The sequence below is a fragment of the Salegentibacter sp. BLCTC genome, assembly GCF_015143665.1.
In the GTDB taxonomy this organism is placed as follows: Bacteria; Bacteroidota; Bacteroidia; order Flavobacteriales; family Flavobacteriaceae; genus Salegentibacter; species Salegentibacter maritimus.
Map to the genome: position 1 here is coordinate 1 of NZ_WYEW01000007.1, position 115,343 is coordinate 115,343.

At 37.1% G+C, this 115,343-nt stretch carries 92 protein-coding genes and 1 tRNA gene (1 of these 93 running past the window's edge); 37 read left to right on the forward strand and 56 right to left on the reverse strand.

Going from position 1 to position 115,343, the window contains the following annotated elements:
• Window positions 1-248 (forward strand): hypothetical protein (locus tag GUB10_RS15960; RefSeq protein WP_227740363.1); only part of this gene is annotated, 248 nt, incomplete at its 5' end.
• Between the two features lie 30 nt (window positions 249-278).
• On the opposite strand, the gene GUB10_RS09705 is transcribed toward GUB10_RS15960, so the two are convergent.
• From GUB10_RS09705 to GUB10_RS09715, 3 genes are all read right to left on the reverse strand, one after another.
• The gene (locus GUB10_RS09705) at window positions 279-2,195 is read right to left on the reverse strand and encodes a putative porin (protein ID WP_193711254.1); all 1,917 of its coding nucleotides are present in this window, start codon (window positions 2,193-2,195) and stop codon (window positions 279-281) included.
• Window positions 2,196-2,388: 193 nt separating this feature from the next.
• Window positions 2,389-3,918: a RagB/SusD family nutrient uptake outer membrane protein gene (locus tag GUB10_RS09710; protein ID WP_193711255.1), complete on the reverse strand. Its 1,530-nt coding sequence runs from the start codon at window positions 3,916-3,918 to the stop codon at window positions 2,389-2,391.
• A gap of 17 nt (window positions 3,919-3,935) precedes the next feature.
• A complete protein-coding gene (locus GUB10_RS09715; RefSeq protein ID WP_193711256.1) occupies window positions 3,936-7,187 on the reverse strand; it encodes a SusC/RagA family TonB-linked outer membrane protein in 3,252 nt (1,083 codons plus the stop codon).
• Window positions 7,188-7,527: 340 nt separating this feature from the next.
• Here GUB10_RS09715 and GUB10_RS09720 point away from each other — a divergent pair, with 340 nt between their 5' ends.
• Window positions 7,528-8,124 (forward strand): ribonuclease HII, encoded by a 597-nt coding sequence (locus GUB10_RS09720; RefSeq protein WP_193711257.1) that lies wholly within the window; start codon window positions 7,528-7,530, stop codon window positions 8,122-8,124.
• 31 nt (window positions 8,125-8,155) lie between these two features.
• Window positions 8,156-10,609, forward strand: a complete 2,454-nt coding sequence (locus GUB10_RS09725) for a hypothetical protein (RefSeq protein ID WP_193711258.1) — start codon at window positions 8,156-8,158, stop codon at window positions 10,607-10,609.
• Here the strand turns inward: GUB10_RS09725 and lipB are convergent.
• Both lipB and GUB10_RS09735 read right to left on the reverse strand, forming a co-directional pair.
• Entirely contained in the window at window positions 10,606-11,304 is a 699-nt protein-coding gene (gene lipB, locus GUB10_RS09730) for a lipoyl(octanoyl) transferase LipB (protein ID WP_193711259.1), read from the reverse strand. The genes GUB10_RS09725 and lipB overlap by 4 nt on opposite strands.
• A complete protein-coding gene (locus tag GUB10_RS09735) occupies window positions 11,301-11,465 on the reverse strand; it encodes a YqaE/Pmp3 family membrane protein (RefSeq protein ID WP_193711260.1) in 165 nt (54 codons plus the stop codon). The genes lipB and GUB10_RS09735 overlap by 4 nt, the downstream gene beginning before the upstream one ends.
• Before the next feature lie 522 nt (window positions 11,466-11,987).
• On the opposite strand from GUB10_RS09735, the gene lysS reads away from it, so the two are divergent.
• Window positions 11,988-13,679 (forward strand): lysine--tRNA ligase, encoded by a 1,692-nt coding sequence (gene lysS / locus GUB10_RS09740; protein ID WP_193711261.1) that lies wholly within the window; start codon window positions 11,988-11,990, stop codon window positions 13,677-13,679.
• Between the two features lie 182 nt (window positions 13,680-13,861).
• On the forward strand, window positions 13,862-16,348 hold the full coding sequence (locus GUB10_RS09745) for a zinc-dependent metalloprotease (protein WP_193711262.1): 2,487 nt from the start codon (window positions 13,862-13,864) through the stop codon (window positions 16,346-16,348).
• A gap of 324 nt (window positions 16,349-16,672) precedes the next feature.
• Here GUB10_RS09745 and GUB10_RS09750 read toward each other — a convergent pair whose 3' ends face one another.
• From GUB10_RS09750 to xrtF, 14 genes are all read right to left on the reverse strand, one after another.
• The gene (locus tag GUB10_RS09750; RefSeq protein WP_193711263.1) at window positions 16,673-19,369 is read right to left on the reverse strand and encodes a heavy metal translocating P-type ATPase; all 2,697 of its coding nucleotides are present in this window, start codon (window positions 19,367-19,369) and stop codon (window positions 16,673-16,675) included.
• Window positions 19,370-19,525: 156 nt separating this feature from the next.
• Window positions 19,526-19,846, reverse strand: a complete 321-nt coding sequence (locus GUB10_RS09755; RefSeq protein ID WP_193711264.1) for a four-helix bundle copper-binding protein — start codon at window positions 19,844-19,846, stop codon at window positions 19,526-19,528.
• 126 nt (window positions 19,847-19,972) lie between these two features.
• Entirely contained in the window at window positions 19,973-20,551 is a 579-nt protein-coding gene (locus GUB10_RS09760) for a response regulator transcription factor (protein WP_227740364.1), read from the reverse strand.
• Window positions 20,552-20,655: 104 nt separating this feature from the next.
• The gene (locus GUB10_RS09765; RefSeq protein ID WP_193711265.1) at window positions 20,656-21,222 is read right to left on the reverse strand and encodes a DUF3347 domain-containing protein; all 567 of its coding nucleotides are present in this window, start codon (window positions 21,220-21,222) and stop codon (window positions 20,656-20,658) included.
• Window positions 21,223-21,259: 37 nt separating this feature from the next.
• The gene (locus GUB10_RS09770; protein WP_193711266.1) at window positions 21,260-21,805 is read right to left on the reverse strand and encodes an ion channel; all 546 of its coding nucleotides are present in this window, start codon (window positions 21,803-21,805) and stop codon (window positions 21,260-21,262) included.
• A gap of 71 nt (window positions 21,806-21,876) precedes the next feature.
• Entirely contained in the window at window positions 21,877-22,371 is a 495-nt protein-coding gene (locus tag GUB10_RS09775) for a DUF305 domain-containing protein (protein WP_193711267.1), read from the reverse strand.
• Between the two features lie 117 nt (window positions 22,372-22,488).
• The gene (locus GUB10_RS09780) at window positions 22,489-23,037 is read right to left on the reverse strand and encodes a DUF3347 domain-containing protein (RefSeq protein WP_193711268.1); all 549 of its coding nucleotides are present in this window, start codon (window positions 23,035-23,037) and stop codon (window positions 22,489-22,491) included.
• A gap of 74 nt (window positions 23,038-23,111) precedes the next feature.
• Window positions 23,112-23,681, reverse strand: a complete 570-nt coding sequence (locus GUB10_RS09785) for an AraC family transcriptional regulator (protein ID WP_193711269.1) — start codon at window positions 23,679-23,681, stop codon at window positions 23,112-23,114.
• 37 nt (window positions 23,682-23,718) lie between these two features.
• Window positions 23,719-25,428: an efflux RND transporter periplasmic adaptor subunit gene (locus tag GUB10_RS09790; RefSeq protein WP_193711270.1), complete on the reverse strand. Its 1,710-nt coding sequence runs from the start codon at window positions 25,426-25,428 to the stop codon at window positions 23,719-23,721.
• Window positions 25,415-26,683, reverse strand: coding sequence for a TolC family protein (locus tag GUB10_RS09795; RefSeq protein WP_193711271.1), 1,269 nt, complete (start codon window positions 26,681-26,683; stop codon window positions 25,415-25,417). Before GUB10_RS09795 ends, GUB10_RS09790 begins: the two co-directional genes overlap by 14 nt.
• 25 nt (window positions 26,684-26,708) lie before the next feature.
• On the reverse strand, window positions 26,709-30,554 hold the full coding sequence (locus tag GUB10_RS09800; RefSeq protein ID WP_193711272.1) for an efflux RND transporter permease subunit: 3,846 nt from the start codon (window positions 30,552-30,554) through the stop codon (window positions 26,709-26,711).
• A 194-nt stretch (window positions 30,555-30,748) separates the two neighbouring features.
• Entirely contained in the window at window positions 30,749-31,141 is a 393-nt protein-coding gene (locus GUB10_RS09805; protein ID WP_193711273.1) for a hypothetical protein, read from the reverse strand.
• 66 nt (window positions 31,142-31,207) lie between these two features.
• Complete coding sequence (locus tag GUB10_RS09810) at window positions 31,208-31,651, reverse strand: exosortase F system-associated protein (protein ID WP_193711274.1); 444 nt, start codon at window positions 31,649-31,651, stop codon at window positions 31,208-31,210.
• Window positions 31,648-32,193 (reverse strand): exosortase family protein XrtF, encoded by a 546-nt coding sequence (xrtF, locus tag GUB10_RS09815; RefSeq protein ID WP_193711275.1) that lies wholly within the window; start codon window positions 32,191-32,193, stop codon window positions 31,648-31,650. Before xrtF ends, GUB10_RS09810 begins: the two co-directional genes overlap by 4 nt.
• 87 nt (window positions 32,194-32,280) lie before the next feature.
• Between xrtF and GUB10_RS09820 the strand changes: the two genes are divergently transcribed.
• Complete coding sequence (locus GUB10_RS09820; protein ID WP_193711276.1) at window positions 32,281-32,742, forward strand: GAF domain-containing protein; 462 nt, start codon at window positions 32,281-32,283, stop codon at window positions 32,740-32,742.
• Between the two features lie 93 nt (window positions 32,743-32,835).
• Here GUB10_RS09820 and GUB10_RS09825 read toward each other — a convergent pair whose 3' ends face one another.
• Complete coding sequence (locus GUB10_RS09825; RefSeq protein ID WP_193711277.1) at window positions 32,836-34,089, reverse strand: ABC transporter permease; 1,254 nt, start codon at window positions 34,087-34,089, stop codon at window positions 32,836-32,838.
• A gap of 240 nt (window positions 34,090-34,329) precedes the next feature.
• Between GUB10_RS09825 and purH the strand changes: the two genes are divergently transcribed.
• Genes purH through rodA form a run of 6 tightly spaced genes read left to right on the forward strand, consistent with a single transcriptional unit; the run spans window position 34,330 to window position 41,382 of the window.
• Window positions 34,330-35,862 (forward strand): bifunctional phosphoribosylaminoimidazolecarboxamide formyltransferase/IMP cyclohydrolase, encoded by a 1,533-nt coding sequence (gene purH / locus GUB10_RS09830; RefSeq protein ID WP_193711278.1) that lies wholly within the window; start codon window positions 34,330-34,332, stop codon window positions 35,860-35,862.
• A 38-nt stretch (window positions 35,863-35,900) separates the two neighbouring features.
• Complete coding sequence (locus GUB10_RS09835; protein ID WP_193711279.1) at window positions 35,901-36,929, forward strand: rod shape-determining protein; 1,029 nt, start codon at window positions 35,901-35,903, stop codon at window positions 36,927-36,929.
• Window positions 36,930-36,942: 13 nt separating this feature from the next.
• Window positions 36,943-37,770, forward strand: coding sequence for a rod shape-determining protein MreC (mreC, locus tag GUB10_RS09840; RefSeq protein WP_193711280.1), 828 nt, complete (start codon window positions 36,943-36,945; stop codon window positions 37,768-37,770).
• Window positions 37,760-38,266 carry a rod shape-determining protein MreD gene (locus GUB10_RS09845; RefSeq protein WP_193711281.1) on the forward strand — a complete coding sequence of 169 codons (507 nt, stop codon included), beginning with the start codon at window positions 37,760-37,762 and terminating at the stop codon, window positions 38,264-38,266. The genes mreC and GUB10_RS09845 overlap by 11 nt, the downstream gene beginning before the upstream one ends.
• The gene (mrdA, locus tag GUB10_RS09850) at window positions 38,263-40,131 is read left to right on the forward strand and encodes a penicillin-binding protein 2 (protein ID WP_193711282.1); all 1,869 of its coding nucleotides are present in this window, start codon (window positions 38,263-38,265) and stop codon (window positions 40,129-40,131) included. The genes GUB10_RS09845 and mrdA overlap by 4 nt, the downstream gene beginning before the upstream one ends.
• The gene (gene rodA, locus GUB10_RS09855) at window positions 40,132-41,382 is read left to right on the forward strand and encodes a rod shape-determining protein RodA (RefSeq protein WP_193711283.1); all 1,251 of its coding nucleotides are present in this window, start codon (window positions 40,132-40,134) and stop codon (window positions 41,380-41,382) included.
• Between the two features lie 270 nt (window positions 41,383-41,652).
• Here the strand turns inward: rodA and GUB10_RS09860 are convergent, their stop codons facing one another.
• Window positions 41,653-43,788, reverse strand: a complete 2,136-nt coding sequence (locus GUB10_RS09860) for a carboxy terminal-processing peptidase (protein WP_193711284.1) — start codon at window positions 43,786-43,788, stop codon at window positions 41,653-41,655.
• A 145-nt stretch (window positions 43,789-43,933) separates the two neighbouring features.
• On the opposite strand from GUB10_RS09860, the gene surE reads away from it, so the two are divergent.
• From surE to GUB10_RS09885, 5 genes are all read left to right on the forward strand, one after another.
• On the forward strand, window positions 43,934-44,716 hold the full coding sequence (gene surE, locus GUB10_RS09865) for a 5'/3'-nucleotidase SurE (protein ID WP_193711285.1): 783 nt from the start codon (window positions 43,934-43,936) through the stop codon (window positions 44,714-44,716).
• The gene (locus tag GUB10_RS09870) at window positions 44,709-44,990 is read left to right on the forward strand and encodes a hypothetical protein (RefSeq protein ID WP_193711286.1); all 282 of its coding nucleotides are present in this window, start codon (window positions 44,709-44,711) and stop codon (window positions 44,988-44,990) included. Before surE ends, GUB10_RS09870 begins: the two co-directional genes overlap by 8 nt.
• A gap of 118 nt (window positions 44,991-45,108) precedes the next feature.
• On the forward strand, window positions 45,109-46,224 hold the full coding sequence (gene lpxB, locus GUB10_RS09875) for a lipid-A-disaccharide synthase (protein WP_193711287.1): 1,116 nt from the start codon (window positions 45,109-45,111) through the stop codon (window positions 46,222-46,224).
• Between the two features lie 3 nt (window positions 46,225-46,227).
• Window positions 46,228-46,797 carry a C40 family peptidase gene (locus tag GUB10_RS09880; RefSeq protein ID WP_193711288.1) on the forward strand — a complete coding sequence of 190 codons (570 nt, stop codon included), beginning with the start codon at window positions 46,228-46,230 and terminating at the stop codon, window positions 46,795-46,797.
• A 49-nt stretch (window positions 46,798-46,846) separates the two neighbouring features.
• Window positions 46,847-48,892, forward strand: a complete 2,046-nt coding sequence (locus tag GUB10_RS09885; RefSeq protein ID WP_193711289.1) for a ComEC/Rec2 family competence protein — start codon at window positions 46,847-46,849, stop codon at window positions 48,890-48,892.
• A gap of 36 nt (window positions 48,893-48,928) precedes the next feature.
• Here GUB10_RS09885 and GUB10_RS09890 read toward each other — a convergent pair whose 3' ends face one another.
• From GUB10_RS09890 to GUB10_RS09900, 3 genes are all read right to left on the reverse strand, one after another.
• The gene (locus GUB10_RS09890; protein ID WP_193711290.1) at window positions 48,929-49,471 is read right to left on the reverse strand and encodes a thioredoxin fold domain-containing protein; all 543 of its coding nucleotides are present in this window, start codon (window positions 49,469-49,471) and stop codon (window positions 48,929-48,931) included.
• 112 nt (window positions 49,472-49,583) lie between these two features.
• Window positions 49,584-51,155, reverse strand: coding sequence for a peptide MFS transporter (locus GUB10_RS09895; protein WP_193711291.1), 1,572 nt, complete (start codon window positions 51,153-51,155; stop codon window positions 49,584-49,586).
• Window positions 51,156-51,160: 5 nt separating this feature from the next.
• Window positions 51,161-53,332, reverse strand: coding sequence for a S9 family peptidase (locus tag GUB10_RS09900; protein ID WP_193711292.1), 2,172 nt, complete (start codon window positions 53,330-53,332; stop codon window positions 51,161-51,163).
• 150 nt (window positions 53,333-53,482) lie between these two features.
• Here GUB10_RS09900 and GUB10_RS09905 point away from each other — a divergent pair, with 150 nt between their 5' ends.
• Together GUB10_RS09905 and GUB10_RS09910 are read left to right on the forward strand one after the other, a co-directional pair.
• Complete coding sequence (locus GUB10_RS09905; RefSeq protein WP_289023749.1) at window positions 53,483-54,832, forward strand: hydroxymethylglutaryl-CoA reductase, degradative; 1,350 nt, start codon at window positions 53,483-53,485, stop codon at window positions 54,830-54,832.
• Window positions 54,832-55,749, forward strand: a complete 918-nt coding sequence (locus GUB10_RS09910) for a GYDIA family GHMP kinase (protein WP_193711294.1) — start codon at window positions 54,832-54,834, stop codon at window positions 55,747-55,749. Before GUB10_RS09905 ends, GUB10_RS09910 begins: the two co-directional genes overlap by 1 nt.
• A 213-nt stretch (window positions 55,750-55,962) precedes the next feature.
• Here the strand turns inward: GUB10_RS09910 and GUB10_RS09915 are convergent, their stop codons facing one another.
• From GUB10_RS09915 to GUB10_RS09945, 7 genes are all read right to left on the reverse strand, one after another.
• Complete coding sequence (locus tag GUB10_RS09915) at window positions 55,963-58,083, reverse strand: peptidylprolyl isomerase (protein ID WP_193711295.1); 2,121 nt, start codon at window positions 58,081-58,083, stop codon at window positions 55,963-55,965.
• Window positions 58,084-58,178: 95 nt separating this feature from the next.
• Window positions 58,179-59,468 carry a hemolysin family protein gene (locus GUB10_RS09920; RefSeq protein WP_193711296.1) on the reverse strand — a complete coding sequence of 430 codons (1,290 nt, stop codon included), beginning with the start codon at window positions 59,466-59,468 and terminating at the stop codon, window positions 58,179-58,181.
• Window positions 59,468-59,665 (reverse strand): hypothetical protein, encoded by a 198-nt coding sequence (locus GUB10_RS09925; protein WP_193711297.1) that lies wholly within the window; start codon window positions 59,663-59,665, stop codon window positions 59,468-59,470. Before GUB10_RS09925 ends, GUB10_RS09920 begins: the two co-directional genes overlap by 1 nt.
• The gene (gene lptC / locus GUB10_RS09930) at window positions 59,658-60,230 is read right to left on the reverse strand and encodes an LPS export ABC transporter periplasmic protein LptC (protein ID WP_193711298.1); all 573 of its coding nucleotides are present in this window, start codon (window positions 60,228-60,230) and stop codon (window positions 59,658-59,660) included. The genes GUB10_RS09925 and lptC overlap by 8 nt, the downstream gene beginning before the upstream one ends.
• A 1-nt stretch (window position 60,231) precedes the next feature.
• Entirely contained in the window at window positions 60,232-61,605 is a 1,374-nt protein-coding gene (locus GUB10_RS09935; RefSeq protein ID WP_193711299.1) for a tetratricopeptide repeat protein, read from the reverse strand.
• 21 nt (window positions 61,606-61,626) lie between these two features.
• Window positions 61,627-62,880, reverse strand: coding sequence for a hypothetical protein (locus GUB10_RS09940; RefSeq protein ID WP_193711300.1), 1,254 nt, complete (start codon window positions 62,878-62,880; stop codon window positions 61,627-61,629).
• Entirely contained in the window at window positions 62,877-63,608 is a 732-nt protein-coding gene (locus tag GUB10_RS09945; protein WP_193711301.1) for a type III pantothenate kinase, read from the reverse strand. The genes GUB10_RS09940 and GUB10_RS09945 overlap by 4 nt, the downstream gene beginning before the upstream one ends.
• 105 nt (window positions 63,609-63,713) lie before the next feature.
• On the opposite strand from GUB10_RS09945, the gene GUB10_RS09950 reads away from it, so the two are divergent.
• Window positions 63,714-63,786, forward strand: a tRNA-Phe gene (locus GUB10_RS09950).
• A gap of 167 nt (window positions 63,787-63,953) precedes the next feature.
• On the opposite strand, the gene GUB10_RS09955 is transcribed toward GUB10_RS09950, so the two are convergent.
• Both GUB10_RS09955 and GUB10_RS09960 read right to left on the reverse strand, forming a co-directional pair.
• On the reverse strand, window positions 63,954-64,583 hold the full coding sequence (locus tag GUB10_RS09955) for a copper homeostasis protein CutC (RefSeq protein ID WP_193711302.1): 630 nt from the start codon (window positions 64,581-64,583) through the stop codon (window positions 63,954-63,956).
• Between the two features lie 4 nt (window positions 64,584-64,587).
• A complete protein-coding gene (locus GUB10_RS09960) occupies window positions 64,588-65,040 on the reverse strand; it encodes an SRPBCC domain-containing protein (protein ID WP_193711303.1) in 453 nt (150 codons plus the stop codon).
• Between the two features lie 154 nt (window positions 65,041-65,194).
• Here GUB10_RS09960 and GUB10_RS09965 point away from each other — a divergent pair, with 154 nt between their 5' ends.
• Window positions 65,195-66,664, forward strand: a complete 1,470-nt coding sequence (locus tag GUB10_RS09965) for an SLC13 family permease (RefSeq protein ID WP_193711304.1) — start codon at window positions 65,195-65,197, stop codon at window positions 66,662-66,664.
• Window positions 66,665-66,709: 45 nt separating this feature from the next.
• Here the strand turns inward: GUB10_RS09965 and GUB10_RS09970 are convergent, their stop codons facing one another.
• The 11 genes from GUB10_RS09970 to GUB10_RS10020 form a co-directional block, all read right to left on the reverse strand.
• On the reverse strand, window positions 66,710-68,407 hold the full coding sequence (locus GUB10_RS09970) for a SusD/RagB family nutrient-binding outer membrane lipoprotein (protein ID WP_193711305.1): 1,698 nt from the start codon (window positions 68,405-68,407) through the stop codon (window positions 66,710-66,712).
• Between the two features lie 11 nt (window positions 68,408-68,418).
• Window positions 68,419-71,508, reverse strand: a complete 3,090-nt coding sequence (locus GUB10_RS09975; RefSeq protein WP_193711306.1) for a SusC/RagA family TonB-linked outer membrane protein — start codon at window positions 71,506-71,508, stop codon at window positions 68,419-68,421.
• A gap of 197 nt (window positions 71,509-71,705) precedes the next feature.
• Window positions 71,706-73,943 (reverse strand): GH92 family glycosyl hydrolase, encoded by a 2,238-nt coding sequence (locus GUB10_RS09980; RefSeq protein WP_193711307.1) that lies wholly within the window; start codon window positions 73,941-73,943, stop codon window positions 71,706-71,708.
• Between the two features lie 8 nt (window positions 73,944-73,951).
• The gene (locus GUB10_RS09985; protein WP_193711308.1) at window positions 73,952-76,252 is read right to left on the reverse strand and encodes a GH92 family glycosyl hydrolase; all 2,301 of its coding nucleotides are present in this window, start codon (window positions 76,250-76,252) and stop codon (window positions 73,952-73,954) included.
• Between the two features lie 70 nt (window positions 76,253-76,322).
• On the reverse strand, window positions 76,323-78,650 hold the full coding sequence (locus GUB10_RS09990) for a family 20 glycosylhydrolase (RefSeq protein WP_227740365.1): 2,328 nt from the start codon (window positions 78,648-78,650) through the stop codon (window positions 76,323-76,325).
• Window positions 78,650-80,884 (reverse strand): GH92 family glycosyl hydrolase, encoded by a 2,235-nt coding sequence (locus GUB10_RS09995; RefSeq protein ID WP_193711309.1) that lies wholly within the window; start codon window positions 80,882-80,884, stop codon window positions 78,650-78,652. The genes GUB10_RS09990 and GUB10_RS09995 overlap by 1 nt, the downstream gene beginning before the upstream one ends.
• Entirely contained in the window at window positions 80,885-81,994 is a 1,110-nt protein-coding gene (locus GUB10_RS10000) for a putative glycoside hydrolase (RefSeq protein ID WP_193711310.1), read from the reverse strand.
• 1 nt (window position 81,995) lies between these two features.
• On the reverse strand, window positions 81,996-83,060 hold the full coding sequence (locus GUB10_RS10005) for a carbohydrate-binding family 9-like protein (RefSeq protein WP_193711311.1): 1,065 nt from the start codon (window positions 83,058-83,060) through the stop codon (window positions 81,996-81,998).
• 2 nt (window positions 83,061-83,062) lie between these two features.
• Window positions 83,063-84,031, reverse strand: a complete 969-nt coding sequence (locus GUB10_RS10010) for a glycoside hydrolase family 130 protein (protein WP_193711312.1) — start codon at window positions 84,029-84,031, stop codon at window positions 83,063-83,065.
• 1 nt (window position 84,032) lies between these two features.
• Window positions 84,033-85,910: a sodium:solute symporter family protein gene (locus GUB10_RS10015; protein WP_193711313.1), complete on the reverse strand. Its 1,878-nt coding sequence runs from the start codon at window positions 85,908-85,910 to the stop codon at window positions 84,033-84,035.
• Window positions 85,911-85,913: 3 nt separating this feature from the next.
• Window positions 85,914-88,172, reverse strand: coding sequence for a GH92 family glycosyl hydrolase (locus tag GUB10_RS10020; protein ID WP_193711314.1), 2,259 nt, complete (start codon window positions 88,170-88,172; stop codon window positions 85,914-85,916).
• A gap of 431 nt (window positions 88,173-88,603) precedes the next feature.
• Between GUB10_RS10020 and GUB10_RS10025 the strand changes: the two genes are divergently transcribed.
• Window positions 88,604-89,422: a sensor histidine kinase gene (locus tag GUB10_RS10025; RefSeq protein WP_353956835.1), complete on the forward strand. Its 819-nt coding sequence runs from the start codon at window positions 88,604-88,606 to the stop codon at window positions 89,420-89,422.
• The gene (locus tag GUB10_RS10030; RefSeq protein WP_193711316.1) at window positions 89,419-90,120 is read left to right on the forward strand and encodes a LytTR family DNA-binding domain-containing protein; all 702 of its coding nucleotides are present in this window, start codon (window positions 89,419-89,421) and stop codon (window positions 90,118-90,120) included. The genes GUB10_RS10025 and GUB10_RS10030 overlap by 4 nt, the downstream gene beginning before the upstream one ends.
• Here GUB10_RS10030 and GUB10_RS10035 read toward each other — a convergent pair.
• The gene (locus GUB10_RS10035) at window positions 90,117-91,139 is read right to left on the reverse strand and encodes an AraC family transcriptional regulator (RefSeq protein WP_193711317.1); all 1,023 of its coding nucleotides are present in this window, start codon (window positions 91,137-91,139) and stop codon (window positions 90,117-90,119) included. The genes GUB10_RS10030 and GUB10_RS10035 overlap by 4 nt on opposite strands.
• 473 nt (window positions 91,140-91,612) lie before the next feature.
• On the opposite strand from GUB10_RS10035, the gene GUB10_RS10040 reads away from it, so the two are divergent.
• The 9 genes from GUB10_RS10040 (at window position 91,613) to GUB10_RS10080 (ending at window position 101,270) form a co-directional block, all read left to right on the forward strand.
• A complete protein-coding gene (locus GUB10_RS10040; RefSeq protein WP_193711318.1) occupies window positions 91,613-91,948 on the forward strand; it encodes an arsenosugar biosynthesis-associated peroxidase-like protein in 336 nt (111 codons plus the stop codon).
• A gap of 57 nt (window positions 91,949-92,005) precedes the next feature.
• Complete coding sequence (arsS, locus tag GUB10_RS10045) at window positions 92,006-93,064, forward strand: arsenosugar biosynthesis radical SAM (seleno)protein ArsS (protein ID WP_193711319.1); 1,059 nt, start codon at window positions 92,006-92,008, stop codon at window positions 93,062-93,064.
• A gap of 24 nt (window positions 93,065-93,088) precedes the next feature.
• Complete coding sequence (locus tag GUB10_RS10050) at window positions 93,089-93,706, forward strand: TIGR04282 family arsenosugar biosynthesis glycosyltransferase (RefSeq protein WP_193711320.1); 618 nt, start codon at window positions 93,089-93,091, stop codon at window positions 93,704-93,706.
• 3 nt (window positions 93,707-93,709) lie between these two features.
• The gene (locus GUB10_RS10055) at window positions 93,710-94,522 is read left to right on the forward strand and encodes a purine-nucleoside phosphorylase (protein ID WP_193711321.1); all 813 of its coding nucleotides are present in this window, start codon (window positions 93,710-93,712) and stop codon (window positions 94,520-94,522) included.
• 114 nt (window positions 94,523-94,636) lie between these two features.
• Window positions 94,637-95,923 (forward strand): NAD(P)/FAD-dependent oxidoreductase, encoded by a 1,287-nt coding sequence (locus tag GUB10_RS10060; RefSeq protein ID WP_193711322.1) that lies wholly within the window; start codon window positions 94,637-94,639, stop codon window positions 95,921-95,923.
• Window positions 95,920-97,503: a 4Fe-4S dicluster domain-containing protein gene (locus GUB10_RS10065; RefSeq protein WP_193711323.1), complete on the forward strand. Its 1,584-nt coding sequence runs from the start codon at window positions 95,920-95,922 to the stop codon at window positions 97,501-97,503. Before GUB10_RS10060 ends, GUB10_RS10065 begins: the two co-directional genes overlap by 4 nt.
• Complete coding sequence (locus tag GUB10_RS10070) at window positions 97,504-98,298, forward strand: glycosyltransferase family 2 protein (RefSeq protein ID WP_193711324.1); 795 nt, start codon at window positions 97,504-97,506, stop codon at window positions 98,296-98,298. It begins immediately after the preceding gene.
• Window positions 98,298-99,764: a cellulose synthase family protein gene (locus GUB10_RS10075; protein ID WP_193711325.1), complete on the forward strand. Its 1,467-nt coding sequence runs from the start codon at window positions 98,298-98,300 to the stop codon at window positions 99,762-99,764. Before GUB10_RS10070 ends, GUB10_RS10075 begins: the two co-directional genes overlap by 1 nt.
• A gap of 120 nt (window positions 99,765-99,884) precedes the next feature.
• Window positions 99,885-101,270: a glycosyltransferase 87 family protein gene (locus GUB10_RS10080; protein WP_193711326.1), complete on the forward strand. Its 1,386-nt coding sequence runs from the start codon at window positions 99,885-99,887 to the stop codon at window positions 101,268-101,270.
• Here the strand turns inward: GUB10_RS10080 and GUB10_RS10085 are convergent.
• From GUB10_RS10085 to GUB10_RS10125, 9 genes are all read right to left on the reverse strand, one after another.
• Window positions 101,241-101,867 (reverse strand): lipid-A-disaccharide synthase N-terminal domain-containing protein, encoded by a 627-nt coding sequence (locus GUB10_RS10085; protein WP_193711327.1) that lies wholly within the window; start codon window positions 101,865-101,867, stop codon window positions 101,241-101,243. The two genes, GUB10_RS10080 and GUB10_RS10085, sit on opposite strands and share 30 nt — an antisense overlap.
• A gap of 236 nt (window positions 101,868-102,103) precedes the next feature.
• Window positions 102,104-103,075 carry a deoxyhypusine synthase family protein gene (locus GUB10_RS10090; protein ID WP_193711328.1) on the reverse strand — a complete coding sequence of 324 codons (972 nt, stop codon included), beginning with the start codon at window positions 103,073-103,075 and terminating at the stop codon, window positions 102,104-102,106.
• On the reverse strand, window positions 103,068-103,943 hold the full coding sequence (gene speB / locus GUB10_RS10095) for an agmatinase (protein ID WP_193711329.1): 876 nt from the start codon (window positions 103,941-103,943) through the stop codon (window positions 103,068-103,070). The genes GUB10_RS10090 and speB overlap by 8 nt, the downstream gene beginning before the upstream one ends.
• Window positions 103,944-104,050: 107 nt before the next feature.
• On the reverse strand, window positions 104,051-105,454 hold the full coding sequence (locus GUB10_RS10100) for an arginine decarboxylase (RefSeq protein ID WP_193711330.1): 1,404 nt from the start codon (window positions 105,452-105,454) through the stop codon (window positions 104,051-104,053).
• A gap of 325 nt (window positions 105,455-105,779) precedes the next feature.
• A complete protein-coding gene (locus tag GUB10_RS10105) occupies window positions 105,780-106,622 on the reverse strand; it encodes a pseudouridine synthase (protein WP_193711331.1) in 843 nt (280 codons plus the stop codon).
• A gap of 91 nt (window positions 106,623-106,713) precedes the next feature.
• Window positions 106,714-107,190, reverse strand: a complete 477-nt coding sequence (locus GUB10_RS10110; RefSeq protein ID WP_193711332.1) for a nucleoside deaminase — start codon at window positions 107,188-107,190, stop codon at window positions 106,714-106,716.
• Window positions 107,191-107,215: 25 nt separating this feature from the next.
• Window positions 107,216-108,121 carry a geranylgeranylglycerol-phosphate geranylgeranyltransferase gene (locus tag GUB10_RS10115; RefSeq protein ID WP_193711333.1) on the reverse strand — a complete coding sequence of 302 codons (906 nt, stop codon included), beginning with the start codon at window positions 108,119-108,121 and terminating at the stop codon, window positions 107,216-107,218.
• Between the two features lie 11 nt (window positions 108,122-108,132).
• The gene (locus tag GUB10_RS10120) at window positions 108,133-109,071 is read right to left on the reverse strand and encodes a mevalonate kinase (RefSeq protein WP_193711334.1); all 939 of its coding nucleotides are present in this window, start codon (window positions 109,069-109,071) and stop codon (window positions 108,133-108,135) included.
• A gap of 130 nt (window positions 109,072-109,201) precedes the next feature.
• Entirely contained in the window at window positions 109,202-110,305 is a 1,104-nt protein-coding gene (locus GUB10_RS10125) for a diphosphomevalonate/mevalonate 3,5-bisphosphate decarboxylase family protein (protein ID WP_193711335.1), read from the reverse strand.
• 168 nt (window positions 110,306-110,473) lie between these two features.
• Between GUB10_RS10125 and GUB10_RS10130 the strand changes: the two genes are divergently transcribed.
• A complete protein-coding gene (locus tag GUB10_RS10130) occupies window positions 110,474-110,950 on the forward strand; it encodes a TspO/MBR family protein (protein WP_193711336.1) in 477 nt (158 codons plus the stop codon).
• Here the strand turns inward: GUB10_RS10130 and GUB10_RS10135 are convergent.
• Both GUB10_RS10135 and GUB10_RS10140 read right to left on the reverse strand, forming a co-directional pair.
• Window positions 110,947-112,167 (reverse strand): NAD(P)/FAD-dependent oxidoreductase, encoded by a 1,221-nt coding sequence (locus GUB10_RS10135; protein ID WP_193711337.1) that lies wholly within the window; start codon window positions 112,165-112,167, stop codon window positions 110,947-110,949. The genes GUB10_RS10130 and GUB10_RS10135 overlap by 4 nt on opposite strands.
• Window positions 112,168-112,210: 43 nt before the next feature.
• The gene (locus GUB10_RS10140) at window positions 112,211-112,900 is read right to left on the reverse strand and encodes a glycerophosphodiester phosphodiesterase family protein (RefSeq protein ID WP_193711338.1); all 690 of its coding nucleotides are present in this window, start codon (window positions 112,898-112,900) and stop codon (window positions 112,211-112,213) included.
• A gap of 178 nt (window positions 112,901-113,078) precedes the next feature.
• Between GUB10_RS10140 and GUB10_RS10145 the strand changes: the two genes are divergently transcribed.
• The 4 genes from GUB10_RS10145 to GUB10_RS10160 form a co-directional block, all read left to right on the forward strand.
• Entirely contained in the window at window positions 113,079-113,600 is a 522-nt protein-coding gene (locus tag GUB10_RS10145) for a DUF421 domain-containing protein (protein WP_193711339.1), read from the forward strand.
• 232 nt (window positions 113,601-113,832) lie between these two features.
• Window positions 113,833-114,528 (forward strand): guanitoxin biosynthesis heme-dependent pre-guanitoxin N-hydroxylase GntA, encoded by a 696-nt coding sequence (gene gntA / locus GUB10_RS10150; protein ID WP_193711340.1) that lies wholly within the window; start codon window positions 113,833-113,835, stop codon window positions 114,526-114,528.
• Between the two features lie 4 nt (window positions 114,529-114,532).
• Window positions 114,533-115,150 (forward strand): FMN-binding negative transcriptional regulator, encoded by a 618-nt coding sequence (locus GUB10_RS10155; protein WP_193711341.1) that lies wholly within the window; start codon window positions 114,533-114,535, stop codon window positions 115,148-115,150.
• A protein-coding gene (locus tag GUB10_RS10160) for a DUF1989 domain-containing protein (protein ID WP_193711342.1) crosses the window boundary here: on the forward strand, window positions 115,141-115,343 show its start. Its footprint extends 376 nt past the window's final position; 203 of the gene's 579 nt are visible here — the first part of the coding sequence; the start codon lies at window positions 115,141-115,143; the stop codon falls past the right edge of the window. The genes GUB10_RS10155 and GUB10_RS10160 overlap by 10 nt, the downstream gene beginning before the upstream one ends.

The following is a 115,343-nucleotide window of genomic DNA, read 5'->3' on the forward strand; positions in this document are numbered from 1 at the left end:
TTTTTTTGAGCTTTCTTAGCCCTAAAAACATCGTAATCCCAGTATGTAATGAACTTCTTAACTTAGAACCCCAAACCTCTTGTGGCGCAAAGCGGGTGCAAATATACTGCTGTTTTTTAGATGCACAACAATATTCTTCAAATTTAATTACTTTTCAGGATTTCATACAAAATACACAAATCACATCCCAAATTCACCATAATCTAGAGGCTTCACAAAGCAATTTAACATTCAATAGGTTAAAATAACAGACGAATAAAATAACTTCAACAGAAAAACTAGAGAAAAAAGTTCCAAACAACGCCAAAACGCACCTGGAAATCCATATAAGGATAGCGTGGCGCTACAAAATTATTATTCTTATCGATTAAAGAATTTAAATGTTGCAGCTTAAAAAAAATACGAGTTTGATCTACCTTTCCATTAAAAAAGAAATCGACAACCGGATAATTACCAAATTCGGATGAGTTCTGCACATAAAATTCAGCTAGCACAGGATCGTAGGCATTCATATTATATTTTGTAAAATATTTAAATGTAAATCCGGTTTGTAAATATAGTGCCTTGTCAAACCACTCGTCTTTATAATATATGCTGTTACGAGTCACAAATTCAGGCAGGTTTAATACAGAAGCACCATCTAATACATTTTGATACATCAAGGTATTATCTATTGCAAACAGACCAAAGTCAAAATCTTTACTAGCTTTTATTTTAAAATACCTAACCTGGTCTTTGGACTGAAAAGGCTTCACTAAAGAATCTTCCCCTTCGGAAAAATAGGTATAATTCTGAATTTGGGTTAACCGTGCACTTATATTGAATAATTTTTTAGAACGTAACTCACCATAAAGACTCTGAGTATTTATATTATCTAAATCATTCTGCCAATTGTAATTCACATAATTACTTTGGTAAAGCAGGAAATTATAATTTGGCATATGACTGTTTTGATTAAACCCAAATTGCAGCCTATTTTCTTCATCAAGGCTGTAACCGGCCTGTGCTTCAAAATAGCTTCCTGTAAAATCGCCGGCTAAATTAAGCATAGCATCCGCCTGTACGTCAAATCCACCTATTTTCTTCTTATATTCACCACCCACAGCATAATTTACTCCGGTAAGTTTATTATTAATGGTGTCATTTTCCCGAATATAAAAAGTTTTATATCCGTATTCAAAAGTTTTAATAGCAGCTTTCGCCTTTACCTCCCCTAAAGTTTTATTAGACCACTGTACATAGCCCTCATTATAAAACTCTGTTAACCTAACACGGTCCCTTAAATTTGTTTGCTGAAAAGAAGGACCAAAAATCATATTTGCTGCATTGGTTTGAGAGAAATCAAACTTCTTATAATCGTGGTTAAAGATATGTCCCACTTTTAATGCATTTGAGGATAAGGAATCTGATTTAGCAAGATTATAATAATGGTTCAGATAAAAACGCTTGCCATATAAGGTGCTTTCCGCATCCTCAAAATTCATCTGTAAAAGAGAGCGATCTTCAAACTCCTCTTCCTTATCTATATATTGTTGAAGTGCTAAATCTGAAAGTCCACCATTCTCCTGATTCAATAAGTTATGCGAAACAAAATGTGTTCTTAAATGATATTTTCTATCTAAAGTTCTATAGTTAAGCCCGAATCTAAAAATACCGGTACTGGTAAGAATGTTCTGATATCTGCCCAAAGCACGTACTCCCTTATACCCTACTGAAAAGTTTAACCTTTCAGAAGTATTCATGGTAAACAAAACATCTAATTGTTGCCCCTGCTCCGGTACTGTTTTAAAATAGGCCTCGGTGAAGGGTGTAGGTACATGATAATACTTAATATCTTCAATATCGAAAAAGTTATAATGCCTGGCTTGCGCACCAAATTCAGGATATAATTTTTTGGCTTCAAAATCCATCCCAAGTTTATTATATGGTCGCCCTGTATTGGCAAAGGGAAGTAGTTCGAAATTATCTTTTCGGCGATAATTGAATTTATAATCTTTTTCTATAGTAAGCGTAGTGTCTACAAAAGTAGTATCGTTTGCTAAAGAAATTATTTTATAATCTGAGATTGGAGGTTTAATAGTGTCTTCTTTCTTGCCTGCTTGTTCCGCATTTTGCCCCCCGGGACCGGCAGAAAGTTTAGTTTGTGAAATTCCTATAAAAGGAATTAAGAGAAAAACGAATAATATAACCTTCATTAAATACAATTTGCAACAAAGTTATATTATTTCAAAAACATGTACTTACAAAGTGCGATTTAAAATAAATCTAGGTTAGCTTAAAGCTAACCTGGATTTAACATCTTAATTTCCTTTAAAAAATTCATTACAATAATAAAAAAAGCCCCCGTTAAATCGGAGGCTTTTTTATAATTATTAATTTTCCAGACTATTATTCATTTTGAGTATTAATGGCCGGGTTATAAAGAATTTCTTCTTCCGGAATTTCGAAAGTGAGTTCTTCAGCATTGTAAGGAATTGGATCGCCAACAAAAGATAGATGGTTTGCCCCTCTTACGACAGTCGCTTTGTTTCTCTTCATAGCTAAATAAGATTTTCCTTCACCCCAAAGCTCAATTCGAGTTTGAAGATAAATTTCATCCAGAAGATCTTGTCCAGAAAGACCGTCAAGATAGCTAGTATCATCCAATCTTTCAGCTAGAAGTGTCGATAAAGCCATTCTCGCTTCAGCATCCATATCAAGGTTCGCAGCTGCTTCAGCATTTAATAAATACATCTCGGCAATTCTCATATATACCAAATCTAAAGTAATAACCTGAGAGGGCCCTCTTGGCACTCTTTGAGGATCGAAAAACTTACCCCAAGGTTGTAGGTGGTTTGAAGACTCTGGGTTATTCAAAAATTGATTTTTTCTCACATCATTAGCAGGAATTTGAGCAAATAAATCAGCATCTATAGCTTTATAGTCTCCATAACCGGCATAACTATAAGAGAAATAATCCATTTGTCCCCACCAGGAAAGAAGACCAACTCCAGAATCTGTGGTGAGGTCTACACCCCACATCCATCCAGGCGTATTCACATCGTTAAATCCGCCTCCGGTTGGGTTATTTACATCATCATCGGTTCTGTCTGCCCTAGCAACTTCTTCTTCCGTCATTATTGTAAAAGGACTATTTGCTATAATATCGTCAGTTAAATCCTTCACTTCTTGCCATCTGTCTCCTTGTGCAGCTAAAACATAAGCTAAAATCCCTTGAGCCACCTGCTTATTAATCTGATTTTTAGCGGATCTATTGAAACCATCCAATAAAGAAATGGCTGAGTTTAAATCACTTTCCATTTGCTCATAAATTACAGAAGCAGCCACTTTTGGCCCGTTTTCATCCTCTGGCAAAAGATAAATTGGTAATATCTCTTGACTTGGATTATAAGAGTTTTGGTAGTATTGAGCCAGGTAAAAATAAGAATGTGCTCTCATTGCTTTTGCCTGACCGAGGATATACTTGTTTTCATCGGTTTCAGGAATAGCATCATTCCCTCCAACAGCCGCAATCACTAAATTTGCTGAACGAACAAGTCGATAGTAATACCTCCATGGCATGTAATTCCTTTGATTTGTAAAATCTAAAGGTGCCTGAAACTCGGTAATACCTGACCTATACCAACCAAATGAACTCACAGAAAGCGCCACATCTCCGGAAAGCATATCTCCAAAAATATCGTAGCCCTTTTGTCCAAAATCGTCGTGATTTGTTGTACCACCAGATCCATCTTCAAATTGCAAAGAATAAATACCCGTTAAAGTTCCGGCAAGCACATCAGCATTAGTTTCACCAGCCTCCGAAACCTGTTCTTGCGTTAAAAATTCCGAAGGCTCCTTTTCAAGAAAGTCTTCACTACATCCCACTAATGCAAGTAGTGTAGATGACAGCAATGTTATTTTAAATATATTTTTCATATCGTATTCTTTTATTTTTAAAATTTAACCCTTACTCCTGCAGTAACTGTAGTTAGTGGAGCGTATAAACGACGTCCCGAATTAGCATCTTCCGCAGTATTTGGAAGGAATCCTTCTCTAGCAGTTTTCACATAAAGGTTGTCACCAGAAACATAAAGGTTTACATACTTAATTCCGATGTTTCCAAACATTTCTTCCGGAATGGTATACCCCAACCTTACATTGTTTAATGCAATATAATCTGTACTTGTTACAAATCGATCTGAAGTGGAGGTTACATTGGTATAAGCATTATCTGATAATGCAGGAACGCTTGTTTGATCTCCAGGGTTTTGCCATCTATTTAAGATATCGCTATGATAGTTATTACCAACAGCACCAAAACGGTCGCTCATTAATTCAGCATACTGATAATCAATCGCGTGCCCTCCAAGACTATATACTAGCTGCGCACCAAAATTAAAGTTTTTCCAGTTACCGCTTAATCTCATACCTCCTCTAACATCTGGAATAGCAGACTTACCGATATATTTTTGAGTAGCATTAGCATATGTATCAGTAATTTGTCTTTCTACATTAGCATCTGGGTTATCATTTAAATAAACCGGCATATTTTGAATCGCATCTTCACCGTCATCAAAAGTTCCATTAGAATTGGCATCATTAAAATATTGATACCATTGAGGAGCTCCATTGTCTGGGTTTACACCGGCGTACTCTCTGGTATAAATTTCGAAAATTGACCTTCCTTCAGAATAGGCAAATGGCGCATTTGAAGGATCCAGAATTCTTTCCTCTCCTGTAGATGGATCTAAAGGCATTCTAGTGATTTCATTTTCTAAAAGTTCTCCATTCACACTAAGATCCAAGTTAAAATCTTTAGTTTGAACTATATGCCCTGTTAAATTAAATTCTAAACCGGCATTTCTTAAATCCCCGTCATTTACAGTTATAACAGCAATACCCTGAGACGGCCCTACTCTACGTTGGAAAATCTGGTCTGTTGTATTCTTAATATAATAATCTATGGCACCGTCTAACCATCTCCCCAGACCAAATTCTGTACCTATCTGAAACATTTCAGAAGTTTCCCAGGTAAGATCTGGGTTACCATTGGCTAAAGTTGAAAGAGAAATCTCATCGTTAAGGTTATTTATACTGTAAGTATCATAACCTGGATAGTAGATAGGATCACCATCAGCATCCGTTTGAGCCTCATCTCCGGTAATACCGTAAGAAGCTTTTAACTTAAGGAAAGAAATCAGGTCGCTATTAGCTAAGAAATCTTCATTAGAAGCTACCCATGCAGCACCAACAGATCCAAAAGTACCCCACTTTTCATTCACAAATCGAGACGAACCATCGCGACGCACAGATCCTGTAAGGTAATACGTATCTAAATAGTTATAATTAACCTGACCAAAGTAAGATTCAATAGATCTCCCTTCATTATATCCTGTAGCCGGACTTGCTGCTACTACATAGTTGTTTAATTCATAAATATCAGCAGCAACGGCCTTAGTTTTAAAAGCATCATTGTAACTCAACTCGAAGTCATTAGATTCATGTGCTATCAAAGCATCTACACTATGATCTCCAAACTGATTTTCGTAACGCAATAACTGTAAAAAGTTAGTTGTTAATCTTTCTGTATCTACTTTAAATAAGGTACCACCGTCTCCTTGTGCAGTTCCGTAGAATGGGTTATCTGCACTCGTGTATCTATCCATAGAGTACTGAGCACCAAATTTTGTTTCAAAACTAAGGTGATCGGTAAGTGTGAAATCTAAAGCAAAGCTTCCGTTTAGTTCGTGCCTATCTGTATGCACATAATCATACAAAGCAGAACCTACCGGGTTTAACCCGTCTGATTGTGGTCTGGTTCTAAAACCTGAGAAACTACCATAGTCGTATTGGAATCCTCCATAAATAGGATCCGGCACTTTCTCTCCCTGGTCATCTCTTAAAAATACCCCAAAGATAGGAGCTGTTTTATCAGCAAATTCAAATACGTTTTCAGAACCTACGGTTTGACCATTCTCCATTTGCTCTGAATAAGCATACCCAATATTGGCTGCTACATTTAACCATTCTTTCACCTGAGACTTTAGGTTTAAACGAGTGGTATATCTGTCATATCCAGTATTAACAGCATAACCATTATCATTTAGGTAACCGGCAGAAGCAAAATAAGAAGTTTTTTCGTTTCCACCACCAAAGCGAACGTTAGCTTCGGTTCTAATAGCCGCATCAAATGTTGCATCTTCATATAGTTCTGGAGTATACTTTCTGGTAACCCCATTTCTAACCATACGGGTATCTGGATTAATCAATTCTGAAGCAGAATTCACATTCCACAGGTTATATCCTGCCGGAACATAGTTATCAGAAAACAACCTGGCATTTGCATATTCCACAGGGTTACCTTCTGCATCTCCTGTAATAACACCACGGTTGTAAATACCTTCCCAAACTAAACCAATATACTTTTCTGGAGACTTAATCACATTATATCTGGGAATTACCTGGTCGTTCACACCAGTTTTTACGTCTACCTCAATATAATCTTCACCAGAAGTTCCTGTTTTGGTAGTAATTAAAATAACCCCGTTCGCACCACGCGAACCATAAATTGCAGTCGCAGTAGCATCTTTTAACACGGTAGTTGTCTTGATATCTGCCGGGTTAATGGAGTTAATACTCCCAGAAAAAGGAACACCATCCACTACATATAATGGGTCACGGTTTCCGTTTACAGAACCAAAACCTCTAATTCTAATAGTAGAAGCAGTACCCGGCTGTCCTGAAGTATTAATTACATTCACACCCGCAACTTCTCCTGCTAAAGCCTGAGATACATTGGCAAAGTTTTTTGTTTCCAGGTTTTCTGTATCAATTGTAGTGGCCGAACCAGCAAAAGACTGGCGAGTTGCGGTACCATAACCTACCACTACCACCTCATCTAATGCAGCTGCATCTGCACCAAGTGTAATATCGTAAACATCAGCTTCACCTATAGTAACCTCTTGATTGCTGAAGCCAACATAACTAAATGTTACCACTGCACCAACGTCTACAGAAAGATTATACTCTCCATCAAAATTGGTTTGTGTCCCATTTGTAGTACCCTTTTCAATAACATTTACCCCGGGCAAGGGCAAACCATCTTCATCGATAACCGTACCGGTTATCACTTTTTCCTGTGCAAACGTAAATTGCACTACAAACGCCAATAATAGCGTAAGCATTCCATGTAATTTGTTTTTCATTATTGTTTAAATTTGAATTAGCCTACGCCAAAAATCATAATAAAATCTTAATAAAACAAATGATTTTTAAATTGAATCATCTTTTAATTTCATTAGACATCTTTAAAAGATACAAAAAACCAAGTCCTCAAACAGCCATTTATTTAAGAATTCAATAAAAAAACACAACTTTTCAAGACATCAATAAATTTACATTTCACCTGTTTTATCACCTAAAAAGTCTTTTTACAAAGAATTTACTATGCATGCCTTGTATTTTTTTAAACAGATTATTTACACAAATGACTAAAAAGAGAATAATAGTTTTGCTTAAAACCCCGATTCTTCCAATTTTTGCAGTATGCTAAAAATGTTCGACCTTCCCTGTTCAGTTGCAGGTACCGATGAAGCCGGTAGAGGCTGCCTGGCAGGCCCTGTAACTGCTGCCGCAGTAATACTTCCAAAAAAATTTAAAAGCACATTACTAAACGATTCTAAACAAACCAGAGAAGGAGACCGCAATAAGCTTAGAGAAATTATTATAAATGAGGCTATTTCTTATAGTATTGAGCATGTGTATATGGAGGAAATTGACAAACTAAATATACTGAACGCCTCTATTTTAGCTATGCATCGTGCCATAGAAAACCTAGACTGCGATCCGGAATATATTATTGTAGATGGTAATAAATTTAAACCCTTTCGTAATATTCCCCACGAGTGCATAATAAAAGGAGATGCTAAGTTCTTTAGCATTGCTGCAGCTTCAATTTTAGCAAAAACCGCCCGTGATGAATTTATGAAGGAAATACACCTGGAATTTCCAGCATATAACTGGAATAGAAATAAAGGCTACCCCACAAAAGAGCACCGGGAAGCCATAAGAGAACACGGCAGCACGCCTTATCACAGAAAAAGTTTTAAACTCCTGCCAGAGCAACTTAAACTTAGCCTATAACTTTTATATTTGTTAAAAATTCTGCTATTCCATGAAGAAAACCGTCTTCGCATTTTTAAGTATTTTATTTTTTATTTCCTGTCAGACCCGGGAAACAGAGAAGAACCCTATTAATTATATTCCTAGAAATGCCGCGGTAATTATTCAAACTCCCAATTTAAAACTATTTCAACAGCAAGTAACTTCACTTTCTTTTTTGGAGGAAAACTCTATAAGCGCTATTACTAAACTCAATAAAGATTTGGGTTTTCTTAAATACGCCGATAGCATAACGGAAAGTATTCTTGCTATATCTGTTTCAAAACAGCAAAATTTTAATTATAGCATTATAAGTAAACAGCAGCCCAATTTTAAGTTAGATTCTATCTCAAATAAAGCTGTAGAAAACATAAAGTCTGAGGGCGTAACCTATCAAAAACTAAATTTAGAAGGAAGTGAGTTTTTTATATCTGACGGAGGCAGCCCATTTATTATTTCAAATTCGGAAAGCCAATTAAGGCAAATTTTAAATAAGGAAAACCTGCTACAAAATAAAAGTTTTACCAAAACCTATAAGGCCATTTCACCTAAAGCAACTTCCCTTATTATAAATCATAATCAACTTAATGAATTTCAGAAAAATTTATTTCCGAACATAAAACTGGAGAGCTTAAAAAACTACGCCGGCTGGAGCGCGGTAGATATCGAGTTATCAAAAAATGGAATTTCATTCAACGGACTTAGCATTGCGAACCATAAAGAGAACCTCCATAAAATTCTCGCAAACACCCAGCCTGTTTCTATCGAGTTCCCGACAATTGTTCCTAAAAATTCAGGAGGTTTCATTGCTTTGGGCTACCAGAAACCGAAAATTTTTCTTCAGAATTTAAAAGAATTTAAACAGGACAGTATAGAAAAAAGAGAAGATGAACTTTTACTAAATACCCGGGAAGCAGGAATCATCTTTGGGGAAGAAAATTCGGTTTTAGCATTAAAAACACTGGTAACCACTGAAGCAACCGACTTGATTGCCGGATACGCAAACCTGGAGGAAAATTATCGAGACTTTCCTATATATAAGGTATCGCAACCCGATATTTTAAAAAAACTTTTCACGCCTTTCCTTCAGGTAAACAATACTAATTTTGTAGCGGCAATAGACCAATTTCTTGTATTTGGCAAGACTGCATCAGAGCTTCGTGACCTCATAGCCAATTATGTAAATAAGAATACCATGGCACATGAGGAGCATTATACAAATAGCATTCAAAAATTAGCAGAAGAATCTTCTATCCTCATAGCCGGAAATACAACTTTATTAAAAAGCAGGTTAGCAAAGGCTGTCTCTAAAGAACTTAGAGACGAGATGAAAAATTTAAATTTTGGCGAGCATAAAATAGCAATCCTACAATTGGTAGAAGAGGATGATTTTGCGCATATACATGGTAATTTTGAAAGCCAAAAGACACAAAACACTTCAGCAAATAAAGCTAAAGAAGTACTTTCGCTTAGCCTGGAGGCCGAATTGCTTACAGAGCCGGTTTTAGTAAAAAACCATCTAAACAATCAAATGGATATTGCGGTTCAGGATATAAACAACACGCTTTATCTTATTTCTAACAAAGGAAGCATTTTCTGGAAGAAAAAACTTAAAGGCCCTATTTTAGGAGAAATACAGCAGGTAGATCTTTTTAAAAACGGAAAGTTTCAGCTTGCTTTCGCCACTCCTTATTCTATAGAGGTACTAGACAGAAATGGGAATACGGTAAAACCATTTCCATTAAAATTTCAGGATGAAATTACACAGCCACTTTCCTTATTCGACTATGACACCAACAGGAAATATCGTTTTTTAATTACCCAGAAAGATGAAGTTTTTATGTATGATAAAAACGGAAAAAGCGTTAAAGGTTTCGATTTCAGAAAGACAAAATCTGAAATTTTACAGGCTCCAAAACATTTACGAATTCAATACAAGGATTATATTGTATTCCCTGAAGCATCGGGCAAACTCAATATTTTAAGTCGGCAGGGAAAGCATAGGGTAAACGTAAAGGAAACCATAGATTTTTCTAAGAATAAATGGTACGAATTTGAAAACGATTTTGTTTCAACCAATGCCGAAGGAAATCTTGTAAAAGTGAATCAAAAGGGCGTTGTAAGCACAAAAAGAACCAATTTTAAAGAAAACCATAGCGTTAGCGCACGGCCAAATCTATTGGTTAGTCTATCAGAAAACATTTTAAAAATCAAGGGAAAAGAGATAAGCCTGGATTACGGGTTATACACCGATCCAAAAATTTTCCTGGTGAACAATAAATACTATATCAGCCTAACCGATTTACAAAGTCAGAAAGTATATGTATTTGATAGTAATGCAATTCTTCTTCCCGGTTTTCCGGTTTATGGGACTACGGGCATCGATATAAACAATGCCAACGTAGATCAAGGTCCGGAATTTGTGGTAAAAGGAGGTGAAAAAGAGGTATTGCTTTATAAATTCTAAATAAACTGAGCTTCAAAAAGTTCGGCAAAATGTTTTAAAACTTTCTCCTGAACTTCGTCTAAAGAAATTTCCTTTTTTCCGAGTTCTACATTCAAAGATGTAACGGCTTTGCCTTCTATTCCGCAGGGAATAATATGGTCAAAATAACCCAAATCTGCATTTACGTTTAGAGCAAACCCGTGCATTGTGACCCAGCGACTGGCACGAACTCCCATAGCACATATTTTCCTGGCAAAAGGTGTCCCTACATCCAGCCAAACTCCGGTTTCACCATTACTTCGCTCTGCTTTTAAGCCATACTCGGCCAGTGTACGTATTATGGCCTCTTCAAGAAAACGCAGGTATTTATGGATATCGGTAAAAAAATTATCGAGATCTAGAATTGGATACCCCACCAATTGCCCGGGCCCGTGGTAGGTAATATCGCCACCTCGATTAATTTTATAATAACTGGCTTGTTTTTTCTCTAATTCAGCTTCAGAAATAAGCAAATTCTTTATGTCGCCGCTTTTTCCCAGGGTATACACGTGAGGATGCTCTACCATCAGCAAATAATTGGGCGTTGTTTCATTTAAACTTTGCCGACGGTTTTTAATTTTAAGGTCTAGAATTTCCTTAAAAAGCTTTTCCTGGTAATCCCAGGTTTCTTTATAATCTTTATAGCCTAAGTTTTGCAAATTTACCTGCTTATTCATACGTCTTTTTTGGGATTATTAAGAATAATAAGTGCAGCTATCACTCCGGGAACCCACCCTAAAACGGTAAGTATCAAAACAATTAAAATAGAGCCACACCCACGATCGTAAACGGCCAGGGGTGGAAACAAAATAGAAAGAATAACACGCCAAACACTCATTTATCTATAAGTCTTACCAATTTATTTTGCAAAGATATGATTATAAATAGAGAAAACTTCTTAGATCACTGGCTATCCAGTTTTAATAAGCTATACTATTGCAACCGCGAGGGCAAAGCACTTATAAAGTAGAAAATAACTGTGCATACAGTAAGCTTACTATATGTAAAGTTAATTAACCGGAAAATGGCCAGTATAGCATTAATTTAAAGTCATAAAATTCTGGCATATATCCCGTTGGTTGGTAGCCACATACTCACTATATTTGCACTCGTTTTGCAAGAGTAGAAGTAGTTTCTGAGAAATTTTGAAATCGTCATTCTGAATTTATTTCAGAATCTAAGACATAAATAGTCACTATCACGTTAGAAGCTGGAACAAGCCCGCCTGACCGGATGGACAGGTTCACCTTGACGAAATTAAACTTTACAGACAACTTCAAGAATCGAAAAAATATTTTATAATTCCGAGGGGAGTCTCGGGAAATCAAACCCTTAATGAGGGATACATCAAATTACGAGTATGCAATTATCTGAACAGGAAACAGTAAGAAGAGAGAAGCTTTCGGCTTTAAGAAAGGCAGGTATTAACCCGTATCCGGCAGATTTATTCCCGGTTAAGGATACCAGTAAAGACATTAAAGAAAACTTTGAGGAAGGTAAGAAAGTAGTGATAGCCGGTAGGCTAATGTCCCGTCGTATCCAGGGGAAAGCCTCTTTTGCCGAAATTCAGGACTCTAAAGGAAGAATACAGGTTTATTTTAACCGCGATGAAATATGTACCGGTGAAGATAAAAGTAAGTATAACGATATCTATAAAAAATTGCTAGACATTGGCGATTTTATAGGTATTGAAGGAGAACTGTTTAAAACCCAGGTTGGGGAAAAGACCGTTATGGTAAAAGATTTTACTTTACTTAGCAAGTCGCTTCGCCCACTTCCGCTTCCTAAAACCGATAAAGAAGGGAATACTCATGATGGTTTTACCGATCCGGAACACCGCTATCGCCAGCGCTATGCCGATTTAGCAGTGAACCCAAAAGTAAAGGAGATCTTTGTAAAAAGAACCAGGTTGTTCAACGCCATGCGAAACTTCTTTAATGAAAGAGAATATTTTGAAGTAGAAACACCCATTTTACAGTCTATTCCCGGGGGTGCTGCCGCAAGACCATTTGTTACGCACCACAATGCTTTAGATATCCCACTATACCTTAGAATTGCCAACGAATTATACCTAAAAAGGCTAATTGTTGGTGGATTTGACGGGGTTTATGAATTTTCTAAAAACTTTAGAAATGAAGGAATGGATAGAACCCATAATCCTGAATTTACCGCGATGGAAATTTATGTAGCCTATAAAGACTACAACTGGATGATGGATTTTACCGAAAAACTACTGGAACATTGTGCCCTGGCAGTAAACAATACTACCGAAGCTGTTTTTGGCGAACATAAAATAGACTTTAAAGCGCCCTACAAGCGCGTAACCATGACCGATTCTATCAAAGAATTTACCGGCTTTGATATTACCGGAAAATCTGAAGCTGAAATTAGAAAAGCAGCGGAAGATATGGGTATTGAAGTAGATGAAACCATGGGTAAAGGGAAGCTTATTGATGAGATTTTTGGTGAAAAATGCGAAGGAAATTATATCCAGCCCACCTTTATTACCGACTATCCCAAAGAAATGAGCCCGCTTTGTAAAGAGCATCGTGAAAATCCTGACCTGACCGAGCGTTTTGAACTAATGGTATGCGGAAAAGAAATTGCCAATGCATATTCTGAACTAAATGATCCTATAGACCAACGCGAGCGTTTTGAAGAACAATTGAAGCTTGCCAAAAAAGGAGACGATGAAGCTACCGAATTTATAGACCAGGATTTCTTAAGGGCCCTGGAATATGGAATGCCCCCAACCTCTGGTTTAGGTATTGGAATGGACCGTTTAATTATGTTCTTAACCAATAATCAATCTATCCAGGAAGTATTGTTTTTCCCACAAATGAAACCTGAAAGAAAAGCTGTTGAACTTAATGAAGACGAAAAAGCAGTATTTCAGCTATTAAAAAGTGACGAAATTCACGACCTTGATAGCATAAAAGCCAAATCTGGTTTAAGTAATAAAAAATGGGACAAAACTCTAAAATCGCTTAGAAAACATAAGATGATAGATGTTTATAAGGAAGATGAGGCTATGAAGATCAAAGCAGTTTAAAGTTAAAAAATAAGTTGCTTAGGTTCAACAAGCGTTAAATTAGATATATTTTAACTTCGCTTTAAACCTTTTTAAGATAATTGAGTCAAAAGATCACCAAATGGTGGTCTTTTTTCGTTTTTTAGCTACCGCTAATGAAAATCTATCATTTCAAATTAATCACACAAACCAAAATTCAATTTATGACCAAACGATTAACGTATAAGCTCTTATTAGTGGCTTTATCAGTTTCGGTTTCCAGTTGTGGAATTTTTCAGCCCAAATCTACGGCTGATAGCTCCAAAAAAGAAGCCTCAAAAAAGAAAGGTGATTTCGAGCCTTACGCAAAAGTAATCACTAAAGATGCCAAAAGCGACCCAGGTTTATTCACCGTTCACCGGGTAGACGATAAATATTTTTACGAAATCCCCGATAGCCTGTTTAACCGTGAGATGCTTACCGTTACGAGGATTGCCAAAACAGCTACAGGAATTGGTTTTGGCGGTGGAAAACAAAACACCCAGGTACATCGTTGGCAGAAAAAAGACGGCCACGTTCTTTTAAGGGTTGTTTCTCACGAAATATATGCTGCAGATTCTTTACCGGTTCACGAAGCCGTAGTTAACTCTAATTTCGAGCCGGTTTTACAGCGTTTTCCTATAAAAACTGTAGGTAAAGACTCGGTTAATAAATCAACCGTAATTGAAGTTACCGATCTTTACACCAAAGATGTTAAGGCCCTTGGATTAAGAGATGGTTCCAGGAAACAATACAAAGTTTCTCGATTAGATGATAGCCGCTCGTATATAGATACTATTCGCAGTTACCCTGAAAATATTGAGGTAAGGCACGTAAAAACCTATAATGCCGGAGAACCACCTTCTAACGCCAGTACCGGCTCAATATCTTTAGAGTTCAGCAATTCTATGATTTTGCTTCCAAAAGAACCTATGAAACGTCGTTATTTTGACCAACGCGTAGGTTGGTTTGCCCGCGGACAGGTAGATTATGGGCTGGATGCACAAAAAAGTAAAGAAGTAAAGTACCTGGATCGTTGGAGACTTGAAGTTAAAGAGGAAGACAGGGAAAAATTTAAAAATGGCGAACTGGTAGAACCAAAAGAGCCTATTGTTTATTATGTAGATCGCGCTACGCCTAAAAAATGGATTCCTTATATTAAACAGGGAATCGAAGACTGGCAGGTTGCTTTTGAAGAAGCCGGTTTTAAGAATGCGATTATCGCTAAAGACCCACCCACAAAAGAAGAAGATCCAGATTGGAGCCCCGAAGATGTAAGATACTCTGTAGTGCGCTATCTGGCTTCTCCTATTCCCAATGCCAACGGCCCACACGTTAGTGACCCACGTTCTGGAGAGATCTTAGAATCAGACATTAACTGGTACCACAATGTAATGACCCTTCTTAGAAACTGGTTCTTTGTACAAACTGCAGCTATCAATGAAGATGCCCGTGGTGTAGAATTTGAAGACGAAGTAATGGGTAGATTAATAAGGTTTGTTTCTTCCCACGAAGTTGGGCATACCCTGGGGCTTCCACATAATATGGGAAGTAGCGTTGCTTATGCAGTTGAAGATCTTCGTGATCCTGAATTTACTGCCAAGTACGGGACAGCACCCTCTATTATGGACTACGCCCGTTTTAATTATATCGCACAACCCGAAGATGGTGACGTAGCTTTAATGCCAGATATTGGACCTTACGATAAATACTCTATTGAGTGGGGTTACCGCCCAATTTTAGATAAAACGGCAAAAGAAGAAAAAGAAATTCTAGACCAATGGATCCTGGAAAAGGCCGACAATCCATTATATAGATTTGGAAGCCAGCAAAGTGGTGGAGTGATAGACCCTAGCTCTCAGACCGAAGACCTTGGCGATGACGCAGTATTGGCAAGTGAATACGGAATCAAAAACCTGAAACGCATTATGCCAAAATTGATTGAGTGGACTGCCGAAGACGGTAAAAACTACGATGACCTGGATGATTTGTACGGCCAGGTTTTAAGTCAGTTTAACCGTTATATGGGGCACGTAACCGCCAATATTGGTGGAGTTTATGAGTACTATAAAACTTACGACCAGGAAGGTGCTGTTTATTCTCACGTTTCAAAAGAAAAGCAAAAAGAAGCGATGAGCTTTTTGCACGATCAACTTTTTGAAACCCCCGAATGGATGATAGACCAGGAAATTTTCAATAAAATCCAATTTGACGGACAGGTAGAACGCCTTAGCAATATGCAGGAACGCACACTTAAAAACCTTCTTGATTTTGGAAGAATGGCCCGTTTAATGGAAAATGAGGAAATAAATGATGCTAAAGCATACGGCCTAATTGATATGATGAGCGACCTAAGAAAAGGTATTTGGAGCGAAGTTTATGCAGGACAGAACATAGATCGTTACCGCAGAAACCTGCAACGTGCTTATATAGAGCGTATGGAATATTTAATGACGCAGGAGCAAAGCGCCATTCCATCAAGATACAGAAGCTGGATATCCCGAAGCGACATAGATGTTGCCCAAAGTGATATTCGTCCTGTGGTAAGAGGAGAGCTTAAAACACTTCAAAACCAAATTAGAAGAGTCGCTAATAGTGGAGATCGTTTAACCAGATACCATCTTCAGGATGCTTTAGAAAGAATAGATTTAATTTTAAACCCCATCAAATAATTCTAAGATTTTTTGATTTGTTAGTTTTTAAAACCACCGTAAAAAGACGGTGGTTTTTTTTATCTCTGTTTTTAAACCTTTTTAAATTCTATTAGTCTAAGTATTAAAAAGCACCAAATTGCTATGAAAAAGATTTTTTAGTGACTTGAAAATACTGAAAAATTATTAAGGTGCTTAGTTTTGGTTAATTGGTTGAGTTTGTTTGAATTTTAACACGAGAGCAGTAATAGAAATACCGAAAATCTAAATTTTATATTTAAGCTAATAAAATTTTAGGATCTATTCTGCTCTCTTTTTTTCAGACTAAAGTTTAGCTGTTATAATTTATTGCAAACTGGCGCTTTTTAAGCGTAGTGCATTTGCAATTACTGAAACCGAACTAAAACTCATTGCCAAAGCGGCGATCATTGGGGATAATAAAAGTCCAAAAACCGGGTACAAAACCCCTGCTGCAATTGGTACGCCTAGCGTATTGTATATAAGAGCAAAGAATAGATTTTGTTTAATGTTAAGCATTACCTTTTTACTTAGTAATTTCGCCTTCTTTACTGCTTTTAAATCTCCTTTCACAAGGGTTATTTCTGCGCTTTCTATCGCCACATCGGTACCGGTTCCCATAGCAATACCAATGTTGGCCTGTGCCAATGCAGGCGCATCATTTATTCCATCTCCGGCCATAGCCACTTTTTTACCTTCTTGTTGAAGTTTTTTCACTTCATTCTGCTTATCTTCAGGCAACATACCGGCCTTAAACCCGGTTAGGCCAAGTTCTTCGGCAACCGATTTGGCTGTTTTCTCATTATCTCCGGTAAACATATAAACCTTAACACCTTCATCCATCAAAGATTTTAAGGCTTCCCTGCTGGTCTTTTTAATAGGATCGGTGATGGTAAAATACCCGACTACTTTTCCGTCTACCGAAACAAAAGAAACAGTTTTCCCCTTCTCCTGTTCAATAGTTACTTTTTTCGATATTTCTGAAGAAATTTCAATTTTCTCAGTTTGCATCAGCTTATCATTACCAATGGCTATCTCTTTATCTTCTACCACACCGGTAACCCCTTTTCCGGTAACCGAGCTAAAATCTGAAGCTTCGGTATATTTTAGCTTTTTTTCCTTTGCAAAATTTACCGTGGCTTTTGCAAGTGGGTGTTCACTTTGAGAGTTTAGCGAAGCGATAAGTTTTATAATTTCATCTTCATTATTTCCTGAAACCACTTCCACTTTTTCCACTTTAGGCTTGCCTTCAGTAATGGTTCCGGTTTTATCTATAATTAATGTATCAACATCGTCCATTTCTTCCAGGGCACGGGCATTTTTAATAAGCACCCCATTTTGCGCTCCCTTTCCTACTCCTACCATAACCGACATGGGAGTGGCCAGGCCAAGTGCACACGGGCAGGCAATAATTAATACCGCGATGGCATTCACCAGGGCATAAACATATTGAGGCTCTGGCCCATATATTGCCCATACAATGTAAGTTAGTACTGCAATCACTACCACCACCGGCACAAAATAAGCCGAAATCCTGTCGGCTAATTTTTGAATTGGCGCTTGCGATCTACTGGCATCATTTACCATTTTAATAATTTGGGAAAGTAAGGTTTCCTCCCCTACTTTTTCAGCTTTCATGGTAAAACTCCTATTTCCATTAATGGTTCCGGAGCTTACTTTATCTCCTTCAGATTTATCTACCGGAATAGGCTCTCCGGTAATCATCGATTCATCAATACTGGAATTTCCTTTTTCAATAATTCCATCTACCGGAATTTTATCTCCGGGTTTCACTCTTAGAATATCTCCTTTTTCAATTTCATCTATAGAAACTTCTTTTTCTTCACCATTAATTACTTTTATCGCCTTGTTAGGAGCCAATTTTAGGAGTTCTTTGATAGCAGAATTGGTTTTGCTGTGTGCACGGGCTTCCAAAACCTGCCCCAGTAAAACCAGGGTAAGAATTACGGTTGCTGCTTCAAAATAAACGTGCACGGTTCCCATTTCAGTCTTAAACTGCGGCGGAAAAAAATCTGGAAACAACAAGCCAAATACACTAAAAAGCCATGCTACCCCTGCCCCAATTCCAATTAGAGTAAACATATTAAGGTTCCAGGTTTTTATAGATCGCCAGGCCCGCTCAAAAAACATCCAGGTAGCATAAAATACTACCGGAAGGGAAAGTCCAAATTGAATCCAGTTCCAAATTTCCTGATCTAAAACTTTATAAAGTGGATTACCCGAAATCATTTCAGACATCGCGATAATGAAAATAGGTAGCGTAAAAGCCACGGCTATTTTAAACTTTTTAAGCAGTTTTTTATAAGATTTACTTTCTGAAGATTCTTCGGGTTCTTTTGGTACCAGGTCCATTCCGCATTTAGGGCAGGAACCGGGAGCGTTTTGCTCTACCTCTGGATGCATTGGGCAGGTATAAACTGTAGCTTTTGGCGTTAAGCTGGCCTCTTCCACCAAATCCATGCCGCACACCGGACAATCTCCAGGCTTGTCGTAAGTTTTATCCCCTTCGCAATGCATGGGGCAATAGAAAACCCCATTTCCTTCCCCTTTAGGTTTGTTCTTTTTGGGGCTTACTTTTTTTCCTGCTTCATGAATTTCATAATTCCCACCATCATCTTGCAATGCCTGCTGTAATTTCTCTAACGAAACATTTTTATCACCTACAATTTTCGCCTCCTCTTTTTCAAGATTTACTTCGGCATTTTTTACGCCTTCAACTTTATTTAAAGTTTTTTCTACATGAGCTCTACAGCCATTGCAGGTCATTCCGCTTACAGAATAAGTTTGCGGCACCTCATCTTTTAAGTGAATTTGATAATTACTGTCTTCCAGCACTTTTTGAAACTCTTTAAGCTGAATGTGTTTCTGCATCTCTATTTCGGCAGAAGCTTTTTCAAGGTCAACCTTAACATGGGTTACACCTTCCACTTTTTTTAGAGAATCCTCAACGTGGGCCCTACAACCATTGCAGGTCATCCCAGAGATATGGTAATTGTGTTTCATAGATTTTATTAGAGAAAAAAAACTGTTTGAACCTCTGTTGTTAGTTACGCCATGCCGAACTTGTTTCAGCGTCTAATTTGATAGGAATTAGACGCTGAAATAAATTCAGGCTGACGTCTATCAGTAAAAATTCAAACAGCCTTTTAAGATTAAATTTTAGGCTAAATAAGCCTCACAAGCTTTTGCACACTCCCTACATGCCCTGGCACATTCCTGGCAGTGATCGTGCTTATGCTGCCCACATTCATCGGCACAGGCATTACAAATTTCAATGCAGTATTTTACAAGTCCGTCTACATTTTTGTAACCGGTAACCAAAACCTGATTTAAAGTACTGCAAACTTCAGCACAAACCCTGTCGGTACGAATACAATCTTTCATCATTTCTATGTTGTCTTCATCCAAACAGGCATCAGCACAATAATTACAGTGATTGATACAGTTTCCCAATGCTTTCAACATTTCTTCATTTCTCATAATATTGGTTTTTATTGGTTTAGCTCAAAATTAAGCACTAAAAACCGCAATGAGTTTTAAAATTATGGTAAGAAGTTATAATATAATTAGAAAATGCCTTGTGTACTTTTTGAGATTGTTAATCTCCTAGATATCATCTAAAGGTTTACGATGAAAAAGCTTAGTTTTATATTGAGAAGGGTTTAAGCCGGTCTCCTTTTTAAAGAATGTAGAAAGATAAGCGGCACTTCCAAAGTCCATTTTATAGGCAATCTCTGAAATATTTAACTCATCGTATTCCAAAAGTTCTTTTATTCGTTCTACTTTTATTTTATTCTGAAAACTTTGAATGCTCTGGCCTTCTTCCTTACTAAAAAGGCTGGTAAGATGACTATAATCGTAATTTAATTCTTCACTCAATACTTCAGAAAGTTTTTTATTCTGGAAGTCTTTATGATTGTATACCATCTTTATAACCAAAGATTTTATTTCGGTTATAATTTTATTGGTTCGTTTAGATACAATTTCAAACCCGTTTGTAGCGAGGGCATCTTTTAAATCCTGAAATTGGGATGGTGAGAGTTGGTTTTCCAGCTCAACCCTACCTAAATTAATAGTGATGTAATTAAGGTTTTGTTCCCTAAGCGTATTTTCCACACTCATTAGGCAACGATCACAAACCATATTTTTTATATGTAGGATATTTTCTTTCAAACCGATTTTCATTAAAAATAGTAAGATTGGCTAAAATTTTTGGATGCAGTACAAAAACCTATTTTAGATTTTTCTATTTCTCTCCATAGATTTCAACCAATCTTAAAATAATATAATTATTGAATGGTAGCTTCTACCCTACCACACTTTAACATTTTATCACCATAATAAGGGTTAAAAATATCTTTTGAGTTAGAATACCAGTAGTCTCCTTTTCCTTCAAAAGCCATTGGGCAATATTGTTTAAAGATTGCTCCAGATTCTAAAGCATCAACCAATATAGGCTCCATAGCAACAGTAAGTTTAGAAAAAGCCTCGCGTTGTTTATTAACATCATCGGTTTCTGCGATAGTAGTTGCAATAGCAGCTATTTCTTCGTTATCGCTTGCCACTTCAGCAAGTTCTGCAGCTTTTTCTCCGGCGCTATCGGCATCGGTATTTACAAAAGCATCCTTAATTTCTATATACAAATTGTAGGTTTTAGCGGTCTTTTCGTCCTTAAATTCGGCTTGTAATTCTTCGCCTTTATAGGTTTCTTTTTTGGCTTGTTCATCTGGCTGATGCATTTCATGTTGCATGGGCTCTGGAGCATCATTTTTATTTTCTTCATTTTTACATGAAAATAATACTAAACTTCCCGCAATAAGGCTTAGCATTGTTAAGCTTCTAAGGTTTCTTTTCATTGTTATTGATTTATGTATTAATTAGAATTTAAATAGTTTAATCTTTAATATTAATTCGGTTGATATTTGCAGTTCCAAACACCAGTACAAAAAAGTATAGGATTGTCTCTAAAGCCACTAGAAATTTTGCCGATAGTGATATAGGAACAAAGTCGCCATAGCCAACAGTAGCAAACGAAATTAGCGAATAATAGAAAAACTCAAAGAATAAAAATATTGAGGGTTCTACAACTATCAAGTTTGTTTTAAAATTAGCAGCTTCATTTACGTAAAGCGCATAATAATCTGAAGCAAATGAGAGTACAATAAGGCTTATGATTAGTGTAAAAAGACTTAAAACATGCTCTAAATAATGACTATCGCCCAGCATTTTGCTTAATTGGGTAAATGTAATTCTAACTATTAAAAATGCTTTTAGGATTGCAACACTAATAATAAGCCATTTCCAAAATTCATTATCTAAAGATTTTGGCAGGAATAATACGTAGAGAATGGCTAGCACTACTACTATTGCCATAGTCCAACCTGTCTTTGAAAACAGTTGTCCATAAAATTTTTTGTCTGCGTCCTTCTTATTACTCATTCCTATCTTTCTATTTGCACTGAGCCTTCACCATAAAAAAGCTAAAAATTAGTCAAACTCAAGCTATATAACTATTCAGACTTATTCTCCAGTCTATAAATTATCTTTTTCATTTGTGCAATCTCCCTTTTCTGAGCTTCAATAATTTCCTCAGCCAGTTTTTTGGTTTCCGGGTCTTTAATGTCTGCCCGCTTACTGGTTAGTATTGCGATAGAGTGATGCGGAATCATGGCTTTCATATATAAAATATCTCCAACAATTGGGCGTTGTGCTCTTACCAGACCTAAAGCAGATACGAACAAGACGAGGCTCCCCAGGTAAATGGCAAGGTTCTTTTTCTTGTTTTTATACATTTTGAGCATAAGCGAAAGCATAATTACCGCCATTGCTGAAATACCCAGGCAGGCCATATAAAACCTTGTTAAGCTAAAATATACATGATCAAACTCATACGTATTAAAATACATGGTAATGTACATCGCTATAAATGACAATCCGAGCATTAGAAAAAACCTAAGGTAATTACTTCCACTCTTATCGTGATGTTTCTTATCTTCAGAATTCATTTCTTTTACTTTTTGATTGGTTAATATACTTTATTCAATTAATCGAAATTTAAATATCCCGGGGCTTATAAAGGAATCCATTTTGTGTTTAGTGTCTCGCGGTTTGGGAGCAATAGTTTATTTTTTAATTGTTTTTTCTACTGAGCCACATTTTGGCATCTTGTCACCAAAATATGGGTTGCTTATCTCTTCTACATCAGCATACCAGTAAGCTCCTTTATTGTTGAAAGCCATAGGACAGAACTTTTTATAAATAGTACCACCTGATAAAGCATCTTCAAACATAGAACCTGCCTTTTGTGTAAATTCTGCAAATATCTCCCTTTGCTTTTCCAAATCCTCTGTTTCATGCAGTTGCTTTGCCATAGCCTTCATCTCTGCATGTTCTTCTGAGAACGAGGCAAACATACTTTTTGCCACATCCTGTACCCTGGGTGCATCAGCCCTATTCAGGGCTATTTTAATCTCCAGGTAATTATGCCAAATCTTACCCGTCATCCCATCAACAAATTCCTGATCGGCAATATCTTTTGTCTCTTTCTCTGCTTTTTTAACTTCTTCAGGAGTATTTATTTCAACAGATTGTTTTCCCTTATTATCAAAACAGGAAATAAGGCTAAAACTTACAAACGTAATCACCGAAAAGCTTAAAATTAAATTTTTCATGATTGCTTATTTTTTGGTTAATCTCTAAATTACAATGGTATAAGCTTAAATATTATCATATTTCCTTAAACCTTCTACAAAATTTGGTCTAAAGAATTCCTAAAATTTTGATTTATAGACTTATACTCTGTAAGGTTCATTCCCGTTTCTGCCTTAAATTGCCTGGATAGATGATTGACATTACTGTAATCCAGCAACTGAGCTATTTCCTTAAAATTATACTTCTTAAGTTGAATTAGTTCTTTTACTTTTTCAATTTTTAACTTTATAAAATACTTCTCTATAGTTGTATTTTCGGTATAAGAAAAAATCCTACTAAGGCGTGCATAATCATAATTAATGTTTTTCGACAAATAGCCCGATAATGTTCCTGTTTTTTCTACCGGTAGTTCTTCTAAAAGCCTTATTAAGCTTAGTTTTACCTTTTCTACCAGGACACTTTCAGTGCTTTCTATCAATTCAAAACCATTACTATCCAGAATGCGTTGTATTTTATTGGTATCTTGAGCTTTATCTTTGCTTTTATAAATTACCCTACCCAGTTCTACTTTAACCACGTCAATATCAGCTTCAAATAGCTCGTTTCTCAGAACTTTTATACAACGGTCGCAAACCATATTTTTTATAAAGACTTCTACAAGCATCTTTGATTAATTTGTTAGCTTATCTCTAATTCCTATTTTACAATTGCTGTTGGGTATCTCCACAGTTCATCATAACATCCCCGAAATAGGGGTTTCTAATTTCTTCTGAAAGGCTTAACCAATCGGCTCCTTTATTATTATTCACCATAGGACAATGCTGAATATATATAGGTGTTTCCAGATTTTCTATGTTAGAGACAAAAGCAATTATATTCTCTGAAAGCACTTCAAAATGCTGCCGCTGCTGCTCTATATCGCTACTTTCTGAAATTGCCATAAGTTGGTCTTTAATTTCATTAAAGTGCTGGGTTTCCATTTTCCCAAGATTAGAAATACTAAGAGCGGTAATTTGCTGGTGCATTTTGGAAGCAGCGGTTTTAGCTGATTCTGCATCGGTATTCACAAATGCATCTTTTAATGTAAAATAAGCAGGCAACGTTGTGGAAAGGTTTTTCTGAAAAGAAAGAGGTAAATTCATCTTCATTTCAGCCAGATTACTATCTTTCTTTTCAGTTTGATTCATCATAGAATTTTCGCCCTGTAATTGTACAGCAGCATCTACGGTAAAGGTACCGTTAACCACAATTTCTTCTCCCTCTTCCAGGCCCTCTTCAATCACAAAAGAATCTCCCAGGGAAGTTCCTAACACCACTTCCCGAGCTTGAAAACCGGCACCATTTTGTGCATCCTGCTTCACATATACCAGGGAGCGTTTTCCTGTCCATAAAATAGCCGATTGAGGAATCACTATTTTATTGTTCTTAGCATCAAGATTCTTTTCTATAATGCCCGTGGCAAAAACCCCGGGTTTTATTCGCTTATCTTTATTATTTATCTCTACCCTTGCATTCGCAACCCGTGTTTTATCACTTAATAAAGGATCTACAAAACTTATTTCGCCTTCAAAAGTTTTACCGGGTATAGACCTAAGTGTATAATTTACTTTGTTACCTTCTTCAATCCAGGACATATTGCCTTCATAAACATCAAAAAGCACCCACAATTTATCCAGATTTGCTATCTCGTAAATAGGCATGCCACGCTCCAGGTAATCACCCCGCTCTGATAACAACTCGGTTACTACCCCACCTACATCTGCAGTGATAGAAAAACGTTCTATTGGCTTTCCGTTGCTCAATACTTTATTGATTTGGTTTTCGGTAATTTTCCAATTTCTAAGTTTTTGTTTTGCAGCTTCAAATAATTCCGGTTGACTTTCCTTTATGGCTTCGGCCTGCAATAATTCTTCCTGGGCGGTTACAAGTTCTGGAGAATAAACACTGGCTAACACCTGACCTTTATTAACTTTTTCACCGGTAAAGTTCACATATAATCTTTCAATCCTTCCGGGTATATGGGTAGACTGCGTATAAGTATTACGCTCATCTACTCCCACTTTACCATTTAACCTAATCTCTTTTGAAGCTTCCTTCTCTCCTATAACCAAAGTTTCTACATTAGCCAGCTTCATAGCGTTCTCGTTCATAACGAACACATCTGAGTCCAGGCCATTTTCATCTTCGGAAAGTGGAATAAGGTCCATTCCACAAATTGGGCAATCGCCCGGTTCATTTTGCCTTACGGAAGGGTGCATAGAACAGGTCCAGATTTGATTTTCAGCTAGCTCTGAATGCTCGTGCCCTTCTTCCGGCTCCTTTTCATTTGCGCCTCCAAAAATTAAATACCCCAATAAAATACCCAGCACTAATATGCCGGCGGCTTTCCATATATTTTTATTTTGTTTCATCGTAATTCTGGGTTTTAGCTGATAAATAGTCCATTTTTGCCTCGGCTGTAAATCCGGTTTTTAAGGCTTCTAATTGCTGAATTTTAAATAATAAAATATCCTGATTCATCTCAAGGATTTCTTCAAAATCGCCGTCATCATTACTAAAGGCGGAAACCAGAAGTTTATTGGCCTGTACAGAACTCTCTATCTGTCTTTTATACAGGTTTAACTGCTTTTTGGCCTTTACTAAATCATAAAGCGCTGCTTCTAAATCACTTTGCAACTGATTTTTTGTAGCTTCTTTATTTTTAATTGCAGCCTCTTGCATAAGCACTGCTTCTTTTTCGGCCGCTTTATATTTTTTTCTAAAAATTGGTAAGGTTACCGAAACCATAGGCATAATCACATCCTGTCCATTACCGGGCGGATTCATATCTGTACGTTCTGAAATAATAGCGTAATCCAGGCCTATCCCAATATTTGGTAAACCCGATTTTTGTGCGGTTTTTGCACGATGTTCATAAGCTTCGCGTTCCTTATCGAACTTCGCAAGCTCAGGATGCTCGTTAAAGGCCTGTTCGGTATTCATCAAGTCGGGCTGTAGTTGTTCATCTAACACCAGGGTATCCTGAACACCAACGGAAGCTTCTTTATTTCTGTTTAACAAAAGGTTGAATCGTCTCTTTAGACTTTCTAATTGTTCTTCTTCAATCGCTATTTCAGTTAAAGCTTCATCTCTTTTAATATCTACCCTAACAACGTCTACCATTTTAGAGCTTCCGCTACGAAATTTACTCAAAGAAAGCTCCCGATAAGAATCTAAGATATCCAGGTTCTTTTCTTTTAAAAGGATGCTTTGTTGTATGGCAAAAAGTTCGGCATACGCCTTTTTAACTTCAAAAAATAAATTGGCACGTTTCGCCAAATATTCCTGAAATCGAGCTTCTGCTAACAAATTTGCTGCATCCCTCTTTGTTTTTAAAGTTCCAAACCAGGGAAACATTTGCATAAAACTAAATCGAGCCTCCTGGGCACCCAACCTGGTTTCTACCATTCTTCCAAAGGCACTTAGCGTAAGGGTGGGATCTGGTAATGATGCCACTTGCGGCGATTGCTGTAAAGCTACTTCAAAACTTGTATAAGCCGATTGCAGTTCAGGATTGTTTTCTGCTGCAATTTTAAGGTAATCGTTTAGTTCCTGTGCCTTCGAACTCACTACAGGAAAAGCGATTAGCAGTATACTTATTATTATTTTTATCTTTAATTTCATCATCTAATATTTAATTTCTTCAGAAGTGCTAAGCTTCAATTGTTTTGGTTTCATCTCTATCTTCTTCTGAATTATAGGGTACATTTTCCCTCCAAATAGCCTGTAAAATAGGTACTACAAAAATCGTCATAATCTGAATTAGCATTCCACCAACAATTGGAATAGCCATAGGTACCATGATATCTGAACCTTTTCCGGTAGAAGTTAGCACCGGGAAAAGCGCGATTATAGTAACCGCTGTGGTCATCATGGCGGGGCGTACTCTTTTTAAGCCGGCTTCCATTACTGCTTCCCTAACCTCAGCTACAGTTTTTGGTTTTTTCCGTTCAAAAACCTGGTGAATGTAGGTACCCATAATCACCCCATCATCGGTAGCAATTCCAAATAGTGCGATAAACCCAACCCAAACGGCCACACTCAGGTTAATCTCCTGCATCTGGAAAAGTTCTCGCATATTAGTACCAAAGACCGCAAAATCCATAAACCAGGGCTGTCCATAAAGCCAAATCATAATAAACCCACCGGCAAAGGCAACAAAAACACCCGAAAAATGAATGGTAGAAGCAATAATGCTCTTAAACTGAAAATACAACAGAAGGAAAATAATAACCAGACAGATGGGGATAAGTATGGCAAGGCGTTCTACTGCCCGCACCTGATTTTCATAATTCCCGGAAAACTTATAACTAACCCCTTCCGGCACCTCTAATTCTCCTGAAGCTATTTTATCCTGAATATGTTTTTTGGCATCATTTACCACATTTACCTCAGCAAAACCATCTCGCTTATCAAAAAGAACATATCCCGTAAGAAAGGTATCTTCACTCTTAATCATTTGCGGTCCCTGCTCGTAATTAAGCTCTGCAAATACCCTTAATGGAATTTGTGCTCCTTTAGGAGTTGGCACCAAAATATTTTTAATACTCTCGGGGTCGCCCCTTAGTTCTCTTGGATACCTTACCCGTACCGGAAAACGTTCGCGCCCTTCTACGGTAGAAGTGATTTCCATACCCCCAATAGCGGTTTCTATTGTTTGCTGAACATCTTCAATACTAAGTCCGTACCGGGCAATCGCATTTCTGTCTATGTCAATTTCCAAATAGGGTTTTCCTACAACTCGATCGGCAAAAACAGCTTCAGCCTTTACCGAAGGAACCTCTTTTAACAATTCTTCCAATTGCATTCCAAAGTCCTGGATAGTAGTAAGGTTTGGCCCATACACTTTAATTCCCATGGGGGCACGCATTCCGGTTTGAAGCATCACAAGCCGGGTTTCTATAGGCTGTAGTTTTGGAGCCGAGGTAACCCCCGGAAGATTTGTGTGCTTTGTAATTTCATTCCAAATATCATCGGGGCTCTTAATATGCTCGCGCCAGTTTCGATAGAATTTCCCATCTTCATCTTTAACAAGCTGCGCAGCAGATACATCTTGCTCAATGGCTTCTGTATTGCTTAAGCTATCACCAGATTTCAGGATAAACCGGTCTTTATCATCTACTTTAAATCGTTGCATAGAACCATCTTCAGCAAGTATAAACTCAGGTTTATAATTGATAATATTTTCAAACATCGATATTGGGGCAGGATCTAAAGCGGTCTCGGCCCTTCCCAATTTACCTACAGCAATATCAATCTCCGGAATGCCGGTTACCGCCATATCCAACTGCTTTAGGGTTTTAGTGGTTTCTTCCATGCCGGCGTGGGGCATGGTAGTAGGCATCAATAAAAAGCTTCCTTCGTTTAATGAAGGCATAAACTCTTTACCCACACCCGGGAATGTATGTGCCATCCCACTCCAAACCTCTGTAGTTCTTATATTCAATCCTAATTTATCAAAACCTTTGGCCACAAAACCAAACATATTGGGAAAACCAAACCAGATTATAGCACCAAAGAAAATTGTTATTATAGGCAATGAAAGGAATTTTCCTTTATTGATTAAGCACCAATTTAGAATAGGTTGATAGAACCTCACCATCATCATTAAGATGGCCAAAGTGATACTAAGCAGCAGGATCACGAAAATATAATTGGCAAAGGCAGATTTCTGAAATCCAAGTGGCATCCATTCTTCGGCAAGGAAGAAGATGGTTACCGCCAGTATTAAGCCCGGGATTACATATTTGGAATATCTCCCTAAGAACTGCGGATTTCTGGTTTCGGCAATTTTCACCAATCCAATAAGTGTAAGTGCTAAAGGAAGCCAAAAGCTAAAAACAATAGCCAAAACCGCTCCTGAAATTACCAGGATAAAATTCCAGATATTTTGTGACTTCTTTTTGTTGATTTTAATGTTGAAAAAGAAGTAGGAAAGCATGGGTAGCACAAATACGCCTATTAAAAAAGCTGCCACCAGCGCAAAGGTTTTGGTAAATGCCAAAGGCCTGAATAATTTCCCTTCGGCGTTTTCCATAAAGAAAACCGGTAAAAAGCTTACAATTGTGGTTGCCAGGGCAGTGGTTACCGCCGGGGCAACTTCTACAGTTGCATTATAGATTATATTGGCAAGTTTCTTTCCGCGGGCGTTTTTATTTTCGGGCATTTCCAGCCATCGCACCGTATTTTCAACAAAAACAATCCCAACATCTACCATAACCCCTATGGCAATGGCAATACCAGAAAGTGCCACCACATTGGCATCTACCCCAAAATAGCGCATGGCGATAAACGTCATAAGAACTGCCACGGGCAACAAACTGGAAATTAAAATAGAAGCCCTTAAATTTAAAACAAGAACAATAATTACAATAATACTGATAAGCACCTCGTGAGAAAGTGCTTTTTCCAGTGTATTTATAGTCTCATTTATAAGCTGTGTCCTATCATAAAAAGGAACGATGGTTAATTGGCTTTCGGTGCCATCGGCCAAAACTTTGGAAGGCAAACCTGAAGCTATTTCCTGAATCTTATCTTTGGTGTTTTGAATCACCGCCAAAGGGTTTGAGCCATAACGTGCTACCACTACCCCTCCTACTACTTCAGCGCCCCCTTTATCCAGAACACCCCGGCGTTCGGCGGGACCTAAACTTACCTGCCCAATATCTTTTATAAAAATGGGCGTGTTTTCATTCTCGGCAACAACGGTATTTTCAATGTCATCTATAGATTTTATATACCCCAATCCTCTTACAAGGTATTCTACCTTATTAACCTCCAGGGTTTTTGCCCCGGCATCACGATTGGAGTTTTTTACGGCTTTCATCACCTGATTTATACCAACTCCGTATGCTTTAAGTGCATCGGGGTTTACATCAATTTGGTATTCCTGAACAAAGCCACCTATAGAAGCTACTTCAGAAACTCCCTGAGTTCCGCTTAAACCTAGTTTTACATAGTAATCCTGAATTTTTCTCAATTCGTGTAAGTCCCACCCCCCGGTTACATTTCCGTCTTTATCGCGGCCTTCCAGGGTATACCAAAACACCTGCCCTAATCCGGTAGCATCGGGGCCTAAGGTTGGTTGCACATCTTGCGGGAGCAAACCGGCCGGAAGTGAATTCAGTTTTTCTAAAATTCGGCTTCTAGACCAATAAAACTCTACATCTTCTTCAAAAATGATGTAAATACTGGAAAACCCAAACATTGAAGAACTTCGAATAGATTTAACACCGGGAATTCCTAAAAGTGTACTGGTTAGCGGATAGGTAATTTGATCTTCTATATCCTGCGGCGAACGTCCCGGCCAATTCGTAAATACAATTTGTTGATTCTCCCCAATATCGGGAATAGCATCTACCGGAACAGGATCACTTGGAAGGAAACCTGTATTCCAGTTAAAAGGAGCGGTAACCAACCCCCAGCCTATCAAAAAAACTAAAAGTAAAACAGAAACCAGGCGGTTAGAAAGAAAATAGTTAATGATCTTATTGAACATAGACTTAGATATACATTTATAAAAAACGAAGCTTAAAAAATGACCCAATGTGTAAACTCAAGGCCAAACCGGGAATGTAATTGAAAACAATTTGCAGAAAACTGTTTTACCACAATTTATAACTACAAATTATTATTTGCCCTGAAGGCTCAAAAAGCACTTATAGGACAAAATTACATTTCAAAAAATGTATATCAGATAAGAAAAACCTGGTCTTCAAGATGAATATCTTTGACCAGAAGTGGTGGGGTGTAATCTTTAAACGGAACAATTTCCTTTTGGATATCTTCTAAAATGAAAATATAAGAATACGCAAAGCCAATAAGAAAGGCCTGTTGATTTGAGTCTAGAGAATCAAATTTATGCTTTAATTCATCCTGACCTTCTACCGCTATTTTTTTGTTGGTGCAGCAAGAATCCTGGGCGGTGGCTTCCATATCCATACCACAGGTTTGAGCTTCAGAAAAAATGGCTTTATCAACCAAATAGTTTCCGCAGAAGTGCCTATCAACCGTAAAGGAAAGGGTTGAAAGCAGCACCAAAAATGCCATGGTTACAGAAATACTATGTTGAAACGCTTTTTTCATCGGCTACAAAAATAAGTAATTTTTTGAAATAAAGTACTTTCCGATTTTTTGGAATAAGTTTTAAAATTATGGGTTTTTAGATTTTTGCAACCTATAATAATAAAATGCAGGTAGTAAAATAAGTATAAAAATTGGATGAATAAGAAACCTTCTAACATAAAATAGGCCCATTACATTTTGTTCATTAAGTGTAAAGTAAAGCACACTAAAGGCAGCAAGGCTAATCCCAAACAATATGGCAAATAATATTGCTGCAAATTTTATGATGTTCGTATCTCGAAAGGCTACAAATAATATTGCTAAAGAGATTAAAGTATTTAGCCAATATCGTAAGCCAATATTCAAGATTAATTTAGGGAAAAAAATTTGAGGTACCTCCATTGCCAAATGCCCGCCGTACCGATAAAAATCAATAAGTGGATCATAAAATAATTGTTGTTCAAAAAGCCTTATCAAAACCAGCAGCACAACTAATATTGCAATCGTTAAAAGTTTTACCAGCTGCTTCATACACTATGTTTTTGACTATAAATACGCACCCAAATAAGCCATAAAATAAATATGGTGCCATATATAATTAATGGAAAAACAATACTATGTAAAAATTGGGTATGTTGTGGATATTCATAAATTCCTATGGCGAGAACAGCAATTCTAATAATATTCATCCCATAAATTATAACAGATCCCGCCAGTAAATAAAGTAATGTTGTTTTAAACTTCCCAAAGAAGGAAAGTACAAAAGCGAGAAATAAAATAATGATACTAACAGCGTTACAGCCTTCTATAATTCTAGCAAGGTAAACCTCGTTAATAATAAGTTTCATAGAAAGTTCAGACTGGTGAGGTATAATTTTGGCATTATACCCAAAACTATTTATTAAAGCTTCGCTTTGCTTCGCCACAAGGTGTGTAATGTAATCGGGGAAATAAACCGGAGACCTAAAAAAATCTAAATAGAGGTTATAAAATAGCGTAAATACCAAATAGCTCCCCAAAAACATGAAAATAAACCGAAGCACCGATTTGTATTTAACGAATAACCTGATCAAATTTTAAGGGGGTTTTTAACAAATTTATATAAATATGTGCCTGCGCTTGCTATAATTTTTAAATACTTTTGCACTAAAATATCAACTATGCCATTTCAGAAATTAAAACCGGAAATTAAAGCTATTCTTGAAAACAATAAACTATCGGTAGACCATAGGTTATCGCAGGTTTGTGAAGCTTTAAAAGAAAATATTCCATATTATGATTGGGTAGGATTTTATTTTAAAAATGGTGATAAAGAGGAATTGAAATTACGCTCGTTTGCCGGTGAACCTACCGACCATACGATTATTCCGTTTGGAAAAGGAATTTGCGGGCAGGTAGCGGTCTCTAATGAAAACTTTGTAGTGCCAGATGTAAAAGCACAAACCAACTATATAGCCTGTAGCATTCATGTAAAGGCTGAAATTGTGGTACCGCTTTTCTTAGATGGCGAAAATATTGGCCAAATAGATATTGATTCTCACACACCCGATCCATTCTCTAAAGAAGATGAGGAATTTTTAGAATGGGTGAACGCAAATGTAGCCGAAGTTTTAGAAGCCTAAAAAAAGAGAAAAGAGCAGAGAAGGAAGAAAAGAGATTTAGCAAACAGTTAGGTAAAGTTCTCTATTCTAAAATCTATTCTCTATTTTCTATAATTACATCCCTGTTCTAATTGCTTCTACCGGATCTAATTTTGAGGCCGAAATTGCCGGAATTATTCCTGATATTAAACCAATTACCGCAGAGACTGTCGTTCCTATAAACATATTCCAGGGCGAAAGTACAAATTGAAAATCGCCTGTAAATTGCGAAGCGACGAGAGAAACCAACCAAACAAGTCCGAGCCCTACAAGGCCGCCAATGATAGCCAGGATTATTGCTTCAAATAAAAACTGAAATAGGATAAATTTATTCTTAGCCCCAAGGGATTTTTGAATTCCAATTAAGTTGGTTCGCTCTTTTACGCTCACAAACATAATATTGGCGATCCCGAATCCGCCCACCAATAATGAAAATCCGCTAATAATTAGACCTATTAAGTTTAGCTGGCCGGTGATATTATCTATAAAATCGGCAAAGCCCTGAAGCTGGTTTACAAAGAAATTATTAATATCCCCGGGCTTAATTCCGCGGTAATTACGCAATTGTTGCTCTAAAACTGCTTTATATTCGGCATTATCAACCCCATCTTCCGGTTTTAAAATCAACTGAGGAAATACCCCTTTATTATTATCGCCATATACCCTGCGTGCTACATTTACCGGTAGAAAAACCTGACCGTCCCTAGAGCCTCCAAAAAGACTGGCGCCCTGCTTGGCCAGCACCCCAATAACCGTAAATTTACGACCGTACATACGTACTTCTTTTCCAAGCGGGCTAAAATTCCCGAAAAGGTTATTGGCTATTTCGTGACCTAAAACAATTACCGGCGAACCACTTACCGATTCAGATTCATTAAAAAACCTACCTTCTTCCAGTTCAAGGGCTTCAATATCATAATATTCGTGGGTAACCGCACCAACACCTACCCCGGTACTGGTAACATCCTGGTGTTTTATAGATTCGTCTGGTACCCCAATGGTAAAACTTACCGACTCGGTATTGGGAAGATTTCTTTTTAAATATTGATATTCATCATAAGCAACATCTGGAAATTGTTGACGTTTCCATTGTGGGATTTCGGTAGGGCCAAAAGAAAAACGCATTACAATTATGGTACTATTATCTAAAGCACTTAAACTACCCTTAATCTCCTTCTCTAAAGAATCTACCGCAGCCAGTACTCCAATAATAGAAAAAATACCTATAGTAACCCCAAGCAAAGAAAGAAATGTTCTTAGCTTATTGTTTTTTAATGCATTAATTGCAAAATTAAAACTTTCTTTAAGTACTCGTAAATATATAAGCATAATTACTAAGGGCCCGGGGCAATGCCACGAGTTATTGGGTTAATAATTAAAAGCCGACAACCAGTTTTTGCACATTTTAAAGCTTACTTCTTGAATAATTAAATTTTAGAATTTTTATGCGCTTAGTGGTATGACGTCCGGCTTTAAAATTCGTTACAAAATTTCTCGATAAATAAAAGAAATGCCTTTTAAGTTTTTGGCTTAAATACTTACTTTTGCAACTTTAACAAACACAACACAATGAGCGACTTAAAAAAAGCAAAATCTGCTTTAATTTCTGTATTTAGCAAAGACGGCCTGGAACCCATCGTAAAAAAACTTAACAACCTGGGAATCACCATTTACTCTACCGGAGGTACCGAGAAATTCATCAAAGACCTGGGGGTTAATGTAGTGCCTGTAGAAGATGTAACTTCTTATCCTTCTATTTTAGGCGGACGTGTAAAAACACTTCATCCAAAAGTTTTTGGAGGAATTTTAAACCGCCAGGATAATGAAAGTGATGTAAAAGAACTTGCTGAATACGAAATTCCACAAATAGACATTGTAATTGTAGACCTTTATCCGTTTGAGAAAACCGTAGCTTCGGGAGCTTCAGAACAGGATATTATTGAAAAAATAGACATTGGCGGGATTTCACTTATTCGCGCTGCCGCAAAAAACTTTAAAGACGTACTTTGCGTTTCTTCGGTAGAAGATTATAAAAGTTTTGAAAATTTACTGGAAGAAAAAAATGGCGAAACCAGCCTTGCTGATCGCAAACTTTTTGCAGGTAAAGCCTTTAATGTTTCTTCCCATTACGACACGGCTATTTTCAATTATTTTAACGCTAACCAGGAAATTGAAGCTTACAAACAAAGTTTCCAAAACGGAAAAGCCCTTAGATATGGTGAAAACCCACATCAAAAAGGAGAGTTTTATGGCGATTTTGATGCGATGTTTGAAAAACTACACGGAAAAGAACTTTCGTACAACAACCTGTTAGATGTAGATGCCGCGGTAAACCTTATTAATGAATTTAAAGGCGAAGACCCAACTTTTGCTATTTTAAAGCACAACAACGCCTGTGGTTTGGCACAACGCGACACTTTACACCAGGCTTATGTAGATGCATTGGCAGGAGATCCGGTTTCAGCCTTTGGTGGTGTTTTAATTAGTAATATTGAAATTGACAAAGCTACAGCTGAAGAAATTCATAAATTATTCTGCGAAGTAGTAATAGCCCCTTCGTTCTCTGCAGAGGCAGAAGAAATCCTTAAGGGAAAAAAGAACAGAATTTTATTGATTCAAAAAGAAACCGAACTTCCGCAGAAACAAGTTAGAACTTGCTTAAACGGAGTTTTAGTTCAGGATAAAGATCATAAAACCGATGTTGCTGAAGATTTAAAGCAAGCAACGAACAATAATCCTACTGTTAATGAGTTATCTGATTTGTTATTTGCTTCCAAAATCTGTAAGCATACCAAATCTAATACCATTGTATTGGCAAAAAATAAGCAACTATGCGCCAGTGGTACCGGCCAAACTTCTCGAGTAGATGCATTAAAGCAAAGTATTGAGAAGGCCAGGTCTTTTAATTTTGATTTAAAGGGAGCTGTAATGGCAAGTGATGCATTTTTCCCGTTCCCAGATTGTGTAGAAATAGCAGGAAACGAAGGTATTTCAGCAGTGATACAGCCTGGAGGCTCTATAAAAGACCAACTTAGCATAGATTATTGTAATGAAAATAATATCGCAATGGTGATGACAGGAACTCGCCATTTTAAACATTAATTTTAGTACATTTACCAAACCTCAACACAAAATAAACCATGGGATTTTTTGATTTTCTCATTGAAGAAATAGCAATAGATTTAGGAACTGCGAACACCCTTATTATTCACAATGATAAAGTAGTGGTAGACAGTCCATCTATAGTTGCACGAGACCGTACTACGGCAAAGATAACCGCAGTAGGTAAAGAAGCTGCTATGATGCAGGGAAAAACCCATGAGAATATAAAAACCATTCGCCCGTTAAAAGACGGTGTAATTGCCGATTTTGATGCCAGTGAGAAAATGCTCACGATGTTCATTAAAGAAATTCCGGCGCTAAAAAAGAAAATGTTTACCCCTGCCCTTAGGATGGTAATTTGCATTCCTTCTGGAATTACCGAAGTAGAAATGCGTGCCGTAAAAGAAAGTGCAGAACGGGTGAATGGGAAAGAGGTTTACCTTATTCACGAACCTATGGCAGCCGCAATTGGTATTGGGGTAGACATTATGCAGCCAAAAGGTAATATGATTGTGGATATAGGGGGAGGTACTACCGAAATTGCGGTTATTGCCCTTGGAGGGATTGTTTGTGATAAATCGGTTAAAATTGCCGGTGATGTGTTTACAAACGATATTGTTTACTATATGCGTACCCAGCACAACTTATATGTGGGAGAGCGCACTGCCGAAAAAATAAAAATCCAGATTGGTGCGGCAACTGAAGATCTAGAGGTTCCGCCAGAAGAAATGAGCGTACAGGGACGTGACTTATTAACAGGAAAACCCAAGCAGGTAAATATTTCTTACCGTGAGATTGCCAAAGCTTTGGATAAATCGATTTTAAGAATTGAAGATGCGGTTATGGAAACCCTATCCCAAACCCCACCGGAACTCGCCGCCGATATTTACAATACCGGTATTTATCTTGCGGGTGGTGGTTCTATGCTAAGAGGTTTAGACAAAAGGTTATCTCAAAAAACCGATCTTCCCGTTTATATTGCCGAAGATCCATTAAGAGCCGTGGTAAGAGGTACCGGAATATGCTTAAAAACCCTAAACCGTTATAAGGGAATTTTGATAAAGTAGGAGAAGTAGTTTTATGCAGCAAATTTTTAATTTTCTTATCCGAAATAAGAATAATATCCTATTCTTATTTCTGCTGGCCTTAGCTGTATTTTTCACGATCCAAACCCATTCTTTTCACAAAAGCAGTTTTATAAGTTCGGCCAATGTGGTTACCGGCGGTATCTACTCGTGGGCTAACGATTTTGATAAGTATATGCACCTAGATGAGTACAACGAGCGGCTTATGGAAGAGAATAAGCAACTGCGAAATATACTTACCAATTTAAACGATACGATCTCGATTGAGAACTACACAGATACTTCCAGCTTTGATGGCACCTATTACTTTAGGACCGCCAGGGTGATTAATAACAACTTTGCCAAGCCCAATAACTTTTTAACCCTAAACCAGGGCAAAGAAGCCGGTATAGAATCTGAATTTGGCGTAATAACAAGTAAAGGAGTAATTGGCATTATAGATAGAGTAAACAATAGGTTCTCACGTGTAATTTCTATTTTGAATTCAGAGTCTAGAATTAATGCTCAACTTAACAAAACCAATCATTTTGGGAGTTTAATATGGAACGGAAAAAACCCAAATATCGTTCAATTAATTGATGTCCCCAGGCAGGCTCCGGTAAAAGAAGGCGATACGATTGTAACCGGAGGTAAATCGCTAATTTTTCCAGAAGGAATCCCTATTGGAAGCATTCAGGATTTTAAACTAGACCAAAGTGAAAGTTATTACCATATTAATGTTAAGCTCTTTAACGATATGACCAACATTGGTTATGTGTATGTTATAGAGAATATGGAGCGCGAAGAAATACTGGAATTAGAGCAGGAGGAAGATGAACAGTAGTATTTTAAAAAATATCATCAGGTTTGTAGGTTTAGTATTTATACAGGTACTTATCCTTAACAACATTAATTTCCTGGGTTATATCAATCCATATCTTTATGTTTTGTTTATCTTACTTTATCCTTTCAACTCCAACCAGAGTATATTCTTAGTACTGGCTTTTTTGTTAGGCTTTAGCATAGACCTTTTTGAAGACAGTGGCGGGATTCATGCGGCTGCCTGTACGGTAATTGCATTTATAAGGCCTAATTTACTCCGTTTTTCTTTTGGAATAAGTTATGACCATCAAAACCTAAGGCTTTCAACTACGCCTATTGGTGCAAGATTGAGTTATATTTTTATCAGTATAATAATTCATCATTTTATATTATTTTTCTTGGAAATGTTTAGTTTAAATCATATAATATTAATCCTCAAAAAAACGTTATTTTCAGGGATTTTTAGTGTTATTATGATTATGCTAAGTTTAGCAGTTTTCAGCAAAAAATATAGATGAGAAAATTATTACTTTACATTATTATACTCGTTACGGGCATAGTTTTTCTGGCCCGGCTTTTCTATTTACAGGTAGTTAACGATTCTTTCGCAGTTAGATCTCAAGATAACGCTATAGAGGTAGTTTACGATTACCCCCAGCGCGGTTATATTTCAGACAGGAATGGAAAATTAATGGTTTCTAACCAACCATCTTACGATGTGATGGCCATTCCCAGGAACCTAAAACCCTTTGACACTACTGAATTCTGCGAAATTTTAAGTATTGAACCCGAAGAGTTGGGGCGCCGTCTTGATAAAGCAAAGATCTACTCCCCTATTCTCCCTTCCGTAATTATTCCACAGCTAACCAAAGCAGAATACGCCTATTTACAGGAAAAAATGCGGAAATACGAAGGTTTCTATATTCAAAAACGTTCTCTAAGAGATTATCAGGTAGATCATAGTGCAAATGTTTTGGGCTATATAGCACAGGTAAATCAGAAAAAAGTAAACGAAGATCCTTATTATATTTCCGGGGATCTTATTGGACGAAGCGGTGTAGAGAAAGTTTACGAAGAATTGCTGCGTGGCGAAAAAGGTGTAAAATATATCCAAAAAGATAGGTTTAACCGAGATATCGGCCCCTATAAAGATGGAATTTACGATACACTACCCACTAAAGGAAAAGATATAAGCATTACCATTGATGCCGAACTTCAAGTTTATGGCGAGAAATTAATGCAAAATAAACGCGGCGGGATTGTTGCCATAGAACCCGGTAGTGGCGAAATTCTATCCCTGGTAACCGCTCCTAATTACGACCCGGCTTTATTGGTGGGAAGAAAAAGATCGCCAAATTACACCCGACTTTATTACGACTCTATTGCCCAGCCACTTTATGATCGCGGTCTTTTAGCTGAATACCCTCCCGGATCGCCATTTAAAGTTTTAACTGGGCTAATCGCTTTGCAGGAAGGCGTTGTAGATACAGAAGATACTTTTTCATGCCATAACGGATTCTCATATGGTAGGGGTCGAAGAATGGGCTGCCACCCACATTCAAGTCCTTTAGGCCTGGTTCCCGGTATTTCCAGTTCTTGCAACACCTATTTTGCACAGGTATATAGAAAAACTATTGAAAAATACCCCAGCCCCCAGGAAGGAATGGACGCCTGGAACAATCATTTACAAAGCTTTGGTCTCGGGCAGTTTATGGGGAACGACCTTAGCACAGGAAGACCTGGAAAAATACCAAATGCCGACTATTACAACAAGATATATAATTACCCGACTTACAAATGGTATGCATCTGCTACTCTTTCGAATGCTATTGGTCAGGGAGAAGTTTTAATGACCCCTATTCAATTGGCAAATATGACGGCTATTATCGCCAATCGCGGTTGGTATTATACCCCGCATATTTTAAAGAAAATTGAAGGAGAGCCAATTAAAGAAGAGAAGTTCACCGTAAAGAAAAATACCACTATAGACAGGAAACATTATGATCCGGTAGTTGAAGGAATGCACCAGGTGTATACAAATGGAACTGCAAGAAGGTTACAGGTACCGGGTATTGAAATTGCCGGAAAAACAGGTACTGCCGAGAATTTCACAAAAATAAATGGTAAACGAACCCAACTTACAGATCATTCTATCTTTGTGGCTTTTGCTCCCGTAGATAATCCAAAAATAGCGCTTGCGGTATTCGTAGAGAACGGCTATTGGGGAAGCCGCTATGCAGGAAAAATAGCCAGCTTAATGGTTGAAAAATATATTAAAAAAGAAATAACCAGAACAGATTTGGAAGACTGGATCTTAAACAACAGTCTTGAAGATGAGTATGCCAAACCATTAAGTGGAGAACCTTTTATAATTAATCAGTAAATGACTAAAAGCAATACCGGATTCGACTGGATCACAATTTTAATTTATATTTTACTGGTAGGTTTTGGTTGGATAAATATTTATTCAGCTTCATTAGGAACAAACGACCCCACTGATTTTTTTAATATGAATGTGCCGTATGGAAGGCAGGCACTATTTATATCCTTAAGCGTGGTTTTAATAATTTTGCTGCTCTCTATAGAAGCTAAGTTCTACCAACGTTTTTCCAGTATAATCTATAGCCTGAGTTTACTTTCATTAGTTGGGCTTTTTATATTTGGTAGCACTATTGCCGGACAAACGGCCTGGTACCAAATAGGACCTATTAGTATTCAACCATCTGAATTTGCCAAGGCAGCAACAGCTCTTGCTGTTGCTAAATACTTAAGTGGCATACAAATCAATATAAGAGATTTTAAGCACCAATTAAAAGTTTTCCTAATCATTGCGTTGCCTATGCTTTTGGTGCTTTTACAACCTGATGCTGGTAGTGCTATGGTCTATTTCTCTTTTGCTTTTGCCCTTTATCGAGAAGGACTTCATTTTGTTTACTTATTATTGGGCTTCTTTGCTGCAAGTATTTTTGTAGCTACACTGGCTTTTGGGCCTTTATGGGTAATTTGCAGTATTTTACTAATTACAGCATTGGTTTACCTTAAGAATTCAAAAAGGAAGCCCAATCTTATTAAATACCTGTTTTTTGCATCGGTGGCCGTTGGATTTTCCCTTTCGGTAAATTATGTATTTGAAAACATTTTTAAACAACATCATAGAGATCGTTTCAATATTGTTTTAGGAAAGGAAGTAGACTCTCGCGGAATTGGCTATAATACCAATCAGAGTGAGATTGCCATTGGTAGTGGAGGTTTATTTGGCAAAGGCTGGACAGAAGGAACACAAACCAAAGGCCATTTTGTTCCAGAGCAACATACAGATTATATCTTTAGCACCGTTGGCGAAGAATGGGGATTTATGGGAAGTACCTTTATTCTTGGTCTTTTTGTCCTACTTATGCTGCGACTACTCTACCTGGCAGAAAGGCAAAAGTCTACATTTAGCCGGGTTTATGGCTATGGGGTAATTGGAATTCTTTTTATGCACTTTCTGGTAAATATAGGGATGGTTATTGGTATTTTTCCTACGGTAGGTATTCCCTTGCCCTTTTTAAGCTACGGGGGCTCAGGCCTTTGGGCATTTACAACCTTACTCTTTATTTTTATAAAGCTGGATTCCCAAAGAATTTCCTTTTAACCGCAGCGTTCTACCATAAGTAAAACTGCAGCTACCGTTAAAATGATTAAAGGGTAGATATATTTTCGTTTTAGCATACTACAAAACTAAGTTTTTCAGAAGAGATTCGAGCCTAAATTAAAGACTATGTTCCTGGATGGTAGTCGAAAAACATCAGGTATAAAAAAGCTTGTTTGAAAAAGCCTTAAACTCCATATTAAAAGCTAAAACGAGTTTAGCTTTGAGGAGAACAAAATTTTCAAACAAGCTCTTAGCCTATCTTTAGAAAAGTTAGTCGCGAACTTTAGCTAATTTATCCTGCTTTATATTATTCTTTTTCATATCTGCCAGTACATGAATAGCCTCTTCCACATAAACATCTTTACTCAAGTTTTTATGCCAACGATCTCTTTTCTCTTTTAAAATGGTATCGTTTGCAAACAACTTTACTTCGTAAGGTAAAGATTTGAATGTAAGGTTGGTGGTATAGTTTTTAATAGAATCAAACCTTTTGGCCATTTCTTTGTTCATTTCTGCCGTTGCGGCATATTCTTCAAACATTAAAGAATGTGAGTTATCTTCACTCTGATCTTTAATCCATTTGGCATGCTCCTCAATAAGTTTTAACTGCTCATTAGTTCCCATTCTATCCTTACTCTCTTCAATGGTTTTTTCAAAGTTTACAAAACCTTCCCAAACCTCATAACTGGCGGGATCTATTTTATCCCATGGCAGCGGATTATCCTGGTCTTTCTCTCCAATATCTATAAAGCTATAACGATCTGGAACCACTACATCACTTTTTACACCCTCTAATTGCGTAGAGCCTCCGTTTACCCTATAAAACTTCTGGGTAGTTAATTTAAGCGCGCCTACATCTCCAAATTCATTGCTTCTTAACCAACGATTTAAATCTATTACATTTTGAACGGTTCCTTTACCATAGGTCTGTTTGCTACCTATAATAATAGCCCTTTTATAGTCTTGCATGGCAGCGGCAAGAATCTCTGAAGCCGAAGCAGAAAGCTCATTTACCAAAATTACAAGGGGACCATCCCATAACACAGAAGGATCTTCGTCTGAAAGAACTTCTTTTCTTTTTCCGCTGGATTTCACCTGAACGATAGGTCCTTCCTCAATAAAAAGCCCGGCAATGTCTACCACTGTTTTTAGAGAACCACCTCCATTATTTCTAAGGTCAAGTACAAGCCCGTCCATATCCTGTTCCTTTAATCGAATAATATCTTTCTTGATATCTGAAGCCGCATTTCGCTCTTCATAATCTTCCATATTAAAATAGAACTTAGGCAGGTTAATTATTCCGAAATTCTTACCGTTATTGTTAACCATAGCAGTCTTGGCATAGGTTTCTTCAATTTCAACAATGTCACGGGTAAGTGTGATTTCTTCTATATTACCCATTAATTTTTTACGAACTGTTAAGGTAACTTTAGAATCTTTTGGCCCCTTAATTAAGTCTACAGCATCTTCAAGGCGCATTCCCACTATGCTTACAGGATTATCTTCATCTTCTTGCTGCACTTTTAAAATCTCATCTCCTGCATCAAGCTGTTCACTTCTCCAGGCAGGACCTCCCGAGATAACTTCGGTAATGGTAATATTGTCACTTTTCTTTTGTAATCTGGCACCAATACCCTCAAGTTTCCCAGACATGGCAATATCAAACCTGTCTTTATCCTGAGGTGCAAAATAAAAAGTATGAGGATCAAAAGCCTCAACTACGGCATTTAAATACACTGTAAAATAATCCTTGCGTTCAAGATCATCTGTAAAATCGTAATATTCATCCAAAGAGTTTAAGGTTACCTTACGGGCCTCTTTCTCAAGCTCTTCTTTAGACTTCATCTCATAAGCAGGATCTTCTTCCTTTTTTTGTTCCTCTTCTTCTACCTTATCATAAAAAGTAATAAGGGTAGAAAATTTTAGCTGTTTTCTCCAACGCTCTTTTAATTCCTTTTTTGAAGTCACATAGTCTGCTTCAGAGAAATCTGTATTTATAACTTCATCTTCAGAAAAATCAAAAGGCTTTTCGAGGATTTCCTTATAAATACTCCTTGCTTCTTCCGATCTTTCTATAAGTCGATTATAGGTTAAATCGAAAAAATCAATTTTCTGTTCTTCAATTTGGTCATCAATCTTATCCCGGTAAGCGTCAAATTCTTTAATGTCGCTTGCATAGAAAAAACGTTTAGACCCATCTAAACCTTCAAGATATTTATCATAAACACCTTCAGAAAATTCGTCATTAATTTCCCGGGCATCGTAATGACCTTCGTTAAGAACATATGTAATAAGGTCTATAAGAAGTTTATCTTTATTAGGGTCGTCAAATTTTTTAGTAGTAAAACTACAGGAAGTGGCAGCCATTAAAAGCACGACCACCAAGATCTTTAAATTCTTTTTCATAAATAGCATAAATTTCATCATTAACAGCTCTCCAAAATACATTAAAAATTGTGCCAATAAAGTTAATGGGTAATAATAATTTGTTAAACCACTAAGATAAGGTTTCTTCCCGAAATTATTATTTTAGCTTTTATAAAATTAAGCTATGACCAGAAAGAAACCATTGATTTTAGTAACCAACGACGACGGAATCACAGCACCCGGTATAAGGACATTAATAGAAGTTATGAAAGAGCTGGGTGATGTTGTAGTTGTGGCACCCGACAGCCCCCAAAGCGGCATGGGGCACGCTATTACTATTAGTGACACCTTGTTTTGCGAACAAGTTACCATAAAAGAAAATTACAAACATAAAGAATACAGTTGTTCGGGAACCCCTGCCGATTGTGTAAAAATTGCCACACAGGAAATTTTACACCGTAAACCCGATCTTTGCGTTAGCGGGATTAACCACGGCTCTAATTCGTCTATAAACGTAATATATTCGGGAACAATGAGTGCTGCTGTAGAAGCAGGGGTAGAAGGAATTCCAGCTATTGGCTTTTCTCTACTGGACTATTCTTTAAATGCCGATTTTGAGCCTACCAGAAAATATGTAAAAGCCATTACCAAAAATGTGATTAAAAATGGCCTGCCAAAAGGTGTGGTGCTAAATGTAAATATCCCAAAACTATCTGCCTCCCAAATTAAAGGAATGAAAGTGTGTAGGCAGGCAAATGCGCAATGGGAGGAAGAATTTGACAAAAGAACAAATCCGCAGGGCCGTGAATATTATTGGCTTAGCGGTAAATTTGTAAATAAAGATAAAGGCGAAGATACCGATGAGTGGGCACTACAAAACGGTTATGTATCAATTGTACCGGTACAATTCGATTTAACGGCCCATCACTTTTTAGACGATTTAAACACCTGGGAGCTTAATGATTAAGCAAAATATTTTTATAGGTTTCCTAACCGGAATCTCTGCCAATATTGGCGGTGTATTTCTTTACATCCTGCTTTTTTCTGAAATGGGAATAGATGAAACCTTAGATAAGGCCATTGCTCAAGGATATATTGGGAAATTAATAGCCCTTGGAGCCATTTTAAATTTTTTGCCATTTTTTGTTTTTATAAGGAAAAAACAAAATTATCATGCCAGGGGTGTTTTATTGGCCAGTATCCTGGCCGCGATTAGCATTTTTATCTCTAAAATTGTTTAAATATAAGTGTTTATGGTTTGTGGTTTATTGTTAGGTGATGTAACCTTGAACCTGGCACCTGAGGCCTTGAATTTAAACCTTGTGCATTAAACTATAAACTTGAACCTAAGTATATAAAATGAAATATTATATTATAGCCGGGGAAGCTTCTGGAGACCTTCACGCCTCTAACCTGATGCGTGCATTAAAACAAAACGATTTGGAAGCAGAATTTAGGTTTTGGGGTGGCGATCTTATGCAGGAACAGGGCGGGCAATTGGTAAAACATTACCGCGAACTGGCCTTTATGGGCTTCGTAGAGGTTCTTTTTAACTTAAAGACCATTCTTAAAAATATTTCCTTCTGCAAAGAAGACATCAAGAAATTTAAGCCTGATGCGATTATTTTTGTAGATTATCCCGGTTTTAATTTAAGGATAGCCAAATGGGCTAAAAAAGAAGGCTACCCAACACATTATTATATTTCCCCGCAAATTTGGGCCTGGAAAGAAAACAGGATAAAAGAAATAAAACGGGATATAGACCATATGTATGTAATACTCCCTTTTGAAAAGGAGTTTTATGAAGAAAAACATAATTTCCCGGTTCATTTTGTAGGCCATCCCCTTATTGATGCTATTGGCCAAAAGAAACTCCCGGATATAGCTGCTATAAAAAAAGAATACGGGCTGGATGAAAGACCTATTATTGCTATTTTACCCGGAAGCCGTAAACAGGAAATTTCAAAAATGCTGGAGGTTATGTTAAGTATCACCCCAGATTTTCCTGAATACCAATTTGTAATTGCAGGTGCACCCAGCCAGGATGCTGCATTCTACGCTCCATTCATCAAGCAAAAAAACATCATGCTTATCATGAATAAAACATATGATGTATTAAGCCTTGCCCATGCTGCCATGGTAACATCGGGTACGGCTACCCTGGAAACCGCCCTTTTTAAAATCCCCGAAGTAGTTTGCTATAAAGGCAGCTATATCTCCTACCAAATTGCACGTAGAATTATAAAATTGAATTATATCTCACTGGTAAACCTTATTATGAACCGGGAGGTGGTAAAAGAATTAATCCAGAACGATTTTAATACTAAAACACTTAAAAAAGAGTTTAAAAAAATACTGGAAGAAAAACACCGTAGCAAAATTTTTAAAGATTACTTTGAGTTAGAACAAAAATTAGGAGGAAAAGGTGCCAGCGAAAAAACAGCGCAATTAATTATAAAAGCAATCAAAAATTAATCTATGCCTAAAATTTTTAAACTTCTTTTTTTAAGCTTTTTTCTTACAGGCCTTGTTTCCTGCGGAAGCTCACGCGCTAAAGTTATTACTACCAAAAGTGAAGAAAACCGTTCACGAGATTATTCAAGTAAAGAAAAGCCGTCCAGAAGTTATACCGATAAAGAAATAGCTGAAGTTAAGCCGGTAAACAAAAAGGTCTATAATATTATTTCTACGGCAAAAAGTTTTGAGGGCACCCGATATAAATATGGAGGCACCACTAAACGAGGCATGGACTGCTCCGGATTGCTATACACTGCATTTTTGGAGGAAGATATCGCTATTCCAAGAACTTCCCGAGCCATGTCTCTTGAAGGGGAGCGCCTTTATTTAAAACAAGTAGGCCCCGGTGATTTACTTTTTTTTGAAACAAATAAGAACAAAAAAGTTATTAACCACGTTGGCCTGGTGGTAGAAATAGAAAGCGATAATATCTATTTTATTCATTCTTCTACTTCACGCGGGGTAATTATCTCTTCCTTATCTGAACCATTTTGGAATGAAACCTTTGTAATGGCCCGAAGAATTTTGTAATTTTTAGTATCTTATACTCCTTATTGCTACCCTACACAAAACAACAGGGATGCAATTTTTGAATTTTACCATCATAAAACTTTCTATATTCCTAATTCTGGGAATTATTACCGGGTTCACGATTCATCTCCCCTTACAAGCTTTTTTCATATGTTTAGGCTTTCTATTTCTAAGCTTCTTTTTTAGCTTTTTACGAGCCCGTAAAAAGTTATTTGATGATGCTTTCTTCGGAATATGCACCTGGAGTTTAATCTTTTGTATAGGCATAGCCACCGCCTATTTGCATCAGCCTAAAAATATACCACAGCACTATATTAACACTAAAAGTACCGAAGCTGGCATAATGCAAATTCGCATTTTGGAAACACTTAAGCCCAATGCTTACAACCAAGCCTATATAGCGGAAGTAGAAAGAATCTTTTCGGGTAAAAACTCAGTCACAACCACCGGAAAAATCCTGCTTAACATTTCTAAAGATTCTATTCCCTTAAATATAAAACCGGGAACGAAATTGCTTGTTCCCAATAAACCATCAGATATTACTGAGCCTCTAAATCCCTACCGATTTAATTATCGGAGGTTTATGCAAAAACAAAAGGTAGAGAAGCAATTAAGCTTAGACCGGGCAGAGCTCCAAATGTTAACCTATACTACAAACAGGCCATTAACCCATATTGCCAATTTTAGGACAAGTTTAATAGAGAAGCTTTCAAAAACAAATTTTAATAAAGATGAACTGGCCATTATACAGGCACTACTACTGGGACAAAAACAGGATATTTCAAAAGAAGTTTATGAAGATTATGCTGCTGCCGGAGCCATACATATACTTGCCATATCGGGCCTTCATGTAGGTGTTATTCTATTAATTTTAAACTGGCTTTTTAAACCTTTAAACCTCGTAAAATATGGACTGTTCCTAAAAACAGTACTTCTAATTTCACTCATGTGGGGTTTTGCTATGCTAGCAGGACTTTCCCCATCGGTAATGCGGGCAGTAACCATGTTCTCTTTTATCGCTATTGGGATGCAATTGCGAAGAAAAACCAGTGCTTTGAACAGTTTATTCATTTCTCTGTTTATTTTACTGCTTGTAAATCCATATTTTATTTTCCAGGTAGGTTTTCAGCTTAGTTATCTTGCGGTGTTCGCCATTGTTAGCCTTCATCCCAAATTATTTAAACTCTGGCAACCCAAATTTAAAATTACCAGGTACTTTTGGGGGCTATTATGTGTGAGCATAGCCGCACAAATTGGAGTTTTACCCTTAAGTTTATTTTATTTCCACCAATTCCCTTCTTTGTTCTTTCTTTCCAATTTGGTGGTATTACCTGTGCTTGGCTTAATTTTAGGTCTTGGAATTCTCGTTATCATACTAACCCATTTCAATATACTTCCAAACGCTTTAGCAGATGCCTACGGAAATTTAATAGGCCTTATGAATCAGTTTATTACCTGGGTGGCAGGCAAGGAGGAGTTTGTTTTTACAAACATTCATTTTAGTATATGGCAAAGTTTAAGCGCCTATTTGCTTATCTTATTTTTTATTTTTTTAATTTATCGAAAAAGTTTTAGGAGCTTTATTTTATTTCTCTGTGGAATTATACTGCTTCAATCCAGTATGATTTTCAGCAGAATACAGAATTCATCTTCAGAAAGTATTGTTTTTCATAAACCAAGAAAAACTATGATAGGCATAAAAAAGCATGATAAACTTGAGCTTTATCATAATCTAGAGGCCCCAGTCAAAAATGAAATTAGATTGAAAGATTACAAGACCGGTAGGAACATTCGGCGTCTGGAAGAGCAAGCAATTCCCAACATTTTACTGGCCGGGAAAACTTCAGTTTTCATTGTTGACAGCAGTGCGGTTTACAAGCTGAATGATTTTAAGCCACAAATAGTATTACTCCGGGACTCTCCCAAAATCAATTTAGAAAGACTTATTACGCATTTAAACCCGATGCTAATTATTGCTGACGGAAGTAATTATCACAGTTATGTATCTCGCTGGGCCAAAACCGCCAGAAAACAAAAAGCCCGCTTTCACCATACAGGTAAAAACGGGGCTTTCCGCATTTCTACTGAACCTTAAGGCTCACTATCAACTAACACTTAAATTGTAAATAATTTATTCGAAAGAACCTTCAAAATTCTTCTGATATTCTGCAAAAGCTTCTTTAGAAGTCATTTTTTTATATTCATCTCCCACAAAGAGCTTTAGGTATAGTTCTAACTGTTTTGGCGTTCTATAACCGGCAACAGGAGCAATTAAATTAGCTTCTTCATCGAAGAAAACCAAACTTGGATATCCGGTAATTTGAATGGCCCTTGCTAATTGGTGGGGTGAATTTCTTCTTTTTTTCTTTTCGGGATCGTATTGTGGGTTTTTAAACACCTGACCCTTAAAATTGATTTCCTCGTTACCCTCGGCATTAAATTTTACAGGATAGTAGTTCTCATTTACATACTCAATTACATCGCTGTTGCTAAATGTATTTTTGTCTAACATTTTACATGGCCCACACCAAACGGTATAAGCATCCATAAAGATTTTTTTAGGTTCCTTTTTCTGCGCTTCCAAAGCTTCGTTCATACTCATCCAGTTAATCTCCTGGGCTTGCACACCAAGACCGGTAAAAATCAAGAAAATAAAAAAAGTAAGTTTCTGCATTGTTCTAATTATTTTAAACACTTGGTCGGTTCACATGATGAACCTAACAGGAAAACAAAAAACGTTCCTAAAAGTAAAGAACGCTTTCTGTTGACATAGTATTATAAAATTTTTATTGGTCTCTTTCGGTATCAGCAATTTCATATTGTTCCTGCTCCAGCATTTCCCTTTCCTCATCCTCTGCCCCGTGGGTAAGACGTTTTAGAGGTTTCAACATAATTAAAACAATAATAGAAAATGCTATAGTGAATATTGTAATTCCGGAAAATATTGCCAAATCTCCAGCGTCGGCAGCAAATTCACCTAAAACCCCGGCAAGTTTATTACCTAAACCTGTAGCCGCAAAATAAACCCCCATCATTAAAGAAGCGTATTTTACAGGTGCCAATTTGGTGATAAAAGATAAAGCAACCGGAGATGAACTTAGCTCACCAATGGTATGGAATAAATATGCCAGCACCAACCAATACATAGCCGAAGATCCATTAGCTTCAAATTGAATAGAAGCTGCGGCCATAAACACAAAGCCCAGCCCCATAATAATAACTCCTATCGCCATTTTAAAGATGGAAGAGGCTTCTTTATTTTTTAGTTTTCTTCGTGCCCAAAAGTTCGCTACAATCACTCCAAACGAAATTATAAACAAAGCGTTTAAGGATTGAAACCAAGAAGCGGGAACTTCATCACCAATAAACGGTAAGGAAAAAGGCAGTGATCTATTTGTTTTATCTAAAGCATAGATATTCATTAAACCACCTGCTTGCTCAAATGCACCCCAAAATACTATTACCAGTATAAAAGACAACAGCATTACTACATAACGATCTTTCATTACCTGCGTAGTGAGATCCTTATAGACCATTAGCATCATAGCGATTACCAGGGTTAAAAATATACATAAAAAGCCGTAAGGAATAGACTGGAAAATAAGCACGTAAATAGAGCCCAACATAAGAATAACTGAAAACGTTAGCTGTACGGGAGACTTAAATAAATCTCCAAACAATCCGGTTAAAGATGCCCCCTCGCTACGCTCTGCTTTAGACAAAATATTACCTACGTTTACCAGGTATTTTTGCCCCCATAAATAAACAATAAGACCAAAAGCCATTGCAATTCCAGCAAGACCAAAGCCCCAGTGCCAACCTACAAACTCTCCAATTCCTCCTACAATTAAACTGGAAAGGAAAGCCCCCAGGTTAATCCCAATATAAAAAATAGTAAAACCTTTATCCCTTCTAATATCACCGGGTTTATATAACCCCCCCACCATAGTAGAGATATTTGGTTTAAGCATACCTACTCCAATAATAATCAAAGCCAGACCACTATAAAATGCCCACATTTCTTCTACAGCCAGAATACCATGACCTGCCACAAGAATAATGCCTCCCCATAGAACAGTTTTCTTTTGCCCCAATAATTTATCGGCAATAATACCTCCAGGAATGGAAGCTACGTAAACTAGCATAGTATACCATCCATATAAGGCTAAGGCTTCACTTTGGGTCCAACCCAACCCTGCATTACCATCTGTAGTGGCACTTACCAAATATAAAACCAGGATAGCACGCATCCCATAATAGGAAAAACGTTCCCACATTTCAGTGAAAAATAAAATATAAAGTCCTACCGGATGCCCAAATAGTTCTTTTTGAGGCGCTCTGTTTGTTGCTGTTGCCATTTAAATTATAGTTTTTCTTTTATAAAATTGGTCATTAATGTATAGAGGTGTAATCTTGTATTACCTCCATAAATACCGTGATTTCTGTCTGGATAAATAGCCCAGTCAAATTGCTTATTGGCCTGTACTAAAGCTTCAACCATTCTCATGGTATTTTGCACATGTACGTTATCATCTCCACCCCCATGAATTAAAAGATAGTCTCCTTTTAATTTTTCAACATGATTAATTGGTGAATTTTCATCATAACCTGAGGGGTTTTCCTGAGGCGTGGTCATATATCTTTCGGTATAGATGGTATCGTAAAATCTCCAGCTAATTACCGGCGCTACTGCTATAGCCATAGAAAAAGTGTCATTTCCTTTAAGAATAGCATTAGAAGACATAAATCCTCCATAGCTCCATCCCCATATCCCTATTCTGTCTTCATCTATATAATCTAGTTCAGCAAACTTTTTTGCTGCAGCAATCTGGTCTTCTACCTCATATTTACCGAGTTCATTCTGAGTTACTTTTTTAAAATCTGCACCTTTAAACCCTGTACCACGGCCATCTACGGCGGCTATAATATAACCTTCGTTAGCGAGTAGCTGGTACCAATAATCGTTAGTACCGAAATAAGAGTTAGAAACCGACTGCGACCCAGGACCAGAATATTGAAACATTAATAATGGATATTCCTTATTCTCATCAAAATCGTTTGGTTTGATCATCCACATGTTAAGCTCATTACCATTCACTTCAATAGTACTCAGTTCTTTTGGAGCAAAATTATAAGCCGCTTCTTTTTCTAATAAAGCCGAATTATCTTTGATCTTTCTTACAAGCTTTCCATTTTTCGCATTATGTAAGGTGAACTCATAAGGAGTCTCGGTACTGGTGTAAGAATTTATAAAATAAGTATAGTCTGCACTAAAATCGGCGCTGTTCATTCCTTCTTTTTCAGTTAAACGGGTTTTGTTTTTACCGTTAATTTTTATGGAATATACATCACGGTTTACACTTCCGTTTTCTGTACTTTGATAGAAAATCTTTTTTGAATCTTTATCATAACCGTAATAATTGGTTACTTCCCAATTTCCTTTGGTGACCTGGTTCTCTAACTCCCCATCTTCATCATAAAGGTAAATATGGTTCCAACCATCTTTTTCGCTGGTCCAAATAAAACTATTGTCTTCAAGAAAAGTAAGATTATTGGTGATATCTATATATGCCTCATCGGTTTCGTTCATTACAACTTCGGTCTCGTTATCTTCAGCATCAACAAAAATAAGATCCAAATCGTTTTGATGCCTGTTTAACACCTGCACACTTAAAATCTCAGGATCCTGTGTCCATTTAATTCTTGGGATATAAAAATCTTCATAATCTCCAAGTTCAACTTTTTCACTTTCGTTAGCAGCCAACTCATAAGTATAAAGCGAAACTTCAGAATTTGTTTCTCCGGCTTTAGGATATTTAAAAACGTGCTGAGAAGGATAAAGATCCTGCCCATACATATCCATGGAAAACTCCGGAACTTTAGATTCATCAAATTTCAAATAAGCCAAATGAGTACCTGTTTTATTCCAGTCGAAAGCCCTTACAAAGGCAAATTCCTCTTCATAAACCCAATCGGTCACCCCATTAATTATTTTATTTATTTCGCCATCGGTAGTTACCTGTGTTTCTTTCCCTGAAGCTATATCGTAGATATATATATTGTTTTCAAAAACATAGGCCACTTTAGAGGCATCTGGAGAAAAAGTAGGCTCCTGAACTTTATTATCGCTTAATTTGGTAAGCGTTTTATCTTCTACATCATAGATATAATAAATTCCACGGGAAGAACGCCTGTAGATTTGCTCTACATTGGTAGAAAGTAAAATCTTATCTTCCTCTTCACTAAGAACAAAACCCTGAAAACCTGAGATCTCATTAAGATTGGCACTATTTAAAAGGCTTCTAAGCTTTTCTCCACTTTTATAAGAATATACATCTATGCTACTACTGTTGGCATTTCGGTCGCGGTTCAAAACCACATATTCTTTGCCGTTATTTAAAGATTGAAGGGATTGTAAACGCTCCTGTCTAAAGGTTCCGTTATAGATTTCTTCGAGGCTAACCTCTTTATTCTGAGCGTAAATAGTTGAGGTTGCTGCTATTAACAACCCTACTAAAATTTTTGAGAACTTCATAAAATTTATAGAATGAATTTTAAATGCCAAGTTTACTAAAATTTCAGCAAAAAGCGTAGTATTTCACTGTTAAATACTAAGAATCTGTTAACTGTAAATAGTTTCATTTTTCTAAAATAGGAAAGGCATATTCACTTAAATAACAATTGTATCTTTGTTTCCTCTAAATTAGCTTCAAAAATGATAAAACCTATCAGTGGATTTTCCAGGCTTAGCAAAAAAGAAAAAATAGACTGGCTTGCCGAAACCTATCTTAAAAATAGCCCGGAAGACGTGGCTGTACTTAGGCAATACTGGAACGAAGATTCCAGGTTACAACAATTGCACGACGAGTTTACCGAAAATACCTTATCAAATTTTTACCTGCCTTTTGGACTGGCCCCAAACTTCCTAATTAATGGAGATTTATTGGCAATTCCTATGGCGATTGAAGAAAGCTCGGTAATAGCAGCAGCAAGTAAAGCTGCTAAGTTTTGGGGTAGTCGCGGCGGATTTAAAGCCGAAGTAATCGATACAAAAAAGATTGGTCAGGTACATTTTAATTTCTTCGGAAACAAAAAAAACCTGGAATCCTTTTTTGAAAGTGTAAAACCCAAACTACTAGAAGCTGCTAAGCCTATTACCCGCAATATGGAAAAACGTGGTGGCGGGGTTTTAGCTATAAATTTAAAAGACAAAACTGCGGAAATACCAAATTACTATCAGCTACACTGCGAGTTTGAAACCAAAGACTCCATGGGCGCAAATTTTATAAATTCCTGCCTGGAAAAATTCGCAGAAGTCTTTCGGGATCAAGCTAAGAATTATACCGATTTTTCTTCCGAAGAAAAAGATATAGAAATCATTATGAGCATTCTTTCTAATTATGTACCAGAGTGCTTAGTAAGAGCTGAAGTATCCTGCCCGATAGAGAAACTGGACGAAAATAAAGATATTAATGGTGAAGATTTTGCGAAGAAATTTATACAAGCAGTAAATATCGCTGAAGTAGAACCCTATCGCGCCGTAACCCATAATAAAGGGATTATGAACGGTATTGATGCGGTTGTACTGGCTACCGGAAATGATTTTAGGGCAGTAGAATCGGGGGTTCATGCTTATGCCTCCAGAAATGGAAAATACTCCAGCTTAACCCACGCCAGCCTTGAAAATGGAATTTTCAAATTCTGGATTGAAGTTCCCCTGGCCCTGGGTACCGTAGGCGGCTTAACGAGTCTGCACCCACTGGTTAAATTGGCCCTGGATATTTTGCAAAAACCCAGCGCCAAAGAATTGATGAAGGTAGTGGCCGTTGCCGGACTGGCTCAAAATTTCGCCGCTATTAATTCTCTAACAACAACCGGGATTCAGCAGGGGCATATGAAAATGCATTTAATGAATATTTTAAATCAGCACGGTGCCACTGAAGATGAAAAGAAAATCCTTACGAAACATTTCACCAAACATACGGTTACGCACAGCAGTGCCGTGGAAGAATTAAAAAAACTAAGAAATTCGTAATGAAAGAGTTTTATAGCCAGGGCAAACTTTTAATTACCGGAGAATATGCTGTTTTAGATGGAGCTAAAGCCCTCGCAATACCCACAAAATTTGGGCAATCGCTGGAAATTGAACCTGCTGAAGGCAGAAATTTAGCATGGAATAGTTTTGATGAACAGGGGAAATTATGGTTTCAAGGAGAGTTTGAGTTTATCAAGAATAAATTTCAGTGTATTAAAGGAGAACAGGAAGTTTCGGCGAGACTTGTAGAAATCCTGAACGAAGCGCACAAACTAAACCCAAAATTATTTTCTACCGAAAAAAGCGGAATTAAAGTTAATACCCGTTTAAATTTCAACAGAAATTGGGGCCTGGGAACTTCTTCAACACTAATTAACAATATTGCGAATTGGTTTGAAATTGATGCCTTTAAATTGCTTAAAAATACTTTTGGAGGCAGTGGTTACGACATTGCAGCAGCACAAAATAAGCAAGCTATTACTTATCAACTTACAAACGATAAGCCCTCGGTTTTAAAAGCCAATTTTTATCCGAATTTTTCAAAAAACATCTTTTTCGTTTATTTGAACGAGAAGAAAAACAGCCGTGATGCTATTGCGCACTACAAAGCATTACCTAAAGAAAATAAAAGCGGACTAACCGAAAAAATCTCTTCCTTAACCGAGCAATTCACCAAGTGCAACAACCTCACCGAATTTGAGCTTCTAATCAATATTCACGAGACTTTATTGTCGCAAGCACTACAAACCCAAAAAATAAAGAAAGAACGTTTTCCCGACTTCCCCGGAGCTATAAAAAGCCTTGGTGGCTGGGGCGGAGACTTTGTGATGGTTACCGGCCAGGAAGAAGCGGTTTTCGAATATTTTAATAATAAAGGATTTAAGACAATTTTTGCTTTTGAAGACATGGTTCTTTAAAAATTGCTCTTAAAGAGTACCAGGATTTTTTTTGAGACAGGCTCTAAAATAAAGTAAGGATGATGTAGGAATTAAAAAAATCTTAAACTAACAAGCTAAACCTGCCAAGCCGTTCAGGCAGGCTTATTTCAGATTTTAAATTTGCTTAAAAAAACTGCATAAAAAAGCCCCGGTAAAATTTTACCGGGGCTGTATATTTAAAAGCTTATTCTACTAGTAGAATCTTGCACGATTATCTTCAATTTCTGCTTTTTCACGAAGCGCTTCGAAAAGTCTTTGTGAAGCATTCTGTCTTCTTTGTGCAGTTTCCTGTTGGGCAATTCCGCTATAAGAATTCATTGCCGGAGCTTCATTTTTACTTTCAAGCTCTACTACATACACGCCATTATTACCTGCAATTGGCTTACTTACACTGCCAGCCTCCAAAGCGAATACCGATCCTACTACTTCTGGCTCTCTTCCGGCACCGGGTAATGTTGGGCTGCCAAGGCTAACCGCATTTGCAGTTTGCACCATAGTATTATTATTGGAAGCGATTTCTTCCAGGTTTTCGCTATTGATTTTACTTTTAAGAATTTCGGCTTTCTTTTCTTTTGTAAGAATTGGAAGCACTTTAGATGATGCGTTTTCTGCAGTCATCAAACCTTTCTTATTCTTAGCTGTTAATTGCGCCACAACATAGCCAGAAGGAATGTCAAAACGCTTTATATCGCCAACGTTAGCTTCGTCTTCAAAAGCCCACTGAACAATTCTTCTTTGTTGTCCAACTCCAGGGATATTTTCATCTAAAGCTTTTACGTTATTAACAGTTCTAACATCGTAGTCCCCTTCTTTGGCAACTTCAGCAAAATCACCTTCTCCTGCCGCGATCTCAAACTTAGTGGTTTCATTAAAAAGGTTGTTTCTGGAACGTTCTGATGCCTCTAACTCTCTTGCGATAGTAGCAATTTTTACTGCTTTTTCTCTTTGGCTTTGCTCTGCAATATGGATCACGTGGTAACCAAAATCGGTTTCTACAACGCCTACATCTCCTTCGTTATTCTCTAGAACATAAGTATCAAACTCAGGCACCATATCTCCGGGGCCAAAATAACCAAGGTCACCGCCATCCTGATTGTTAGAACGGTCTGAAGAAAATTCGACTGCTAATTCAGCAAATTTATCTTTATTTCCTTTAATTACATTAGCAAGGCTATCGGCCAATGCTTCAGCTTCTTCTTTGCTTCTGGTTACATCTGGTGCAAATTGTTGCCCCTGGTAAGCCACAAGAATATGACTTGCTTTAGTTGAATCTGGAATTTCTTTGGTTTCTACCAATTTAGAAAGCTTAAAATAACCTTCGTGCTGGTATGGCCCAAAAGTTTCACCTTCATTTAAATTGAAAAGCTCATCAGCAAATTCTGAAGGCAGTTCGTTTTTGAATTTAAACCTATTATCGTAAGGAAGGTCTGAATTTGCCTCTACAAAATCTTCATAATCGGTTGTAGAATTAAATCCGGGTAAAGTATCATTGCTACTGGTTACTGCATTATATTCTACACGGTTTTCCAACAATGCATTTAAAGCTTCTTCTGTTTCTTTTACATCTTCATCTGAAGCTGTTTCTTCAAAATAAACATATCTGATATTTCTGGAAGCTTCGGTTTCAAACTGTGCAGCATGATCTTTAATATAAGCTCTAATTTCATCTTTACTCACCTCTACTTCATCATCTGAAATTGAAGAATATGGTAATTGAACAAAACGAAGATCTACCGTATTATTTTGAAAACGGTAAGCTTGTTCAGCCTCAACAATAGTTGCGCCAATCCCGGCAGTTACCATCGAGAAGTACATATTTTGACGAGCAATATCGCCCATATTTTCTTCCATTTGTAGCCATTGTTGGTATGCCTCCGGCTGTGTAGACCTTAAGCTTGCAATATATTCACGCACCCGGTTTTCATCAAACATACCAGCTTCATTTCTAAAGGCAGGATTACTTCCCATCTGTGTACGCATCACCTCTCTAATTTGAGCTTTACCAGCTCTAATGCCAAGCTTTTCAAGCTCTTCTTTAAGAATAGTTTCACGAAGGGTTTGTTCCCAAACCTGGTTTACAGCCTGGCTGGTACTTACATTTGCCCCCATTTGGCGTTGAAAACCTTCTACCTGCCGGGCAAAATCTTCCCTACTCACCTCTTCACCATTTATGGTTGCTATGGTGTTTTGGTCTTTTTGCGAAGAAAAGCCTCCGTTACGTATTACATCGGCAAGCACAAAAGAGAAAAGTGCCAATGCAATAATGATGATCAAGAAAACAGAACGCTGTCTGATTTTATTTAATACTGCCATTTGTAGTTGTTATTTATCAAAATATAGTGGGCGAAAATAATGTTTTTAACCTAATTATAAAACTTATAATTAGCAAAATACTAACTAATCCTTATTTAATCTGCCGACTTTATTTTTAATTCTATTAATTCTATTTTGGTATTGGAAACTTCCAATATTTTAAATGAAAAATTATCTATCTGTAATTCTTCATCTTGTCGGGGAATTTCTTCGGTATGGTTTACAATATATCCCCCAAGGGTTTCGTAATTCTCCCCTTCAGGAATATTCAGCTTATAGTTCTCATTAAGGTAATCTACCTCTAATCTTGCCGAAAATTTATAATACCCTTCTCCCAATTCCTCTTCGGTAAGTACGGCGGCATCATGTTCGTCTTCAATTTCTCCAAAAAGCTCTTCCACAATATCCTCTACCGTAATCATTCCGCTGGTACCCCCATATTCATCTATTACAACCGCAATACTTTTTCGCTTTTTGGTAAGATTGTTTAAAACATCTTTTACCCACATTGTTTCCGGTACAAAAACTACCGGCAAAAGTATAGACTTTATAGATTCGGGCTTTTTAAAAAGCTCAAAAGAGTGCACATAGCCAATTACATCGTCTATGGTCTCGTTGTAAATTAAAAGTTTAGAAAGCCCTGTTTCGGTAAAAGTTTCCACAAGGTCTTTAGGCGCCAGGTGTTGATCTACAGCTACAATTTCGGTTCTGGGCACCATCACCTCCCTGGCTTTAATATCGGAAAATTGCAGGGCATTTTGAAAAATTTGAATTTCAGAATCAACCTCCTCATCATCTTCTACCGTCTCCATCTGCTCATTGATAAAGTTACCTAATTCAACCTTACTAAAAGCCAACTGCACCTCATCTCCTTCGGTTTTAAAAAATCTTTTTAAAATAACGTCGGAAACCCATATTACAAAAGAAGAAACGAAACTAAAAAGTATGTAAAAGATATACGCAGGAATGGCAAAAAATTTAAGCATAGAATTTGCGTAAATTTGAAAAAACACCTTCGGAAGAAATTCAGCAGTAAGTAAAATAACCAGTGTAGAGATCACGGTTTGTGTAAATAAGCTTAAATCGACCACCAAATATTCTAAAAAGGCACTGTTTAAAGGCTGAAGCCCCTGAAGCCAATTCATTAATAAGTCTCCCATAAAAAAGCCATAAACCACCAGGGCAATATTATTCCCCACCAACATGGTAGCTATAAATTTTGAAGGCTTTCTTGTTAACCTTTTAAGAATAGTTGCCAAAAAATCATTTTGGCGCTTTTCAATTTCAATATAAATTTTATTGGAAGAAATATAAGCAATCTCCATCCCGGAAAAGAAAGCAGACAAAATTAGGGAAAGAATAATTATAAGAATTTCAGCTTCCATTATTCCTGCTTATTACGCTCTTCAATCTTGCGCCTAAATCGTCTTTTAAAGAAAAACATAAAGATAGATATTACCACAAAAAAGATAAATAAATAGGCCCTACTGCGCTCTGTATCCCAAATTCTAAAACTTTCAAAAAGAAAAAAAGCTGCTATAAATAAGTAAGCGTATTCAAAATATTTAAAATATTTACTCATCGGGTTTATCGTCTTTTATTATTTGAACCCCTACATTGGTTCGCGATCGAAAATTACCGAAATTTTGATTAGCATCAAAACCTTCACCTTCGTTAAGCGCTCCATTAGGAAATTTTATGGTATTAGGTTTATCGGTAAAAATCCAGTTTATATTTTGATCCCAATATAATTGTGAAGCTTCAAGCCGCATGCTATCGGCGGTAAAAACCACCACATTTCCCTGTAAATCTATGAGATTGGTACCATCGTAAATTATCCCGTAATCTGAGGTAACCGTGCTTTTCTCATTATTTTCATCGTAAATTTCCAATTCCAATCCATCGGGAAACTCACGGTACGGAAACTCTTTATTATTGAAATCCATCATTTTAGGGCTTTTTAAATTAGCCACCATCCTACCGGAATCGGTATATTTTAGATTAATTCCCTCGGCAATGGCTTGCGGAGCATCACCCTCTATATCCAGGGCTCTAATTTCATTTAAATTACCCTGACATGAAAAAAGCATTGTCACGCCTATTAGCGTGACAATGCCTGTTATTATTTCCTTGTATGTTATACTCATATTACATTTGCGGGATACGTACAGTTTCCCCTATCCAACATCCAATTTTTATAGCTTCACCGGCACTTCTACCCTGCTGAAAAACATCGGCTTTTTGCGGAGCTCTACCTCTATAAGCAGTTGCTGTTTGATTTGCATTAGAAGCGATAGATGGATCTACTCTTGCAGCCCTTGCAGCGTAATCGGCCGCTAACCAGTATACAGCTCTTTTGTCAAATGCTGTTTCACCACAATTATTGGCACTTTGCGCAATCATATTAGCAATTTGCAAGTATGCTCTTCCTAAAGATGGCTTAGCGCTAATTGCCTTTCTAAAAAAGTTTCTAGCTTGAGAGAAGCTACCTCTTTCTTTATAGTTAGATGCAATTCTATAGTAAATTCTAGCCTGATCGCTTGGATCTTCTTCTAATTCTGCTGCTTCATTATAATACTCCAAAGCTTTAGCTCTATCACCATCGGCTTCAGCTAACTGCCCTAAAGAGTATGCAGAATTTGCAGAAGGCTTTAATTGGTGCAATGCTTCAGAAACCTGGAAGAACAATGGATCTTCTGTACAATCCTTAGCAGACAACCTTGCGTTTGCATTCTGCAACCAATCTACATCAGACTTTTTCTCTTCAAAATCTTTCTTATAAAGCGGGATTAGGTTATCGCAATCTGCTCTGGCACCAAGCTTAGCATTCAAAGCACCTTTAACCATGTTATAGTTTTTCAGGTTAATTTCAGCATATTTAATCTGTTTTTTCTCCTTGGAAGTAAGCTCATCGCCTGCATCCTGCTTTTCAATAAGCGGTGCCAGGTTTTTAGCTGCCTTATTTTCTTCTTCTTCAATTTTCGCCATTACTTTATCGTAATTATCAAAAACATCCTGAAGCTCTCTTTCCCCGGCATCCTGCATATCTACCATTAACTGGAAATAAGCATAAAGACCTTTTGGGCTGGTAAAGTTATCTCTATCTTCGGTATATGCCTTATCAAAAGCATTATACAATTCTTCTGTATTTCCTATTTTATGATCAAACTTCAACTGAGCAATATCAGCATAGATTTTTCCTTTAGAAGTTTTACTCGGAAACAATTCTAAACGCTCTTCCCATAAACCAATAAGCTCTTTTATATATTGCTCCTTCTCTGCACCTTCGGCATTTTCAATTTTATAATTAAGAGCACGCTCTCCATATTGGAAAGTAGCTAAACTATATTTTGGACACTCTTCCCTAACTTTCATTAAGGGTTCGTAAGCAGCATCATAATTTTTAGCCTTAGCATCATCATACGCCAAAGCAGCCATTGTTGCACAATCATTAGACTGTGCGCTTAAAACACTTGAGCCTAAAACAGCCCCTGTAAATAATGCTATAAATCTCGCTTTCATGTTCTTGTTTTATTATCGTGGTTAATTAAATTTTCTTCTTTCGAACCATTTTCTAGCTGCAGTTAGGGAAAGCCCTACTGAAAGCCTAAAGTAATCTTCCTGAATTAAACCTGAATCTGTGGTACCGCGCTGTCCATACTCCAATCCAAGGTTTATATTAGAATTTCCCGGCCCTACAGGTAGTCCAACTCCAAAAGTGATGCCAAACTCATTAATATCCTGATTACTGATACTTAAACCGGTCTCTTCATACCTAAACCCAGCACGATAAACAATACGCTTAAAGTAATTGGTAAAAGAATCATACTGTGGAATAAAATACCCACCAAATTTATATTGGGCAGCATTTGCAAAATTTGCGTTAGCGCCCCCTGCTCCATTCACACTTAAAAAGGAATTATCGTCTGTACTCACATACTCCCCTCCAAAAAACCATTTATTAGGTCTTCCAAGCCCAAGCCCCAGGGAATATTTTGCCGGTAGTGTAAGTTCAGAGTCTGCCACCTCTATATCTCGCTCTTCTACCACGCTTTCTCCTCCATTTGCTGAAAAAGCTATCGTTGCCAATTTCCGTGAATTTTCGGCATCTATGGTCGTGGTTGGCGAATAAGTAGCAGCCGCATGTAATTTAAGTCCGTTTTTAAACTTTTGCTGAAAATCGGCACCAAAATTATAGTTAAAACCTAACAAGTCTGTTCTACTTATATCACGAGAACCCAATTGCACCTGGTCACGCACCAGGGTTCTTTGATTTTGAAGATTTCCAAAATTATATTGTGCATCAACCCCAATACTTAGCGAGGGAATTATTTGATAACCGGCTGAAAGAAAAACTTTGTTCATTCCACCACGACCTTCCAGCCTACTGGCCACAGATTCCCTAATATCCAAAATTTGATATCCCACTGAAGTATATGGCAACACTCCAATACCAAAACCAAGATTTCCTCCTACAGGCACTCCAATAGCCAGATAGTCTAACGAAGTCACCTTCGCATTATCTTTGGTAGTAGCCGATTTTAAATTAAGCCTTTCGTGAGATCCCCCCACCGCATAAGTGGTTCTTCGCAATCTCCCATAACCAGCGGGATTTCTAAGGTTTAGATGAATACTATCTGAAAACATACTTAAGCCACCCATAGATCTGTTCTCTACGGTTCCTTTAAAAGTTGTAAGGCCAATCCCGTAATAAGAATAGGGCGATGACACATTCTCCTGTGCTGAAGCAACCACTGTAAAAAAAACAGCTACGATTACTATAAATCGTTTAATCATTGAGTTTTGTTAAATTCTAAAATGTAGTTTAAACCCTCTAAAAGAAAATTCGGGTTGGCAAATATGCTATTTTTTACCCGCTTTGACAAAATTTGCGTATCTCCACCTGTTAAAATAACTGTTAAATATTTATAATCAGCTTTATAGCGATCAATAATTCCATCTAATTCTGCGCACACTCCATTCAACACCCCCGATAAAATACTGTTTTGCGTAGAATTGCCAATTAAAGGAGCTTTTTCATCTAAGCTTACCTGCGGAAGTTTAGAAGTAAAATGTTGCAATGCCTTTAAACGCATTTGCAAACCGGGAGAAATAGCACCTCCAAGATATTCATTTGCAGCATTTTTAAAATCGAAAGTTATACAGGTACCCGCATCTATTATCAAAACATTCTTGTATTGAAAGTTTAATGAAGCGGCGGCCACCAATGCCAATCTATCTTTCCCTAAAGTTTGAGGCGACCCATAATTATTTTTAAACGGGAGTTTTGTGTTTTCACTTAAAACATACAGATTGGTTTCTTCCTTAAGAATTTTCTCAAAAACTGAAGTGTCCTTTACAACCGAAGATAGCATAGAAAAGCTTATTTGAGGATAATCTTTTTTTATTTCTTGAATTTTTTTAAAAAAATTTTCAGCGACACACACATAAGACCTAAGAAGTTTAGACTCCTGAAAAACAGCAACTTTTATATAGGAATTCCCTACATCAATAATTAAATTCATAGGCATTTGATTTAATTTGCTAAATTACAAAAGCATTTTTTTAAAATTTCCTTTGTGAGATTATAAAAATGGATATATATTTGCACCCGCTTACAACAAGCAACTGGTGCCTTAGCTCAGTTGGTAGAGCAAAGGACTGAAAATCCTTGTGTCCCTGGTTCGATTCCTGGAGGCACCACCTTAAAAGCCCGATACACTTAGTGTTTTCGGGCTTTTTTAATTTTAGCCTGTTAAAAAAAGGATCAAGAACGGATCAAGAAGGAGGATCAAGAACATTTTCTGGGTTTTTGAGTTTTTAAGCAAATAATTTTTCGAGTCTAAATAAGAAGAACTGGGTATTTCTTATTATTTTTCCAACCCCGGAACAATTCTTTTGCCGTGATAAGCTTTGGCTCCAATTTTTTGATGTAATTCTTCGATATTTCCATCGGTGATTTTTCCTGCACAAATAACCTGCATATCTCCAGCCTCCAGTAGTATATTCTTGAGTTGAGAAAGCCCCTTCATAGCAGTACTTTCTCCGCCTGAAGTTAAAACACCACTAATAAGTCCGGTTTCTCTTAAACACTTCACCGATTCCAAAATATTGCGGGTTTCATCAATAGCTTTATGAAATATACACTTCATAGGCTTTGCTATTATTGCCAATTTTTCAATGGGTTCAATAGCTACCGTTTTATCATTTGCCAGCATGCCCAGTACTACACCCTCTACCCCAATTTCTTTACAAAAAGCAATGTCACTGGCCATTTGTTCAATTTCAGCACTATTATAATTAAAATCACCTCCACGGGGCCTAATCATAACGTGCACCGGTATTTGTAACTGAGACTTGACTAAACCAATCAATTCTCTTGAAGGTGTTAAACCATCCAACTCTAAATTGGCACAAAGTTCAATTCTATTGGCGCCATTTTTTTCTGCAATTATGGCCTGCTCCAAACTCTCTACACAGGCTTCTTTTAAATAAGACATCAATTTATTTTTTTATAAAATCGAAGCTACCTTTTCTTAGATTAATTCCAAATTCCAGGTAAGCTTTTAAACAAGCCAAAAAATTGGCCCAACCCTCGGTATTTCTTCCAAACCATTGAATCCCAAAATCATCGGCTTTTATTGCTCCTTCGGTTATTTTTACCAGCGTATTGGAATTGGAAATCTGGACAAGCCTAATTTCAACCAGAAGGATTTTATCTTTTGCTCCTTCCCATTCAAAAGAGATCAATTCATTGGGAATTAATTTTAACACATTTACAGGGAAGTATTCTTCAAATTCAGGAAATTTCCAGCTAATAGACTTCCCCTCCTCCATCATTCCCGAACCTTCAGCGATAAAATAATGCTTCATATGTTCCGGATCGATAATCGCCTGGTAAATCTTGGCTTTTGGTTTTGCGATTTGTAAAGCGGTTTTAATTTCTAAGATTTTCATAAGTTAAAATTTTTTCGATAATGGAGATTTGTTCCGATAGTACCGGAATAAATCTCCATTATCAAGCACTAAAGTTAAAGAATAGGTTTTAATCAAATAAAGTTTCCATTTTATTAAATTTAATATCTTGGCAGCTCCTTGAGAACCTTATCTAATGAATAAATTTTTAAGAGCCCTTATTTTAATAGCAGGGCCATGGTTATTTTTTATACTTCAAATACTAGGTGCTCCAGAATCTATGCCCCCGGCAGCATTTGATATTCTTTGCATCACCATCTGGATGGCATTATGGTGGGTCACCGAGGTTATCCCAATTTCGGTTACCGCTTTGCTGCCCATTGTCATGTTTCCCCTAACCGGAGCTTTAAATATTGAAACCACAACTGCTGCTTTTGGTCATAAATATGTGTTTTTATACCTGGGCGGGTTTATACTTGCTGTAGCTATAGAAAAATGGGATTTACACCGAAGAATTGCACTGAATATCATTAACCTGATTGGAAGCAAGATAAAATTCATCATTTTAGGCTTTATGATTGCCACTGCATTTCTTTCTATGTGGATATCCAACACCGCAACATCAGTAATGATGCTGCCAATTGGCACCGCAATAATTAGTCAATTAAAAAACAATCCTTTTATCGAGGAAAATGAACCTATGGTTTTTGGCAAAGCCCTTATGTTGGCTATTGCCTATAGTGCATCAATTGGCGGAATTGGAACACTAATTGGAACACCTCCCAATCTGGTTTTTGCTGGAATAGTTGAAGAACTATATAACATTGAGATCAGTTTTCTAAAATGGGCAATGTTGGGGATTCCTATCTCGGTTTTCTTATTGTTTATCTGTTGGAAATACCTCACCAGTTTTGCATTTAAGTTTGATAAAACTGAATTTCCAGGCGGAAAGGCCGAAATTACCAAACTCCTAAAGTCTTTAGGAAAAATAAGCAAACAGGAAAAAAGAGTACTTATTATTTTTGGTTGTACCGCTTTTCTCTGGATCACAAGATCCTTTTTAATTCAGCCCTTTCTACCTTTCATAGATGATACTATAATAGCTATTATTGCTGCGATAGCACTTTTTATCATTCCGTCAGGAAAAGGAACAAAACCTCTATTAAATTGGGATGAAGCGGTAAGAATTCCGTGGGGAATTATTTTACTTTTTGGCGGAGGAATGGCACTGGCAAAAGGTTTTAGTGAAACGGGCCTGGCCACCTGGATAGGCGAACAACTCACCTACCTACAGCATTTACCACTATTTTTGTTGATCTTAATTCTTGTAGCTGCGGTTAATTTTCTTACCGAGGTCACTTCTAACCTTGCTACTACGGCCATGTTACTACCTATTTTAGCGCCTATGGCTTTAGCGATGGAGCTTCATCCTTACTTACTTTTAATAAGTGCCACCCTTGCTGCATCCTGTGCTTTTATGCTTCCTGTTGCTACACCACCAAATGCTGTAGTTTTTGGATCAGGCTATCTAAAAATTCCAGACATGATAAAAACCGGGTTATGGATGAACCTATTTTCTATTTTTCTAATAAGCTTACTCGTGTATTTCTTTTTACCTAGCATTTGGGGGTTTAAAATTAATGAGATACCCGAAATTTTTGCATAAAAAAAGAGGGGTGTCTCCCCTCTTTTCTTTAAATAAATTTTTAGGCTAATCTGCCCACCATAATTCAGTTCCCTGTTCGTCTGGTCCCTGTTCCTGTATAGCTGCTTCAACATTAGCTCCATTTGTATTATATTCCTGGTTACCATATCGCATTCGTTGTGGATACTCCCCGTTTAGGGTTCCTGCCGAATAAATATCGTAATCTGAAACACCATTTGCCAATTGGGCAGGGTAACCTGTATCCCTTACAATTGCCCAGGCTTCAAACCCATCTGTATAAGAAACAATCCACCTTTGAATGGCGATTTTTTCTAAGTTCTCTTCATCGGTTCCGTTTAACAGTGCCATTTCTTCATTAGCAATAAAAGCTTCTATCTCGCTTTCATCAACTCTCCAAACCTTCATAGCCTGTCTTATTCCTTCCTGATAAAGAGCTTGGGCATCACCAGTACCAAAACCTTTTATAATAGCCTCTGCCTGTAAAAAGTTACCTTCGGCAGCAGTAAATACAACCTCGGGGAAAATTTCCTCTCCCTGATTTTTCGGGTTAATAATCCAATCTGCCGGCTCAGAAAACAAGTCGTTTTTAACGTGAGGATAGATTTCAGGATTTAACCTGGAAGGCTGCCCCACGTAATAATCTTCATCATCAGCTACCGTAATGGTAAATTCATCTCCCGAACCAGTTTTCGTATAGTCCACTCCTGCGTTATCAAGTTCATCTAAAATAAACTCAACATGTTTATCAAAAAGACTTGCTCCTGCACCTTCAGCCGGTTTTGTAAAAGTAAACTCTCCTCCCTTAATTGGTTTGGCGTAACGAGACAATCTGGGATCGTTGTTATCTCTTAAATAATCAATAAGAGTTTTTCCAACATTCCATTTGGAACCAATTCCTCCGAAATTATGCCAAATATCGCCATATGCTGCATTTCCAAATTGGTCTATCTCGGTATCTTTTTCCATCAACGCGTTATCCATTTCGGTTGTTAAAAGCGGCGCCTGTAAAGCTTCTGAAATAGCTGTTTCGGCAAAATCTGCACCCGGTGCCCCCTGTGCCCTTAAAGCCATCCTTAATTTTAAGGTATTTGCCATTTTTTTCCATTGTTGCATATCTCCATTAAAAAACAAATCGTTTTCTGCAAGAAACTCGATACCACTCCCTGTTTCGGTTTGATCTCCAATAATGCTCATTGCCTGATCCAGATCGGCTATTACTCCACGGTAAATTTCCGATTGACTATCTAATTTTGGAGTAATTATATCTGGGTCTAATGCTTCTGAATAGGGCACCATTCCAAAAGTATCGGTATACATCTGGTAATAAAGGCCTTTCATTATAAGACCAAGGGCGTAAAAATTCTGATTTTCCAAATCGCCACCTTCACCTACAAAATTTTGATACACACTTAGGTTACTTACATAACCAGCCATCCAATTATAGGTAGCATCGGTATATCCGGCACTATAGTTATAGCCCAATGAGCCAGACCACCAGCAACCGTTAAAACCAAAAGTGAATTGACCTGCATACCTGTCGGCATGAATTAACTGTGCTCTCCAGTAAGGAAACCGGTTGGGCGCATAAAGTTCAATTTGAATCCCGGTAAGAAAGTATTTGGCACTTACCTCGTCAGATCCAAATGCATCGGGTCTTGTATTGATCTCCTCAAAATCGGAACATCCGGCAAGCAAAAAGACCAACAACAAGCTTGTGCTAATTGTTTTTAATATTCTTTTCATAATTATTTTTATTAAAATTTAATATTAATATTTAAACCAAGACTACGAATAGTTGGTGCGTTGTTAAGGGAAATACCCTGGCCTGATAATCCTGTACCTATAGATGCATCGGGGTCTATATCGTCAGCTTCTTTATAGATAAAAAATAAGTTTCTACCAATTACACCTATAGAAGCAGAAGTTAGGCCTACATTATTGATAGTCTCTCCCGGCAACCTATAAGTTAAAGCAAATTCCCGAAACCTAATATTAGTTTGATCGTAAACATAATTTGAAGTAATCCCTGAATAACTTCCCCAATATTGCTGACCGGTAATTTGAATATCATTTTGCTGGCCTGTAGCCTCATTAATGGCATCTACGGTTATCCCTCCATCTCTGTATTGAAGGCTTCTTTCCGATACCCCGGCACCGTCAAGATAAGATGAGGTGGCTGAATAAATCTCTCCGCCAAATCTACCATCTAATAAAAATCTGAAATTCCAGTTTTTATAAGTAAAGGTATTGGTTAAACCACCAATAAAGTCGGGTTGTGCATTCCCCAGCTTTTCTCTTTCCACCGAAGCTATCGGGAAACCCTCTGCATTCACTAATCTTTCTCCGTTTTCATTGGTCTTCCAGGTGGTACCGTATAAATCACCAATTCCGCCACCAACTTCGGCCCTCACAGAAAGACCTCCTAAACTATTTAATACGGTATAATCTAAACCATCAATTAACTCTACAAGTTTGTTATTATTTCTGGACATATTTACAGAAATATCCCATCTAAAGTTTTCATTTTGCACGGGAATACCTCCAAGCATCAATTCAAACCCGTTATTTTTTACCTCTCCAACATTCTCTTTAAAGAAGCTATATCCAGTTGCGAAAGGAACAGGTACATTAAAAATCATATCATTGGTTACGATCTCATAAATTGAAAAATCCCCGTACAACCTGTTTTTAAACATATTAAATTCAACTCCAAATTCAGTAGATTTAACGCTTTCCGGTTTTAGGTCGGGATTTAATTTTACGCTAGGCCCTTCTAAAACAGTTAAGCCTAAATACCCCTGCTGTGGTACACTAAAAGTTTGGTATAATTGGTATACTCCCGTGTCGTTACCTACTTCTGCCCAACTGGCCCTTAGCTTAAGCATATCCAAAAACTCTCTATCCGGATCTATAAAGCGGTTTACCAATAATGAATAACTTACAGAGGGATAGAAGAACGAGCGGTTATCTTCACGTAAAGTTGAAGACCAATCGTTTCTTGCGGTTAAATCTAAATACATAAAATCATCGTAAGAAAAACTAAAAGAACCGTATAATGAGTTAATCTTTTTAATTCCTAACGGAGTATGTGTACTGGTTTGTACGTTTGTATTATTTAAAAATGCCCTTGAAGGTAACCTAAATTGATTTCCGCTAACGCTCATCCCTTCAAAAGTACGTTTAGATAAACTTCCCCCAATATTGGCAACCAGGTTTAGCTTTTCTGTAAGATCTTTATCTGCCGTAAATAGAAAATCGCTATTTATTTCTACATTTTTACGATTACCAAAATTTAAACGACCATCATAAAAAAAGTGATGCCCATAATCCTGAATAATTTCCGTTCTAACATTGGTTACATCACCACCAATTCTAATAAAAGCAGAGAGCCAATCATTAAACTCATAATTCAATTTTGTAAAACCTAAAAACCTATCTCTACGTTCATCATTCGTATCTTGTTGTAGCATCCAATAAGGATTACCCGTACTCTTATTCTGGCCCGCATAACTTATGGCGGCATATTCATCTGGAAATAGTTCTGGATTAGGCCATAAGGAAGGCTTAAACCTTTTAAGATCATCGATAGCTGTATTTCGTGGCATCCTATATACATAAGCCAAAACCCCTTCTGTACCTACATTCACTCTATTCTCAAGTTCCTGAGTAAAATAGGTGGCTTTAGTATCTAAGGTTAACCTATCAGATAGATCTATAAGTCCTCTTAAATTGAAGTTATGGCTTTGAAGTTCAGAATTCGGAATAACCGAGGTTGTTCTATTGTTTGTGTAAGAAAATCTTACACTATGATTTTCTCCCCCCTGATCCATGGAAATAGTGTTTATACTTTTAATCCCATTTTCAAAGAAATCTTCCACGTTATCTGGCTGTGCAGTATAAGCTCTCTGCTCTCCGGTATAGTACAATTGCTGCGAACCATCCAATAATGGCCCCCACGAGCTGGATCCAAAATTATCTAAATCTGAATAAACCGCACCATTGGTCCCCTGTCCATATTCATTTTGCAGATCGGGAAGGAACATAGTTTCTTCAATAGAAATATTAGAATTAATAGATATACCTAAACCAGCACCTCTTGTTCCTTTTTTAGTAGTTATTAATATAACCCCACTGGCGGCCCTGGAACCATAAAGCGCAGCCGCGTTTGGACCTTTAAGTACTGAAATCGATTCTATGTCTGCCGGGTTAATATCTGTAATTCCCCCACCGGTAACCGTGCTATTAAAGATACTTCCTCCAGATTCATTTCCTGAAGCATCAATTGGAATCCCATCTACAACCACCAGCGCCTGGTTATTTCCGGTTAAAGTATTATTACCACGAATAGTAATCCGGGAACCAGAACCTACTCCACTAGCCTGATTAACTACCAAACCGGCTACCTTACCCACTAAGGAGCTGGCAACATTATAGTCTTTTACGGTATTTACTTCTTCCGAATCTAGCTCGGTAACAGCGTAACCCAGAGATTTCTTCTCTCTCGTTAAGCCCAGGGAAGTTACTACCACTTCATCTAAAGCCTCTGTATCCTGAGAAAGCTGTAGATTAATCATAGCCCGCCCATTTACGGAAACCTCCTGTTTAACGTAACCTACCATAGAAAATACTAAGGTAGCATCATCGGTAACCTCCAGGGAATAGTTCCCATCAAAATCTGTAGAGGTTCCGTTATCGGTTCCTTTTTCCAGTACAGTAACTCCCGGTAAAGGCATTCCGTTTTCAGAATCTGTTACTGTTCCTGTTACTGTCTGCTCCTGCGCAATCAAGTTCTGATTAAATGAAAAAAACATTAATCCAAGCAGGAATAATAATTTTTTACCCATGTGTAAAATAGTTTTGGTTAGAATTTCACGTCTTAAAAACGCCTTTCACATATAAATATAACCAAATGTTACAAGAGTGTTAACAATTTTGCTCTTTTTTCGAGAAAAAGCATGTTTAAAACGTTAAAACACTAATTATAACCCAAACTATTTTGAATAAAAAATAAAAAGAATTGTATGTTTTTTAAAATTTTTAATTAATCCTTCGGGCTTATTAAATTAATTTCTTTTGAGTTTAGGAAAGTTTTATGATCTACAAAAAACTCATTCCTTAGAAATTTAGAAGTTTGATTATCTTCTAATGCTTCTTCTGAAGAGTATAGATTAATTATGATTTCTTCATTATCATAATATGTATCGTTAAGATTTATCTTTACCTTTTCAAAAGCCGGCTTGGTAAACGTATAAGCAGGCTCTGCTGGAGTCACAGGATAAAAGCCCATCATAGAATATACCAGCCAGGCACTCATCGTCCCGGTATCATCATTACCTGGAAGCCCAGCGGGTCTGTTTGTATAGTATTCATTGATAAGTTTAGTAACCCTTGATGAAGTTTTAGCTTCACTGTCCTCAATATAATTATAGAGGTAAGGGTAAAGTATATCGGGCTCATTGGCCATATCGTAATGCCCTCCATCAAAAACTTTATCAAGTTTATCTTCAAAAGCAGTAGCCCCACCCATAAGTTTCATTAACCCTTTAATATCGTGTGGTACCATGAACAAATATTGCCAGGCATTACCTTCTATATAGCCTACATTTTTTTCAAAGTTTGCTCCGGCTAACGGGTCAAAAGGCTCATACCATTTTCCATCACTGTATTTTGGCTGTAAAAAGCCTGTTTTTGGATTGTAAAGCTTTTTGTAGGACAAAGATCTGTCTAAAAATGTTTTGTAGTCTTTTTCTTTCCCCAATCTTTTTGCCAATTGCGCAATAGCATAATCGGCTATGTTATATTCCAGTGTTGTTGAAACCGGTCCCGCAACGCCACCATCAACGCCTAAATAACCAAGATCAATATAAGATTTAAGACCGGGCCTCAAAGGATTATTAACTGTATCAAGTGCACTTTTCAACATAGCCTCATAAGCTTTTTCTACATCAAAGTCTGTTAGACCTCTTACGTATGTATCTGCCAACACTACAGCAGCAGGATCTCCTACCATGGTAAACGTCTCAGTTGAGTTTAGTTCCCATTTCGGCAACCATCCATTCTCATCGTACATCTCAAGCATAGAATTCACCATTTGCAGCTGCTCTTCAGGATATAACAAACTCATTAACTGATGATAATTTCTATAGGTATCCCATAATGAAAAAGTGGTATATCTTGTACCCTTGGTTTTACCAATTTTCCCGGTGGATACCTCAGGGTATTCCCCATTAAAATCATTTAAGATATTAGGGTGAATTTGAGTGTGGTATAAAGCCGTATAAAAGATAGTCTTATCATCCTTGCTTCCTCCTTCAACTTCTACAACCTGAAGCTTTTCATTCCAGGCCTCTTTGGTTTTAGCATATACCTCTTCAAAAGTTGAAGCTCCCACCTCATTTTCCAGGTTCTCCCTGGCATTATCTATACTCACATAAGAAACGCCAATTTTAACTTCTACCTCTTGCGCTTCTTTAAAGTTATAGGTCATATAAGCTCCAATACTATCACCTACTACTTCCCGGGTAAACCCTTTTTTAATTCGGGTTTTACCATTGTAGCCCATCCATTGAGCTTCTTCACCTTCATATTTATAAGGAGTTTTCCAGGCACCAAACTCATCAGCAGCTTTTGAAAATTTAGCCACAAAATAAACCGGATAAGCAGCTTCAGCATTATTATAGCAAAAAGAACCTACTGTGCGCATTCCTTCAATCTCATTAGAGGAAACAACACGAAGCATCCCTCCCTGTTCATTCGTAAGCCCTAAACCTAAATTCAATAAAATATTAGATTTTCCTGCCGGAAATGAATATCGGGAAACACCCACTCTTGTACTCGCGGTGGCTTCTGCTTTTACATTATATTTATCAAGATTGGCCGAATAATACCCAGCCTTTGAAACTTCATTTTTGTATGTACTCCCGTATTGTAAATGATTTGTTTGCAACTCCCCTGTTGTAGGCATAGTAATAATCACACCAAGATCGGGACAACCAACTCCGCTTAAATTAACATGAGAAAAGCCTGTTAAAAACCGGTTTTCATTAACGTAAGGATTAGACAGCCATTGGCTATCTTTCTCCAGTGGATTAAGGTCTATTCTTCCGGCAACATTAAAAGGAGAAACACTGGCCATCCCCCTTGGAGCTATGGCTCCGGGATTGGTTGCTCCATAATTAGAAGTTCCTATAAAAGGATTTACATAATCTACCGGGGCTTCTTGTGCGGTTATAAAACCGGAAACTAAAAAAGCCAGTACTGGAAAAATAATATTTTTCATAAATTGAATTAGTTTTTATCTGAACTCATAGAAAAGGGAAACGCTTCTTTAGTAACAGCCCTCTTAGTATTAGGCGTATTGGATAATTCAAACTGAAGTGTCCCCCCTTGCATTAAATCGTTATAATTTAGATAGGTTTTATTCCATTCCTGTCCATTGAGGGACGTCGATTCTATATAAAAGTTCTCTTCAGAATTATGATTAGCTATAATCTCAAACTTCTTACCATTTTCAAGATGTAGGCTTGCTTTATCAAAAAGCGGGCTACCAATTACATATTGATCAGCTCCCGGCGTAACGGGATAAAATCCTAATGAACTAAATACGTACCAGGCCGAAGTTTGTCCGTTATCTTCATCTCCAGGATAACCATCTGGCGTTGGGGCATAGAGTTTAGTTAGTACTTCCCTAATCCTTTGTTGGGTTTTCCAAGGCTGGCCGGCATAGTTATATAGGTAAATCATATGCTGAATAGGTTGATTTCCGTGGGCATAATTCCCCATATTCACTATTTGCATTTCCCTTATTTCGTGAATGGTAAAGCCGTAATAAGAATCGTCGAATTTAGGTGGCATTTCAAACACGGTGTCCAATTTTTGAGTAAATTGCTTCTTCCCACCCATTAGGTCAATAAGCCCTTCAACATCCTGAAACACACTCCAGGTATAATGCAGGCTATTACCTTCTGTAAAAGCATCTCCCCATTTTAAAGGATTAAAAGGCTCCTGAAAAGTTCCATCTTCATTCTTTCCACGCATTAAATTGGTAGAAGGATCAAAAAGTTTTTTATAATTATAAGCTTGCTTATAAAAGCGATCTGCAATCTTTTCTTTGCCCAAATCTTTCGCCATTTCGGCTATAGTCCAATCGGCATAGGCATATTCCAGGGTTCTTGCAGCATTTTCGTGAATATCTACATTGTAGGGCACATAGCCTAATTCATTATAATAATCAACGCCTTCCCTTCCTACAGAAGATACCGGACGCCCCTCCTCGACATTTGCATTTTTAAGTATTGCTTCAAAAAGCACATCAACATCTTCAGGGAAAACATTTCCTTTTAAATAGGCATCTACAATGATGGGGGCCGAATTAGAACCAATCATAACCCCTCTATGTCCCGGGCTGGCCCATTCAGGCAGCCATCCAGATTCTTTATAGGTATTGGCCAAACCGGCCATTATCTTTTTATTCAATTCGGGATACATCATATTAAAAAAAGGAAATACAGCCCTAAAAGTATCCCAGAAGCCATTGTCGGTAAACATATAACCCGGTAAAACTTTTCCGTTATACGGGCTATAATGCACACGCTCTCCCTCTTTATTTATTTCATAAAATCTTCTTGGAAATAACAAAACCCTATACAAGCTTGAATAAAAAGTTTCTATATGGTCTGAATTCCCACCTTCTACTTTTATTCTACCAAGTTCCTGGTTCCATATCTTTTTTGCATTGGCCTTTACTTCCTCAAAATCTTTATCTCCAATTTCAGAATCCAAATTTAGTTGTGCCTGCTCAAGACTAATAAAGGAAGAAGCAACTTTTACATTAACTTCCTCTCCTTTTTTTGTTTTAAAACCAATAATAGCCCCTACATGGTCGGCTTCTGCATTAGTAGAATTTTCCTGAAGCTCCCAATTGTCTTTCCAGGTATGTTTAATTTCAAAATCCTTATCAAATTGAGCTACAAAGTAATTATGAAAATTATCAGGTACACCCCCGTGATTATTTCTGGCGTATCCAATTATTTTACGCTCTTCAGGGATAATCTTTACCATAGATCCTTTATTAAAGGCATCTAATACAATATAAGAACTATCTGAATCTGGAAAAGTAAACTTAAAGTGAGCCGCTCTTTCAGTTGGTGCTACTTCTGTAGTAACATCATAATCGGCTAAATAAACGCTGTAATAATGCGGTTTTGCGGTTTCAGCTTTATGAGAAAACCAGGAAGCCCGTTCTTCTTCTTCATATTTCAAATTTCCGGTTACTGCCATTAAAGAAAAGGCTGCATAATCGTTTAGCCAGGGGCTGGGCTGATGTGTTTGCTTTATTCCGCGAATTTTATAATCATCATATTTATACGCCCAGCCGTCTCCCATTTCAGCCGTTTGGGGTGTCCAGAAATTCATCCCCCAGGGCAGGGCAATAGCCGGATAGGTATTCCCATTAGACAAATCGAAAGTAGAATCGGTTCCCATTAAAGTATTTACAAAATTTACATAAGAGACTTCTCTTTCTTGCGCAAAGGTACTTGCTGTAAAAACAAGTGTAAAAAGCGTACTGAACAATAAACTTACTTTCATTTTAATATTTTTTGATTTAATGCTAAAACATCTATCCAAACGGAACACCTTTATAAACTTAGGCTTACAGCTATTCTACAATTATTTCGTCTAAAAACAACCAGGCTCTACCTTTTCCCGGTAAGCCTTTATAAACATCTACTTTTAACTTAATAAAACTGGCCTCTTGCGGCTCGAAATTGATTTCAAAATCTTTTAAGCCAATAGCGCCATTGATTTTAAAATCTCTGGAAACTTCCCCAATTTTTGTAAAGTTTTCTCCATCTTTAGAAGCAAAAGCAGTGACCTTAACCGGAAAATAAATTCCAGAGCCCTGGTTTTCCATGGCACCAACTTTTAGGTTTTCAATTTTAGTAAGCTCACCCAAGTCTACAGTAGTTTCTACATCTTCTCCTAACCAGCCAAGCCACTGGCCATCGTGGAAGTTCTTGGTAGCTCTAATCACATTAACCGTAGTATTTTCTCCTACCCCGGTATAACTATCGTGATACATAGGCTTATAAGTAACCTCTTTCCCTACGGCTTTATGAAAATGAAAGTTTTTAACCAGGGTATCACCTTTGGGTTTTCCATTTTCAAAAACAGCGGCTCTTAATAAGCTACTGGTATCTACCTGAATAGGCTCGGTATATACTGCAGAAGAAGCATTTAAATTCTTATCGTTTAATGTATATCTAATTTCAGCATCCGGAAACTCGGTATTTAGAGCTATTTCAATAGCACCTGAGTTCGCATCAACTTCACTCTGGGCGGTTACAGAATAAGCACTGGTAGCATAATTAATACCCATAAGGTCGAAACGCTTAAACATTACCTGCATCCTTCTAGAAAAATCTGCCCAATCTTTATCCTCTTCCGGGATCCAAAGTACTTCAGACAATGCTGCCAATCTTGGAAAAAGCATATATTCTGAAAGCTCTGGCGAATCTATAAACTCAGACCATAAGTTTGCCTGGCCACCAAGTACATGTTTTTTCTGGGCCACACTCATGCTATCTACAACCGGATCAAATTCGTAAACCTTGGTTAAGGGGGTAAAACCAGAAAACGCCATAGGTTCTGTATCAAAATCACCCTGATAGAAATTAAAATACACGTGGCTTCCAGGGGTCATAATCACATCATGACCTTGCTCTGAAGCTTCCCAGCCACCTTTAGTACCTCTCCAGCTCATTACAGTAGCACCCGGTGCCAGTCCTCCTTCTAAAATCTCGTCCCAGCCAATCAAAATGCGGTCATGAGAGCTAAGGAAATTTTCCATGCGGCGAATAAAATAACTCTGTAACTCCTCTACATCGGCTAATCCTTCTTCCTTTATTCTACGTTGGCAATCGTCACACTTTTCCCACTCTGTTTTGGTTGCCTCGTCACCTCCCACGTGAATATATTTTGCAGGAAATAATTCCATTACCTCCAACAATACGTTCTCAAGAAATTCAAAGGTCTCGTCTTTACCGGCACAATAGATATCGGTTATAGGCCAAAGTCCACCCGATGGCACAGCAACCGGTTTACCGGTACAGGATAGCTCCGGGTAGGCAGCAATAGCGCTGGTAACATGCGCGGGCATTTCAATTTCGGGAATTACATCTATCCCATGTTTACCGGCATAGGCAACGATTTCCTTAATATCTTCCTGGGTATAAAAACCTCCATAAGTTGCTTGGTCTCCAGGCTTGTTCTCACTACGGGCATCCCAGTGTTTATGCTCCTGGTCTACTCTAAAACCACCTACTTCGGTAAGTTTTGGGTATTTCTTAATCTCAATTCTCCACCCCTGGTCGTCTACCAGGTGCAAATGCAGGGTATTCATTTTTAAGAATGCCAGTCTATCTATAGTTTTGAAAATATATTCTTTCTCAAAAAAATGTCTGGAAACATCTAACATTAACCCACGCCATTCAAATCTGGGCTCATCGCTTATCTCGATTTGAGGAATTTGCCAGTTTATATCGCTTATTTTTTCTTCGCTCTCAATTTCAAGCGGTAACAACTGCCTTATAGTTTCAAGTGCATAAACAAAACCCGAATAAGAAGCAGCCTCAATTACTATTCTCTTATCATTTACATCGAGCTTATAAGCTTCATCATTTAACTCTTTATTTTCTTTAAACTGGATAAAATTAGCTTCCGGTTTTTCTTCAAAGATTTTTAATTCCCAGCCTGCAGCAGCTTCAAACTTCGCACTTAATAATTCTGCAATATCACGTTGATTTTCTCCTTCTAAAACAAAGCCGGTTTCCTTTGTAAAATTAAAACTCCCTTCCTTTAAATTTAATTCTGTAGGCTTGGGAATAAGGCTTAATTCCTCTTCTGAAAAAGTCTTTTGATTGTTCCCCGAACAGGCCGACAAAACTAATACTGTTAAACAAAGTAGGTAGGATAAAGATTTCATCATTAGTAAATTTTATTTGGCTTTGGTGTTTTAATTTTTCTGTTTTTAGATTTTTTCTTTTCGGGTTTATCGGTCATTTTAAAGACTAATTCACCACCTGAGACTATTTCTTTATGAGTTATAAATGCACGATCCAGCTTCTTCCCGTTAAGGTGTACGCTTTTCACATACATATTTTCGGGAGCATAATTTTCTGTTTTTATACTAAACATTTTATTCCCGGGTAAATTTATTTCGGCACTTTCAAAAAGAGGGGCGCCAAGAATATAAGTGCCCTGTGCCGGATTTACGGGATAGAACCCAAGGGAACTAAATATATACCAGGAAGACATTTGTCCACAATCTTCATTTCCACAATGTCCCGCCGGTTCATTTTTATACTGGCTTGTAAGTACTTCCCTTACCCGCTTTTGGGTTTCAGAAGGATTGTCTAAATAATTATATAAATAGGCTACGTGATGGCTGGGCTCATTACCGTGAGCATATTGCCCAATCATACCTGTACTAAATATTGGAAGTTTATCTGTAGCAAGCGGATGATAGGTAAACATAGAATCCAGTTTTTGTTCAAAGCGTTGCTCGCCACCTACTTCTTTTATCAATGCCGGAATATCTTGTGGCACAAACCAAAAATATTGCCAGGCATTACTTTCACTAAAGTACTTTGTATACTCTTTTGCTACAAAATCTTCTACAAATTCCCCTTCTTCAGTTTTAGGCCTAAAAAAACTACTTTGTTCATCGTAAATATTCTTCCAGTATTGGGAACGTTTTAAAAAATATTGATAATCTGCAGTTTTGCCTAAATCTTTTGCAAACATAGCTATGCACCAATCGTCGTAAGCATACTCCAGTGTTTTTGAAACACTCCAATCTTCATTATCTTCACCTGCCGGCACATACCCCAAGTCCCGGTAAACATCAATTTCCCGGTCATTGGCCATAGCACTTGCCTTACAGGCTTTATAAGCCAATTCGGCATCAAATTCAAAACCTTTAAAATAAGCGTCTACCACCACCGGAACGGCGTGATAACCAAGCATCATGTTGGTCTCATTTCCTTGCATAGACCAAACCGGAAGCAAGCCTGTTTCCTGGTAATGAGCTAGCATCGATTCAATAAAATCGGGCACTTTTTCCTGTTGAATTATTGTATAAAGTGGGTGCGCTGCCCGAAACGTATCCCACAAAGAAAAAGTATCGTAACGCTCAAAACCTTTAGCTGTTTCCACCTCGCCATTTGCCCCCTTGTAATTTCCGTTAGGATCACTAAGCAGAGTTGGCGCCAACATAGATTGATACATCATGGTATAAAAAACCGATTTCTGATCTTTATTGGCAGTTGTAATTTTTATTTTTTTCAGCTCACGCTCCCAAATATCATTAGCTTGAGCCCTGTATTTATCAAAACTAAAATGAGGCGCTTCTGTTAGCAGGCTGGCGTATGCCCCTTCAATATTTGCTGAAGAAACACCTGTTTTTAAAACTATTTGTTCTCCTGAAGTAGTTTTATAGTTCAGGATAATCTTGGTATCGGTTCCTGTTATTTGTTCTTGTGAAACCAGGTTGCCATTTTCAAAAAGTTTAAAACTTTTAAATGGTTTAGAGAGCTTCATCACAAAATAAACCCGTTGATCGTTGGCCCATCCGGTAGACTTTCTAAAACCTTCAATAACCGAGTCGTTTACTACTTTAATATGCGTTTCAGTTGGACGGTCCCAATTAAGCGCATAACCCAAATCTACGTGAATTTGGGATAAGGAATCTTTAGGAAAGGTATATCGCTGTATTCCTGTTCGTTTGGTTGCAGTAAGTTCTGCTTTAATGTTGTAATCTAAAAGCTCTACCGAATAATACCCGGGAGAAGCTTCTTCTTTATCATGGCTAAAATGTGAAAAAGGTTTATTATTATTCTCAGGAATTCGTTTAGAAAAACGACTATTGGTGGGCATCACTAAAATATCATAGAGATCGCCTGCACCGGTTCCTGAAAGATGCATATGGGAGAATCCACTAATTATAGAATCCTGATAAAAATAACCAGCAATACGATCCCAGCCTCCAATGCCATTGTCGGGACTTAATTGAACCATCCCGTAAGGAACGGTGGCACCGGGATAGGTATTTCCCGGGCCATCGGTTCCAATAAAAGGGTTTACATATTCTGTTAGCCTATGCTTTTGGGCAATAGCAGAAACAGTAAACAACATTAATAAAAACAAACCTAAATTCTTCATCTACTTACTCGCTTCTTTTATAGCTTTTAATTGCTCTTTGGTAAGTGCATTTCCATCAAAAAACGAAATTCCTTTAGCCCCATTTTCTTTTGCAAGTTTAATGGCTTCAGTAACATCTTCTCCACTCATAGGTGGTAAGTACACTCCTGTGTGCAAGTCGGTATCTTTTCCTTTTAAATCTTCAACCCCTTGTTTTGTGGCATACCCAATCCAGTCTACCTCCTCATTATAGAAGTTATGGTAGATCATTGGTAAAACGGCGTCAATTTCCCATTTGTCCCAACGCTGACGTACCATATGATCTGCCATTTCAGGATAAGGAAAAACGGCTGCAGTTAATTGCTTATTATTGTCGTGTACAATTTTATAAGCATCATTAACCACATCTCTAATTTTGTTTAAGCGGAATTGTTTCCACTCCATATCTATGGCAGGATTTTCAAAGTCCCTTGGATTTTTGTGGTGAATTTCTTCAAATTCAGCAACACAAACATCACAGTAACAAAAATCAAACTCAGGAAGTTCCTCTTCTTGTTCCAAATCGTATTTAGGCAATAAGCCTATTGGTAAAAAGATATCAGAAAATCTTATATAATCAAGGTGCACACTAGCCACACCTTCTACCTTAGACAAACCTTCTACCAGGCCTAATACATGATTTCTTGATTCTTCACGCGTAGGGCACAACCACTGGTAATAATCTACATAAGGTCTGGTATCGTGGGTAGAATTTCCATCTCTACTTACTGTGTACCACTCTGGATTTTGCAATGCTACACTATCTCCGGGACGGTTCATAGCCATAATCCAGGCGTGTACCTCCAGTCCTTCTTCTTTAGCCAAAGGAGTTAAACGCGAAAGCAGCTCAGGATCGGTATTGGTATTAATAAGTACCGCTTCAATTCCATTTTCGCTATATTTTTTAAACTCAGAAGTATAAGAAGAGTCTGCTCTTTTTGGGTCTGCGGTAGTCCATACCCAGAATTTAAAGTCGTCCTGCTTTTCTACAGAAGCAGTATCATCCTGATCCTTTTTTGAAGCTGCCACATTATCCAGGCAGGAAGTAAACCCAAGGGCTATTAAAGCAATTAATAAAAGTTTAGTTTTCATATTATTTAATTTTGGAGGTTAAAATTTTACCATCTTCTCTTATGATATATTGTTTCCCGGTGAAAGGGCTTATTACAGCGATATTCCATCCGGCAAGATGAGTTTCCAGTTTAGGCTGTAAGGTCTCACCATTTAGCTTAATTGGTTTATTTTCAATTTCACTGATGCTTGAAGCCCATTTTTTATTTTTACTGAAATAGTTTTTATGCTTTCGGTAGAGCTTGTAAAGCATCCATTTAACCTTTTCGTCTTCAGGTATTTCAAACTCGTCCTGCTCCCCGGCATTTTTTGAAGAAAAGTATACATAACCCCAATGCTCAGGTTCGTGCATATTGATAACTCCCTGTGGTGACCATACCCAATTATATTCAGGCAAATATTCACCATTTTTATCTTTCTTTCTGGAATATCTACCTTCAGTAAGATCAAAATCCCAATTTACCCGCGAAAAGTTAACCCTCCAGAATTCTTCTTCCGGAATATTATTATGGATATTCGCTTCTTTTAAAACCTCCCAGGGAATGGCAACCTCAACACTCCAATAATCATCTTCGTCTGAGGCATCATTTAAGGTTCCTGAAATATGTACGGCCGATTGCAAGCCCTGAATATCCCAACTATCAACAATGGGTGCCGGTTCACGATAGGGCTTTACTATAAAAAGATCCCACACGGTATTTAAGGCGTTCATTTCAAACTCCATATAATTATGGGTATCTCCATCTGGATCTATAAAAATCTCAAAATCATTATTATAGAAAATCACCGTATCACGTTGTTTTAGTGTTCCCCAGATGTGAGGCTCTTTCATCTTTGCATAGAAGTAGAGGTTATCTTCATCGTACACCATTTTCATATAGGTTTGATATTTTGGCACTTTATCGCCTTCAATATCAATAAAATCCTTACTTCTGGGTGCTTCTTTCCATGAAGCTTCTTCAGCCCTACCATCTATCTCAATCTCATCGATAGTTTTATAAGCTATATAAGATCTTGGCGGATTTTGGGCATAAGCAGAATTTAGGGCAAACACACCAATAATGAATACAAGCAATTTATATTTCATAATTAAAGGCTGTTATTTTTCACATAATCAATAATCTCACTAAGGTGGCCAAAAGCAACCGATGTTACCGTATCTGCAGCACCGTAATAAAGCGCCAATTTATCTTCTTCCTCTGAATGTAAAGCCGCGCAAGGGAAAAGTACATTTGGCACATCGCCCGTTGTTTCATATAGTTCTGCCGGTGCCAGCAAATAAGGTTGAGAGCGATATTTTACTTTATCCGGTTCGTTTTCATCTAAAATAGCAGCCCCCACCGAATATCTAAATCCGTTACAGGTGTTAATTACCCCGTGATAAAAAAGTAACCAACCTTCTTTAGTTAAAATAGGAACAGGCCCCGCACCAATTTTAGTACACTGCCAGGCACTATCTTCAAAAGGGGATACTTTCATAACGCAGCGATGCTCGCCCCAGTATTTCATATCGGGGCTATAGCTAATATAGATATCACCAAAAGGAGTATGTCCATTATCACTTGGACGACTCAACATAGCATATTTCCCATTTATTTTCTTAGGAAACAAAACGCCATTTCGGTTAAATGGAAGGAATGCATTTTCACATTGATAAAACTTTTTAAAATCGAACGTGTATCCAATTCCTATGGTAGGCCCGTGATATCCATTACACCAGGTAATCCAATACCGATCTTCAATAAAAGTAACTCTGGGGTCGTATTTATAATCTGAATCGATCATTTCAGTATTACCAGGATTAAAATCGATGGGTTCATGTTCTATCTCCCAATCGATCCCATTTTTACTGAATCCGGCAAAGATATTCATCTGCACAGCTTTATTATCACATCTAAACACCCCGGCATAACCATCCTCAAATGGGACTACTGCAGAATTAAAAATACTATTAGAACTAGGAATGGCATAACGATCAATAATAGGGTTCTCGTTATATCTCCACATCACTTCCTTAGAATTGCCCGGCCTGTCTTGCCAGGGAATATTATTTTCCATATTAATTTTTATATTTTCTAATTTTATCTAACCATGTAAATTTAAGAATAAGAGAGCTTAAAAGAAAGACTAAAAAGCTTGCTCCCATTTTAGGGTAATCCCTTACCACAAAAAATATTGGCATAAGTATCATCGTAGACTGCCATATTATTCCAACAAGGCAGTTCAACATATCTATCCCAAAATCTTTGTTACCTTTTATTTTTGCATTTTCTGCCTGCAATTCTTTTAGCACCGGTTTCCACAGACCCCATGGTCTCACATTTTTATAAAAACTTTTTAGCGTATCCATACTGGTGGGGGCGGTAAAATAAGTACCCAGGAAAGATCCTAATAGAGAGAATAAAAAGATTGCGGGAAAAAGGTATATGGCCGGAACATGAGCAATTTCATATAAAAAGGAATCGGGAACAAAGTTAGCCTTGTTTTGATCCATAAAAAATTGAGTAGTGGCGATTAACAAGCCAGAAAGCATTCCCCAAAAGTAACCCCAACCATTAAAACGCCACCAAACCCATTTTAAGAAATTGGCAGCCACATAGCCACCATACAGTGCACTGGTAATCCAGAGAGTGATAGAGTTAATAGAATCGGCAAAAAAGCCCATAATAACCCCCAATAGCACCACTAACATAGATGTAATATGACTGGCTTTAATATAGTGACGATCTGTTGCTTTAGGCTTAAAGTATTTTTTATAAATGTCGTTCACAATATAGGCAGGGCCTGCGTTTACAAAAGCAGAAAAGGTAGACATAAATGCCGCCAACAAACCGGCGAGCAACAAACCTTTAACCCCTACCGGCACATGATTATTAATTACTTTTGGTAAAATAACCTCCAAATCATCTCCTGTTATATTACCTGCAGCCGTCATCTCGGGAGCTACATACACCAGGCCTAAAAGTACTACTGCAGCTATTAAAAGATATCTAGGCACAAATAGAACAAGGTTGGTAAAACCACTCATGTATGCAGCTTCCTTTACTGTTCTGGTAGAAAGTATACGTTGCATATCGTAGCTGGGCGTAGGCCCGGCAATACTTGCAAAAAAGCCTTTAAAAAGTGTCATCCCTATAAAAGCCCCAAACATTTTATAACCCTGAGAATCTATAAGAGCATTAAACGGCTCTTTTTTTCCTTCCCAAAAGCCTTGAAGTTCATTACTAATAGAAACACTTTTCCAGGCTTCAGGTATAAGGCTATTCACCTGGGCATCGGTAAAACTCACAAAAGTATATCCAGCCACCAATACACCTGCCAGCACCATGATACCATATTGTAAAACCTCAGTAGTCACCACAGAAAACATCCCTCCTTTTATCGTATATATAGTGGTAAAGAATATTATAAGCAAGGCATAAGACTGCTCAGAATTCAAGAGGTTAAATTCGCCTATATAGAGCGAAAGGTCCCATGGAAGAATTACCGTCATAAATTTACCTACCCCTTCAAAAAAATAGGCAATAAAACCTATAGAAGCGATTACGGCAAAAATAGCAACAATAAGGTGTGAAGCCCTACCAGCTTTATCATCACCAAACCTGGTAAGAATCCATTCAGAACCCGTCATTACCCCAGACCGCCTAATCCAGACTGCCAGAAACATCATCACAAAAATTTGGTTCCAAATGGGCCACATCCACATAAACATATAGCTCTTAACCCCATAAAGAAAAAGAATGCCCACCATCCAGGCAGTACCTGAAACATCAAACATCCCCGAGCCATTGCTTAGCCCTAAGTAATACCATTTAATACTTTTTCCACCCAAAAAATAAGAATCCAGACCTTTAGAAGCCTTTCTTGAAACCCATATTCCAATAAAAATGGTTAGAAAAAGGTAAAGCGCAATAATTAAAACATCTATTAGTCCCATTCCTTAGTCTTTATGCTTAACACCCCAGTCTTTATTGGGTGTACTGCCCATTTCAAACACCAATTCACCACCCTCTAAAAGTGTTTTATGAGAAATAGAAGTTTGGTTGAAATCTTTTCCGTTTAAAGTAGCAGATTGGATATAGATATTTTCTTCGGAAACCTTATTAGCTATAATTTTAAAACTATTTCCGTTCTTTAGTTTAATAGTTGATTTCTCAAAAATCGGACTCCCAATTTCATATTCGGTTGAAACGGGATTAAAAGGATATAAGCCCATAGAACTAAAAACATACCAGGCAGACATTTGTCCCGCGTCTTCATTTCCGCTTAACCCATCGGGTTGTGTACTATACTGGGTTTTTAATATTTCACGAACCCAGAATTGTGTTCGCCAGGGTTGTCCTGCTTTATTAAACAAATAAGCAATATGATGACTGGGCTCGTTCCCGTGTGCATATTGCCCTATTAAACCTGAAATATCTGCCGAGGTATTATCTCCGGTAATTTCAGAACTTTCAGTAAATAATTGCTCTAACTTAGCAGTAAAAGGTTTTGGCCCTCCATGAAGCTCTATTAAATCCTGTGGCTCGTGCAATACAAACCAACTGTGTTGCCAGGCATTACCTTCGGTATAATCTGTATCTACCCTATGGTTGGAGTGTTTGGGATCAAAAGGCGTATTCCACTTTCCTTCTGGAGATTTACCACGCATAAACCCAGTTTCAGGATCAAATAATTCTTTATAGGCCTTAGCCCTTTCTGAAAAATATTCATAATCTTCCTGCTTACCCAAAGCTTCAGCCATTTGCGCCACACACCAATCGTTATAAGCATACTCTAAAGTTTTGGTAACCGATTCGTCCCCTAAATTAAAAGGTATATAACCATATTCCTTCAATTCCTTTAAGTTTCGGTCATCTTGCATCATTGTAGCTTTTAATGCCTCATAGGCCTTTTCAGCATCAAAACCTTTAATACCTTTAAAGTAAGCTTCAGCAATTACAGGAACCGAATGATAACCGGTCATGGTATTTGTTTCGTTTCCATAAAGTGTCCAAACTGGAAGGCTTCCGCTCTCTTCATAATATACCAACATACTATTTATAATATCACTGGTTATATCGGGATTCGTAATAGTCAACAAAGGGTTTTGCGCTCTAAATGTATCCCAAAGCGATAAAGTGGAATATGCAGTAAAATCTTTTTGAACAATACTGTCGTTTTGTAAACGAAATTCCCCGTTTTTATCACTAAAAATAACCGGAGCCAATTTTGTATGGTAAAGTGCCGAATAAAAAATGGTCTTTAAAGAATCTGTAGGAGTTTCTACGGTGATGCCTGAAAGCGCTTTCTCCCAGGTTTGATTCGCCTGTTTTCTGGTATCATTAAAATTGAAATTCGCATCCCCATCCAGATTTTCTTTAGCATTTTCAAGACTTACCGATGAAAGTGCCACTGCCACCTGCAGTTCTTTAGGATCTTTTTCAAAATACAATTGAGCTGAAGTTTTCTTATTGCTCACCTGAGCTGCTGAGGCTGCTTTGCCTCCCGAAAATAATTCAGATTTAATTATTGGAGTCGAAAATTTAGCTACGAAGAATACTTTTTGATTGTTTGCCCAACCAGTACTGTGCCTATAACCACTAATAGTATATTCGTCCTCTACTTTAATAGACGTCTCTGTAGGTTCGTCCCAGTTTATTGCAAAACCCAAATCTATTACTACAGATTTTTCTTCACCTTCCCCGAAAGTATATTTATGATAAGCAGTTCTTTGCGATGCACTAAGTTCTACATTAACATCAAAATCTTCAAGGAATAATTGATAATACCCGGGCGTTGCCGTTTCATCTATATGCGAATATTTAGAAAGGTAAGGAATATCTTCCCTTTCTTTTACCTCTTTTGTAAGATCTATTTTTTCGTTTACCGGCATAAACAAAATATCGGCAAGATCACCAATTCCGGTTCCAGAAAGATGCAAATGACTAAAACCTGCAACCAGAGAGTCTGAATAATGATAACCTGAACACCAGTCCCAACCACTAACCCCATTATCGGGACTTACTTGCACCATACCAAAAGGAGTGCTCGCACCGGGATAAGTATGCCCGTGCCCTCCCGTACCAATAAATGGATCTACGTAAGAAGTTAGCTTTTTAGCGGGTTCTTGAAAATCATTAGTTTTACCATTTTGCTGCTTACAGGAAACCAAAATAAAGGGCAAAACAAAAAAGAAAAAAGAAAATTTTTTAAACATTTTTTTATTTAAATTATGCTGCATTAAAAAAAATACAGGTAGATATTTCATAAATATTTATATATTCAGCATCCCAAAAAATAATATTAGACAAACAACATTTAAAAAAAGCCGAATAGCTAAAATCTATCTTTTTCCATTCTATGCCATTACGAAAACGTTTTAAGAAAGAGTTTTTTTTAAATGAAAATTGGGAGTATAAAATCGACCCAATTCATCATATAATATTTTGGCTTGTCTACTTTATATTTAACACTTTAAGATGGGGCAGTTACTATGGCGACTACCTTTATTCCCTTAAAACAAATTCGCTGGGATTCCCTATACATATCATTTTATGTTATTTTACTATTTACCTACTCATCCCTAAATTTATTTATACAAAAAGATTCTTTTGGTTCATTTTTCTTTTATTGAGTTCTATTTTCTTAATGGTATTTTTAAAATTTGAACTCACATATCTCCTTATAAGTAATAATGTGTGGCCAGAAGGCCCCGGAGAAACTTCCAGCTTCAGTTTTAACTATATTATGGTAATGATGCTGGGAGAACTATATGTAATATCTTTTGTTACTGCTATTAAAATCACCATAGATTGGATGAGCGAAAACAAAAGAGCGGCCAAACTAAAAAAAGCACAACTTGAGACCGAATTAAGATTTTTACGCTCGCAAATATCGCCGCATTTCTTCTTTAACACTTTAAACAATATATACTCCCTTAGCCTTAATAAATCGCACAAAACCCCTGAAACTATTTTAAAACTTTCAGAATTAATGCGCTATTTAATTTACGAAACAAAACCCAACCTACAAGCTTTAGATAAAGAGATTAATTGCATACAGAATTATCTGGACCTGGAAAAAATTAGATATGGCGAAAAATTGAGCATAGACTTAAAAATTGAGGGGAATACAGCTAATAAAGAAATTACCCCAATGCTACTTATACCGTTTATTGAAAATGCCTTTAAGCATGGAGCCAATAAAAGCATCAAAAAAGTGTTTATTAAGATAGAACTCATTATTAAAGAGGATATTTTGTACTTTAGAGCCATAAATAGCCTACCTAAACCAGAAGAAATCAAAACATATCCCCAGCAAAGCCAGGAAGCTAAAAAACAAGGAGGGATAGGCATTGCTAACGTTAAAAAACGTCTTAGCCTATGCTACGACAAAAAAGATTATGAGCTAAAAATCGATAAGAGAGAGTGTGAATTTTTAGTAGACTTAAAGTTAAAATTAGAATGAGCCTTAATTGTGTAATTATTGATGACGAGCCTTTAGCGATAGATGTAATTAAGAACTATATCTCTCAAATAAAAGGTTTAGATATAATAGCAAGCTTCAATAGCGCCCTGGACAGCCTTGATTTTATACAGGAAAACAAGGTAGACCTTCTATTCTTAGACATAAACATGCCTATTTTAGACGGTTATAGTTTTTTAAAAAGTTTAAGCGATAAACCCCAGGTTATTATCACTACTGCCCATGAAGAATATGCGGTAAAAGGATATGAACTTGAAATTTTAGATTACCTGGTAAAACCCATTCCATTCCCCAGATTTCTAAAAGCCATAAATAAGGCCAAAAAAATTCACGAAGAAAACAAAGACGATAACGAAAGCTGGAAAAACAAACATCTTTTTCTAAAAATCAACAAGAAGAAGATGAAAAAGGTTTATTTGAATGACATTTTATTAATTGAAAGTTTAAAAGACTACATAAAAGTAATAACCCCCAATAAAAGCTATATAATTCATCAAACCTTAAGTAGCTTTACCGAGAGCTTACCCCCTAACAGGTTTATAAGAATTCACAGGTCCTATACCGTTTCCCTGGACAAAATTGAAGCCATAGAAGGCAACAGCCTGGAGATTAACGGTAAAAGATATGTTATTGGCCGCAGCTATTTATCTCAGGTAAAAGATATTATTCTAGAAGACTAATCATTTAGCATCTTTCTGGTTTTCAAAAAATACTTAGGGTTCACACCATATTTCTCTTTAAATATCTTAGAAAAGTAGCTCCTATTGTTAAGGCCAATGGCAGTCACAATTTCTGAAATATTCTTATCGGTGGTCATAAGCATCTCTTTAGCAGCCTCCAGTTTCTTATGCTGCATATATTTATTCACGGTAAGATCATACACATATTTAAAGCCTTCCTGCAGTTTATTTACATTGGTACCTGCCTCTTTAGCTAAAGATTCTACTGTTAAATTACTCCCAAGATCCCCCTGTATACGTTTCACCACATAATCTACTTTTTCTATATCAGATTGTCTTAAAATTTGTGGAAGTTTATCACCAGATTCATCATCTTCATATTGCGAAATCTGTATTACCAGCATCTGAAAAGCCTTTGCTTCAAGATATAGAGAACGCAAAAATCCAGAATACTCCCTGGTATTTATCTCATTCATAATATCAGCAGCTTTAATGCTATAATTCCCCTGATAAAAAAATTGTCTTTCTGCCACCGCGTCTTGAAAAAGCTCCTTTAGAGTGGGATTAAGGTTTTCAAAATCGTAATTTCTACGATGAGCAAAAACAGAACGAATTATCTCTAAACTCGACACGTGAGTAGATTCGTTAGCTTTAAAATAAAGCACATGACCATTGTATCCGCTACTGGAAACAATAATATTTTGAAAGGCCTTAATATTATGAACCTTTTCTGTATCCTGAAAAGAATGACCCGTGTTTCCGGCAGAACAAAATATAAATTTTAGAGGGTGCACCGTATTTAGCGAAAAGTGAATTTCTACATCTTCATAAAACTTACAATTGTAAGTTATAAACCCCATTCCCGAATCAAAACTAATACCCCTAATAAAGCCTTCACCTATATGTTCTGGCAATTCTATAGTATGTTCTCCGCTACCATTCTTAACCGGAACATTAAGGCTTTCAGAAATATCCTCGATAATATCCTCTACTGGTAGGGTTTTTACATTTATTCTCATAAATCTAATTATTGGGTGAGACCCTTTACATCAATTTACAATATCCCAATATTAACATCAGCTCATCAAACAACGCAGCAGGACTAATGCTCAATATTTCATGGTAAAGATAAAGCTCTAAGAAAACATATAGTTAAAAGTCATTAGCATTTTTGTTTTAAGCTAATATTAATGTTAAATACGTTAGTTTGGCTTTAAAATTTTAAGCCCTTAAAATACATAATATAGATTATAAAAACCAACTTTTATTTAAAAACAGCCAGGCAAAGTAAATATTTAAACCCCATATCCAAAAAACAAACTACCTCATAACGAGTTTCTAGCGCACAACTATGCTTCAACTCTTCCTCAAAAACTTATACGTCACAAAACTACCTGGAAAATCCATAAATATCATTTTTAGAAAAATTGATTGGTTGCGTAAGTATTAATAGATATTTTAGACCAAAATAACTTAAAACCTAATAACTGCTATGGCTAAGACCTATTATAACCCCGATGATTTAAGGAAGTTTGGAAAAATAACTGAATGGAGCGAAGAATTGGGAGCTAAGTTTTTTGATTACTACGAAAAAGTTTTTGAAGAAGGAGCGCTCTCTGCTAGGGAGAAATCACTTATAGCCCTTGCTGTATCCCACGTAGTAAAATGCCCTTATTGTATTGATGCTTACACCAAAGATGGTTTACAAAAGGGGATCACAAAAGAAGAAATGATGGAAGCCGTGCATACTGGAGCTGCTATTGAAAGTGGAGCGACCCTGGTACACGGTGTACAAATGATGAACAAATATGATAAATTAAGCATGTAAACCTTTTTCATTGCTTTAGTTTAAATTATTTATTCCCAATAGCATTAAATTTTCAAAATGGCTCTACTAAAATCTTTATCGGCGAGAAAAGATGACCTTTCTAAACCCGAAAACCAGCTTACATTTTTAAGCAACGGGGTCTTTAAAAAAGGGGAACTTCCTTTGTTTAAAGATAAAATTGCAGAAACCGGAAATGCCCCTTTAAAACCTAAAAAGCTAGAAATACTTCAACTTAATTTAGGTTATATGTGTAATCAGGTTTGCTCGCATTGTCACGTAGACGCAGGTCCAGATCGGAAGGAGATTATGAGCAAAGAAACCATGGAGCAATGCCTGGAGGTTATTAAAACAACCAAAGCCCACACCCTGGATCTTACCGGCGGCGCACCAGAAATGAACCCAAATTTTAGATGGTTTGTAGAGGAAGCTTCAAAAGCCGGAATTAAAGATTTTATTGTTCGTTCTAATCTTACAATTATACTGGCAAATAAGAAGTACCATGATTTACCTAAATTCTTTAAAAAATATAAGGTTCACGTAGTTTCTTCCCTTCCTTTTTATAAACGGGAAAAAACCGATAAGCAACGTGGCAATGGGGTATTCGACAAGTCTATTAAAGCCTTGCAAATGCTTAACGCTGCAGGTTATGCACAGCCAGGCACCAACCTAAAATTAGATCTTGTTTATAATCCTGCCGGTGCATTTTTACCTACAAACCAGGAGGCCTTGCAAAAAGATTTTAAAAAAGCGCTAAAAGAAGATTTCAATATAGATTTCGATAATCTTTTTGCCATCACCAATTTACCAATTAGTCGTTTTCTGGAATATTTAATCGCTTCCGAAAATTATGAAGATTATATGTATGCACTGGTAGAAGCCTACAATCCTGCTGCGGTAGAAAGTGTAATGTGCACCAATACCATTTCAGTAAGTTGGGATGGCTGGCTATACGACTGCGACTTTAACCAAATGCTGGCCTTAAAAGTAGATAGTAAAGTGCAGCATATTAGTGAATATAACGAAGACCTGCTTAATAATCGCGAAATAAGAATTTCACAACATTGTTACGGTTGTACCGCCGGTGCCGGAAGTAGCTGCCAGGGTACCGTAGCCTAACCAACCTCGCTAAACCATTAAATTTTGAGCCTAAAAACCTCCCAGAACTTATTAATTATCTTTACAAGAAATCCGGAACCGGGAAAAGTAAAGACCCGGCTCGCCATAGATATTGGGGACACGGCTGCTTTTGAAGTTTATAAGTTTTTACTACAACATACTGTTTCGGTTACTAAAAATCTTCCTGTTAGCAAAAAGGTTTATTATTCTGAAGCTATTGTAGATAAAGACATCTGGAATTTAGAGCTATATTCGAAAAAGCTTCAAGAGGGAAAAGAATTGGGTGAACGTATGAAAAATGCTTTTAAAGAAGGTTTTGAAGAAGGCTATAAACATATTGTTATTATTGGCAGCGATCTTTACGATTTAAAACAGGAAGACCTGGAAAACGCTTTTCACTTACTTCAGGAAAAAGAAGTGGTTCTTGGCCCTGCTACAGATGGCGGTTATTATTTATTGGGTATGAACCAATTATTCCCGGAAGTTTTTCAGGGAAAAGAATGGGGAACCTCATCGGTTTTCCAGGAGACTGTAAAAGATTTAAAAGGAAAAGATATTGGCTTTCTTGAAGCCAGGAACGATGTAGATTATTATTCAGATATTGAAGATCATAAAGATTTTCAGCAATTTTTCAAAAAGTAAAAAATGATTCAAAAAATAGAGGAAACAACTAAATACCTCAAAGAAAAAGGCTTTATAAATCCGGAGATAGGGATTATACTGGGCACAGGCCTGGGTCAACTCTTAGATGAAATAAAAACAGAGGTAGAGGTTAGCTACAACGAGATACCTCATTTTCCTACCGCCACAGTAGAATTCCATAAAGGTAAATTGATTTTTGGAGAGCTGGAAGGAAAAAAAGTGGTAGTGATGCAGGGGCGTTTTCATATGTACGAAGGCTACACTATGCAAGAGATAACCTTTCCTGTTCGCATTATGCATCAACTGGGTATTAAAAAGCTTCTGGTTTCAAATGCTTCTGGTTCAATCAATTTGAAATTTAAAAAAGGGGAACTTATGCTTATTGACGATCATATTAATTTGCTGGGAGATTCTCCTCTGGCTTTTAAAGGGGTTTCCCAATTGGGTGAACGTTTTGTAGATATGAGTGCTCCTTATAATGCCGAGATGAACGCCGCCTTTGAAACTATCGCTAAAAAAGAAAGAATTACATTACACAAAGGAGTTTACGCGGCGCTTTTAGGGCCACAATTAGAAACCCGTGCCGAATATAGAATGCTGAAAGTTTTGGGCGCAGATGCTGTTGGAATGAGTACTGTGCCAGAAATTATTGTGGCCAATCATTTAAAGCTACCGGTTTCAGCTATTTCTGTAATTACCGATGAAGGCGACCCTGATAACCTAAAACCGGTAAATATTGATGAAATTATTGCTATGGCCGCGAAAGCAGAACCAAATATGATTACGCTGTTTAAAGAAGTCGTGAAAGCTGTTTAAGCAGAAAATCACAAATAAAATTCAGCAGGTATAATCAAAATAGAATACTTTAATTTTGAGGAAGGCCTCTGAGCCCCGATAGTTACAGGGATAAATCTCTATTATCTAGCAAATATGGAACACATAGTTATTATAGGAAATGGGATTGCAGGAATTACCTGTGCGCGGCACATTAGGAAAAATTCCGACGCAAAAATTACCGTAATTTCTGCGGAAAGCGATTATTTCTTTTCTCGCACCGCATTGATGTATGTGTATATGGGCCATATGAAATGGAATCACTTAAAACCTTATGAAGATTGGTTTTGGGAGAAAAATAGAATTGATTTAAAAAAAGCCTGGGTTGATACTATAGATTTTGAAGAAAAAACATTGCATTTCTCTTCTGAAGAAACAATGAGTTATGATAAGCTGGTTTTGGCAACAGGCTCGGTTTATAACAAATTTGGTTGGGAAGGTCAGGATTTAGAAGGAGTGCAGGGACTGGTTTCTAAACAAGATCTAGAACTTCTGGAGAGAAACACTCAAACTTGCCAAAAAGCAGTAATTATTGGTGGAGGATTGATTGGTGTGGAACTAGCTGAAATGCTTAATACACGAAATATTGAGGTAACTTTCCTAATCCGGGAAGAAGCCTTTTGGCATAATGTATTGCCAATTCAGGATGCTAAACTAATCTCTAAACACATTAGATCGCACGGGGTAGATCTTAGAGAAGAAACCGAACTGGACAGGATTATTGGCAATCAAGACGGAAAAGTCACTTCTATAATCACAAATTCGGTTGAAGAAATTGAATGCCAGTTGGTAGGACTTTGTACCGGGGTTAGACCTAATATAGATTTTCTTGCAGATTCAGCTTTAGAAACCGATAAGGGAATTCTGGTAGACGAATTTCTACAAACCAACATTAAAGACGTTTTTGCTATTGGCGATTGTGCACAGGTAAAACAACCCCTACCCCATCGAAAACCTATTGAAGCCGTTTGGTATGCAGGCCGTATGATGGGCGAAACCCTGGCACAAACCTTAACAGGCAATACGATGAAATACAAACCCGGGAACTGGTTTAACTCGGCCAAATTCTTTGATATTGAATATCAAACTTACGGCAATGTTTCAGCAAAACCGGGCGATAATGAAATGCACTTTCACTGGCAGCATAAAGATAACACCAAAGCCATTACTATTGCTTTTGATGCTAACTCCAATAAATTCCTGGGAATAAACACCTTTGGAATAAGGATGCGCCATGCCATATTTGACCAGTGGTTAAATGAAAATCGCAAGATAGATCACGTCCTGGCCAACTTAAAGCAGGCCAATTTTGATCCTGAGTTTTACACTCGGCACGAAAAAGAAATTTTTAAAAGTTTTAAAGAGAATTTACAGAAAGTATGAGCAAAATAGAACACAATATGTCTCTTACACCAGAGGCAGCGACAAAACTTTCTACCAGGCAAAAACTGGCCAGCGGTATAGGTTTGGTTGGGCTTTTCATTTTAGTACTGGCCATAGCCAATGTAAACTTTCCAAACAAGCCACTATTTTTAAGTTTGTCTTTAGGGCTTATTGCATTGGGGACCGTAATTTTCGCCAACGATCTATATCTGGGCAAACACGCGGGTATCAAAAACGACGGAGTTTGGTTTAAATCACTTAGTGGCCGTGGTTTTTGGGCCTGGGTCCTGGGCATTGTCCTTACGCTTTTTTATGTGGTTTTATATTGGTTTCCGCAGTATCTAGGACTTAATGCCGATGGGCAAAACACAGGGATCATTTCACTTTTCGATCCATTAAGTAAATTAATTAGCGGAAACCCTGCCAGCCAATGGTTTGTATATGGCACACTGTATACCCTGGCTATTCTGGCTTTTGGATATAAGTTTATTTTAAAATATCGCAATAATCGCTACGAAGTAATTCGCACCTTCTCGGTGATGTTCTTTCAGTTGGGTTTTGCCTTTCTAATTCCCGAAATTTTAATTCGGTTAAACCAACCTTACTATAACCCCGCCAATATTTGGCCGCTTAACTACGATTTGTTTACCGATTATAAGATCAACGAATTCCTTTCAGCAGGCAATGTTGGCGTAATTATGCTAGTTTTTGGATTGATTTCCATATTTGTAATCACGCCTATTTTAACCTATAAATACGGAAAACGCTGGTATTGTAGCTGGGTTTGCGGTTGCGGTGGACTTGCAGAAACCGCCGGCGACCCGTACCGTCAACTTTCTGACAAATCTCAACATGCCTGGAAGATTGAACGCTGGGTAATTCATAGCGTTCTAGTATTTGTTACGGTTATGACCATTGCGGTTTTGTATTCATTTTTAGGCGACAGTGCCAATGATTTCTGGCTTACCAAAGATGCTTTTCTTTGGGGAACTGCCGGTTTTCTTACGTTGCTTTTCGCGGTAATTATGATTTTTAAACGTAAAGAATTAGCCAAGGATGCTAAATATGGTGCTATTGGTTATTTAGTGGTAATCTTATCAATTATCTGTATTAATTATTTCAGCGGAAATGGAAATATCTTTTTCTTCGGGGGCTATCAACTTCGGGAATGGTATGGTTTCTTGATTGGTGCCGCATTTTCGGGGGTTATTGGCGTAGGCTTTTACCCAATTTTTGGAAGCAGGGTTTGGTGCCGTTACGGTTGCCCAATGGCAGCAATTTTAGGAATGCAACAACGCCTTTTTTCAAGATTTAGAATTACTACCAACGGCGGGCAATGTATCTCCTGTGGAAATTGCTCTACCTATTGTGAAATGGGAATTGATGTGCGCGCTTATGCCCAAAAAGGAGAAAATATAGTACGTTCCAGTTGTGTTGGCTGCGGAATCTGCTCGGCAGTTTGCCCAAGAGGCGTGTTAAAACTTGAAAATGACGATATGGAGGGACGCATAAACTCTGAAGAAGTGCTCTTGGGAAATGATGTAAACCTAATGGACCTGGTAAACCAGAAATCGAAGTAAATGCCACAAGAAAATCAAGAATTCCAGGGCAGTCACGAAAAATGTGAGCCTGGCCCAAATTATCCTAAAAACTCTAAGTCTGAAGTAGACTTTTCTTCCAAAAAAATCAAAGTAATTATTCCGGCTTTTAATGAGGAAGAATCTATAGCGAAGGTTATTGCGGAAATCCCGAAGATTGTTCAGGAGGTTATTGTGGTAAGCAATAATTCTACCGATGCTACTGAAGCCAACGCTAAAAATGCAGGTGCCACGGTATTACAGGAAAAAAGAAAAGGCTATGGCTATGCTTGTTTAAAGGGACTGAACTATATTTCCCAACAGCCCCTCGAAAGTCTTAAACCGGATATTATTGTTTTTTTAGACGGAGATTATAGTGATTTCCCTGCCGAATTAACTAAAATAATCGCCCCAATTATTGAAGAAAATAAAGATTTGGTTATTGGCTCCAGGGTTAAAAGATGGAGAGAAAAAGGTTCGATGACCTTTCCGCAGATATTTGGAAACTGGTTGGCAACTTCTCTAATGAAATTATTTTTTAATGCCAGGTTTACAGATTTGGGGCCGTTTAGAGCAATTAAATACCAGAAATTGCTGGAGCTGCAAATGCAGGATAAAACTTATGGCTGGACGGTAGAAATGCAATTGAAAGCCTTAAAAAAGGGGTTTTCTTACACCGAAGTACCTGTACATTATAAAAACAGGATTGGCACCTCTAAAGTTTCCGGCACTGTGAAAGGTGCTATCTTTGCAGGAGTTAAAATATTAGGTTGGATTTTTAAATATAGTTTTAAATAATGGATTTAGCCATTATCATCATATACACACTTGCCCTGCTGTTTATTTTCTTTTATAGTATTTCGCAGCTTCAATTATTATTGAATTATCTAAAGGCAAAAAAAAAGGTGGATGCTTCTGAGAAATTCAACCTTAAAAATCCTGTCGAAACACCTTTTATTACCATACAACTTCCCCTATACAACGAGCTATATGTGGTAGAGCGCCTATTAAAAAATATTGCCAGAATTGAATATCCAGTGGAGAAATTAGAGATTCAGGTATTAGATGACTCTACCGATGAATCGGTTCAAAAAATTGAGGCTCTAGTAAAGCAACTCAAAGAAACCGGACTGGATATTCAGCATATCACAAGAAAAGATCGTAGTGGCTTTAAAGCCGGCGCATTAAAAGAGGGTTTAAAGATCGCCAAAGGAGAATTTATCGCCATTTTTGATTCCGATTTTTTACCAAACAAAGATTGGCTGTTACAAACAGTACCTTATTTTAAAAATCCTAAAATTGGTGTGGTACAAACACGTTGGGGGCATATTAATCGAGACTATTCTTTACTTACAAAAATCCAGGCTTTTGCTTTAGATTTTCATTTTATCCTGGAGCAAACCGGACGTAATTTTGGACGGCATTTTATCAACTTTAACGGCACCGCCGGAATATGGAGAAAGGAATGTATTTTAGACGCAGGAAACTGGAGCGGAGACACTTTAACAGAAGATCTCGATTTAAGTTACCGGGCACAACTCAAAAACTGGGAATTTAAATACCTGGAAGATGTAGAAACCCCTGCCGAATTGCCGGTAGCAATAAGTGCGGCACGTTCACAACAATTTCGCTGGAATAAAGGCGCCGCCGAAAATTTTAAAAAGAATTTTAAAAAATTACTAAAGGATAAAACCGTTCCTTTTAGCACAAAATTTCATGCTTTTTTCCACCTTCTTAATTCCAGTATGTTCCTGGTGATCCTGGTTTTAGCTGTATTGAGCATTCCCATTCTTTTTATTAAAAACAACAATCCGCAGTTTGGCTGGTATTTTAATTTGGCGGCCTTCTTTTTAGTGAGCACGTTAATTTTCTTTTTTTGCTATTATGTCGCGTATTCAAGAATTCACGGAAGGGATTTTAAAAGCTTTTTAAATTTTATAGTCCTGTTTTTTACCTTCTTTTCGGTAGCTATGGGATTTTCGGTTCACAATTCGCTGGCGGTTTTAGAAGGGCATCTCGGGAAAAAATCGGCTTTTATTAGAACCCCAAAATTCAATGTAAGTTCCCTGAACGATTCCTGGAAAAAGAATATTTATATTCAACAAAAGTTTTCATTAAGTATTGCAGTTGAATTCGCTCTATGGGTGTATTTTGGTTTCGGACTCTATAGCGCTTTTATGCTGAACGATTTTAGCCTGGCCATTTTTCATCTGATGCTTTTTATAGGCTTTGGCTTTGTGGTTTTTAGATCGGTGAGGATTTAAAAGGCTAAATAGATAATTTCAAATTGTTATCATCCTCATCCTAAACTCGTTTCAGGATCTAACTCGAAAAGAATATTAGAAGCTGAAACAAGCTCAGCTTGACGTATTAAGAAAAGTTAAATGACAGATTTCCTTAAACATCATAAATTTTCCATCCTCCTGATTTTAACAGGGATTGCATTTTATGGGTCTTTCGCTTACGATTTAAACCGACCTGATTTTATAAAATTAGTCGGACTTTATACCGGCTTGTTTTTTATTAGCTTTAAGCTTATTCAATTAGAAAAAACTAATTTTTGGATGTTGGCCGGAGCTGCAATTATATTCCGACTTGTCTTTATTGCGGCCACACCAAACTTATCTCAGGATTTTTATAGGTTTATGTGGGATGGCCAGCTAATTCTAGAAGGAAATAACCCTTATTTATCGGTTCCTGATAATTGGAAAGAACCCTTGGCCTCGCTAAACCTAACAAAACAAAAACTAATACAGGGAATGGGTAGCCTAAGTGCCGGAAACTATACCAGCTACCCACCGGTAAATCAATTGCTATTTACAATTTCGACTTTTTTAGGAGGAAAAAGTATTCTGGGATCTGTAATTGCCATGCGGTTCTTTATCGTTTTAGCCGATTTGGGTACGCTATATTTAGGCAGGAAATTATTATTGAAATTTAATCTCCCCCCTTACCAGATATTCTGGTTTATCTTAAACCCATTTATCATTATTGAACTCACCGGGAACTTACATTTTGAAGCTGTAATGCTATTCTTTTTCACCTGGGCTATCTATTTATTACATCACAAGAAATGGATTTGGAGTGCAGTATTCCTTGGAATCTCTGTTTCAGTTAAATTGTTGCCATTGTTGTTCCTACCCCTACTATTAAATTATTTTATAAGAAGTAAAAAGATAGAAAATTCAGGTATTCATGCTTTAAATTTCAAAAAACTCCTGGGTTATTATTTTGTAGTTGGACTAACTGTTATATTTAGTTTTCTTCCTTTTATTTCTTCAGAGTTTATCTCAAATTTTTCAGCCAGTATCGCGTTATGGTTTCAGAAATTTGAGTTTAATGCGAGTATTTATTATATAGTTAGATGGATTGGATTTCAACTAAAAGGCTATAATATTATTGCCACCGCGGGTAAGATATTACCTTTGGTGGTAACACTAATTCTTTTAGGGCTGGCATTTTTCCAAAGAAATAATTCAACTGAAAAATTGCTAAAAACCATGCTGCTGGCAGTTTCAGTCTATTTTTTTCTATCTACTACCGTACATCCCTGGTATATTGCCACCCCTCTTTTACTTTCGGTTTTCACCAGGTATAGATTTGCGTTGATTTGGTCTTTTTTGGTCGTGTTAAGCTATTCGGCCTATACTGATACCGGATTCCGGGAGAATTACTGGTTAATTGGGATAGAATATATTGTAGTAATTGGTATTTTTCTGCTCGAAATTCTTAAGCCAAAGCTACTTTCGAGACTTCCTTATTATAAATAAATTTCGAATATATACCAGGCCTCCAAAAAAGTGTGCAGCCAGCAAAACAGGGTCATAGCGTAAAAGACCATAAATAAAAATAAGACTGGAGCCTACAAGGCTAATCACCCAGAAATTCCAGGGTAAATCTGATTCCTGATTTTTTTCAGCGTGAATCCATTGATAAATAAACCGGGCTGTGTAAATAAGTTGTCCCACTATTCCCAAAATTATAATCCAGGTAGAAATATTATCGCCTTTCACCAAATCGGCCCAATCTAACCGGCCAAGAAAAATAATATACAGTGCAATAAGCACCGGAAGTGCAATCACATACAACTTAAACATAATACCAGACTTCCCCCATTCCCCCTGAAGCTGAAGGTTTCTAAAGTAACCACCATAAACCAGAAATTGCCCCAGCATAATCGCCATATCGTCGCGTAAATAGCCGTAGATAAATAGTAGTACAGCGCCCTGTAAACTCAATTTCCAGAACAAACTGGGTGTTTGAATCTTTTGGGTTTTTTCAGACTTAATCCACTGCATAATTAATCTCGCAGAAAACAGAAGCTGTGCTAAAAAACCTATTGCATAAACAAACCAACTACTAGCCATATAAAATTTAATATAAAAATGAGCATAAAAAAAGCTGTTCAATAATACATTAATTGTATTACCAAACAGCTTTAATTCCTACTAATTATTTGTTAATTACGGATAAGACGTCTATCTATTTAATTTGTTCATTTTTTCCATTGATGAAAAAACGAACCAAAAAAATATAGGCTTACGACCACTCAATTATAATAAAATTTCGCAGGACATCCCTGAAAACCTTTAAGACGTTATGGTTACATATCTAACAAATAAGCGAAAATTAAAGGTGCCACAATGGTTGCATCACTTTCTATAATATGTTTTGGAGTATCTATATCTAATTTTCCCCAGGTAATTTTCTCATTAGGCACTGCGCCCGAATAAGAGCCGTAGCTGGTAGTAGAATCTGATATTTGGCAGAAATAGCTCCAAAAAGGTGTATCGGTACGCTCTAAATCCTGATAAAGCATAGGCACTACACAAATAGGGAAATCGCCGGCAATTCCACCTCCAATTTGAAAAAACCCTATTCCTTCCTTAGAATTATCGGTATACCAGTCGGCAAGGAAAGTCATATATTCAATCCCAGATTTCATGGTACTTGCTTTTAGCTCGCCTTTAAGCACATAGGAAGCAAAAATATTTCCCAGGGTACTATCTTCCCATCCAGGAACTACTATTGGTAAATTCTTTTCGGCGGCGGCATACATCCACGAATCTTTTAAATCTATCTCATAATGCTCTTCCAGAGCTCCCGAAAGCAGTAATTTATATAAAAATTCATGAGGAAAATAGCGTTCTCCTTTTGCCTCTGCATCTTTCCATATCTTTACAATATGATGCTGAATTCTTCTAAAAGCTTCTTCTTCGGGAATACAGGTATCGGTAACCCTATTTAAGCCACTCTCCATCAAGTCCCATTCTTCTTTAGGGGTTAGATCTCTGTAATTTGGCACACGCTTGTAGTGCGAATGTGCTACCAGGTTCATCACATCTTCTTCCAGGTTAGCTCCGGTACAGGAAATGATATGTACTTTATCTTTTCGTATCATTTCAGCAAAGATTTTCCCGAGCTCTGCCGTACTCATAGCCCCGGCAAGGGAAACCAGCATTTTAGAGCCGCCTTGAAGTTGTTTTTCATAATCTTTGGCCGCATCTACGAGGGCAGCCGAATTAAAATGCAAATAATATTTTTCTATAAATTGAGAAATAGCTCCTTTACTCATCTTCGTCTTCTTCGTTATAATTTTGATATTTAAATTTGTAGCTCAGCATTTTGTAATACAACTTAGCCGCAAGGAAATCTGATGATTTTTCGTTTTTATTTGGACAAAGTTCCACAATATCAAAACCTACTACATTTTTCTTTTTGAACATCATCTTTAGAAACTCAAGGGTCTCATACCAGAAAAGCCCTCCGGGTTCCGGAGTACCGGTAGATGGTAAGATAGAAGGATCAAAAGCATCTAAATCTATGGTAATAAACACATTGGGTGACATTTGACCAATAGCATCCTCCTGCCAATCTTCATATAGATCGTGTGCAAAATACACCTGATTTTCGTCCATATGTTCTACTTCAGAAACATCCATAGATCGAATTCCAACCTGAACCAAATTATTCTTCTTACTGGCTTCATGAAGTGCACAGGCGTGGTTGCAAGTAGAACCTTCGTACTCTGGCCTTAAATCGGCATGCGCATCTAATTGTACCACTGTAAGATCTTCAAAACTTTCATTAAAAGCTCTTATAGAGCCTATAGAAATAGAATGTTCCCCTCCAAAAAGCGTTACAAATTTCTCCTGCTTAATGTAGTTTTTGGTTGTTTTATACACGGCCTCTACCATTTTTTCTGGAGAAGAATTCTCTATAACCGGTGGCGCGAGATAAATCCCTTTTTTGTAAACTTCGCTACGGGTTTCTATATCGTAAAGTTCCATATTTTCTGAAGCCTCCAAAAAAGCTTCAGGTCCTTTATCAGATCCTTTTTGCCAGGTACTGGTACCATCATAAGGCACCGGGATTAATACCACTTTCGCATCATCTATTCGCGAATATTTATCGGGTATTCCGGCGTAATTCTTTTTGTTCATTGTAATTAAGTAATTGGTTGTTGGTTATATAAAGTTACTATTTTTTACTTGATAATAAAGATCGACCCCTACAACTATCGGGACTCAGCTGCTTGCTTCGGGTTAGTTTATTTATGGCCATTATAACCTAATATTTTAAGCATATCATTGGCATCTTGCTGCTCACTAAACACTGTAGTCCCAATATTGCCATCTTCGTCTCTATCTATTAACAGGTGTTTTGGCTGCGGGATTAAACAATGATGCAAACCGCCATGGCCACCAATAGTTTCCTGGTAAGCGCCTGTATTAAAAAAGCCAATATATAAAGGTTTATCTTTCTTAAACTTAGGAAGATAAATAGCATTTACGTTTTGCTCTGAGTTATAATAATCGTCGCTATCGCAGGTTAGTCCTCCCAGTAATACCCGCTCATATTCATCGTTCCAACGGTTTACGGGTAACATCACAAATTTCTTACTTATCGCCCAGGTATCTGGTAAAGTGGTGATAAAAGAAGAGTTGATCATGTTCCATTTCTCGCGGTCGTTTTGCTGCTTTTGGTATAAAATCTCATAAATGGCCCCACCGCTTTCTCCCACAGTAAAACTACCGAATTCGGTAAAAATATTAGGCACCTCAACTTCGGCTTCTTCACAATATAATTTGATTTGATTGATAATCTCATCTACCATATAAGCATAATCGTACTCAAAATGAAGTGAGTTCTTTACCGGAAAGCCACCTCCAATATTTAAACTATCCAGTTCTGGACACACTTTCTTTAAGTTTACATATACCCGTAAACACTTTTGCAGTTCATTCCAGTAATATGCAGTGTCCCTAATACCGGTATTGATAAAGAAATGCAGCATTTTTAATGCTACCTGTTCATTCTCTTTTATCTTTCTATTGAAAAACGGAACAATATTCTTGTAACCAATTCCCAGCCTTGAGGTATAAAATTCAAATTTTGGCTCTTCTTCTGAAGCGATCCGTATTCCAATAGGAAATTTACCGTCTATTCGTTCAGTGAGCAAATCAATCTCTTCGTAATTATCTATTATAGGAATACAGTTTCTATGGCCATTATTAAGTAAACGGGCAATATTTTCTATGTATTGATCGCGTTTAAAACCATTGCAAAGCACATAGGTATCGTTGGTTATTTTCCCTGTAGCTTTTAATTCTTCCACGATATTAATATCGAAAGCTGAAGAGGTTTCTATATGGATATCGTTTTTTAAGGCTTCATTTAAAACATGCTGAAAATGAGAGCTTTTTGTACAATAGCAATAATTATACTTTCCTTTATAATCATGTTTTTCCATTGCATCTGCAAACCACTTCTTAGCCCTACGTATATTTTGGGAAATTTTAGGTAAGTAAGTGAATTTTAATGGTGTTCCATAGGTTTTAATGAGTTCCATTAAATCTATGTCGTGAAACTTTAACTCGGTTCCTTCCAGGCTAAATTCTTCCTGCGGAAAATAATAGGTTTGCTCTATTAAATCTCTGTATTTTGTATTCAATTGATAAGTTTATATGTTTTAAAGTTAAAAATTAGGCATTAATTTTTCTCATCAAAAAAAATAGCTGGTAAATTAATGTTAAGAAAAATGATATACGCCTGAATTATAGCGCGAACAAAGAGGCTAAACATAAGATTTTGGACTACCAAAAGCCTCGTTTGATGTTAAGATACTAAATGCCCCATAATTGCAAATATGCATGATAAGTTGTAAGTAAACTACCTCGGGGTATTATACCCTTTGGCGGTGCCAATAAAAAAACCGGAAAAGGAATGTCCTAATCCGGTTCAAAAATATTAAAAAACTTAATACGGAATCACTTTTTTTAATGCATCCCTAAATTTATAACTTCCTGATCTGTAAGCCTTCTAAAGCGACCTCTTGGTAAATCCTTTTTTGTAAGTCCGCCAAAGACAACCCTATCCAGCTTTTCAACTTCAAAACCCATGCTTTTAAACATACGTTGAATTACGTGGTTTTTAGTGCTTTTGGTTTCAATTCCAATTTCATTCTTCGGCCTGTCGGCAATAAAACTTATATCCTGTATGTTCACTTTCCCATCTTCAAGAAAAATACCCTTTCTAACCTTATCTAAATGCTCGAATGAAAGCGGTTTAGTTAAGCTTACATGGTATATTTGTCTTATTCCGTTTTTGGGTTTTCCCAGTTTTTTAGCTAAAGTCCCATCGTTGGTAAATACTAAAAGTCCCATCGCCTGGGTATCTAATTTTCCTATAGGATCCAGTTTTGCCCTGGTAGCTTTTGCCATAATATCCATAACCGTTTTACCACCTTTTTCGGTACTTCCGGTCACATAGATTCCCTTTGGTTTGTTTAAAACAAAATATTCAGCTTTCTCCGGGTTTACGCTTCTTCCGTCAAACTTCACATCATCGGTAGGTGCTACTTTATAGCCCATTTCGGTTACTACATTTCCATTAACGGTCACATTTCCGGCAGAAATAAAGATATCGGCATCACGACGGGAGCATATTCCTGCATTCGCTATATATTTATTTAAACGAATCCCATCAGACTTAGAAGCGGGGCTGGGAGCAGATTGGTGCTTTTTTATAGGTGCGTTACCGCGGGCCATAGACTTTTTACTCTTGCCACCACCCTGTCTTCCGCTAAACTTTCCGGCTCTAGATTTGTTATCTCTACTCATATCGCTAATTTTTTGCAAAGGTACTCTATTGATATAGAGTGGCATTCTATTTAATTAAAAGTTTTGTAATGATTTAGGCTTAAAAAAAGCCCTAATAATCAATTTTATCGCCTTTTGCTTCCCATTTTTGAAAAACAGGCAGGCCTTCTTCCCGCATCATATTTATAAAAGGAATCTTTCGCTGATCCATTTTAAGTGCAATTTCATCGTATACAAACTGATCGTCAAATCCAATCTTAGCGGCATCTTCGCGGCTTAAGGCGTAGTAAACTTTATTAGGTCGAGCCCAATAAATAGCACCCAAGCACATGGGACAGGGCTCACAAGAAGTATAAAGTATGCAATCTTCTAATTGAAAATTTTCCAGTTTTTCACAAGCTTGTCTAATGGCAGCCACCTCGGCATGTGCTGTAGGATCGTTGGTAGAGGTTACTCTATTGCTTGATTCGGCAATTATTTCTCCGTTTTTAACGATTACCGCACCAAACGGGCCTCCCGAACCTTTATCCATTCCTTCTTCAGCTAATTGAATAGCTCTTTTTAAAAAATAGCTATGATCTTTTTCCATAAATAATTTCTGAATTTAATTTCTTTTAAAAAACACGGTTAAGCACCTCATCAATATCAATAAGCAAAATACTAAGAACCCCCGCTACAATAATAAATTTTAAAATATTATGAAGTAATAAAAACTGCCATTTCACTTTACTGAAATATAAAAAAAGTACAAAGAAAATCAGTAAAATAAGCGAGATATAAAAGTAATATTCCATATATCCGGTATCAAACCGGGTAATTAAAAGCATTGTAGGAATTACCGCTAAAACACTTAAGATAGTAAGAAAAAATTTACTCAGCTTTTCCCCGTACACTATGGGTATAGTATGATAATTTTGAACCAGGTCTCCCTGCATATTCTCCAAATCTTTCACCAGCTCCCGCATTACAATCATTAAATAAAGAAAGGTTGCATGAATAAAAATTACCGTTTGTAAATTTTTATAGTAAATAAAAATCACAAAAAATGGGGTAATGGTTAAAATTGAAGCTACCAAATTCCCCAAGAATAAAATACGTTTTAAACGATGCGAGTACAGCCAGATAGCGAAAATATAGACCGAAAAGAACACCACCGCCTTAAAGGAAACATAGCTGGCAAAAAAGATTGCCAGTAAATTAAGGATAAAATAAACCGAGAGTTTAGTTCGCTGGCTCACAAACCTATCCAGCATTGTTTTTTTTGGCCTATTGATCAAATCTTTTTCACTATCGTAAAAATTATTGATAATATACCCAGAAGCTATTACGGTAGCAGAAGAAAGAATAAGAAAGAATAAATTATCGTCAAAAAAAACTTCTCTTAAGGCAAGTTCGGGTGCTAAAATAAAAGCCGACGTAAGGTATTGGGCTAAGATAAGCACCAAAATGTTATAACCGCGAACCACCGAAAACAAACTAAGCATTTTCAGCAATAAGCGCTTGTTAGAGGTAGACGCCATGAAGGTTTTATTTAGAAGTTGTACACCACTTCTAATTTGTAATCTTTAAGGGATTTCCTGGCCTTTTCAATATCTTCTGTAAAACCTAAAATATAACCACCCCCGCCAGAACCGCAGAGTTTAAGATAGTAATCGTTCGTGTCTATACCGTGTTTCCAAAGCTTATGGAATTGAGCCGGAATCATGGGTTTAAAATTATCTAATACCACATGAGAAAGACGCTTTACATTATGGAAAAGCGATTTTACATCGCCTTTTAGGAAATCGTCTACGCAGGCATCTGTATGCTTTACAAATTGTTCTTTAAGCATTTGCCTAAAGCCCTCCTGTTTCATGTTTTCCATAAAGATATTAACCATTGGGCCCGTTTCCCCGGTGCTACCACTATCTAATAAAAATACTGCGCCCAATCCGTTTTCGGTTTGGGAAGGTATACCTGCAGGCTCAATATTATCTTTAGAATTGATTAAAATTGGAATGCTTAAATAACTATTTAAAGGGTCTAAGCCAGAAGACTTTCCGTGAAAGAAAGATTCCATTTCCCCGAAAATCTTTTTGAGTTTTAATAGTTTATCTCGGGTAAGATTTTCTAAAACCGTGATTTTTCCAGTGGCATATTTATCATAAATAGCTGCTACCAGGGCACCACTACTCCCAACTCCATATCCCTGCGGAATGGTAGAATCGAAATACATACCCTTTTCAATATCACTTTTAAGTTTCTCCAAATCAAATTGCACCAATTCAGGATTATTTGCCTGAAGTTCTCCTAAGTAATCGGCAAACCGCTTTAAACTTTGGTTGGAGGCTATTGCAGCTTCAGAAGGATCTTCATCTACTTTTAAAGCGCCATTATAAAAATTATAAGGAATGGATAAACCTTTGGAATCTTTAATAATTCCATATTCTCCAAATAGCAAGATTTTTGAATAAAATAGAGGTCCTTTCATAAGCAATAAGATATTCTTTTTTTAGGTCAAAAAAGAGTAAAAACCAGCAATAATTAAACGAGGCATTTGCCTTTTTAATTAAATCTTGGGGTAAATCCCTCAACATTTAAATCACGTTAATCGAGTAAATTTACAACTTTTCTGCTCCCTTTCCAACCTGGTCACAAATATACTGCCCTTTTTCACAATAGACAACAAGCTCATTCTTAATGAATTCTAAAACTTTTTCCTTACTGTTTTCAGGATAAAGTAGATGTACATTGGCACCGGCATCCAGAGTAAAACATACCGGGATTTTAGTAGCTTTCCTAAATTCCCACACCTTATTAATAATCTCCAGGGTGTTGGGTTTCATCAATATAAAGTATGGATGACTACTCATCATCATAGCATGTAATGTGAGGGCTTCGCTTTCTACAATGGCAATAAATTCTTCTAAGTTTCCAGATGCAAAAACGGTTTTTAGCTTATCTAAGTTTTCATGTGCCTGGGCAAAACGGCTGTCGGCAAATGGATGGCCGTGCATTAAATTATGGCCCACACTGCTACTAACCTGTTTCTGGCCCTTATCTACCAATAAAATTGTATCCTGAAAACTTTTAAAAACCTCAGCAATTTCAAATGGGTATTTAATTCCGAAGAGATCACTGCTTGAAGGAACATTTTTATGCTCGCCCCATTCAATTAATTCTCCTTCAAGGCTTCGGCAGGCACTTCCCGAACCTAAGCGCGCCAGGAATGAAGCTTTTTTATAGAAAAACGCTTCATTGGTAATCCCGGCCACGGTAGAAATCTCAGGATTCAATTCTTTTTCCAGGCTCATTACACATAAAGCCAGGGCACTCATTCCGCTTGCCGATGAGGCTATTCCACTGCTGTGCGGAAATGAGTTTTCAGTATAAATAGTAAACCTGTAATCTTTTAAAAACGGTGCATACTGCGCTATACGCTCAAAAAACTGTTGAATTTTGGGTTTAAAATCTTCCTTCTCTTCCCCTTCAAAATAAAGTTCAAAATCAAAAGTTGCAGACGGTGCTGCTTTCTTCTGAAACTTCATTCGGGTAGTGGTTTTACAATTCTGTAAGGTAAAACTCACCGAAGGATTAGCCGGAATCTGGCTCTCCTTTTTCCCCCAATATTTAACCAGGGCAATATTACTGGGAGAACTCCAGGTTACCTCCCCATTTTCCAATTTATTTGAAAATTGCTTTGGAATAAAATCCTGTTCGCGCATAGCAACATTTTAATAAAAATACTTCTTGCCTAAGCTTCAAAGCATCGATTAAAAATTTAAGTCTTCATTAAACCGCAAAGATATGTTTTATGTTTTGGGAAATTTCTTTCCCTGTCCAAATAAATTTTTATTTTAGTAGAGGCGGCACCCGATATTAGATTTTTAAAAATGACCCAAAAACTCTTTTTACGAAGTTCTATGGCTATTGGCATTTGTTTGCTTTTTGGCTTTATGGGAGCAATTGCCACACAAGTGGGTCATGAAATCTGGTATCCAAGTTTAAACAAACCCTGGTTTAAACCTCCAGATGTGTTTTTTGGCGCAATTTGGTTAATTATGTATGTATTAATGGGGATTGCCGCCGGTATTGTATGGAGCAAAGGATTTTATCACAAATGGGTAAAAACCGCTTTATATCATTTTGGGTTTCAATTATTAATAAATGGCTCCTGGTCTCTTCTTTTCTTTGGACTACAAAAACCTTTTTTAGCACTAGTAAGTATTATTTTGCTTTTTATACTTATAATTCTCACTATAAAATGGTTTAAAGTGGTAAGCAACACCGCAGCATATCTAATGATTCCTTATGCCATTTGGGTACTATTTGCCATGGCCTTAAATTTTGAGATTTGGCGACTTAACTAGTCTTTGCTCATTGCTTTTGCCGCAAGAAAACCTCCTGTCCAGGCATTCTGAAAGTTAAAGCCACCGGTTATGGCATCTATGTTTAAAACTTCTCCGGCTAAAAACAGGTTTTTATGAAGTTTACTCTCAAAAGTTTTAAAATCGACTTCTTTTAGATTAACACCGCCGGCAGTAACAAATTCTTCCTTAAAGGTGCTTTTTCCATTTACTTTAAAAACTGCACGGGCAAGCTGATTGCTTAAATTTTGAAGTTGATGTTTATTTAAATCGGCCCAGGTGGTTCCTTCTTCTATTTTAGAAGCTAGTACCAAATTTTTCCAAAGGCGCTTAGGTAAATCGAATTTTGCATTTTTCACCACCTGTTGTTTGGCCAGGCTTGATTTAAAATCTTTTAACGCTGTCAAAACTTCTTCTAAATTGAACCCGGGCAACCAATTTACCAGAATTTCAAATTGATAGTTTAGTTTCTCCAAATCCCTTGCGCCCCAGGCTGAAAGTTTTAAAATACCCGGGCCGCTCATTCCCCAATGAGTAATTAAAAGTGGTCCTTTGCTCTCTAAATTTATTTTTTTAGATTTTATTTTAACCTTCGCTTCAGTTGCTATTCCGGGTAAATCCTTAATGCGTTCATCTTGAATATTAAAAGTAAAAAGAGAAGGAACAGGTTCTATAATTTCATGCCCCAGTTTCTTTAAAAGACTCCACATTTTAGGATTGCTTCCGGTAGCAAGCATAATTTTTTCTGCCGAAAAATCGCCTTTACTCGTTGTGATATCCCAGCAGTTTTCTTTCTTTTGAAAATTTTGAACCGCATGACTTTTAAACACCTGAATTTTCAGGCTTTCGATTTCCCGTAAAAAACAATTGATAATACTTTGCGAATCGTCTGAAACCGGAAAAATACGACCATCTTCTTCAATCTTTAGTTCAATTCCCCTTTTCTGAAACCACTCCATAGTATCCCCGGTCATAAAACCGTGAAATGGCCCCAATAATTCTTTTTCACCTCGCGGATAGTTAAGGCTAAGTTCTTTAGGAACAAACTCGGCGTGGGTTACATTACACCTGCCCCCTCCCGAAATTTTCACTTTGGTAAGCACTTCTTTACCACGTTCAAGAATGGCAATTTTAAGTCCGGGATTATTTTCGGCTGCGTTTATAGCTGTAAAAAAGCCTGCTGCCCCACCACCTATAATTATAATGTCAAAATGCTGCATTTTTTTTGATTCAAGGCTTCAAGTTAAATATTTCACTTGCTTTTTACTCAAAAAGCCTATCGGGAAAGTCAGAAATAATTCCGTCTACGCCAAATTCTCGCATTCGCTGAATATCTTCTGGTTCGTTAACCGTCCATACATTCACACTGAAGCCGGCTTTATGTGAGGCTTTTACATTATCTCTTGTTATAATGCCCAAAGAAGGATGGATTGCAGAAGCATTAAGCAGTTTTCCAAGCTCTATTGCCTCGGTAACACTTGCCTTACTCAAAACTCCCAGGGCAACATTTTCATCTAGTTTTCGCATTTGAAACAATTCGTTTTTCTGAAAACTGGAAACGATAAAATCTTTATAACTCCAATCTCCTGAAGCTATCTTGTTTTTAATGATTTCTGCAGTCGCTGTAGCAGTATTGAGACCTTTTAACTCAATATTTATACTACACTTCCCTTTAATAAAGTCCAGGACTTCGGTGAGCAAGGGTATCTCGAATTGCTCTTCTACCTTTAAAGTTTTGAGTTCGGTTAAAGGCTTTTTAGCGACTTCTCCACTTCCGTTTGTGGTACGATCCAGGGTAAAATCATGAATTACCACCAATTCACCGGTTTTACACCTGTGCACATCTACTTCTATGGCATCAACTCCAAAAGACAATGCTTTTTGTATGCTTTCCAGGGTATTTTCTGCCAAATGCCCCTTGGCACCACGATGACCAATTTTTAATAAATTCATTTTGCAAAGGTATTCAATTAAGATAAACGGAAGTTTATTAAGAATAGCTATTCATTATACCGAGGCTTTATAAATTCTTATGAGTTCTTAACATTTTATTTAGCCAGAAGTCCTTTACTTTTAAGATAATCTCCAAAAAAACTGAAACATCTAATTATAGGCCTGTAAAAATACAATTATGGAAAAATGGTTTGAAGCTTCGTGGACATCTATAATAGCAATTTTACTCACCGCTTTAGGAATTTACGCAGCAATAATACTTTTTACCAGAATTGCAGGAAAAAGAAGCTTTTCTAAAATGTCAAGTTTTGATTTTGCAATGACAGTTGCGGTAGGTTCTATTATAGCTTCAACCATTTTATCTAAATCTGTCAGTTTATTGCAAGGTATTATTGGTCTTGCGGCAGTATATATTCTACAAATTTCTGCGGCATTTCTAAGACGTTGGCATTTCGTTCAAAAAATCATAGACAATTCACCCCTATTACTTATGGACAAACAAACTATTTTATATGAGAACCTAAAAAAGGCCAGAGTAACCGAAGGGGATTTACGTTCTAAATTAAGAGAAGCAAATGTTTTAGACCTTTCACAGGTTCGTGCGGTAATTTTTGAGACCACGGGAGATATTTCAGTACTACATACTTCTAAAGAAGACCAGGAATTGGAAGATTGGTTAACAAAAGATGTAAGAAGATAAAGGGTTTTAAAACAGTAAAATACTTCAAAGGAAGCTCACAAGGCATTCGTTGGAAACGACTTTTTAATTTCGAGGCAAGCTTAAGAAGCCAAATAGCTATAGGGTTAAATTTCTATTATCAAGTAAAATCTGCAAAGCCTGTTAATCTTATCAAATATTGAATTAATATATTCTTAAACCTTATGGAGCAACAGCTTAGAGGTGGTAGTTTTATATAAAACCATTCGATATTATGATTTCACCCGGAGTAAAACCTATAGTAAAAAAGTGGAAAGCCACTACCAATGAGGCAGTAGAATTAGCTTTTGAGGATTTTGTAGTAACTAAAGACCATCCCTGCGTGATGGCTCAAAGCGTTGTAAAACAAGAACATTTAGTTCTTCACACCTACGAGGAATTTCCCAGCAGGAAAACCGCAAAAAAAATATACAAAGATTTACAGCAGTATATAGAAAGTTATGATTTTGAATCGAATGAATTCTATACATTTATGGCAGTTTTTAAAGAAAAGGATTCATTATCTGAAACCCAATTTGAAACTGCACTCTGGAAACAACTGGAATTTATACATGAAGTAGACAACCAGGAATGGGATCCCGGGGTAAGCGATAATCCCAAAGACAAAGACTTTAGTTTTAGTATTGCAGGCAAAGCCTTCTATATAGTAGGCATGCATCCTAATAGCAGTCGTAAGGCAAGACAAAGCCCTTTTCCGGCCATAGCTTTTAATCTACACTGGCAATTCGAAAAATTAAGGGAAATGGGGGCATTTAATACTGTTCGTGATAAAATTAGGGAACGAGATTCCGCTCTACAAGGCAATATAAATCCTATGTTGAAAGATTTTGGTGAAAGTAGCGAAGCCAGACAGTATAGCGGTCGTAAAGTTGGAGAAGCATGGAAATGCCCTTTTCATAGTAAAAGATAATTTTATGTATCAGCCAAAAAAATACAAAAAAGACAACCCCGATTTCCTCTTTAAATTTATACAACAGCATCCGTTTGCAACTTTTATTCTTAATGGTGAAAAACTTTTAGCTACCCATATCCCTGTGCTAACTAAAGGAAATGCCACTAATTTTGTACTCTACTCACATATAGCAAAGCATAACGAACAAAGTAAGTATTTAAAAGATGACAAGGGAGCCTTATTAATATTCCAGGGACCGCACGCTTATGTATCGTCTTCCTGGTATAAAGAAAAAGATATTAGCACCTGGGATTATTCGGCTGTACACGTAAATGTTAAGCTAAAGATTCAATCGCGGGAGGAGCTGGAAGAATCTTTAGAAGCCCTGGTTACAAGGTTTGAAGAGCCACAGAAAAATCCGTTGTATTATCAAGATATTCCAAGAAAAATGATTGATGAACATTTAGGTTTAATTACCGGTTTTTGGTGTGAGGTAAAAGATATAAAGGGAGTTGCAAAACTGCACCAGGGCTACGATAAAGAAGATATTGATTCTATAACCACACATTTGGAAAAACAACATACTATTTTAAATTCCGCACTAAGCGAAAACATTAAAAAAGAGCATACATGCAAATAATTAAAAAACAATCTGGAGCCGCTTTTAAATTAAAAAAAGGACAGAAATTAAAGGTAATAGATGCACAGGGCGAACAGGTTAGCGATATGGTTTTATTTAATGCCAAAGACCAAAGAGAAAAACTATCATCGGGAAAGACAATGGATTTCGAAGAATCTATTTTAATAAGCTCCGGAAACTTTCTTTGGAGCAA

What these genes read in the sequence shown, in the direction of transcription:
- gntA (WP_193711340.1), top strand. Translation starts at nt 113,833, where the DNA reads ATGATTTCACCCGGAGTAAAACCTATAGTAAAAAAGTGGAAAGCCACT.
- GUB10_RS09825 (WP_193711277.1), bottom strand. Translation starts at nt 34,089, where the DNA reads ATGCTTATATATTTACGAGTACTTAAAGAAAGTTTTAATTTTGCAATT.
- GUB10_RS10085 (WP_193711327.1), bottom strand. Translation starts at nt 101,867, where the DNA reads ATGGCTAGTAGTTGGTTTGTTTATGCAATAGGTTTTTTAGCACAGCTT.
- GUB10_RS09940 (WP_193711300.1), bottom strand. Translation starts at nt 62,880, where the DNA reads ATGATTAAACGATTTATAGTAATCGTAGCTGTTTTTTTTACAGTGGTT.
- GUB10_RS09880 (WP_193711288.1), top strand. Translation starts at nt 46,228, where the DNA reads ATGCCTAAAATTTTTAAACTTCTTTTTTTAAGCTTTTTTCTTACAGGC.
- GUB10_RS09980 (WP_193711307.1), bottom strand. Translation starts at nt 73,943, where the DNA reads ATGAAAAATATTATTTTTCCAGTACTGGCTTTTTTAGTTTCCGGTTTT.
- GUB10_RS09795 (WP_193711271.1), bottom strand. Translation starts at nt 26,683, where the DNA reads ATGATGAAATTAAAGATAAAAATAATAATAAGTATACTGCTAATCGCT.
- GUB10_RS09965 (WP_193711304.1), top strand. Translation starts at nt 65,195, where the DNA reads ATGAATAAATTTTTAAGAGCCCTTATTTTAATAGCAGGGCCATGGTTA.
- GUB10_RS09745 (WP_193711262.1), top strand. Translation starts at nt 13,862, where the DNA reads ATGACCAAACGATTAACGTATAAGCTCTTATTAGTGGCTTTATCAGTT.
- GUB10_RS10005 (WP_193711311.1), bottom strand. Translation starts at nt 83,060, where the DNA reads ATGAAATATAAATTGCTTGTATTCATTATTGGTGTGTTTGCCCTAAAT.
- GUB10_RS09720 (WP_193711257.1), top strand. Translation starts at nt 7,528, where the DNA reads ATGCTAAAAATGTTCGACCTTCCCTGTTCAGTTGCAGGTACCGATGAA.
- GUB10_RS10065 (WP_193711323.1), top strand. Translation starts at nt 95,920, where the DNA reads ATGAGCAAAATAGAACACAATATGTCTCTTACACCAGAGGCAGCGACA.
- GUB10_RS09725 (WP_193711258.1), top strand. Translation starts at nt 8,156, where the DNA reads ATGAAGAAAACCGTCTTCGCATTTTTAAGTATTTTATTTTTTATTTCC.
- GUB10_RS09945 (WP_193711301.1), bottom strand. Translation starts at nt 63,608, where the DNA reads ATGAATTTAATTATTGATGTAGGGAATTCCTATATAAAAGTTGCTGTT.
- GUB10_RS09960 (WP_193711303.1), bottom strand. Translation starts at nt 65,040, where the DNA reads ATGAAAATCTTAGAAATTAAAACCGCTTTACAAATCGCAAAACCAAAA.
- GUB10_RS09870 (WP_193711286.1), top strand. Translation starts at nt 44,709, where the DNA reads ATGATTAAGCAAAATATTTTTATAGGTTTCCTAACCGGAATCTCTGCC.
- GUB10_RS10000 (WP_193711310.1), bottom strand. Translation starts at nt 81,994, where the DNA reads ATGAAAACTAAACTTTTATTAATTGCTTTAATAGCCCTTGGGTTTACT.
- lysS (WP_193711261.1), top strand. Translation starts at nt 11,988, where the DNA reads ATGCAATTATCTGAACAGGAAACAGTAAGAAGAGAGAAGCTTTCGGCT.
- surE (WP_193711285.1), top strand. Translation starts at nt 43,934, where the DNA reads ATGACCAGAAAGAAACCATTGATTTTAGTAACCAACGACGACGGAATC.
- GUB10_RS09705 (WP_193711254.1), bottom strand. Translation starts at nt 2,195, where the DNA reads ATGAAGGTTATATTATTCGTTTTTCTCTTAATTCCTTTTATAGGAATT.
- GUB10_RS09775 (WP_193711267.1), bottom strand. Translation starts at nt 22,371, where the DNA reads ATGAATTCTGAAGATAAGAAACATCACGATAAGAGTGGAAGTAATTAC.
- GUB10_RS10135 (WP_193711337.1), bottom strand. Translation starts at nt 112,167, where the DNA reads ATGCAGCATTTTGACATTATAATTATAGGTGGTGGGGCAGCAGGCTTT.
- GUB10_RS09715 (WP_193711256.1), bottom strand. Translation starts at nt 7,187, where the DNA reads ATGAAAAACAAATTACATGGAATGCTTACGCTATTATTGGCGTTTGTA.
- GUB10_RS09785 (WP_193711269.1), bottom strand. Translation starts at nt 23,681, where the DNA reads ATGCTTGTAGAAGTCTTTATAAAAAATATGGTTTGCGACCGTTGTATA.
- GUB10_RS09800 (WP_193711272.1), bottom strand. Translation starts at nt 30,554, where the DNA reads ATGTTCAATAAGATCATTAACTATTTTCTTTCTAACCGCCTGGTTTCT.
- GUB10_RS09820 (WP_193711276.1), top strand. Translation starts at nt 32,281, where the DNA reads ATGCCATTTCAGAAATTAAAACCGGAAATTAAAGCTATTCTTGAAAAC.
- lpxB (WP_193711287.1), top strand. Translation starts at nt 45,109, where the DNA reads ATGAAATATTATATTATAGCCGGGGAAGCTTCTGGAGACCTTCACGCC.
- mreC (WP_193711280.1), top strand. Translation starts at nt 36,943, where the DNA reads ATGCAGCAAATTTTTAATTTTCTTATCCGAAATAAGAATAATATCCTA.
- GUB10_RS09735 (WP_193711260.1), bottom strand. Translation starts at nt 11,465, where the DNA reads ATGAGTGTTTGGCGTGTTATTCTTTCTATTTTGTTTCCACCCCTGGCC.
- arsS (WP_193711319.1), top strand. Translation starts at nt 92,006, where the DNA reads ATGGCTCTACTAAAATCTTTATCGGCGAGAAAAGATGACCTTTCTAAA.
- GUB10_RS09885 (WP_193711289.1), top strand. Translation starts at nt 46,847, where the DNA reads ATGCAATTTTTGAATTTTACCATCATAAAACTTTCTATATTCCTAATT.
- GUB10_RS09770 (WP_193711266.1), bottom strand. Translation starts at nt 21,805, where the DNA reads ATGAGTAATAAGAAGGACGCAGACAAAAAATTTTATGGACAACTGTTT.
- GUB10_RS10140 (WP_193711338.1), bottom strand. Translation starts at nt 112,900, where the DNA reads ATGAATTTATTAAAAATTGGTCATCGTGGTGCCAAGGGGCATTTGGCA.
- GUB10_RS09845 (WP_193711281.1), top strand. Translation starts at nt 37,760, where the DNA reads ATGAACAGTAGTATTTTAAAAAATATCATCAGGTTTGTAGGTTTAGTA.
- GUB10_RS09835 (WP_193711279.1), top strand. Translation starts at nt 35,901, where the DNA reads ATGGGATTTTTTGATTTTCTCATTGAAGAAATAGCAATAGATTTAGGA.
- GUB10_RS10120 (WP_193711334.1), bottom strand. Translation starts at nt 109,071, where the DNA reads ATGAAAGGACCTCTATTTTATTCAAAAATCTTGCTATTTGGAGAATAT.
- GUB10_RS10060 (WP_193711322.1), top strand. Translation starts at nt 94,637, where the DNA reads ATGGAACACATAGTTATTATAGGAAATGGGATTGCAGGAATTACCTGT.
- GUB10_RS10075 (WP_193711325.1), top strand. Translation starts at nt 98,298, where the DNA reads ATGGATTTAGCCATTATCATCATATACACACTTGCCCTGCTGTTTATT.
- GUB10_RS10010 (WP_193711312.1), bottom strand. Translation starts at nt 84,031, where the DNA reads ATGGAAAATAATATTCCCTGGCAAGACAGGCCGGGCAATTCTAAGGAA.
- GUB10_RS10015 (WP_193711313.1), bottom strand. Translation starts at nt 85,910, where the DNA reads ATGGGACTAATAGATGTTTTAATTATTGCGCTTTACCTTTTTCTAACC.
- GUB10_RS09805 (WP_193711273.1), bottom strand. Translation starts at nt 31,141, where the DNA reads ATGAAAAAAGCGTTTCAACATAGTATTTCTGTAACCATGGCATTTTTG.
- GUB10_RS10035 (WP_193711317.1), bottom strand. Translation starts at nt 91,139, where the DNA reads ATGAGAATAAATGTAAAAACCCTACCAGTAGAGGATATTATCGAGGAT.
- GUB10_RS09910 (WP_193711294.1), top strand. Translation starts at nt 54,832, where the DNA reads ATGAAAGAGTTTTATAGCCAGGGCAAACTTTTAATTACCGGAGAATAT.
- GUB10_RS10155 (WP_193711341.1), top strand. Translation starts at nt 114,533, where the DNA reads ATGTATCAGCCAAAAAAATACAAAAAAGACAACCCCGATTTCCTCTTT.
- rodA (WP_193711283.1), top strand. Translation starts at nt 40,132, where the DNA reads ATGACTAAAAGCAATACCGGATTCGACTGGATCACAATTTTAATTTAT.
- lptC (WP_193711298.1), bottom strand. Translation starts at nt 60,230, where the DNA reads ATGAGTATAACATACAAGGAAATAATAACAGGCATTGTCACGCTAATA.
- GUB10_RS09900 (WP_193711292.1), bottom strand. Translation starts at nt 53,332, where the DNA reads ATGAAGTTCTCAAAAATTTTAGTAGGGTTGTTAATAGCAGCAACCTCA.
- GUB10_RS09755 (WP_193711264.1), bottom strand. Translation starts at nt 19,846, where the DNA reads ATGAGAAATGAAGAAATGTTGAAAGCATTGGGAAACTGTATCAATCAC.
- GUB10_RS10040 (WP_193711318.1), top strand. Translation starts at nt 91,613, where the DNA reads ATGGCTAAGACCTATTATAACCCCGATGATTTAAGGAAGTTTGGAAAA.
- GUB10_RS10070 (WP_193711324.1), top strand. Translation starts at nt 97,504, where the DNA reads ATGCCACAAGAAAATCAAGAATTCCAGGGCAGTCACGAAAAATGTGAG.
- GUB10_RS09790 (WP_193711270.1), bottom strand. Translation starts at nt 25,428, where the DNA reads ATGAAACAAAATAAAAATATATGGAAAGCCGCCGGCATATTAGTGCTG.
- lipB (WP_193711259.1), bottom strand. Translation starts at nt 11,304, where the DNA reads ATGAATAAGCAGGTAAATTTGCAAAACTTAGGCTATAAAGATTATAAA.
- GUB10_RS09810 (WP_193711274.1), bottom strand. Translation starts at nt 31,651, where the DNA reads ATGAAGCAGCTGGTAAAACTTTTAACGATTGCAATATTAGTTGTGCTG.
- GUB10_RS09760 (WP_227740364.1), bottom strand. Translation starts at nt 20,551, where the DNA reads ATGAAAATCGGTTTGAAAGAAAATATCCTACATATAAAAAATATGGTT.
- GUB10_RS09890 (WP_193711290.1), bottom strand. Translation starts at nt 49,471, where the DNA reads ATGCAGAAACTTACTTTTTTTATTTTCTTGATTTTTACCGGTCTTGGT.
- GUB10_RS10025 (WP_353956835.1), top strand. Translation starts at nt 88,604, where the DNA reads ATGGTATTTTTAAAATTTGAACTCACATATCTCCTTATAAGTAATAAT.
- GUB10_RS10020 (WP_193711314.1), bottom strand. Translation starts at nt 88,172, where the DNA reads ATGTTTAAAAAATTTTCTTTTTTCTTTTTTGTTTTGCCCTTTATTTTG.
- GUB10_RS10115 (WP_193711333.1), bottom strand. Translation starts at nt 108,121, where the DNA reads ATGGCGTCTACCTCTAACAAGCGCTTATTGCTGAAAATGCTTAGTTTG.
- GUB10_RS09990 (WP_227740365.1), bottom strand. Translation starts at nt 78,650, where the DNA reads ATGATGAAATCTTTATCCTACCTACTTTGTTTAACAGTATTAGTTTTG.
- GUB10_RS09750 (WP_193711263.1), bottom strand. Translation starts at nt 19,369, where the DNA reads ATGAAACACAATTACCATATCTCTGGGATGACCTGCAATGGTTGTAGG.
- GUB10_RS09935 (WP_193711299.1), bottom strand. Translation starts at nt 61,605, where the DNA reads ATGAAAGCGAGATTTATAGCATTATTTACAGGGGCTGTTTTAGGCTCA.
- GUB10_RS10105 (WP_193711331.1), bottom strand. Translation starts at nt 106,622, where the DNA reads ATGAGTAGAGATAACAAATCTAGAGCCGGAAAGTTTAGCGGAAGACAG.
- GUB10_RS10030 (WP_193711316.1), top strand. Translation starts at nt 89,419, where the DNA reads ATGAGCCTTAATTGTGTAATTATTGATGACGAGCCTTTAGCGATAGAT.
- GUB10_RS10055 (WP_193711321.1), top strand. Translation starts at nt 93,710, where the DNA reads ATGATTCAAAAAATAGAGGAAACAACTAAATACCTCAAAGAAAAAGGC.
- GUB10_RS09920 (WP_193711296.1), bottom strand. Translation starts at nt 59,468, where the DNA reads ATGGAAGCTGAAATTCTTATAATTATTCTTTCCCTAATTTTGTCTGCT.
- purH (WP_193711278.1), top strand. Translation starts at nt 34,330, where the DNA reads ATGAGCGACTTAAAAAAAGCAAAATCTGCTTTAATTTCTGTATTTAGC.
- GUB10_RS09970 (WP_193711305.1), bottom strand. Translation starts at nt 68,407, where the DNA reads ATGAAAAGAATATTAAAAACAATTAGCACAAGCTTGTTGTTGGTCTTT.
- mrdA (WP_193711282.1), top strand. Translation starts at nt 38,263, where the DNA reads ATGAGAAAATTATTACTTTACATTATTATACTCGTTACGGGCATAGTT.
- GUB10_RS09710 (WP_193711255.1), bottom strand. Translation starts at nt 3,918, where the DNA reads ATGAAAAATATATTTAAAATAACATTGCTGTCATCTACACTACTTGCA.
- speB (WP_193711329.1), bottom strand. Translation starts at nt 103,943, where the DNA reads ATGAACAAAAAGAATTACGCCGGAATACCCGATAAATATTCGCGAATA.
- GUB10_RS09925 (WP_193711297.1), bottom strand. Translation starts at nt 59,665, where the DNA reads ATGAGTAAATATTTTAAATATTTTGAATACGCTTACTTATTTATAGCA.
- GUB10_RS10110 (WP_193711332.1), bottom strand. Translation starts at nt 107,190, where the DNA reads ATGGAAAAAGATCATAGCTATTTTTTAAAAAGAGCTATTCAATTAGCT.
- GUB10_RS09765 (WP_193711265.1), bottom strand. Translation starts at nt 21,222, where the DNA reads ATGAAAAGAAACCTTAGAAGCTTAACAATGCTAAGCCTTATTGCGGGA.
- GUB10_RS09975 (WP_193711306.1), bottom strand. Translation starts at nt 71,508, where the DNA reads ATGGGTAAAAAATTATTATTCCTGCTTGGATTAATGTTTTTTTCATTT.
- GUB10_RS09780 (WP_193711268.1), bottom strand. Translation starts at nt 23,037, where the DNA reads ATGAAAAATTTAATTTTAAGCTTTTCGGTGATTACGTTTGTAAGTTTT.
- GUB10_RS09860 (WP_193711284.1), bottom strand. Translation starts at nt 43,788, where the DNA reads ATGAAAAAGAATTTAAAGATCTTGGTGGTCGTGCTTTTAATGGCTGCC.
- GUB10_RS10090 (WP_193711328.1), bottom strand. Translation starts at nt 103,075, where the DNA reads ATGAGTAAAGGAGCTATTTCTCAATTTATAGAAAAATATTATTTGCAT.
- GUB10_RS10080 (WP_193711326.1), top strand. Translation starts at nt 99,885, where the DNA reads ATGACAGATTTCCTTAAACATCATAAATTTTCCATCCTCCTGATTTTA.
- GUB10_RS09995 (WP_193711309.1), bottom strand. Translation starts at nt 80,884, where the DNA reads ATGAAGAATTTAGGTTTGTTTTTATTAATGTTGTTTACTGTTTCTGCT.
- GUB10_RS10145 (WP_193711339.1), top strand. Translation starts at nt 113,079, where the DNA reads ATGGAAAAATGGTTTGAAGCTTCGTGGACATCTATAATAGCAATTTTA.
- GUB10_RS09955 (WP_193711302.1), bottom strand. Translation starts at nt 64,583, where the DNA reads ATGTCTTATTTAAAAGAAGCCTGTGTAGAGAGTTTGGAGCAGGCCATA.
- GUB10_RS10130 (WP_193711336.1), top strand. Translation starts at nt 110,474, where the DNA reads ATGACCCAAAAACTCTTTTTACGAAGTTCTATGGCTATTGGCATTTGT.
- GUB10_RS10125 (WP_193711335.1), bottom strand. Translation starts at nt 110,305, where the DNA reads ATGCGCGAACAGGATTTTATTCCAAAGCAATTTTCAAATAAATTGGAA.
- GUB10_RS09985 (WP_193711308.1), bottom strand. Translation starts at nt 76,252, where the DNA reads ATGAAAGTAAGTTTATTGTTCAGTACGCTTTTTACACTTGTTTTTACA.
- GUB10_RS09915 (WP_193711295.1), bottom strand. Translation starts at nt 58,083, where the DNA reads ATGGCAGTATTAAATAAAATCAGACAGCGTTCTGTTTTCTTGATCATC.
- GUB10_RS09895 (WP_193711291.1), bottom strand. Translation starts at nt 51,155, where the DNA reads ATGGCAACAGCAACAAACAGAGCGCCTCAAAAAGAACTATTTGGGCAT.